This is a genomic window from Pseudomonas sp. PDM26 (assembly GCF_019219185.1).
Lineage (GTDB): Bacteria > Pseudomonadota > Gammaproteobacteria > Pseudomonadales > Pseudomonadaceae > Aquipseudomonas.
Genome location: NZ_JAHUWC010000004.1, coordinates 173,015 through 285,262, shown reverse-complemented (window position 1 = coordinate 285,262; position 112,248 = coordinate 173,015). Strand labels below are relative to the sequence as shown.

The window sequence follows — 112,248 nt, the reverse complement described above, 5'->3', positions numbered from 1 at the left end:
CTTTGAGTCAGTCATCGCGAGCAAGCTCGCTCCCACAGTGATCCTCGTCAGGCACATAGGCAGAGGCAACTCGATATGGACCTCACCCGAACCCTGATCATCGGTAATTCCGGTTCCGGCAAGAGCTGGCTGGCGCAGCGGCTGGCCGAGCAACTGCGTGTGCCCTGGACCGATCTCGACCGGATTCACTGGCTGTCCGACGAACACAGCATCCCCCGTCCCCGCGCCGAAGCATTGGCCATGGCGCGGATTGCGGCGGACCAGGAGCGCTGGGTGATCGAAGGCGTGTATGGCTGGATCGCCCGCGAAATCCTGCCACAGGCGACTGCGCTGATATGGCTGAGCGTCGGGGACGAGGATTGCATGGCCAACATTCGACAACGTGAGGCCGGGCGTGATGAGCAGGACCTGTTGCTGATCGCCTTGCTTGAGTGGGCAGGCAGTTATCGCCAGCGGCAGGGGTCAAGTGGGTTTGCGGCGCATCAACGACTGTTCGAGGAGTTTTGCGGTGCGAAAATCCGTCTGCGGGATCGGAAGGAGATCGCGGCGATGGTTCATCACTCGTAAATATTCGCAGCTGCGGTCGGACAATCCTGATGGATGGCGTGTAGCTCAGAATGGGATTACATCAGTCACGGAAACGTCCTGAGGAACATTCGGCGATACTCGATACAAGCGTGGATGCACTTTCCACGTAACAACCACTCGTAGGTATCGCCTTGCCAACATGTACTCATTTCTGTACGTTCTCTGCATCAAGCGAGGACAATCACATGGAAACCATCAACTACACCAACGCTCGGGCTCACCTGGCGCAAACCATGGACCGGGTGAATGAAGATCGCGCCCCGCTACTGGTAACGCGTCAGAAAGGCGAGCCGGTGGTGATGATGTCATTGGCTGAATACAACGCTCTCGAAGAGACGGCCTACCTGCTCCGCTCCCCCGCCAATGCCGAACGCCTGATCAAGTCCATCGCCAACCTGCGAGCGGGCAAAACCAAAACCAGGCAACTGATTGAAGAATGAATATCGAGTTCACTCCTGAAGCCTGGGACGATTATCTCTGGTTCCAGCAGAACGATAAGGCAGGGCTCAAACGTATCAACCTGTTGATCAAAGCTATCCAGCGTGAGCCTTTCGACGGTCTGGGAAAACCCGAACCGCTCAAGCATAACTTGAGCGGATTCTGGTCACGCCGGATTACGGCCGAACATCGACTGGTCTACGCCGTTGAAGACGGCGAAATACGCGTCGTTATGTGCCGATACCATTACTGAGCAGAGCCTCAGCCCGCTTTCACCACCCGACTCACCCCCCTGACAATCATTTCCACCTCCCGCTCATCAATGGTCAGCGGCGGTAGCAGGCGAATGGTTTTGCCCCGCGTGACGTTGATCAGCAGGCCGTGATCCCGGGCGGCGATCAGGCTCAGGTCGCGGATCGGTTGCTTGAGTTCGATGCCGATCATCAGACCCTGGCCGCGGATTTGCGAGACGTTCGGGTTGCCCGCCAATTCTGTGCGCAATCTTTCGAGCAGGCGTTCCCCCTGAAGCCGGGCGTTTTCCAGCAGGCCTTGTTCCTCAACTATATCCAGCACGGTGCATCCGACCCGGCAGGCCAACGGATTACCACCGAAGGTGCTGCCGTGGCTGCCCGGCGTAAAAAGCTCGGCCGCCTTGCCACGGGCCAGGCAGGCGCCGATGGGCACGCCGTTGCCCAGGCCTTTGGCCAGGGTCATGACGTCCGGGACGATGCCTTCGTGCTGGAACGCGAACCACTGGCCGGTGCGGCCGATGCCGGTCTGGATTTCATCGAGCATCAACAGCCATGAGCGCCGGTTGCACAGTTCGCGCACGGCCTTGAGGTATCCCGGTGGCGCCAGCTGCACGCCGCTTTCGCCCTGGATCGGCTCCATCAGGATTGCCACGATCCGCGAGCCGTGGGCCTGTTGCACCTTGTCCAGCGCATTGAGGTCGCCGAACGGGACTTTGACGAAGTCCCCCGGCAGCTTGTTGAAACCCAGGCGCACCGCCGGGCCATCGCTGGCAGACAAGGTGCCGAGGGTACGGCCATGGAACGCGTTCTCCATGACCACCACCAGCGGCTGCTCGATGCCCTTGTGCCAGCCATGCAGCCGGGCGATTTTCAGTGCGGTTTCGTTGGCTTCGGCCCCGGAGTTGTTGAAAAACGCCCGGTCCATGCCCGCCAGCCGCGTCAGTTTTTGCGCCAGCCGTTGTTGCCAGTCGATGCTGTAGAGGTTCGACGTGTGCAGCAGCAACCCGGCCTGTTCAACGATGGCGGCAACGATTTTCGGGTGGGAGTGGCCAACATTGGTCACCGCCACACCGGCGACCGCATCCAGGTATTCGCGACCGGCCTGATCCCACAGGCGAGTGCCCAGGCCCTTGTTGAAACTCAAGGCCAAGGGTTGGTAAGTGCTCATCAGGCAGGCGGCGGTCATGACATCAAGCTCCAGCAAGGGTCGGTGTTTTTGCAGTATGGTTAGCCACCAGAGCTGGATAAACACCGTAAAACTTCAATCATTTAAAAGCCGAGCTTGATAATGGATCTGTTCCAGGCAATGACCGTCTACGTGAAAGTGGTGGAGACCGGCAGCATGACCGCCGCCGCTTTGCAGTGCGAAATGTCCACGACCATGGTCGGCAACCACCTCAAGGCCCTGGAACAACGGCTGGGTGTGCGCCTGCTCAACCGCACGACGCGGCGCCAGCGGCTGACCGAATTCGGTGCCGCGTATTACCAGCGCTGTCTGGAAGTGTTGGGGTTGGTTGCCGATTCCGAGCGCCTGGCCGAGCAGGCGCTGGACGAACCGAGCGGCATCTTGCGCATCACCGCGCCCTTGACCTTCGGTACCGAACGCCTGGCGCCGGCACTGAGCGAGTTCAGCCGGCTAAACCCACGGGTGAAACTCGACGTGGTACTGACCAACCGACGCCCGGATCTGCTGGAAAACGGCCTCGATGTGGCGTTTCGCCTCGGCGCGCTGGAACCCTCCAGCCTGATCGCCCGCCCGCTGATCGACTACACCCTGACCATGTGCGCGTCACCGGAGTACCTGACCCGTCGGGGTACACCGCAAACGCCTGAAGACCTGCGTCACCATGACTGCCTGTCCTTTGCCTATCCGGCCGGCGATGACTGGCAATCGGTGCAAAAGGAATGGCGTCTGGCCGGTCCCGATGGTGAAGTCAGCGTGGGGGTCAGCGGGCCGATGCTGATCAACAGTTCGGCCGGACTGCATCAGGCAGCGCGAACCGGCATGGGCATCGTGATGATGCCCGATGCCTTGGTCGAACAGGACCTCAAGGACGGAAAGCTGTTGGCCTTGATGCCCGACTACTGCCCGCCCAGTCGGCCGATGCACCTGGTCTATGCCCAGGATCGCCACCGTTTGCCGAAACTGCGGCGTTTCGTCGAATTCGCCGTACAGAGGTGGGGCAAGCACTAGCCGACCGAACGGGCCATGCAGTCGCTGATCGCCATTTACATCCCCGCCTTCACCAGCACCGGTTGTTCCTGATAACGATTCGGGTACAGCTGCTTCAACTGCGCGACCTTCGGCAAATCGTTGATCACGATGTATGGATAGGTCGGATGCTCGGTCAGGAAGTCCTGATGTTCCTCTTCCGCCGGGTAGAACCCGTTGAAGGTTTCGAGTTTGGTCACGATCGGTTTGTCGAAGGCATGGACGGCGTCGAGCTGGGTGATGTAGGCCTGTGCGACCCGTCGCTGCTCAGTGCTTTTGGTAAAGATCGCCGAGCGATACTGGGTGCCGCTGTCCGGCCCCTGGCGGTTGAGTTCGGTCGGGTTATGGGCCACTGAAAAGTAGATCTGCAACAAGGTGCCATAGCTGACCTGAGATGGATCGAAAGTGACTTCGACCGATTCCGCATGGCCGGTATTGCCGCCGCTGACGCGCTCGTATTGCGCGGTATCGGCCGCCCCGCCCGCGTAGCCGGAGACGGCATTCTTCACGCCTTTGACATGCTGGAACACCCCTTGAACGCCCCAGAAGCAGCCACCGGCGAACACGGCAGTTTCGCTGCGGGCCTGGGTGGTTTCGTCGAGGGCCGGCGGTGGAATGACCACCGCCTCTTCAGCGCCACCGAAGGAGAAGGCCGAGCATTGGCTGATGATGCCGGCAGCCGCCAGCCCCAGCAGGGTACGGCGCCAGGTAAAGAGTGTTTTCATGGGGCGAACTCCTGAAGCGTTGGAAAGTAATCAGCCGAAGGTGAAGGCGTAAGCCGACGCACCCGGATCAAGAAACTCGATACTGAAGGTCCGGTCGGTCACGCCGCCGCTCTGGCGCACCAGTTGATACAAGCGCTGGTCGGTCACGGTGCCGCTGCCGTCGGGGGCCACGTCCATGCCATGGGCATCGCCGGGGGCCTTGCCGTCGATCAGCACCTTGAAGCGCACCGGTTTGCCATCGGCGCCAGGGCCGAGCACCAAATGCAAATCACGGGCGTGGAAGCGATAGACGATGCGGCTGGCCGGTGCGCTGGCGGTGGCCCGCTCCGGGCCGACATGCCATTGGCCGCCCAGGCTCCAGTCGTTGAGGGCCAGTTGCGCCGGCGGGTTGTAGGCCGCGACCTTGTCTGGCACCAGTGCGGTTTCCGGCACGAAGTGCTCGGCACGCTGGTAGCCGACGTAGGTTTCCGGCGACTGCACTTCGTTGTCGTCCGGGGCCATTTGCACGCCATCGGCCTTGGCGTTGATCAGCCCGTCCGCGACCTTGGTTGCACCCGCCTCACGCAGCAATTGCTGGATGACTCGCTCCGACTCGGCGTACTTGCCTTCGCCGAAGTGGTGATAACGAATGCGTCCCTGGGCGTCGGCAAAGTAATGCGCCGGCCAGTACTCGTTGTTGAAGGCGCGCCAGATCTTGAATTCGTTATCGATGGCCACCGGGTAGGTGATGCCCAGATCCTTCATGGCTTTGGTCACGTTGTTGACGTCGCGCTCGAAGGCAAACTCCGGCGCATGCACGCCGATCACCACCAGGCCCTGATCGCGATATTTCTCGGCCCAGGCTTTCACATAGGGCAGCGCGCGCAGGCAGTTGATGCAGGAGTAGGTCCAGAAATCCACCAGCACGACCTTGCCTTTCAAGGCCTGGGCGTCGAGGGGTGGCGAGTTGAGCCATTGCACGGCGCCCTCCAGCGACGGCAGGTTGCCTTCGACCGGCAAGCTGCCCGGGGTTTGCTCGGCCACTTGCACCGTGCCCTCGGAGGTCGTGTTCGGCGTAGCGCTGTTACGCGGTAACTTGCCGCTCAGTTTTTCCACCAGCGCTTGCTCGATTGTGCCGGTCGACGCTGTGGAAAACCGCGCCAGAACCCCCGTGTCCAGGCCCAGGGCAATCGCCGCCACACCGGCCAGCATCGCCGCGCCCAGGCCGCGACGCAGCCATTCGCCCGCGCCGATGGAGCGTTTCATCGCGCTGAAGACTTTGCCGCCCAGCAACAAGGCCAGCGCGAGGGAAGTGGCAGCACCCGCGGCGTACGCCAGCAGCAAAAAGGTGGTTTGGATACTTGCCCCTTGCAGTGCCGCACCCGTCAACAACAGGCCCAGAATCGGCCCGGCGCAGGGCGCCCACAGCAGGCCGGTGGCCACGCCGATCAGCAACGAAGCACCGGGACGTGGCCGCGCATCGGCGCCCGCCGCTTCCGACAAACGACTGCCCGCCGCCACCAGCGGCCGGGTCAGGCGTTCGGCCAGTTGCGGCAGCAACAGCGTCAGACCGAACAGCGCGACGAACACCAGCGCCAGCCAGCGCCCGTACTGATTGAGTTGCACCACCCAGCCACCACCCACCGCCGCCAACGTGGCGACCAGTGCGAAGGTCAGCGCCATCCCCACCAGCAGCGGCAATCCGCTTTTGACGAAGGGTTGCCCGGTGCGGGCGAAGACAAACGGCAACACCGGCAGAATGCACGGGCTGACAATCGTCAGCACACCACCGAGATAAGCGAGGACCAGCAGCCACATGGCGATTACCTGCAAAAAGTGAGAGGAAGGGAATCACACCGTCTTCGGCACGAATTTCATCGCCAAGCCGTTCATGCAGTAACGCAGGCCGGTGGGTTTCGGGCCGTCGTCGAAGACATGGCCCAGATGCCCGCCACAGCGCCGGCAGTGAACCTCTTCGCGGACCATGCCGAACGCACGGTCCTGGCGGGTTGCCACGGCCTTGTCCAGGGGTGCCCAGAAACTCGGCCAACCGGTGCGGCTGTCGAACTTGGTGGCCGAGGAAAACAGCGGCAGCTCGCAACCGGCACAGACGAAGGTGCCATCGCGGTGCTCGTTGTTCAGCGGGCTGCTGTAGGCCCGTTCGGTGCCCTCTTCGCGAAGGATGTCGTACTGTTCGTCAGTCAGGATCGCGTGCCATTCGCTGTCGCTGTGGGTCACTTCGAATACCTGCGCTGCGCTGGCCTCGCTGATCAATGCCGCGCCTGTGGAAAACTTCGGCAACAGGCCGATCGCCAGGGCCGTCATCCCCAGCCCGCCGCTCGCTACAAGAAATTGCCGTCGTGAAAACATGCTCGTCTCCCAAAAATCCAAGGGTGTTTCATGGAATACAGCCTAGGCTTTGGGTGATCGCAAAATCCTCACGGGAAGTTAAACAATTCGTGATAACTCGGACCCCGAAAAACCCGCACAATGCCTATGCAAATGTAGGAGCGAGCCTGCTCGCGATGGAGGCCAACGATGACGCGGGATACCTGACGCCCTGCGGCGTCCTCAGGTTTTTCGCGAGCAAGCTCGCTCCTACAGTGGCATTACGCACAATGCGCCCATTGCACCGAAGGATTGACCTGGATGGAACAGACCAAACGCGTCCTGGTGGTCGAGGACGATATGCACATTGCCGACCTGATCTGCCTGCACCTGCGTGACGAGCAGTTCGAGGTGGTGCACAGCGCCGATGGCGATGAAGGCATGCGCCTGCTGCAGCAAGGCAACTGGGACGCACTGGTCCTGGACCTGATGCTGCCCGGTGTCGACGGCCTGGAAATCTGCCGCCGCGCCCGCGCCATGGCGCGCTACACGCCGATCATCATCACCAGTGCGCGCTCCAGCGAAGTGCACCGGATTCTCGGCCTGGAACTAGGGGCCGACGACTACCTGGCCAAGCCCTTTTCCATGCTGGAACTGGTGGCCCGGGTCAAGGCGCTGCTGCGCCGGGTCGATGCCATGGCGCGCAACCTGAAGATGGATGCCGGCAGCCTGCTCACCGACGGTCTGGCCATCGACCCGATCACCCGCGAAGTGTCCCTCGACGGCCGTCGCCTGGACCTCACGCCCCGGGAATTCGACTTGCTGTACTTCTTCGCCCGCCAGCCAGGCAAGGTGTTTTCGCGCATGGACCTGCTCAATGCCGTGTGGGGCTACAGCCACGAAGGCTACGAGCACACGGTCAACACCCACATCAACCGCCTGCGCGCCAAGATCGAGGCTGACCCGGCGCAGCCGGTGCGTATCCTCACGGTCTGGGGCCGCGGCTACAAATTCGCCACTGGTGAGGAGCCGCAGCCATGAGGCTGACCCTGACGCAACGCCTGTCCCTGGTGTTCGCCGTGCTGCTGCTGGTGTGCTGCGGCACCTCGGCGTGGTTGCAGGTGCGCTCCAACCAGATGCATGAGCAGGAAGTGGTACAAGGGCTGTCCCGGGACCTGGCGCAGCACATCGCCAGTGACACGGTGCTGATGGACACCCAGGGCCTGATGCCCAACGCCGTGCGTGACCTGTTCAGCAAACTGATGCAGGTCAACCCGAGCGTCGAGGTGTACCTGCTCGACTCCGCAGGCAAGATTGTCGGCAGCGCCGCGCCCGAAGGCCGGATCCGTCGCGAACGGGTCGACCTGGCGCCAATCCAGCGCCTGCTGCGGGGTGATGCCCTGCCCATCCTCGGCGACGATCCGCGCAGCGTCGATGCGCGCAAGGTGTTCAGCGCTGCACCGCTGAAGGTTGATGGCAAGCCGGCCGGTTATCTCTACGTGGTGCTGCTCGGTGAAGATCACGATCGCCTGGCTGAGCGCGGTGCGACCAGCGCGGCGCTCAACACAGCGCTGTTGTCCATCGGACTGGTGGCGCTGCTGTGCCTGATCGCCGGTCTCACCGCGTTTGCCCTGATCACCCGGCCGTTGCGCCGCCTGACCGAAACCGTCAGCCAGTTCGACATCGATGGCGTACCGGTCACACCGGCCCTGCCCGTCGTGGTGGAAAAAGCCGCCAGCCACGATGAAATCGCCGTGCTCGATGCAGCGTTCCGACAGATGCAGGCACGCCTGGGCGAACAATGGCGTTCGTTGACCCGCCAGGATCAGGAGCGCCGCGAACTGGTGGCGAACATCTCCCACGACTTGCGCACGCCGCTGGCCTCGCTGCACGGCTATCTGGAAACCCTGTCGCTCAAGGACGCCACCCTGTCCCCTGCCGACCGCCGTCGCTATCTGGGCATCGCGCTGGACCAGAGCCGCAAGGTCGGCGGTCTGGCGCAGTCGCTGCTGGAACTGGTGCGCCTGGAACATGGCTTCGTGCAGCCGGTGCTGGAGCGCTTTTCCCTGACTGACCTGGCCCAGGACATCTTCCAGAAATTCGAACTCACCGCCGAAGCGCGCAAAGTCGAACTCAAGGCCACGTTCGCGCCGAATGCCTCGGCGGCCTGTGCCGATCTCGGCTTGATCGAGCGGGTGCTGACCAACCTGTTCGACAATGCCCTGCGCCATACCCCGCCAGGGGGCGAGGTCGAACTGGACCTGCGCCCGCAAGGGTCATTCATCGAAGTCACGGTCAGCGATACCGGCCCCGGCATCGCCCCGCAACTGCGCGAGGGGTTGTTCCTGCGACCGTTCAATATTGGCGGCGCACGGCGTGATGGCGGGCTGGGGCTGCGGATCGTGCATCGCATCCTGCAATTGCACGGGCGCGAGATTCAGTTGATCGATGTGCCTGGGCGCGGGGCGACGTTTCGTTTTTCGTTGCCGATCGATGAGGAGACAGCGACTGCGTTGGCGGCTCGCCCGATGAACCTCAATACACCGCGGCAGGCCTGACAGACCGCGGCGCCTGCATCGCGAGCAGGCTCGCTCCCACAAGGTAAGTGGATGTACGCAATATCTGTGAACAGCCAAAAACACTGTGGGAGCGAGCCTGCTCGCGATGGTCTCAAGCGCACCGCGCTCATCCAGAATGAACGCGTCATCGTTAACGTCCATCGCGAGCAGGCTCGCTCCTACAGTGTTCCGGTTTATCCAGAACGAACGCGTGATCGTTAGCGCCCATCGAGGGAGCAAAAAAATGACCAGCCGCCTGTTGATCCGTGACAACGCCGCCCCGGTCCAATAGATTAGTCGGCCTGAAAAAGCCCCCGGGCTTTCTCGCCCCTATTCAAGTTCAAAGAAGTAGTGAAATTTCAATGTCCGATTCCAACACCGCTGAATCCGTAGTCACCCTGTCGTCCAAAGCGGAATACGAAAACTCCATCAATCTTTCACAGCACGTGCCCCAGGCCAAGACCATCAGCGAGATGGTGCTGGACGCTTTCCAGTCCACCCGCGAAAGCGACCAGATCCGCGAACTGCGCGCTGCGATCCGCCAGGCCCACGACAGCTTCGACGATGACAAAGCCTACGAACTGATGGGTCAGCTCAAGCAGCTCAAGGACGCCGAAGCCGCCGACATTGCTGCCCTCGAAGACCTGAGCAGCAAATTCCCGATCAGCCGCATCCTGTCCAGCTTCAAGGACGACCCGGCGTTCCAGGAAATCGTCTACGGCCTGGCCCTGAAAGTGCTGAACCAGACGCACCAGGCCATCAGCAACCCGAGCGGCGGCAAGAGCAAAGCCGCCAAGGCCAAGAAAGAAGTCGAAGTGTTCACCATCAGCAAGGACGGCATCAGCGTCACCTTGCCGTTGCGCACCCCGCGCTCGCGCCTGAACGTCGACCGCGAAGCCCTGGAGTTCCTCGGTTTCACCTTCGTGGGCGAAGGCGAAGAAGCGGAGCTGGAAAGCGAGACGTTCCTGGACAACAGCGGCGCCGAACAAGCGGTCAACCGCAAGAACATCATCACCGCCCTGCAGCAGCAGACTGCGTTCGATGGGTACAGCATCGCCGCGCAGTAAAAAGTCAAACCCTCATTCATGATGAGGTTTACCTGTGGCGAGGGGGCTTGCCCCCGTTGGGCAGCGAAGCGGCCCCATAACCAGCCATAGGGTCCTATCAGATACATCGCGTTCACCGCTTTTGCGACGGCTTCGCCGCCGAACGGGGGCAAGCCCCCTCGCCACAAGGTCCTCAGCGACTGACTCAAGAGCCCCGCCATCAGTGTGGGGCTTTTTATTGCCCGTGATTCGGGCAAATCCGCGATTACTCTTCCAGTATCGACGCAGTACACCACTTCCCTTTACCCATGAGCACCACGGGTCCGCCTGCGGGGAGCGTCAACTCACTTTCCAGCCCAGACCTCGGTGGTGCAACTGCTGAGGTCATCGTGAACACAACCCCCTTATATCGCCAGTTAGCCAACCATTACCTGGACGCTATCCGCAGCGGCACCTTGAAAACCGGCGAACGCCTGCCCTCGATCCGGTTGATGATGGAAAAACACGCCGTCAGCCTGTCGACCGCCGTGCAGGTGTGCCGGGAACTGGAAGACTACGGAGTGCTGGAAGCCAGGCCGCGCTCCGGCAACTACATTCGTCAGCCCGACACCGTGCCCAGGCCCGCCCCGATTGCCTTGGCGCCAGCGCTGGATACCCGCGCGTTTGTTGGCATTCATGAACAGGTCTGCGCGGTACTCAAGGCCAGTCAGCACGCGACGATCAAGGTCAACTTCGCCAGCGCCTACTGCGCACCCGAGCTGTATCCGCTGAAAACCTTGCAAGACAACATGATCAAGTCGCTGCGCTACAACACCGGCCTGATCGGTACCGCGGGCTCAACCTGCGGCAACAGCGCATTGCGCAACATCCTGGCCCGACGGGCACTTGCCAGCAAGACCCACCTGGCCCCCGAGCGGATCGTGATCACCAACGGCGCCACCGAAGCGATCAATCTGGCCTTGCGCGCGGTCACCCGCCCCGGCGACACCGTGGCCGTGGAGTCGCCGACGTTCTACGGTCTGCTGCAAATTCTCGAAAGCCTGAACCTGCGGGTACTGGAAGTCCCGGCCTCAGCCCACACCGGGCTCAATCTGGCGGCCCTGCAACGGCTGCTGCAAGGCCCCGAGCGGATCAAGGCATTGATCGTCATTCCCAACCTGCAAAACCCGCTGGGCAGCATCATGCCCGACACCAACAAGGCACGTCTGGTGAAACTGTGCGCCGAGCACAATACCGTACTGATCGAAGACGACACCTACGGCGACCTGGTGGACAGCGAGCAGCCGCTGTCCACGCTCAAACATTGGGACCGCACTGACAACGTGATCTATTGCGCCTCGCTGAACAAAACCCTGGCACCGGGCATGCGCCTGGGCTGGATCAGCGCCGGCAAATGGCACGATCGCGTGGAGATGCTCAAGCATGCGCAGTCGCGGGGGTGCGAGGTGTTATCGCAATTGGCGGCCAGCGAGTTCATGCGTACACCGTCCTACGAGCGTTACCTGCGGCGATTGAGGAAAACCCTGACCCAACAACGTCAACAGATGAGCGAGGCGATTACTCGATATTTCCCGCTCGGCACCCGCGTGACCACCCCCCAGGGCGGCACGTTGTTATGGGTGGAACTGCCTCGTCGGCATTCATCCATGGCGTTTTTTCATGAGGCGCTGAAGGTCGGCATCCAGTTTTCACCTGGGGATATCTTTTCCAATACCCGGCACTTTGATCACTTTGTGCGGATGGGTTGTGGGGCGCCGTATTCACCGCGGATTGATGAGGCTTTACAGACCTTGGGGCGCATCCTCAAGAATCAGGGTTAACCACGATCCTGTGGGAGCGAGCCTGCTCGCGATAGCGGTACATCAGACACATCAATGTTAAATGCGCTGCTGTCATCGCGAGCAGGCTCGCTCCTACAAGATTGACGGTGATCTGCAGACCGGGGGTTGGTGCAGGCAAATAATGTGCGGGTCGTCATTCCAGTGCGGGAAACGCTCGGCGATCAACGGGTCGTGGCCGGGGATGACGTGGTCTTCGCTGTCGGCCAGGCGATCGATTTCGGTGAAGGCTTCGAGGGTTTGCGCCAGGTCATCGAGAATCGGAAACGGGCTGCGCTCGCGAATGTTGACCCACAAATGCGCGGCATCCGAGGCCAGCACAATCCAGCCGCGTCCGGTGTTCACCCGCACCACCTGGCTGCCCGGTGTATGTCCGGCTACCGGATGCAAGGTCACACCGGGCACTACCTCGACAACACCGCTGTGCAAACGCATCCGCCCTTCGAACAGCGGTGGCAACGCCGACATCACATCCTCGACCTCGTAGGTTTTGTTCACCGTGCGATGGGCCATTTTCGGCCCGGTGCAGAAACGCAGTTCCGCTTCCTGCAAATGCACGGTCGCCTTCGGGAACAGCCCGAGGTTGCCGGCATGATCCCAATGCAAATGGGTAAGGATCAGGTGCTCGACCCGGGCCGGATCGATGTCCAGTTGCCGCAGGGATTCTTCCGGCAGGCGATACATTTGGCGATTGCGCCGATCCGCCGTGGCCGGTTGGAAACAGGTGTCGACCACGATCACCTGTTGCTCGTTGCGGATGACCCAAAAGTAGTAATCCAGTGGCATCGGCGCATTCGGATCACCGCAGCAGGCGTCATAGAGAAAGTTCTCTTTGGCAGTGCGTTGGGCGTTTGCACCGACACGGATAGCGAACACTTCGTACTCGGGAACTGACATGGACACCTCCGGGCTCAGGCGGCCGCTGTGGTTTTGAGAGTCGGACGAAAATCGAAATCGATCTGGTCACTGATGCCCAGGTCCTGTGCCAGCTTATGCAGGCCACTGTAGTCACGCATGATGGTCGCATTCTTGTTGCTCTCGCGGGTGTCGGCAATGATCAGCGCCGCATCCTCGACCCCAAGCTGCGTCAGAATCGCCTCCCACATGGAGTAGTCCTGGGCGATAAATGCACTCAGCGCCACCGACAGGTTGCGTGCGAAAAACTCCCGCTGGATGGGCTGCATGTTCGCGTACATGACCTTGGCCACTTCAGCCAGCACCTTGCTGTGGGCGTACTCGTCACGGTTGTGCAGCTCGGCCACGCGGCGGTTTTGCGGCTGGATGGTCTGGTCGTCTGCCAGCAAGTCGAGATAGGCATTGACGCTGATCTCAGCCACCACCGCAAAGGTAATCGCCGCCAGATCCCGCTGCCATTGCTCGGGCAGCTCTGCATGCAAGGCCTTCAGGCGCAGGTAAGTGACGGACGGAGGCAGATCAAGCTCCTGATCCAGCGCCCGATCCAGTTTGGTCCGCTCGATGGCGCGCAAGTGCATCAGCGTATGGTAGTGCTCGTCAATCAGGGTCTGTTGCATGGCCTCGCGGAAGTGCCAGTCATCCTTGCCCAGGTACTGATTGGCGATGACGCTCAGCGCCGGGTTGACCACATGCTCCTCGGCGGTGACGGTGCGCAGGTTGTAGCCGATCCAGCCCCAGGTCACCACGCTGCTTTTGAGCTCGTCGCTCAAGGCCTGGAATTTCGGATGATGGAAAAACGGCACCATGCACTCCGGGTAATCCGGGCGCGCCGGGTCGAATGCTTCGTTGACTTGGCCCCTGTCCGGCGAACACACCGTGGCGCGCTTGGTCCAGGCCTGGTTGAGCCGCACGATCAGTTGATGGTCGACCTGGGCGATCTCGATTGCTGTTTGCATGACGCGATACCTGTAAGGCGCGTACCCGCCAAGGGGTACGCCAAAAGAAGGAAGGGCGACGGAAAAATCAGGCCAGCCAATAGCGGGTCAGGTGGCGCGCCGGGTCAGTGTAACGACTGCGCGCGTGGATCATTCGCCAGTTGTCCCAAATCAGCAGGCCTCCGTCGGGAATCAGCACCGGAACGTTGTGCTCGACGAAGTACGCTTCGCCGAGCACGGCAAACCTGGCCAGTGGCGAGGTGCTGTTGGCGACCAGGGATTGCTGCAGGGCTGCCTTGGACGGGTTCACGTCGCCGTAGTGAAACTGGTTGTAGCTGAAGCGGAAAATATCCCCGTCCTCTGTAGGCGTGAGGATGTATTCCTTGACCCGCCGTTGTTCCGGTTCGCCCGGTTTGGCGGTGGCGACAAACTCTACCGGCGTGTCCTTCAGCCACTCACGCAGTTGCGGTTCGCTGTGTTCGAGGGACTTGAGAAATTCGTAGCCGTCCACCAATCCGGTGTGCCCGCCACCGCATGTAGCCTGTTTATGGCAATGCAACGCCAGGTAGCGCGGCGGCGGCCCGTACACCGGCGCTTCAGTGTGCGGGCCGATGCCGTTCATGCTCTGGGAATACGGCAAGTCTTCGTAACCCGGCTTGCGGGTAATGGGAAAGGCCATCTGGCCGTTGAACTGCGGAAGGATCGGACCGAACTCCAGCAAGGTGCCTACGACATCATCGGCAAACTCCTCGGGGGTCAGCACAGTCCAGCCCAACGTCGACAGTTCTTCGTGATGATGGCCGAGTGAAATGCAAGGTTGAGACGCAACAATCCCTTGGTCTGACATGGTGAGATTCCTGGCGGGTTATCCGGCGTTGACGGTTGAGGTGTACGCAGCGATGACGTCGCGGCAGGCATCACCCGGTCGATAGTGCTGCGCGTCGATGCTCTGCACCGGGGTGATTTCGGCAGCAGTGCCGGTGAGAAAACACTCGTCGAAGTCGCCAAGCTCCGTAGGCAAAATCGTGCGTTCGACGACCTGGTAGTCCAGCACTTTGGCCAACTCAATGACGGTCTGCCGGGTAATGCCATTGAGAAAGCAGTCCGGGGTCGGCGTGTGCAAAGTCCGGCCTTTGACGAAAAACACATTGGCGCTGGTGGCTTCGGCAATATGGCCGCGCCAGTCGAGCATCAGCGCATCGTGGTAACCCGTGTTCTCGGCGTCATGCTTGCTCAGCGTGGCGATCTGGTAATGCCCGGAGGCCTTGGCTTCGAACGGGCTGCTGCTCGGTGGCGGGCGACGCCAGGTCGCGGTTTTCAAGCGGATGCCGGCCATGCGCGCCGCCGGGTCGAAATAGCTCGGCCACTGCCAGCACGCGATGGCCACGTGCACACGGTTGAAACGCGCCGAAGTGGAAATCATCTCGCTGCCGCGCCAGGCCACCGGGCGCAGATAGCCGTCGACGACCTGGTTGCGTTGCAGCAGTTCGTGGCTGGCCGCCTCCAGTTCAGCCAGCGCATAGGGGATGGCAAAGTCCATCAGTTGCGCCGAGCGATACAAGCGCTCGCTGTGTTCGCGCAACTTGAAGATCCTGCCGTTGTAGACCCGCTCGCCTTCGTACACGGTGCTCGCGTAATGCAGGCCATGGGTCAGCACATGCAACTGCGCCCGGGACCACTCGACGAACTCGCCGTCGAGCCAGATAACGCCCTCGCGCTGATCAAACGGGATACTGCTCATATCCATATTTCCCCATTATTCATGAAATTTCCTACGCCGTTTCCAGCAACACGGGTATCAATTCCGGCACGGCGGTGAGCTCGGTCTGAAAGAAGAACGCACGCTCGCCGAAGGCCGGTTGCAGGTCGTCGAACCAGGTCACTTGCGGATCGAAGCGCGCGTAGAACGTGCGCAGCGCCCATTGCGGATTGCGTGCCTGGAGGAACTGCAAGACGAAGACTTTTTCCCCGGCGACGGTCTCGATGCCGTTGATCAACACCTTGCCGTAGAAGGTGCTCATGGATGGCCCGCGCACCGTGCGCGCAAGCCCCGACACCGTGCGATACGCCGCCTGGAAGATCTCGAAGGCCCGGGCCAGCGGCATCGCGAAGTAGTGACTGGGGCCGGTGTCACGCTCGACGAACATGTAATAAGGCACCGCCCCGAGCCGCACCCCTTCGGTCCACAGCGCGGCCCAATCGGCGGGGTTTTCGTTGATGTGGCGGATCACTGGCGCCTGCATGCGCACCGTCGCGCCCGTCGAGCGAATGTGCTCGATGGCCTGGCGGGCGATGGTCTGGCGGATCTCCACCGGGTGGTTGTAGTGGCCCATGATCGACAGGCTTTTCCCCGCCGCGACGATGCGTCGGAATAGCTCCAGCAGCTCGGGCGCATCCTTGTCGCTGACAAAACGCTGCGGCCAGTACGCCACGGATTTGGTGCCGATGCGGATGTTCTTCAGGTGTGGCAACTCCAGCAGCGGTTCGATGTAACCGGCCAGCGAGCGGGTGTTCATGATCATCGGGTCGCCGCCGGTAATCAGCACGTCGGTCACTTCGGTGTGCACCTTCAGGTAACTGACCAGCTCCCGGGATTCACGGGCGTTGAACTTGAGTTCTTCTTCGCCAATGAACTGCGCCCAGCGGAAACAGAAGGTGCAGTACGCATGACAAGTCTGCCCGGCACCGGGGAAAAACAGCACGGTCTCGCGGTACTTGTGCTGGATGCCCGGCAGGACTTTGCCATTGAGGGTGACACCGTTGTGGGTCAACTGCCCGGCCGGATGGGGGTTCATGCGCCGCCAGATCACCTCGATCCGACGCTTGATCGCCGCGCTGTCATCCTGCTCGATCAGGTATTTGAGCGAGGCATACTCCTCCACCAGCAACATGTCCTTGTGGGGGAAGGTCATGCGGAAAACCGGATCGTCCGGGATATTGTTCCAGTCGATCAGCGTGCCCAGCACGTATTCGTTGGTGCGAAACGGCATGACCCGGGCTACCACGGTCATGGCTTCCTGCAATGCCGGGGTCAACTTGTCCCACCAGGGCGTGTCGCGAATGGTGCGTGCGTTATAGGGTTTGTATCTTTCCTGCTCCGACATTCCTTGCATGGCAGCGCTCCTGATGGTCGTTTACGCGATGGCCGGCGCTTTGCGCTCTATGTCCATCCACGCCCGGACGCTGTCGCGATCCCACTGGCGACGCACATACGCCGCGAGCCGTGCCGGCACCGGGTCACCGTTGGCAACCAGTCGGTTGAGCATGATTGCAAGGTCGGTGTCGGCAATGCTCCAGTCACCGAACAGATGCTCGGCGCCCTCTTCCAGCAAACGGTCGGCCACATGGAACAGACGGTCGGTAGCAGCCCGGGCTTCGTCGGACAGCGGCGTGTCCTTCTTGCCGAAATACACCAGATCAAACGGACGCTCTTTGCGCACCACCAGCAGATCGCTGCGCAGCCAGGCCTGCAGTTGACGGGCACGGGCACGCTGCTTGATGTCTTGCGGGTAAATTCTTTTTGAAGCAGGAGCGAGTTCTTCCAGATACTCGGCAATGGCTGAAGATTCCGACAGCGCAAAACCTTCGTGAACTAATACAGGAATTTTGCACGTCAGCGAAAGATCGCGGTAACTTTCCAGATAGTTTTCACGCGACTTTAAATCCAGCGTTACCAGATCAAAGGAAAGTTGCTTTTCCTTTAAAGCCACAAAAGCCGACATGGCAAAGGCACTGACATAGTCCGCCCCCAGATACAGCTTTAACTTCGCACTTCCCATAGAACACTCCTTTTGCACTAAACACATTAATCCGTTGCATGTGAAGCGATCGTAGTAAGTTGATTAAGCGCTGAACAGATACAGAAATTATCTATTTCTATCGATACAGAAATCAGAGCGTTAAATCGCCAGAGGGCATTTTTCAGGTGCGCAAAAACCAAAAAAGGGAGTCAGCGTATGCGGACTCCCTGGTGTGCAGCAGAAAGGAATTTACAGCGGGCGGGGGATCAGCCCAACGTTGTCGGCGTGGTTGGATAGCAATGCCATCTGCGGCATGTTGCTGAGGTTGAGCATTGCCAGCGGCTCGGTGGCGCTGGTGTTGACGAAGCCGTGACGGGTCCAGGCCGGTACCAGCAATACATCCCCGGGGCCGACGTTTACCTCGTCTGCATCGCCCAGTGACAAGGCGCCGCTGCCGGACTGGATGACGAACAGATGCCACCAGGCATGGGCATGACCATCGAGTGTTGAACCCGGCACCAGCCATTGCATGGACACCGCCATGCCGGGCGTCAGTTGGCAACCTTCGAGAGTATTATCGTGGGCCAGCGCAATAATATCGACGTCGCTGGCCTCAAGGGTCTGGCGCATATCGCTAAGTTCGGCACCTTTCCACACGCGAGGTTTGATCGGCTGCTGATCCAGACTCTGGCGAAAATCCTTATATGAAAAAAACGCACCCTGAACGTTATTCACTTTCTGCTTCCAACTTATTCTGCCGAATGGAGTTACCCGACCTTAGGCGAACCCTTCAACAGTGTAAAGCCGGACAACTTCATTTATAACACCGACGGTCGCAACGCCACGATCATATCAACTTCAATCGCCGCATTTTTCGGCAACTGATAAACACCGACTGTCGTGCGTGTATGTTTCCCGGCATCGCCCAGTACGTGACTGAAAACATCCGATGCGCCATTGGCGACTTCACTGAGGTCGACAAAGTCTTCCGTGGATCTCACATACACCGTGACCCGAATCAACGACTTGATCTTGTCCAGCGAACCAATGGCATCAACGATCAGCGCCAATCCGCGCATCGCACTGATGCTGGCGGCCGCTTGCGCATCCGCCATGTCGAGGTCCAGTCCTACCCGCCCCGGATAGTGGATTTTGCCGTTCATGCGCGGCACCAGACCGCTGATATACAGTTCATCGTGATGACGAATCAGCGGCGCGTAGTGTCCGCCAGCGGTGTTCTCGCCGTAGATGTCATAGTTGAATTCCCGTGCCAGAGCGATGAAGCGCTCATCACAGGTCATGTGTGCATTCATTTACGTAACCCTCTTGATCAATACTGCAAAAAACATCGATCGCTGCTGCTTGATCCACGACTCAGCCCACAGCCCTCGCCGGCGCTGCCAGGCCGGTGATCCCGACCCTTGATTCAATGGCCTCGGCCAGACGCGTCAGGTCCAGGCTGAGGCGTTCGTACTGCTCGTTGAACAACACGATGTGGCCGATGAACGAGAAGTTGTCTTTCACCAGTGCGCTGACCGAATCACCGATGCGCTTGGTCAGCACCGCTTCCACCAATTCGATGTTCAGCGACCGGGCCAGGGCCTGGATGTCCGGTACGTCCCGCAGGATGCCGCCGGTGTTCGCTCGCAACAGGCGTATGCCGCAGTAACCGCGTGGTACTGGATCATGGTTGGCGATGTTGCCTTCCACGGCCCAGCGGACCCAGCGCTCCCACGGATCGAAGTCGATGAACGCCTTACGGGCCAGGTCCCAGATGTGCATGCCACCGGGGCGCATGTTGGTTTCCACGGCCGAAGTGCGGTGATTGGCCCTGTGGAAAACTTCGTTGTGCCAGGCTCCGTTGTCCTGCGATACCAGCCCCGCCATGTGTCGGCCGGCGGCCATCAGCCGCGCCTGTGCGTCCGCCGCCAAGGGCGCGGGCACCACTTGCTGGATCTCGGCGCGGTAGGCGCCATCGGTGGTGGTTTTTTCGGTGATCCAGGTACTTCCCGCAACATAGTCCCAGCTGTATTCGCGGGCGTTCTGGATCAGTTCTTCAAGCACGATGCCGCCCTCGCGATAGGGTTTGAGGGCCTGCCATGCCTCGTCGCATTCGGACGGGTGCCGAATGACCCGGCAGCCGCGGCTGGCGCCTTCGCAGGCAGGCTTGATGAACGCCTTGCCGCCCAGTTCGATCACGCGCTGACGCAGTTCCGGCAGGCTCTCGATCCGGGTGGAAACGATCGGCCGGTAATCCTCGGGTGCCGCAGTGGCAGTCGCTTCGAGTTGGCGGAAAATCTGTTTGTCCAACCCCGCTCGCGCCTCGGCCGGGGTAATGCCGGGCAGGTCGAAATGGTTGGCCAGCGCCGCACCGAGCAGCACGCCGCGATCCGAAAACGGCAGCACGCCGATCAGTTTCCAGCAATCGGCATTCAAGCAACCGATCACCAGTTCGAGAGAGGCCGGAACGTCTTTCTCGGCCAGCGATGTACTGCAAACGTGATCAGCGACCTGATCGTCCTGGGGCTGAATCTGCTCGACCAGCAGGATCAGCCTGGCGTTGTACAGCGACTTGCACAGATCGCGCAGCTTCTGGACATCGTGAACCCGACTGCCGTTGTACCCAACCACTACTACGCACGAAGTCGTATTCATAAAACCCCCGACTTGCAAAGTGAAAACCGAAACGGCGATGACTCAGTCATGCAGCGACGCGATTGATTTACGGTTGAGCCAGTACCAGACCAGAATCCCGCCAGCGCCAATGGCTGCCAGCACCAGCGCGTTGTAGGGAGGTGGCATGACCCGCATGATCAACACGGTCAATCCGGCGCCGACGCCCAAAGACACTTCCTTGACGAACATGTTGTTCTGCTTGACCGAGAAGTAATCGAGGTGACTGAACGCGCACTCGGCAATGGACAGCAGCGCCACCCAGACCAGTGCGCCGGCCAGGGTTTCGACGTGGAACGCAGCCGGTGAAGACAGCACCGCAAAACCGCCGACGATGATCCCGATGACCGTCAACACCTTGAAGCGCCCGGTGCTCTCGATCAGTTTCATCACCGGCACTTGCGCGAATACCACCACGGCGCTGTTGAGGATCAGCATCAGGCCGTACCAGGCCGGCAGTTCGCCGGTCTGGAGCAGGATCGCTTGCGGCAGGATCGAGAACACCCCAAACAGCTTGATGCCCATGATGACGCCGGCGATCACCCACGGCAGTTTGTTGCGCCAGCCGCTGCCTTCCTGGCTGGCAGGGCGTGCCACCGCGGCTTCGGTGGTGAAGGTCGCCCCCATGGCGATGGGCAGACACAGCAGGACAAAACTGGCGGCGCCGAGAAAGAACATGGTTGGGGTCAATAGCGGCGACAGCAGGATCAGGCCAGCCAACAGGCTGCCCATGTTCATGGCCACGCGGTTATAGGCCGCGCCTTCCTTGGTCTGCGCCGCTTCGCTCTTGATCAGGTAGCCGGCAATCGCAATGCCGTAGGCAAACAGCGCCGCGGCAAACATGACGACGCCCTGGTTGCGGGTGACCGCCAGCAGCACCAAGCCCATGGCGGCACACAGCAGCGTGACACTCAAGGAGCGGCGACCGAGTACCAGCAACGTCAGCGGCAGCAGTAACAACAAGGCCCGATAACCCAAGGCCAGCATGCTGTTGGTGGCGGTATCGAGCCAGACGTTGGCCTTGCCCAACACCGCGAACAGCGCCACAGCCGTGATGATTCGAATGGTGAACAACCGCAGGTTGATCACCGGTTTCGCCACGACGGCGGTTGTTTCTAAACTCATGCAGCACCTCATGAACCTTGGCGACTGAACGACCGGCAAAAGGTCGACAATCCGAAAACACTCCAGAGCGATAGTAGAAAGAGATGTTTGTCTTGGTCAGAGCAAGTTCGTATAGAATCAAACGAACTTTACTGCCGGAGAGACCAGTAAAATGCAGGCTCAGCGAGCAGTGATCGCCGCTATCGAGTTCCAGCCGGGTGTGCCGCTGGTCCAGCAGATCGTCGATCAATTAACGGTGGCGATCAGTCAGGGCGGCCTCCCCCACGGCTCCAGGTTGCCGCCGATTCGCGAACTCTCCGACTTGATGCACGTGGGCAAGTCCACGGTGGTCGACGCCCTCGACCGCTTGCGGGCCAAGGGCCTGGTGGTTTCACGCCAGGGTTCCGGGCACTACGTGCACCGCTCCAGCACCACCCTGCCGGCCAACGCCGGGCCGGACCTGCTCCCGCAAGACACCCTCAGCGTGGTCCGCCGCGCGGTGCTGCTGGACAATGGTGCGCTGCGACCGGGGGCTGGTTTTTTGCCGTCCTCGTGGCTGCCTGCCGAAGAATTGCTCAAAGCCGTGCGCGGCACTCTTCGCGCGACAACCTTACGCATGGGTGAATACGGCAACGCCAGCGGTTACCTGCCATTGCGCCAGGCTTTGCGAGTCAAGATGTCGACCTTGGGCATCGAGGCGCCGGTGGAACAGATCATCACCACCGCCAACACCGTACAGGCCATCGACATGCTGATGCGCCTGCTGGTCAAACCTGGCGACACGGTGCTGCTCGACGATCCGTGTTACTTCACGATGCACACCAACCTGGCCTGGCATGGCGCCAAGGTCATCACCATCCGACGCGACTGCGACGGCATGGACCTGGACGCGTTCGAGCAACTACTCATCGCCCATCGTCCCGTGCTCTACATGACCAACAATGCCCTGCACAACCCGACCGGGCACTCGTTCACCTCGGCGCAGGTTTACCGCTTGGTGGAGCTGAGCCATCGCTACAACTTCCACATTCTCGAAGACGATTTGTACTGCGACATGCAGCAACGCCGAACGCCGCGCCTGGCCGCGAGCGGGCTGGACAATGTCTCTTACGTCTCCGGGTTCTCCAAGACCCTGACCGCCAACAGCCGCGTCAGCTTCGCGGTGCTGTCACCGCTACTGGCGGCGCGGATGGTGACGCTGAAAATGGCCTGCGGCGGCATGACCTCGGAAATGGCTGAGCAGATTATCTGCACCATGCTCAGCGACGGCAGCTACGCCAAACACATGCGCCGCACGGTGGACCGGCTCTACGAGTCGAACAGCCGGGTGGCCACGTGGCTGAGCGAGGCCGGGTGTTCGGTGTCGTCGTTGCCGGGGGAAGGGCTGTACATCTGGACGCGATTGCCGCAGGGGTTCAAAGCCGAGTGCCTGGCCAGAAAGGGTCTGGAAATCGACCTGGTACTGGCACCGGGAACCTTGCTCAGCAAAGCGGCGGATGCCAACCAGTTTCTACGATTCAACGTGGCGCACAGTGATCATGTGCAGGTGCGGGAGCGGTTTTTCCGGTTGCTGGACAAGCCACAAAAATAACTAATCACCGCCAACCCCTGTGGGAGCGAGCTTGCTCGCGATGGGGTCGTCACATCCAGCATCAATGTCGCCTGACACACCGCCATCGCGAGCAGGCTCGCTCCCACAGGGGATTGCGGTGTCCAAACACATCCCGGCCAGCACAAAGCCACGATTGTGCATTCCGATACCCACACGCTAACTTTCGCCCCGTCGCTGCCAATTCAGCGACCGGGCCTGAGAACTCGAACTTGATATAGGCACAATTGGAGTTCTCTTTATGCATGCCCGCAGTCCGTTCAAAATTAATTCTCTTGCACTCAGCACCTCCCGACCAACAGGAGGTAAAGCCCCATGACCAATCCCCAAGACCTCGAAACCATCGGCCTCACCCCTTTCGCCTATCACACCAATCAACCGCTTTTCCGTATCAACCGTGGAGTCCCGATCATTCAGGCCCTCTCCCACGCCTCCGACCTGCTCCACCTCGCCAAACTGCTCGCCTCAGACGCCGCCATGGTCCGCGACTCCGACCGACACGCCTGGGCCTCTCATTTTTTGCAGGACATGAGCAAGGCAATCATCGATGACGTGGTGAAAGTACTCGACGCACCGTGTAACAACCGCGCGTAAATGAAAAAGCCCCACCATTCTCTCGAAGGGAGGGGCTTTACGCTGCAGGCCGTTCCAGCTGTTGGACCAAACGATGCGACCTCTTCGCTGCAACCAGCGTTCAGGAAAACATGGCGCGTTGCTCAGCTTCGTAATGCCGGGTCTGGAAAGGCATGAGGGCTTGGGCTTTCAGGCCGAGGCCCTCACTTAACCCCCAAGAGACAGCGAGTTCATCACGGCGTCGACGCAATGGCGTGACGGCTTGTAGTGTCACGGCTTGCACGCAAGTCGAATGTGCAAAAAGCTCGAGGACATTGAGAGTTTCCGACACCCGGAGATCGGACAAGCAAGTAAATCGAGTGAATCGCTCGAGCAGATAGCCAGCGCGCCGAACCTCCACTTCGTCAGAATGACGATTCAAAAAAACGCTTATCTCGCTTTCAAGATTTGAATCCGAGTACCAGACAGCTTTGGCGGCGCTCACCAAGGCAGCGTCATCCGCTTGATTCAAAGGTCTTTTTACCAGCGTGTCCAAGGCGGATGAGAGGACGTGGCCGCTATGGGGCTTCGTCATCTGTGCTCTCCAGATAATCATGCAAAATATTAGTGAGAACGGAGAATGGTGGCTCCTTGTTGCCAACATATACATCAATCGCCTGCAATGCCAGTCGACGAAACTCGCTAGTCAGGATGAAACCAGCCCTGAGAAGTGCCTTGATATCACCGATGTCCTGATCGGTCGCTCTGCCCAGCTTGGAAATGGCAATGTCGACAGGTGCCGCGATATGGACGTGCAGCGGGGACTCAACCGGAAACTCTGTAAAGGGAAGGCTCCGTTCCCAATAGTCCTCATGAATTGGGCCAAAACTGGTGTTGTATTGCAGGTCGTAGTTCAGCTCCATCAAGCGACCAGATCGCTCATCAACAAACTGTTCGGGTATCTCTGCGAGCATTGTTTGTAAGTGAAGACCTTCGGGAACATTAGCCTCATAAATTTCTGCATCGACGTCGGTGGAAACGCGATGATGGGTATAAAGGTGAACCGCGCAGCCACCGAACAGGATAATTTTGACCGCCCCTGGTCCTGCGTTCTCAAGCTCCAGTTCCGCTTCGACAGATTTGAACATTGAAATCAAAGCCTGCCCCAACGCTGTATTCGTATTAACACGCGGGGTGATTACCTCTGGCAGTTCCATCGTAGATCCTCTGGGATGCTTGTAATAACGGCATCCCGAGGCTAGATAGGCAACCTCCGACCCTCAACCTGAAAAACTCGTGGGAAAGTTCAGGCAAATCCGTAGGCATTTTTGCCGGTCAGGTCGCCCTATCGTAAGCGAGCTTGGTCGCGATGGCGGCAACGGACGAAACACAGGAGATGGAAACCCAACGACAAATCCCCCCAAGACCTCGGAACCATCCGCCTTACCCCATTTATTGGGTCTGACCGCGCATTTTTTCTTAAGTGGGCCAAGAAAATCTTAATAATTTGGGATTTTCTCAATTTTTTCTTAAGCGGACAGATATCGAATTCGCCTGTTAGTCCGCGTCGCGGCCATCGCGAGCAGGCTCACTCCTACAGGGATCGGTGTGCACTCAATCCAATGTAGGAGTGAGCCTGCTCGCGATGGTGGCAACTCGGTCCAGCAGAAAGCACCCAACAAAAAGCCCCGCTCTTCTCTCGAAGGCGGGGCTTTTCTTTACAGCATCCGACGCTTAAGGCGCGTACGTCAGCAACAGCTCGGTCGGCACTTTGAAGTCCAGGGACATCATCACGCTCAACGCGGTAATGGTGAAGATCGAGAACACGAACAGCTTGCGTGCCCAGACCGTGTCATCCACTGCCTTGTAGCCGGTCCAGGCCATGTACAGCCAGTACATGCCCATGGCCGCAGCGACGGCGAGGTAGCTCATGCCGGCGTAACCGCTGAAGGTCAACATCAAGGTCGCCACGAGGAAGGCCAGGATGTAGATCAGGATGTGCTTCTTGGCCACCTGGATGCCGCGCTTCACTGGCAGCACCGGAATCGATGCAGCCAGGTAATCGTTGAAGCGGAAGATCGCGATGGCGTAGGAATGCGGCATCTGCCACAGGCTGAACATCACCAGCAGTGTCAACGCGGCCATGTCGAAGGTGTTGCTGACGGCGACGTAGCCAATCACCGGCGGCATGGCGCCCGACAGACTGCCCACCAGCGTGCCGTGAACCGACTTGCGCTTGAGGTACAGGCTGTAGAAGCCGACGTAGATCACGAAGCCGATGACTGCGAACAGCGCGGCCAACGGGTTGGCCACCTTGTACAACAGGGCAATGCCGGCGACACCCAGGACAGTCGCATAGATCAGGGCCAGTTTCAGGGAGATCAAGCCCTGGACCAGCACCCGGTTCTTGGTGCGTTCCATCTTGATGTCGATGTCGCGGTCGATGCAGTTGTTGAACACGCAACCGGAGGCAACCACCAGGGACGTGCCGATCATGGCGGCCAGGAAAATGGCCAGATCGACATGCCCTTTGGAGGCCAGGAAAAATCCGCCTGCCACAGAAAGCACGTTACCGAAAATGATCCCCGGTTTGGTGATTTGGATAAAGTGCTTGAGGGACATGCGGACTTACCTCACTTCGCCATCATGAACGTGTGGATGCTGAACATGATCCACAGCGACAGGCCAACCAGCAGGACGATCACGATCGCGGCGAAGACAAACGCAATCACGTTGTTACGCTGCGCGGCCGAGCGGTCCAGGTGCAGGAAGTACACCAGGTGCACCAGCACCTGGATGACTGCGAACGCGACGACGATCATCAGGGTGATCGACTTCGGCAGCGTCGGGTACATCACCAGACCGAACGGAATCAGGGTCAGGATCACCGACAGGATGAAACCGATGCCGTAGGACTTGACGCTGCCGTGACCGGCGTCGTGGCTGTCATGGCCATGGCCATTTTGGGAATGAGCTGCGTTAGCCATTTACATAGTCCCCATCAGATAAACAACGGTGAATACGCAGATCCACACGACGTCCAGGAAGTGCCAGAACAGGCTCAGGCAGCTCAGACGGGTCTTGTTGGTCGCCGTCAGGCCGTTTTTCTGCACCTGATACATCATGATCGCCATCCAGATCAGACCGCTGGTCACGTGCAGACCGTGGGTGCCGACCAGGGTGAAGAACCCGGACAGGAAGCCGGAACGGCTAGGGCCGTAGCCTTCGGAGATCAACATGTGGAACTCGTTGATCTCCATGCCGATGAAGCCGGCACCGAACATGAAGGTCAGGGCCAGCCAGCCCAGGACCTGCTTCTTGTTGCCACGGAAGAACGCCAGCATGGCGAAGCCGTAGGTGATCGAACTGAACAGCAGCAGAGCGGTTTCGCCCAGTACGTATGGCAGTTCGAAGATGTCGTGGCCCGACGGGCCACCCGCTACGTTGTTAACCAGTACCGCGTACGCCGCGAAGATCGACGCAAACAGAATGCAGTCGGTCATCAGGTAGAGCCAGAAACCGTATACGGTCATCTCGCCCGAGTCGTGGTGATGGTCATCATGCCCATGTCCGTCGACATGGGTGTGTCCAGCATTGGTCACTAAGTTCGACATGGTTTAAGCCTGTTCCAACGAGGTTTCAACACGGGTGGCGGTGGCCGGGATTTTCCCTGCCGCTACCAGACGCTTGTGCTGCTCGGCTTCGATGCGCTCGATCACGTCGACCGGCACCATATAGCCTTGATCATCACGGGCCGCGTGGATCACGAAGTAGATCACGGTGCCGGCCAGGCCAGCGATCGCCAGCCACCAGATGTGCCAGATCATCGCGAAACCGAACACGGTCAACAGTGCGCCCATGACCACACCGGTGGCGGTGTTGTTTGGCATGTGGATCGGCTCGTACCTGGCCGGGGCCTTGTACGCGGTGCCGTTTTCCTTGGCTTCGGTGAACGGATCAACAACATCGGCTTTCGGCAGCACGGCGAAGTTGTAGAACGGAGGTGGCGACGAGGTCGACCATTCCAGGGTGTGTGCATTCCACGGGTCGCCGTGTTCGCACATGTTTTCTGGCTTGTTGCGGTCACGCACGCTGACGTACAGCTGGATCAGCTGGCAAGCGATACCCACGGCGATCATCACCGCACCGAACATGGCGACGTACAGGTACGGCACCCACTCAGGGTTGGTAGTGGCGTTCAGGCGACGGGTCATGCCCATGAAGCCCAGTACATAGAGCGGCATGAACGCGACGAAGAAGCCGGTGATCCAGAACCAGAACGCGGCCTTGCCCCAACCTTCGTGCAGCTTGAAGCCGAACGCTTTAGGGAAGTAGAAGCCAAAGCCTGCGATGTAGCCGAATACCGCACCGCCGATGATCACGTTATGGAAGTGCGCGATCACGAACAGGCTGTTGTGCAGAACGAAGTCAGCACCCGGGATGGCCAGCAGTACGCCGGTCATGCCGCCGATGGCGAAGGTCACCATGAAGCCCAGGGTCCACATCACCTGACTGGTGAAGCGCAGACGGCCCTGGTAGATGGTGAACAGCCAGTTGAACAGCTTCACACCCGTCGGGACGGAAATCAGCATCGTCGCCAGACCGAAGAAGGCGTTGACGCTGGCACCCGAACCCATGGTGAAGAAGTGGTGCAGCCAAACCATGAAGCCCAGGATCGAGATCGCGCCCGATGCGTAGACCATCGAGTGGTGGCCGAACAGTTTCTTGCCGGTGAAGGTCGAGATGACTTCGGAGAAGATACCGAACGCTGGCAGGATCAGGATGTACACCTCGGGGTGACCCCACGCCCAGAACAGGTTCACGTACATCATCGGATTGCCACCAAGTTCATTGGTGAAAATGTGGAAATCCATGTAACGGTCAAGCGTCAGCAGTGCCAGGGTAGCGGTCAGGATCGGGAACGAAGCCACGATCAGGACGTTGGCCCAGGTGCAGGTCCAGGTGAAGATCGGCATGTCCATCATCTTCATGCCAGGGGTACGCATTTTCAGCACGGTGGCCAGGAAGTTGACCCCCGTCAGCGTTGTCCCAAGACCCGATAGCTGTAGCGCCCAGATGTAGTAATCCATCCCCACGCCAGGACTGTATTGCAGGCCCGACAGCGGCGGATAGGCAACCCAGCCGGTCTTGGCGAATTCGCCGACGCCCAGGGACAGGTTGATCAGCACTACGCCGGAAACCAGCAGCCAGAAGCTCAGGGAGTTCAGGAACGGGTAGGCAACGTCACGCGCGCCGATCTGCAGCGGCACTGCAAGGTTCATCAGGCCGGTGAAGAATGGCATCGCCATGAAGATGATCATGATCACACCGTGAGCGGTGAAGATCTGGTCATAGTGTTCAGGTGGCAGGTAGCCAGGCGAACCCTCGGTGGCCATGGCCAACTGGGTACGCATCATGATGGCGTCGGCAAAGCCGCGCAGCAGCATGACCATGGCGACGACGATGTACATCACGCCGATTTTCTTGTGGTCGACCGACGTCAGCCACTCGGTCCACAGGTAGGTCCACTTCTTGAAGTAGGTGATTGCGGCGAACAACGCCAGACCACCGAGCGCGATCATGGAGATGGTCACCATGACAATCGGCTCGTGGAACGGGATCGCTTCCCAACTTAATTTACCAAACATCGTTTACTCCTCTGCCCCGGCAGCTGAATGCGAACTCATGTCCATCCCTTCCATTTGGGCCACTTCTTTCTCTGCTTTCTCGTGCTTGACCTTAGGACCCGGTTTCATGCCTTCGTACTTGTCGACGATGGCCTGGAACATGCCTGGGGTAACCGAGGAGTAGAGCTCGACTGGGTTGTTCTGGCTTGGCTTGGAAAGGGCTGCGTATTCAGCTTGTTCAAGCTGTTTAGGTGCCTTTTTGACTTCACTTACCCAGGCGTCGAAATCTTCCTGGGAAGTTGCGATCGCTTTGAATTTCATACCGGTGAAACCAGCGCCGCTGTAGTTGGCGGAGATACCGTCCATTTCAGCGTTCTCGTTGGCGATCAGGTGCAGCTTGGTCTGCATGCCCGCCATCGCGTAGATCTGGCCACCCAGAGCAGGGATGAAGAACGAGTTCATCACGGCGTCGGAAGTGATCTTGAAGTTGACCGGGGTGTGCGCCGGGAACACGATCTTGTTGACCGTGGCGATGCCTTGTTCCGGGTAGATGAACAGCCACTTCCAGTCCAGCGCGACCACTTCGATGGTCACAGGCTTCACGTCGGATTCCAGCGGCTTGTACGGGTCAAGGGCGTGGGTCGACTTGTAGGTGACGTAACCCAGGGCAATGATGATCAGCACTGGAACAGCCCACACCGCGATCTCGATCTTGGTGGAGTGGTTCCATTTCGGGGTGTAGGTGGCGTTCGTATTGGACGCGCGGTATTTCCAGGCGAACAGGAAGGTCATGACGATGACCGGCACCACGACCAACAGCATCAGCAGCGTTGCGGTGATGATCAGGTTTCGCTCGTCCAGACCAACCTGGCCCTTGGGATTGAGCAAGGTCATGTTGCAGCCTGACAGCAACAACGTGCCGATCAGCGGCAATAAGCCTAGTAGTCTGGGGTACCTGTTTTTACTCATCTCACGACCTCTAAAGCAGCTTGCGCAATGCAGTTGGGTTTTGATCGCCAACACTTCACCCTGCCAAGGGTTGGCATTTTTCTTGGATTGAATAAGGGCATGCCCGTCATGCGTCAGACGCTTTACGACAAATCCCGGGCCTGCGGTGAGTTCTTATTCGAATTCGTGGTCAAAGGCCTTGTTACAGACCAATTCCATTTGGTGCGGGTAGTTGGAGACTCCGACACCTGGGCATCGCATGAAGCCACCAGACCTCTCGACACCCTGTTTCTGCTCACGTCTGGTTAAGATTTGAGCAGTGCCGGGGATTCAGTGCGGGCGATTGTAGATATGTAACGCCCTATAAACCATGTCTCATCCCGAAATAATTTTTATCCGAACCGGCAACAATCATTAACCGTTTTCGCAAAAGTGGCGCATCTTATCGAAATTGATTCTCAACAAAAACACCACAATAAGTAGGTCTTCCACCCACAGTTCAGACAGTATCGGGCCCCTCTTCACTGCCCTTTACCTTGCCCGAGGCCCGATATGACGGGGGCTCCGGCCGTTCGTCAGACCCTGTTAAAACTGCCTGCTCGCGTTCGGAACGGAAAATACCGGAAGCCTGAAAAACAGCCCAATTTCGTTACGTTTCCATGTACCAATCCGGCTTCCTCGAACACCCTGCGACACCGACTCTGTGACAACATGTCGCACATGTGTCGCACCCTTGATTGCCACCCGTCACAGTCTTTTTGCCCGACCTCTGAAATGTGCTCTGCACGACAAAAAAGCCCCGGTCTTCTCTGTGAGGACCGGGGCTTTTTTTGTCCAACAATACGTGCCGACAGTTGAACTCAGCGCAGCGCTTTGCGGTTACGCGACGTGAGCAAAGGCACCAGCACCACGATCAGCACGAATGCCACCAGCGCCCACTGCGCCAGCGACAGGCCGAGGATCGGCGGGTATGGCGTGGAGCAGAAACCGTCGACCTGGAAGCCCAGCGGGAAGATCTTCGCCAGCGGCAAGTCATCGACAATCGGTTGCAGCACATCGATGCCGCAGCTGACCGCCGGATAGAACTGCGTGAAGACGTGATGCCCGGCGACGCCTGCACCGGCCAGCGCACAGATCACCACCAGGGTTTCGAATACCGTGATGATGCGACGGCTGCGCATGGTCGCGCCGATGAAGGCAAAGATCGCAATCAGCAGCAATGCATAACGTTGCAGGATGCACAGCGGGCAAGGCGCCTCGCCCAGGACAATTTGCATGTACAGCGCGCCGCCGATCAACGCCAGGCAAATGATGCCCAACAACACCAGGTAGCGCCGTTCACGCCCCAACCGCATGGATTCATCGCTCATCGCGTTTCCCTTGAAGATTTCGAGTGCCCGCCAGTCTACACGCTGGCCTGATCTTTGAGAGCTGGCGCGTAGCAAGGGGGATGTCGCAGGGAATAGACGATAGGACGGTTAAGGAGGGATTAACTTTTAACCAGAAAGATCAAAAGATCGCAGCCTCCGGCAGCTCCTACATCGGAATGGATTGCATCCCGTAGGAGCTGGCGAAGGCTGCGATCTTTATTAGGGGTTACTCCAGCGCCGCTGCCGGCCCGAAGAACTCATAGCGGCTTTGCTTTTCCGGTACGCCCAGTGCCTTGAGGTGACGCTTGACAGACGCCATGAAACCCTTCGGTCCCAGGAAGTAAGCATCCAGGTCACGCTGCTCCGGCAGCCATGCATGCAACTGCTGCTGACTCAACAAGCCAACCTTGTGCGCCGCCGGGCTCACACCGTCATCCTCGGCGTAGCAGTAGAAGCGCTTGAGTTGCGGGTGACGCTCAGCCAAACCATCGATCCAGCCGCGGAACGCGTGAACGCTGCCGTTGCGCGCGCAGTGGATGAAATGCACCGGCCGCTGAGTCTCCAGCGCCGCTTCGAGCATCGCCAGGGTCGGGGTGATGCCGACGCCGCCACTGATCAACACCAGCGGCTTGTCGCTGGCGGTCAGGGTGAACTCGCCCGATGGCGGGAACAACTGGATGCTGGCCCCGACATGCATCTGGTCATGCAGGTAATTCGAGGCGCGGCCACCGGCTTCACGCTTGACGCTGATGCGGTATTGGCCTTTGTTCGCCAGCGCCGACAGCGAGTAGTTGCGGCGGATCTCTTCGCCGTCAAGGATCAGTTTCATGCCTATGTACTGGCCGGGTTCCGCCATCAGGATCGGGCCTTTATCCGCCGGTTCGAAGTAGAACGAGGTGATCTCGGCGCTCTCCTCGACCTTGCCCGCCACGATGAATTCCCGCGCCCCGCGCCAGCCGCCGGGGGCCTGCTCCTTCTGGTCGTAGATGCTGGCTTCGGCACCGATCAGGATGTCCGCCAGTTGGCCGTAAGCCGCGCCCCAGGCCGCAATCACTTCCGGAGTGGCGATCTCTTCGCCCAGCACTTCGGCGATGGCCCGCAGCAGGCAGGTACCGACAATCGGATAGTGTTCCGGCAGGATCTGCAGGGCCACATGCTTGTTGATGATCTTGGCCACCAGGTCGCCCAACTGGTCGAGTTGGTCGATATGGCGCGCATACATCAATACGCCGTTGGCCAGGGCACGCGGCTGATCACCGCTGGTCTGGTGGGCCTGGTTGAACAGTGGGCGGACTTCCGGGTATTCGGAGAGCATCATGCGGTAGAAGTGGGTGATCAGCGCTTCACCACCGCTTTCGAGCAGTGGCACGGTGGACTTGACGATGGCACGATCTTGAACGCTCAGCATAAGGTGACTCCTGGTCTTCTTGGATTGCTAACGGATTACCCTATGCCTATCAGCTTCCATGCCAACTATTTAGTCTTTATAAATCAATAAGTTAATAACTTAATAGTCATTTAGACACTGTCTGATTTATAGTCATACCGACTACACGGAGTCACTATGACTGCAAAACCCCTGCTCACCGCCCTGCTGCCTCTGGTCTCCGACCTGTCCCGCGAACTGCCTGAAGGCGAGCGTTATCGCCGCCTGCTGGAAGCCATGCGCGCCCTGCTGCCATGCGACGCCGCCGCTCTGCTGCGTCTTGATGGTGAATGGCTGGTGCCGCTGGCCGTCGACGGCTTGAGTACCGATACCCTCGGTCGGCGCTTCAAGGTCAGCGAGCACCCGCGTTTCCAAGCGCTGCTCAGCGGCCCTGGCCCGACCCGTTTCGCTGCCGACAGCGACTTGCCTGACCCCTATGACGGCCTGGTCGATGGCCTGGATGATCATCTGGAAGTCCACGACTGCATGGGTTGCCCGTTATTCATCGACGAGCGCCCATGGGGTCTGTTGACCCTCGACGCCCTCGATCCGGAGCGCTTCGAGCCCATCGAGCTGGATGCCCTGCAAGCCTTCGCCAGCCTCGCGGCCGCCACGGTCAACGCCGCCGAGCGTATCGAGCGCTTGAACAACCGGGTCGAAGATGAGCATCAGCGCGCCGAGGTCTACCGCCAGGCCAGCGGCCAGCAGACTCGCGAGATGATCGGCCAGAGCAAGGCCCACAAGCGCCTGGTCGAAGAAATCAGTCTGGTGGGCGGCAGCGACCTGACCGTGTTGATCACCGGCGAAACCGGGGTCGGCAAGGAGTTGGTGGCCCAGGCCATCCATGCCGCCTCGCCCCGCGCCGACAAACCGATCATCAGCCTCAACTGCGCCGCGTTGCCCGACACATTGGTGGAAAGCGAGTTGTTCGGCCATGTCCGCGGCGCCTTCACCGGGGCGATGAACGACCGCCGCGGCAAGTTCGAACTGGCCAACGGCGGCACGCTGTTTCTCGATGAAGTCGGTGAGTTGTCGCTGACCGTGCAGGCCAAGTTGCTGCGGGTGTTGCAGAGCGGTCAACTGCAGCGACTGGGTTCGGACAAGGAGCATCAGGTCGACGTGCGCCTGATCGCGGCGACCAACCGCGACCTCGCCGAAGAAGTGCGCAGCGGCCGTTACCGCGCCGACTTCTACCATCGCCTCAGCGTTTATCCGCTGCTGGTACCGGCCCTGCGCGATCGCGGGCGCGATGTGCTGCTGCTCAGCGGTTACTTCCTGGAGCAGAACCGCTCGCGCATGGGCCTCAATAGCCTGCGCCTGAACAGCGACGCCCAGGCCGCGCTATTGGCCTACGACTGGCCCGGCAACGTGCGCGAGCTCGAACACTTGATCGGCCGCAGCGCCTTGAAAGCCCTGGGCAATTGCAAGGAACGGCCAAAAATTCTCAGCCTGAGCGCCGCCGACCTGGACTTGCCCAACGCCAGCGTTGAAGCCGCTGCCGAACAGCCGGCTGCCAGCGTCACGCAACTGGTGGCCGGCGATTTGCGCGAAGCTACCGAGCGTTATCAGCGTCAATTGATCGGTGCCTGCCTGGAGCGGCACAACCACAACTGGGCAAGCGCGGCCCGTGAACTGGGCCTGGATCGGGCGAACCTGGGGCGGATGGCCAAGCGGTTGGGGATGAAATAGCGTCGCTATAGGGTGAGTGGAGTTTTTGTGGCGAGGGGGCTTGCCCCCGTTGGGTCGCGAAGCGGCCCCTGGCTTTCCACGGTCAAACCGAGTCGCTAGATTTACGACCGCTCCGCGGCCGAACGGGGGCAAGCCCCCTCGCCACAATGGTCCTGTGTTTGGTCCGAGATGGGTATTCACCCTAAAGCCTGCCCCCGACAAGTCGATAACCCGGCATCGAAGTTTTTGGCGATCCCGGGATTGCCCGTCACCTTTTTCCAGAGAAGGTTCCTATGTCCTCCACCAAAGCCCGCGCAGACTCACTTTCGCTTCTGCTGTTTACCTTGCGCAGCGGCAAGCTGATGGCGATCAACCTGCTCAAGGTCAGTGAAATCATTCCCTGCCCGCCGCTGACCCGGCTGCCGGAGTCGCACCCCCACGTCAAAGGCATCGCCACCCTGCGCGGTGCCTCACTATCGGTGATCGACCTCAGCCGTGCCATTGGCGAGCGCCCGCTGGAAGACCCGAACGGCGGCTGCCTGATCGTCACCGACGTCAGCCGCTCCAAGCAGGGCCTGCACGTGCAAGCCGTGAGCAAGATCGTCCATTGCCTGACCACCGACATCCGCCCGCCGCCCTTCGGCCCCGGTGGTTTGCGCGCCTACATCACCGGCGTGACGTCGGTCGATGGCACCCTGGTTCAGGTGCTGGACATCGAAAAAGTCATCCACGGCATCGCCCCGGCACAAATCGAAATGGCGCCGACCGAACTGAGCATGGAAGACGCCGAACTGCTCGGCAACGCGCGCATCCTGGTGGTCGATGACAGCCAGGTTGCCTTGCAGCAATCGGTGCACACCCTGCGTAACCTTGGCCTGCAATGCCATACGGCCCGCAGCGCCAAGGAAGCCATCGACTGCCTGCTGGACCTGCAAGGCACCGCGCAGCAGATCAACCTGATCGTCTCGGATATCGAAATGTCAGAGATGGACGGCTACGCCTTCACCCGCACCCTGCGGGAAACTCCGGATTTCGCGCATCTTTATGTACTGCTGCACACCTCGCTGGACAGTGCGATGAACGCAGAGAAAGCTCGACTGGCGGGGGCGAACGCGGTGCTGACCAAATTCTCTTCGCCAGAATTGACCCAGTGCCTGATCACCGCGGCCAAGGCTGTCGCCGAACAGGGTTATTGAGTGTTGACCGAAGATTACTGCTGGCTGATGCGACGCGACCTCTCTGTCGTCGTGCCGCCCCCCGATTGGCCGGTCGGCCTGCAACTGAGCGAATACCGCCCCGAACTGGGCGCCGCCGTGCACCGGCTGATGGAGCTCGGTTATCTCGACGGCGGTGGGCGCGTAGCCACGCTGGACATGTGGCAACGGCAGTTCGAAACCGATCCGGAATATGACCCGGCCCTGTGCTTCATTGCCCAGGATGCCGAAGGTGTGGTGGGTGTGTGTCAGTGCTGGACCAGTGCCTACATCAAGAACCTGGTGGTGCATCCGCGGTTTCAGGGCCGGGGGTTGGGCCGTGCGCTGTTATTGCAGGCGTTCAAGGTATTCCAGCAGCGGCGTGAAGGCTTCGTGGACCTGAAGGTACTGGAAGACAACCTTCGGGCGCGGCGCTTGTATGAAAGCGTCGGGATGCATGCAGTCCGACGGGAGCCGGTTCCGCTCTGACATGCCGCCTTCGCTGGCGAGCCAGCTCCTACAGGAATCGCGCCCTACACATGTTTTGTGATCGGCTCGGTCACTGGACTGACCCCAAAATGTTGGACGGTCTACTGCCACAAAACCCTCTGGCATACTCCAGCCTTGGCCACTCAGCCCAAGGAAGCCTGAACCATGAAAGCTGCGCCCCTGATTCTGCTCTGCCTCACCGCCCTTACCGTCCAGGCCCACGCCTCCAGCCCCGACGCCTGGGCCACCTACGAAAAAGCCGTACTCGCCAGCTGCACCAAAACCAGCGGTCTGAAGGACAGCAAACCAGTCGGCACCGCCGTGCAGTTCGATGACCGGGTCGGCTACACCGCGCTGCTGCTCCAGGGCCAGTACCCGCAAAAACACATGAAAGGCGCGCAAGGCACTGAATTGTGTCTCTACAACAAAAAGAGCAAAACCGCGTACGTCACCGAATGGGACTCCATTCGCCCGGCCGGCGAGGCCAACTGAGTGGCGCATAATTTGCTTCGATAGCGGCTTTTGTGGCGGCATTCTGTCGTCGTTTCATGCTCTGTGATGCGAACGAACGCTCGATGAATACAACGTTTTCCTGCGTAGGCTGCGGCAAATGCTGCAACGACCACCATGTGCCCCTGACCCTGAGCGAAGCCCGGATGTGGGCAGCCGACGGCGGTCAGGTGATCGTGCTGGTGGAAGCGTTTCTGGACAACGGCCTGGGCCTGCCGGTGCAACAACGGGAGCATGCCGAACGCCGTTCGGCGGCGGTGCGCAGCGGCGAATCCGACGCGTACGTGGCGATCACCTTCGCCGCCTACAATGTCGGACCCTGCCGAAATCTTGACGAAGACAACCGCTGCCGCATCTACGAACACCGGCCGCTGGTGTGTCGCATCTATCCGATGGAAATCAATCCGCACATTCTCCTGAACACCACCACCAAGGAGTGCCCGCCAGAGTCCTGGGAAACAGGGCCAGAGCTGATTGTCGGTGGCAAATTGGTCGACCGAGCGTTATCGGAATTGATCCAGCGTTCCCGTCAGGCGGATCGTGATGACATTCTGATGAAGGATGCACTTTGTGCGTTGCTGGGGATTCGCACGACGGCCCTGAAGGGCGACGGGTTTACCGCATATCTGCCGGATATGACGGAGTTTGCTGCGATCGCCGACGACCTGGCTGGGCAAACGTTGCCTCAGTGGGACAGTGAATGGCAGTTTCATGTGTCGGGCGATGATATTGCGGAGCAAGTGTTGGCCGCAGGTGCGCAAGTGGCGGCGGATGCGCCGGCAAATTACTCGTTTATTTCGTTGCGGGCGACTTGATCCGGGATTTGAGGTGTTTGTTCCGACCCCTTCGCGAGCAGGCTCGCTCCTGCAAGGGATCTTCAGTGAACATGAATATTGTGCACGACATAGATCCACTGTAGGAGCGAGCCTGCTCGCGATGAGGCCAGTCAAGCACCGCAGCATGAAGGCCTAGCGCTTACCCATCGATCGACGAGTTCCCGGCGGCGCCATGCCCGGTGTCTTGGTGTGGCCGTTCTTGGCGCCGTTCTTGTACCACGGCTGGTTGGAGCCCTTGGCGGCCGCCAGTTCGCCCGGTTTGAACGGGAACTTGAAGGCCGGGATTTCGGCTTTGGTTTCGCTGTCGGCGCTGGAGTCGACGCTGTCTGGCAGCTCTGCCTGCACGTCGCTCAAGGCGTCGGCGACCGGCGGTTGTTTCGGGGAAGTCATGAAAGCTCCGGGTGGTGCATGAAGTGTCGGGCCCGGTGAGCGAGCCGCATGCCACAGTATAAGAAGTGCCGCAGTATAACTGGATGACGCACCGCAAGCTGCAAGCTTGCATTGACCGCCTGACGACTCGCACAAATCCCGCGAAGAATGTTAGCGTGCTCATCATTCTTCACCGCCCGACGAGCCCACCTCCCATGAAAAAGACTGTCCTGGCCTTCAGCCGCGTCACCCCGGAAATGGTCGAACGCCTGCAACAAGACTTCGATGTCATCGTGCCGAATCCGAAAAACGGCGACATCAATGCCCAATTCAACGAAGCCCTGCCCCACGCCCACGGCCTGATCGGCGTCGGTCGCAAACTCGGCCGCGCCCAGTTGGAAAACGCCGCCAGGCTGGAAGTGGTCTCCAGCGTCTCGGTGGGCTACGACAACTATGACCTGGCCTACTTCAACGAACGCGGGATCATGCTGACCAACACGCCGGATGTGCTCACCGAAAGCACCGCCGACCTGGCGTTTGCACTGTTGATGAGCAGTGCGCGCCGCGTCGCCGAACTGGATGCCTGGACCAAGGCCGGGCAATGGCAAGCCAGCGTCGGTGCGCCGTTGTTCGGTTGTGATGTGCATGGCAAGACATTGGGAATCGTCGGCATGGGCAACATCGGTGCCGCCATCGCCCGGCGTGGCCGCCTGGGGTTCAACATGCCGGTCATCTACAGCGGTAACAGCCGCAAGACCGAACTGGAACAGGAACTCGGCGCACAGTTGCGCAGCCTCGACCAATTGCTGGTCGAAGCTGATTTCGTCTGCCTGGTGGTGCCGCTCAGCGAGAAAACCAAACACTTGATCAGCCATCGTGAACTGGCGTTGATGAAGCCAAGTGCCATTCTGGTGAACATTTCCCGTGGTCCGGTGGTGGATGAACCGGCGCTGATCGAAGCGCTGCAAAACAACCGCATTCGGGGTGCAGGGCTGGACGTGTACGAAAAAGAACCGCTGGCCGAGTCGCCACTGTTCCAGCTGAAAAATGCCGTGACCTTACCGCACATCGGCTCGGCCACCCATGAGACCCGCGATGCCATGGCCAATCGTGCCCTGGCCAACCTGCGCAGTGCCCTGCTGGGCGAGCGGCCGCAGGACCTGGTCAACCCGCAAGTCTGGAAGGGTTAACGCAAAACGGGCAGACGTGACAAGCGCCTGCCCGTTTGAAACAAAAAAGTCACTCTCAACTTATTAAACAACTCTCTGAATACACACCCTGCAATTCAGTCAACAACCAAACAATGATACCAAGCTATAGACTCTCTTACTTACCCAGACACCACGGGGAACAATAAAGAGGATCACTAACTTGAACAGACTCACAACAAATCAAGTCATTCGACTCAGCAAAGCCACACTGATGTTATTTATTAGCCTCTTTGGATTGCTGATGCTACACAACCACTTCACGGATTACTCGACCAACTATGAATACATTGGCCATATCCTGAGCATGGACACCACCAATGATCAACACAAATACAGACACAGGGCTATCACTTCAACCATACTGCACCACCGCATTTACTGGCTGATCATTACACTTGAAGTGGTCTACACCCTATGCTGCCTACTTGGAACCTATTACCTTTACAAAAACATCAACTCCAACCGCGAACAATTTCACGAAGCTAAAAAACCTGCACTTATAGGGTTGCTGATCGCCCTTTTTCTGTATTACGTTGGTTTTCAAGTGATCGGTGCCGAGTGGTTCAACATGGATGAGTCGAAGACCTGGAACTACCAGGACAGGTCTCGATATATCATTGATTTCATTTTTCCGCTCTTGATATACATCGCGATGAAAATCGAGCGCTGAGTCACTCAGCACTCGCCCCCTCAAGCCAGCTTGCCGTTGCCCAGCACTTGCGGCGCCTTGGGCTTGCGAAACACCAGTACGTTCCCCGACATCACCAACACCAGCCCCAACAGCGCCGGCACCGTCCATTGATAGCCCTCGGCGAACGCTGACACGTTGAGCGCCACCACCGGAAATAGCACCGTGCAGTACGCAGCCCGCTCAGGCCCCATGCGGCCGACCAGCGTCAGGTAGGCGGTGAAACCGATCACCGACCCCGGAATCACCAGGTACAACAGTGACCCGATGTAACGCGCGCTCATTTCCATGTCGAAGGGAATGCCCTTGACCAGACACCACACCGAGAGCATCGCCGCCCCGTAAGCCATGCCCCAGGCATTGGTGGTCAGCGGTTTGAGCCCGGCCTTCTGTTGCAGGCTCGAGAGCATATTGCCCGCCGAGAAACACAAGGTGCCGCACAGGGCCAGACCGAGACCGAGCAGGGTTTGCGGGCTGGCGGTATGCCCGGCCAATTCCGGCCAGAACAACAGGCCCAGCCCAAGCAGGCCCAACGCGCCGCCCATCAGCACATTGCGGGCGATTTTCTGACCGAAGAACACCCGCGCGTTGAGGGCATTCCACAGGGTGGCGGTGGAAAACACCACAGCCACCAGGCCGCTGGGGATCCACTGGCTCGCGGTGAGGAAGCACATGAAGTTGACGCAGAACAGGCACAAGCCCTGAGCCAGGCAGATCAGGTGCCCGCGACGGTTCATCACTTGCAAGCGTCGGCTGAGCAGCAGGATCACGAACAGCATCAGCGCAGCGAGACCGAAGCGATAGACGATCGACACGGGAATGGCCACCACGCCGAGTTGCCATTTCAAGGCAATCCAGGTGGTGCCCCATATCAGCACAGTCAGCAAGTACAAAGAAAGGTTCATGACAAAGGCTCCTCGATAGGTGCCCAGTGTCCGGCGTCACGTCCAGGCGCACTTGCATAAACTTGCGCTTTTGTCTGGCGACCGCTGGCAGGCACGCCTCTACGGAGTAGGATGCAAGGCGTTGGATGCAGGTGTTAGAGAGCAACGATCATGGCTGCACTGGATACCCTACAAGTCTTTCAAGCCCTCAACCGCTCGCCGAATGCTCGCCTCGAGCACAGCGCCGAGCTCGGTGACGGCTTGTCTGCAGCCTTGTGGAGCAATCACCACGACGCCCAGGAATACGAAGCGCCCAGCCACCACACGTTGTCCTGTTACATCGCCGGCGGCACCGGCACCTTTCGCCGCGACCAGCCCGGCAACAAGGGGGGGCCGGATAAACTGTGCATCCTGCCGGCCGACCACCAGTCAGGCTGGGTGATCAATGGCAATATTCGCCTGGCGCACCTGTATTTCAGCCCCGAACAATTTGCCCTCGGTTGCATCACCCTGCTGGATCGCGAGCCACGGGAAATGCAACTGCGCGAGCAGACCTTTCTCGATGATCCGCAGCAGGCGCTGCGCTTTCGACAATTGATCACCCTGAACTGGGACGAGCCGGGCGAGCGCGTGCTCACCAGCAGCCTGGCCCACGAACTGCTCAGCCATGCCCTGCTCAGCCAGGTGAATGCCCGGCAAGGCCTGCGCCTTAAAGGTGGGTTGGCCGCGCATCAGCGCCGACATCTGGTGGAGTACATCGACAGCCATCTGGACGAGGCCATCAGTCTCGGTCAGTTAGCGGCGTTGTGCGCGTTGTCCGAATACCATTTCGCACGGATGTTCCGCGAAAGCTTCGGCTTGCCACCCCATCAGTATGTGCTGGCACGACGCCTGAACCGGGCGCAGGAGTTGCTGCTCACGACCTCGCAGCCACTGGGGGAGATTGCGCTGGCTTGTGGTTTTTCCAGTGCCAGCCATTTCACCAACCGGTTTCGCCAGGCCCAGGGCGGAACGCCCGGCGAGTATCGACAGGCGCTTTTGCGCTAGCCCGGCATACTTCAGGTTTTCGTTGCCTGCGATACCGCCTTCGCGGGCAAGCCACGCTCCCACAGGATCGCGGTTGCCCGCGGATTTTGCATCCGCCCACTGACCCTGTGGGAGCGTGGCTTGCCCGCGAAGAACGATGACCCGGTTTACCGTTAAAACTCCAAGGTGCTCGACAACGTCACCTGCCGCGAATCGCCCATCGACACAAAGAACCGACTCGCCGCCGAGGTGTAGTAAGTACGGTCAAACAGGTTCTTCACGTTGAGCTGGAACTTGACCTTCTGCCCTTCGACTTTGGTGTCGTAGGTGGCGAACGCATCGGCCACGGTGTAGCCCGGCAGGTCGAAATCGTTCACCGCGTTGCCCGCGCGCTCTCCCACATAACGCGCCCCGGCGCCGACCCGCAGTTGGTCGCCGCCGACGATGGTGCCGAAGTCATAGACGGCCGACAGCGAGCCGCTGTTCTTTGCCACGTTTTGCAGTTGATTGCCCTTGTAAACAGGGTCTTCGGTGACTTCGGCATCGGTGTAGGCGTAGCTGCCGATCATGCTCCAGCGATCAGTCAGCTGACCGCTCAAGTCCACTTCCAGGCCACGGGAACGCACTTCGCCGGCGGCACTGTAAATCGTCGTCGGGCCTTCGGCGTTGGCCACCAGCACGTTGCGTTTCTTGATGTCGAACAGCGCGATGTTGCCAGTGACGCGGCCCGGCAGATCGAGCTTGGCACCCAGCTCCCAGGACTTGGCTTCTTCCGGCGCGATGCCACCGTCAAGCACGGTGCTGCTGCCGCTCAACGGTGCGATGGTCGAGTTGGGTTTGAACGACTCGGTGTAGCTGCCGTAAAACGACAAGGCATCGGTGTATTTGTACACAAGACCCACGCGCGGCACCCACTTCTGCCCGTTGCTGTCGGTGTTGGCGTGGAACGGCACACCTTTGCCGGCGTACTGGTCGTACGCCTGGAAGCGCGCGCCGGCCACCAGAATCCATTGGTCGTTGAGGTGGATGGAATCTTGCAGGAACACCGAATCGCTACGCAGTTCATCGGTCTGCGCGCTGTCGGCGGCGCTGACAGTGGTGCCCGGAACTTCCTGGCCATAGATCGGGTTCACGTAGCTGAACGTGGTGCGACTTTTCTGGCGGATCAGGTCTTCGCGGAAAATCTTGCGGTACTCGTCATCGACGCCGAACAGCAGGTCATGCTGCATGCCGAACACATCCACGTTGCCTTCGAGGCTGGCGGTGGTGAAGCGGTCGGTGCTGATCGCATTCCGGGTGCCGTCCATGCTGCGGGTCAGGGTGCCCTTATTGGTGTCGATGGCAGTCACACGCACCTGGCTGGCGTCGTAGGTTTCGCGGTTCCAGCTGTAGCCGAAATGGGCCTTCCAGTTGTCGTTGAGCTCGTGATCGGCCTCGAAGTGATAGAGGTCCGAACGCCCTTGCATGTTGTTGAACGGCTCGTCGAGACGCTCGTTGCGCGAGATGTCCAGTGGATGGTTGGTCCGTGGATCGATCAGAGTGCCACGGTCGAACGGCGTGAGGAATTCGCGGTGCTCATAGGCGAACAACAGCTTGGTGCTTTCGCCGTACCAGGCCAGCGACGGTGCGATGAGGCTCTCGCGATGCACACCGAAGTTGCGCCAGTATTCTTCGTCTTCGTAGTCCAGAACCATGCGGTAGGCCAGCCCGGAATCGCCGAGGGCACCGGTGCTGTCGAGTCCGCCACCGCTGCCATTCTTGCCGTCGCCATAGCTGGAACCGCGCGCAGTCAGCGCGTTGTACTGCTCAAGCTCGGGCTTCTTGCTGACCATGTTGACCACGCCGCCCGGATCCTGGATGCCATAGAGCAACGAGGCAGGCCCCTTGAGCACTTCGACCCGGTCGACGCTGGCGTTGAGACCACGACCCTGCACGATCGGCATGCCGTCGCGCATGATCGAGCCGTTACGGTTGTCGCCAAAGCCGCGGACCATCACCGAGTCCTGGGTGCTGCCCAGGGTGTTGGCCTGGGTGATGCCGCTGACATTGGCCAGGGCGTCATCGAGATTGCGCGGAGCCTGGTCGCGAATGACCTGGGCCGGGACGACATTGATGGTCTGCGGGATTTCCTGAATCGGGGCCGAGGAGCGCATCACCGAAGAAGTCGGTGGCGGCTGGTAACTCATGGACTCATCCATCACCGAGGTAATGGTGGTTGCGCCCAGGTTCAACGCACCTTCGGTCGGCCGTGGTTCCAGTGCAATGGTGTGCCCATCGGTGCGGCGGAACGTCAATCCCGAACCGGTGAGCAGACGTTGCAGGGCCTGTTCGGCGCTCATCTGGCCATTGACCGCTGGCGCATTGAGGCCGTACGGCGCTTCATCGGTGTAGACGACGCTGATGCCGGTCACCCGGCTGAAATCACTCAGGGCCTGGGGCAGCGGTTTGGCGGCCAGTGCGAAATTGAATTGCCCACGCGACTGACTGCTGCCCGCCTCTGCGGCCAGCGCCACGCTCAGCGGCAACAACGCCAATGCCGAAAAGCTCAACGCAGACACACCCAACCATTGTTTGACCGACCCCGATTTTGCCCTGGACTTCATGACTCATGACCTGTGTAGAACCGCAACGGATGCGAATGACTCGCAGTTTCAGTCAGTACACGGATGGCAGTCGGGTTTACCTCACAACAATTTGAAAATATTTTTATTCAGGGTGATGGGGTGATTGAACTGGCCTCTTCGCGGGTAAACCCGCTCCCACATTATTTGGAATGCATTCACCTGTGGGAGCGGCGGTGCGACGATTCGACTTGCTCGCGAAGAGGCCGGCCGGATCAACGCAAAATAATCAGATGCCCCAACACCTGATGCTGCTCAAACCCCAACACCCCCTGCAACGAACTCAACACCGCCTGCGGGTTCCTGCTCGGAAAGCTGCCACTGACCCGCCGCGTCGCCAGTTCATCATTGAGCAGCACGATCCGCCCTGGGTAATAGCGCGCCAAATCCAGCACCACATCGGCCAATGTCGCCTTGTAGTAATTGAGCCAGCCCTGGCGCCATGCCAACTGCGCTTCGCTGTCCACGGCGTGGAGTTTTTCCGCCGAGCCTTCGCCGTAGGCGACTTGCTCGCCAGCGGTGAGAATTTGCTGTTCGGCGTTCTGGTCCGCCGTCACGCCAACCCGTCCCGACAGCACCGTGACCTGTGCACCGTGGGGCTGCAAACGGACCTCGAACTGCGTACCCAGGACCCGCGCCTGGCCTCTCTCGGCGTCCACCACAAACGGCTCGCCGGTGTGGGTGACACTGAAAAAACCGGCGCCGCGACGCAGTTGCACATGCCGCTCACCGCGACTGAAATCCACGGCGATGGCGCTATCGGCATCCAGTGTCACCTGCGACTGATCCGCCAGGGTGACGGTGCGGATCTCTCCTGGCGCCGAGACGTAATCCGCTCCCAGGTCATCAATCCAGCGCATCGGCTGCCAGCCTGTGCCGAGACTGATCATCAACAGCAGGCACGCGGCCATCGCCAGCACACCGGACCAGCGCCCGCCCCTGCTGCGTCGTGACTTGTCCATGGCGTTGAGATACCCCTGCAAGGCAAAGGCGTCTTCATCGGCGAGTGCGCGCGCCGGTCCTTCGCTCAACTCCCACATGACCTGCGCCTGGGCATAGGCTTCGGCATGGGCGGGGTCGGCTTGCAACCACTGGCTGAACGTCGCCTGGTCACCACTGCTGGGCTGGTCATGCAACAGGCTCAGCCAGGCCAACGCGGCCTGCTCCTGAGCGGGCGTCGGAATGACGCGTTCGAAGTGGTTCACGGTGCTTTCCCTGGCGTACGCGATTCTGGTTCCCGAAGGCTGGCCTTGCAGGCTTCGAGGGCGCGCATCATATGTTTTTCCACGGCACTTTGGGACAAACCCATGGCCGTGGCGATCTCGGCATACTTGCGGCCGTGAATGCGATTAAGCAAAAAGATCTGCCGCGTGCGCTCCGGTAATGCGCGCAACGCCGCTTCAACGTGGCGCAAATCGTTGCCCGCCTCCAGCGCCGCTTGCGGTCCGCTGCCGTGGCTGTCCGGTGGTTCCACCATCAAGCCTTCGCTGGCCCGGACCCGCGTGCCTTCACTGCGCAAATGGTCGATGGCAATATTGCCGGCGCAGCGCAGCAGATAAGTGCCGAGCTCCTCGACCTGCACCAGCGGCCGCCGCCAGAAACGCAGGAACAAGTCCTGCACCAGGTCAGCCGCCGTCGCCCGGCAACCGACGCGCCGACTCACCAGCGCTTCCATTTGTGAACGCCGGGAGAGAAACACTTGGAGAAAATGCGCACGGTCGCCGCGCTGTTCGTCGCGTTCGATATCGTGGGGGTCGGGGGGCAGAGTGATCATCGTTCATGTTTCGACCTGAAAACCGGGGAGGCCACGACAGTGTCAGGGGGCCGGCAAGGCCGCAATATTAATGATAAATATTCTCATATGCAAAAAGATCGAGTGCAGCCCGCTATTACGCCCGTTGGTTGCACCGCAAACCTGGCTGCCCCCACAGCCAGCCAATGGCCATGGAATCCAAAAGCCACCGAAAACAAAACGGGCCTGCAATGCAGGCCCGTTTTCATGGGAAGGTAATAAAGTGAATCAGGTGTCAGCCGTTAAGCGCTGCCTGTTCGTTCTCAAGAAACTCTTCTTCCAGTAGATGGTCGGCATGGGCGCCACTCTCGATGGGCACCACATTGGCGCGTTTGCCGCGCAATTTGCCGAACATATGCTCCAGCGCATGTTCAAGTTTGACGGCTGCACCGTCGATAGCCTGCTCCATGGTGGAGGCTTTATGGGTGACGGAAACCGGTTGATGGCCTTTCGGCCGCGCCTCCAGTTGGCAGCGCATGTCGTGGGGACCCGGCTTGTCGCCGTTCTCGTCCCGCAGGTGAACCTCGACCCGTGTCAGGTCCTCTTCGTAGCGTTCGAGCGTGCTCTCAATGGTCGTACGTACCCACTCCTCCAGTCGTTTACTGCCTTGAATATGGTTATCGCTATTGACTTGGATTTGCATAGTTCATCCCTTATTTCAGCTAGCTCGCGAGAGGCCGGTCAGCTAAGCCCTTGGGCGTCATCACCGTGACCTCTTGCTTACACAATCGGTCTGTACGCTGAACAATTCAACCCCTGAAAAAAGATAAATATTCATACGCAAAAAAAACCGGACAACGAGCAAAAGCACTGTTACTGTCGGGAGTTGGGTCGCCCTGCTTATCGGTCAAAATTCCTTACATCTGCCGCTCCCCCAACGGGTGCAGGCTGCGAAAAATCCCCGCCTCTTCCACCAGCCAGTCATGTACCGCACGCACGCCGGGATGGCTCAACGCCCCTGGTGCGTAAAGCAGCATGTAGCGCTTGTGATTGGGCACCGCCAGCCCGAACGGCACGATCAACGCCCCACGCTCCAGCTCATCGTTGAGCAGTGTCCGTCGGGCAATCGCCACCCCCATCCCGGCGATGGCCGCTTCGATCGTCAGGTGATTGCGATTGAAGGTATGCCCGCGTCGCACATCCGCCCCCTCGAAGCCGATGGCGTTGAGATAAAACTCCCATTCCGCGTACTCATAGCTGCCGCGCCAGGCGGTGATGTCGTGCAGCAAGGGAAAGTGCATCAGGTCTGCCGGACCGTGCAGCGGCGGACGACCGCGCAACAGGCTCGGCGCGCACACCGGAAAAATCTGCTCATCGAGCAAGGCTGTGGATAACAGACCGGGGTAGCTGCCGTCGTTCAGGTCGATTGCCAGGTCGAAGTCGCCTTCATGCAACGGCACGCTGCTGTCCTCGGCTACCAGGCGCAACTGAATATCCGGAAAACGCTGCTGCAAACGCGGCAGGCGCGGCGTCAGCCATTTGCTCAGGAACGACGGAATCGAACGTACCCGCAGAATCCCGCTGATCATGCCCGCATCCAGACGCCGCAATTCCGCGTCGATGCTGCCAAAGGCCTCGTTGACGGTAACGGCCAGGCGCTGGCCCTCGGCGCTCAGCTCGACTCCGCGGGCACGGCGGTGAAACAGGCGAAAACCCAGGCGTTCTTCCAGCTGACGGATCTGCTGGCTGACCGCCCCCGGTGTGATGTGCAGCTCTTCGGCGCAGCGGGTAAACGACAAGTGCCGCGCGGCACAGGCAAACACGTTCAACCAGACATAGGTCTGGGCGTGCAATTGACGACTCATCGTTTAGTCCTGCTAAAGGATGTCTTAGGAATTTTCGTTGGTCACGTAGGACCTTGAAGGGCAGTATCGCCGACATTGCGCTTGTCCTACAAAAATGGCGGCGACTCCTCTTCCATTTCATGTAAAGGCTTTAGCATGGCTATCAGTGTTTTCGATCTTTTCAAAGTCGGCATCGGCCCGTCCAGCTCCCATACCGTCGGTCCGATGCGCGCCGCCGCAACCTTTGCCCAGGCACTGGTCGATCAGGGTTTTCTGGTTGATGTGCGTCGCGTGGAAATTCGTCTCTACGGCTCTCTTTCAGCGACCGGCGTCGGCCACGCATCGGACCGCGCCTGCGTCATGGGCCTGATGGGCGAATGGCCCGACCGCATCGATCCCACCACCATCGACAGCCGTATTCACACCCTGCGCGAAACCGGCAAACTGTGCCTGGCAGGCGTAACGCAAATTGCCTTCGACTGGCAACGCGATCTCCTGCTGCTAGACGAAAGCCTGCCCTACCACCCCAACGCCATGTCTCTGACAGCCTTCAGTGAAACCGGCGAACTGTTCGAGCAAACCTATTACTCGGTGGGCGGCGGGTTCATCATCGAAGCGGCCGAAGCCGAATCCGGTATCGCACCGGCTGGCGATGTGGTGCTGCCTTACGATTTCTCCAGCGCCGCCGAACTGCTCAAGCTGTGCAACGAGCACGGGCTGCGGGTGAGCGAACTGATGATGGCCAACGAACGGGCATGGCGTGGTGATGCCGAGATCCGCCAGGGCCTGCTGAATATCTGGTCGGTGATGCGTGAATGCGTCGAGCAAGGCTTGCGCCACGAAGGCGTCCTGCCCGGCGGTCTGAATGTTCCACGTCGAGCGGCGAAACTGCATCGCAGCCTGCAGGAAATCGGCAAGCCGAATGTCATTACGTCCACTTTGTCGGCAATGGAATGGGTCAACCTGTATGCCCTTGCCGTGAACGAAGAAAACGCAGCCGGCGGGCGCATGGTCACGGCGCCTACCAATGGCGCGGCAGGGATCATTCCGGCGGTGCTGCACTACTACATGAAATTCAATGCCGATGCGTCTGACGACGACGTAGTTGCGTTCTTCCTGGGTGCAGCGGCCGTCGGCATCCTGTGCAAGAAAAACGCATCGATCTCCGGGGCCGAAGTCGGCTGCCAGGGTGAAGTCGGCTCCGCCTGCGCCATGGCCGCCGCCGGCCTGGCAGAGGTGCTTGGCGCCACCCCGGAGCAGCTGGAAAACGCCGCCGAAATCGGCCTGGAACACAACCTCGGCCTCACCTGCGACCCGGTTGGCGGACTGGTGCAAGTGCCGTGCATCGAGCGCAACGCAATCGCCGCAGTGAAAGCCATCAACGCCACGCAAATGGCCCTGCGTGGCGACGGCCAGCACTTCATTTCCCTGGACCGGGTGATTCGCACCATGCGCGACACCGGCGCCGACATGCACGACAAATACAAAGAGACGTCGCGGGGCGGACTGGCGGTGAACTGGGTGGAATGTTGATCGCTTTGGAGGCACGTCGAGGTTTATTGCCCTGAAACGTGCAGAAAACGCGGCCCCTGTAGGAGCGAGCTTGCTCGCGAAAAAAACCTCAGGCGCCACGAACCATCTTTTTTAACGCGTTATCGTTCACGACCATCGCGAGCAAGCTCGCTCCTACAGAACGGGTTTTTTGTCCGACATTTTTTCCGGCATGAGCCTTGCTACTACCTTGCTGGAACAATGATGGCGAGATGGCCGGTGGTCAGGCATTGCGAACCAACCCGATCACGGCCGGTCAACAACTGCACGTTCAATCAGGCGGTGACGCATCATGGACAACCCTTTCCAGCTCATTACCGATGCTTTTGCAGCGGATTACCAGATCAACCTGAGCATTCAGGGCCTGGACGGCAGCATCATGCTGACCCTGTCCAACAGTGGCCGCGTGGTGGCCAAACGCATGATCAGCGCCGAACAACGCAATGACCCCCAGCGTCTCAGGCGTCTGGTTCAAAGCATTCAATTCGGCATTGCCATCGAACAAGGCGACAGTGCCGTGGCCATCCTCGAATCCATGACCGATGGCGGCACGCGCAACCTGCCGCCACCCTCCACCAAAGGCCGGCCCCGACCCGCCATTGGGCTTTAAAGCTCGCCCTTTTCTACTTCCGGATGCTCACTGGAGCCCGCACCTGTTTTGCGGTGTGGGTTCTCGATCTTCACCGAAGGAAATTGCGACGAAGCATAACGCACCACCAGAATCGCAAACGCCAGCAGCAGAATCCCGCCGCACAGGTAGATGATCCCCAGGTCCGGCGGGTTGTGGTGCGAAACGTTGGAGATCAGCAGCCGCGTCAGCGCGGTGATCGCCACGTAAATCAGGAAGCGCACCGGCATGTGATTGGTCTTGAAGTAAATCCCGACCATCGCTCCCAGTTCCAGATAGATGAACAGCAGCAAGATGTCATCGATCTTGATGTGCCCCTCTTCGATCATCCCGAGGAATTCCATCACCGCCGCCCACGCGGTCACCGCACCAATGGCGAACAGCGCCAGGTAGTGGAAGGTTTCGACGAACAGATTGCCCAGGGACTCGGCCAGTCCATGCACGTTCTGCCGCAGTTTTTCGGCCCAGTTGATTTTCACGATGCTGCTTCCTTAGGTCGGCTCGACCGGATGATGCGGGTTGGACGTGACGGTTTTTCTGCATGCAGAAAAAAGGCCAGAGGCTATCGAGTGAGATGAGGATGGTCTGCTGCTGGACACTTTTGTGGCAATTTCACCGGCCTCTTCGTCGGAACGCCGCCCGGACCAAGCCCGCTCCCACAGGGAACAATGCAAATCCGGATATCCGGTCTACATTAAAAAGCCACTACCCAAAAGACAGGGATTCGCTTATCCTTTTAGCTGTATAAAAATACAGTAGTCGAAATCGACAACCAATGTGAAGGCATGTGAGGTGGTGAATGGCCGTCGAAGTGGTATACCGCAGCAGCCGAGATCTGGAGCGCTTGTTCATGGATAAAGCCGAAGCTGACCGTCATGACAAAATGCTCGAGCTGGCCGAATTGCTGGCTGAAGTATTGCAAAAAGCCGTTCCGTCCCTGACCGAGCAGCAAGTGGAAGAAGCTGGAATCTACATGGCGAAGAATCGCGAAGTGTTCGCCAAGGCGTTCAAGAGCCAGCCGGACGCTCTGTCCGAATTGCTCAGCGCACCGGTTGAAGTCGCAGCGCCTGTCGCAGTGCTCGAGGTCGTTGAAGCCGCTGAGCCGATCGCCCCGGCCAAGCCTGCCAAGGCCCCCAAAGCCGCCAAGTAAGCAACGCGCAAATTGAGCAGGCCCTGAGTCGAATGGCTCAGGGCCTTTTTCATGCCTGTGGAAAACTCATGCCTGATTCACCGGTACAACACTTTCTCCGCCAGTTCGTCCGCCACCCGGGCCGGTGAGCGTTTTTCCGCTTGGGCGTGGGCGAAGACTTCGGTGAGTCGCGAACTGATTTTCGACAGGTGCGCGGTGATGGTTCCCAGTTCTTCGCCCCGATGTTTGAGCGAAACATAGATCAAACCGCCGGCATTGATCACGTAGTCCGGCGCATACAGGATGCCCCGCCGTTCCAACTGATCGGCGACGTCCAGATGGGTCAGTTGATTGTTCGCCGAACCGGCCACTGCCGAGCAGCGCAGTTGCGTCACGCTGTGGCTGTTCAGCACTCCGCCCAAACCGCAGGGCGCAAGGATATCGCAAGGTGTGCTGAGCAGCGCTTCGTTGGCGATCGGGTGCGCACCGAGTTGCTCCATGGCCAATTGCACCTTGCCGTGATCGATATCGCTGACCAGCAGTTCGGCACCGGCGGCGTGCAACTGCTCCGCCAGGGCATAGCCGACATTGCCCAAGCCTTGAATCGCTACGCGCAAACCTTCGAGATTATCGCTACCCAACCGCGCCATGGCAGTGGCGCGAATGCCGGCGAATACGCCCATCGCCGCATGGGGCGCCGGGTCTCCCGCCGACGTGGTGCTGGTGACGTGCTGGGTATGTTGGGCGATGCAATCCATGTCCGCTACCGAAGTGCCGCTGTCGATGGCGGTGATGTAGCGACCATCAAGCTGATTGATGCAGCGCCCGAAGGCTTCGAACAGCGCGCTGCGGTTTGCAACATGGGCCGGGCGGACAATGACCGCCACACCTCCCCCCTGCGCCAGCCCGGCCAGTGCAGCCTTGTAGCTCATGCCCTGGGCCAGGCGCACAGCATCCTCGATCGCGGATTCGTCGCTGGGGTAGGCAAGGTAACGACAACCACCCAGGGCAGGCCCCAGCCGGCTGTTATGAATGGCAATGACCGCCTTCAACCCGGTGACCGAGTCGACGCTCAGATGCAGCGATTCAAGGCGGGTGCTTTGCATGAGAGCGAACATCGTAAGGCTCCCGAATCACTTCTTGTAGACGCCAGTATAGGCTTGCGCCCAAAAATTGCAGAAGCGCACCGGAATAAGCACGGCCACGATCCAAGCTTTAGGAAATAACCTGCATCCGACCTTGTACGGCACTGGACGAACGCCAGAGAGGGGGCTAAAACGAGGCATTGCCCGGAGATTTTGATGACCCCGCGCCAATCGTTTTTCGCCTGCCTGCAACGTTCACCGCCCGCGCTGTTCGAGGCGGCACTGTGGATTGCGGTCGAGCACGACAGCGAGGTGGAGCCGCAAGCACTGCTGGCCGATTTCCAGGCGTTGCAGCAACGGGTCAGTGGCGGCTTGCCGATGCTGCCGGTCAGTGAACTGGCCCAGCCGCTGCTGCGGCGCATGAACGACCTTGGCTTTGCCCAGGACGATTTCACGCCGTTGCGCCCGCAAGTGGCCCTGTTGGACAAGGTACTGGAACGCCGAAGAGGGCAACCCTTGACGTTGGGGCTGATTGCGCTGGAGTTGGCCAGGGGCCTGGAAATTCCCCTGGTCGGGGTCAACTTCCCCGGGCATTTCCTGCTGCGGGTGCCGGGCGCCGATCATTTGCTCGATCCCTGCGGCGGTCGTCGTCTTTATCCGAACGATTGTCGGGAGTTGTTACAGCGCCAGTACGGCCCGAACATGAAGCTCAGCGCCGAGCACCTGGTAACCGCCGAGCCGGTGCAGATGCTGCAACGGCTGTCGCGCAACCTGCGCCAGTTGTACCTGTCCCACGACGATTTCATCAATGCCTTGATCGACGCCGATCGCGTCCTGGAACTGGGCGACGCCAGTGCCTCCGACTATCTGGCCCGGGCCAGCCTGTACCAGCGGCTGGATTGCCCGAACGCCGAGCGTTTTGACCTGGAGCATGCACTGCTGCTCAGCGACGATCCGATCCAGCGGATTCGCCTGACGGAACGGTTGGGGCATTTGCCGCCGAACGCCATCGTCCATTAAAAGCAAAAGATCGCAGCCTGCGGCAGCTCCTACGAGGCTGCGATCTTTTGATCCTGCTTCTGACTCAAGGCGTGTCTGGCTGGTTCGCCGGATGCGCCTTGATGAACGCCGGGTGCGTCGCCGCCAATGCCGCCACTCGCCGGATTCGCGGATAAGCTTCAAGAGAAACATTGAAACGCTCGGCCGCGTACAGCTGCGGGATCAAGTAGACGTCCGCCAACCCAGGCTCGGGGCCGAAGCAGTAACCGTCATCACCGATCAACTGCTCTACCGTGGCCAACCCTTGGCCGATCCAGTGGCCGATCCACTCCACCACCTGCGGTTCGTCGTAGCCCGACTGGCGCAGCCGATTGAGCACGCTGACGTTGTGCAGCGGGTGCACATCGCAGCCGATCACTGCCGCCACGCCGCGTTCGTGAGCACGGGCAGTCAGGTCCCTGGACAGCAGTGGCACTTGTGGATAACGCTCCTCCAGGTATTCGATGATCGCGGGAGACTGAATCAGCAATTCGCCTTCATCCGTGCGCAAGGCCGGCACGCGGCCCTGCGGGTTGATACCCAGATAAGGTGGCTGCCGATGCTCCCCCCCCTGTGGTGCGATCAGGTTGACTGGCAAGGATTGATAATCCAGGCCCTTGAGCGCCAACGCAATACGCACCCGGTACGAAGACGTCGAACGGTAGTAGGTATAGAGTTCCATGCACCGCTCCTCTCAGCGTGCCGGCAGCACTTTGCCGCGGCATTCGCCAAAGCCGATGGACGCAAAACCGTCACGGCGGCAACGTCCGCGCAGGATGATTTCGTCGCCGTCCTCGAGGAATTTACGCACCTCGCCCGACGCCAGCTCGATCGGTTTTTTACCACCCTCGGTAATTTCCAACAGACTGCCGAACTGGCCGTTCTCAGGACCCGACAACGTGCCCGAACCGAACAGATCACCGGCCTGCAGTTGGCAACCGTTGACGCTGTGGTGCGCGACCATTTGCGCCACGGTCCAGTACATGTATTGGGTGTTGCTCAGGGTCAGGCGATGGGCCGGCAGGTTCTGATCACGCATGGCCTCGGTGAGCAGCAGCACTTCCAGTTCGATGTCGAACGCGCCAGCGGCCTGATCGCGCTTGTCGAGCAGGTACGGCAGCGGCTGCGGATCGCCTTGCGGACGCGCAGGCTGGGCACGACGGAATGGTTCCAGCGCTTCAGCGGTGACGACCCACGGCGAGATACTGGTGATGAAACTCTTCGACAGGAACGGCCCCAGCGGCTGGTATTCCCAGGCCTGGATGTCCCGTGCCGACCAGTCGTTGAGCAGGCAGAAACCGGCGATGTGATCGGCGGCGTCGCCGATGGCAATGGAGTCGCCCATGTCGTTGCCTTGGCCGATCCAGATGCCCAGTTCCAGTTCGTAGTCAAGGCGCGCGCAAGGGCCAAAGGTCGGCTCGGTTTGACCGGCCGGCAATGTCTGGCCTTTCGGGCGGCGGACGTCAGTACCGGATGGGCGAATGGTCGACGCGCGACCGTGGTAGCCGATTGGCACGTACTTGTAGTTCGGCAGCAGCGGGTTGTCGGGACGGAACAGTTTGCCGACGTTCTGCGCGTGCTCGATGCCGACGTAGAAATCGGTGTAATCGTTGATTTTCGCCGGCAGGTGCATCTCGCAATCCACCGCCAGCGGCAGCAGTTTTGCGCCCTGGGCTTCGATCTTGCCGTGCAGGGTGCTGCCTTCGGCGAACAGTTCCAGCAAGCGTTCACGCAGGGCCACACGGGCCTCGCGGCCCAGTTCGAAGAACGCATTCAACTGGCCGCCACAAGTAGCCTCTACCGCAGCCTTCGCGGCGCCATCGAACAACCCGACTTCAAGGGCTGCTTGCAGATCAAAGATATGCTCGCCGATGGCCACGCCACTGCGCGGTGCCGAACCATTGAGGCTGAACACGCCCAGCGGCAGGTTTTGCAGCGGAAAATCAGCATGGCCGTTGGCGGATGCAACCCAGCTGCGAGTGATGGAAGTCTGCGTCATGGGTTATCTCCGGGTCGGGTCGAAAGTGGCGGGCAGCGCAGCCCAGCAGGCATCGTAAGTGTTTTGCAGTTGTGGGCAATCGAGGGCGAAACGGCTTGGGCGCAACACCTGGCTGGTCTCGAACATGAACGCCATGGTGTTGTCGATTTTCGCCGGTTTGAGGTCAGCGTTGATCGCTTTGGTGCAAGTCTCACCATCGGGACCGTGGGCGCTCATGCAGCTGTGCAACGAAGCACCGCCGGGCACAAAACCTTCAGCCTTGGCATCGTATTCGCCCTGGATCAACCCCATGTATTCGTTCATCAGGTTGCGATGGAACCACGGCGGACGGAAGGTTTTCTCGGCCACCATCCAGCGCGGCGGGAAGATCACGAAGTCGAGGTTGGCCAGGCCGTGGACGCTGGTTGGCGAGGTCAATACCGTGAAGATCGACGGATCAGGGTGATCGAAACTGACGGTGCCGATGGTGTTGAAACGGCGCAGGTCATATTTGTACGGCACGTTATTACCGTGCCAGGCGACCACGTTGAGCGGCGAATGATTAAGCTCGCACGCCCACAACTGGCCGAGGAATTTCTGCACCAGCGTGGTGGGTTGTTGCAGGTTTTCGTAGGCCGCCACCGGGGTCAGGAAGTCCCGCGGATTGGCCAGGCCATTGCTGCCAATCGGCCCCAGGTCCGGCAGACGCAGCGGCGCACCATGGTTTTCGGCGACATAACCGCGGGCTTGCGGGTCGAGCAGTTCGATGCGGAATTTAAGACCGCGTGGCAGGACGGCAATTTCCAGCGGTTCCAGTTCAAGCACGCCGAGTTCGGTGGCAATGCGCAGGCGCCCCCGTTCAGGCACCAGCAACATCTCGCCGTCGGCGTTGAAGAACACGCGCTCCATGGAACGGTTGGCGCAGTAGTTGTAGATGCTGATCCCGGCCGGTTTTTCCGCGCCCGAGTTGGCCGCCATGCTCACCAGACCGTCGATGAAATCGGTCGGCTCGGCAGGAATCTCCAACGGGTTCCAACGCAGGCGATTGGGGGTCACGTCACCCAGCGGGCCGCCGGCCAGTTGCCGGTCCAGTTTGACGAATGCCGGGTGATTGGCCGACGGCTGAATGCGGTACATCCAGGTGCGCCGCGCCTCGCTGCGCGGCATGGTGAACGCCGTGCCGGAGAACAGTTCGGTGTAGAGGCCGTACGGGGCTTTTTGCGGGGAGTTCTGGCCGACGGGCAGTGCGCCGGGCAACGCTTCGCTGCTGAATTCGTTGCCGAAGCCTGACAGGTAGGCCAGCGCTGGCGTCGTTGAATCGGAGTTCATGGAGCCTCCTGAACAGGGAGTCGGCAATGCCGGTCACCTTTTGAAGAGTGACTGGCCTGCCTCGGTTATTTTTATCGTAATTCGATTACGCATAACGTAATTTGATTGATGTTGACCGTCAAGCTATAAAGACGCCCATTCGTTACAGGATCAAACCGCCACCATGGAAAAACCTACCAGCGACAGCAACGGCAAACAGAAAGTCCGCTCGGCCGAGGTTGGCACCGACATCCTCAAGGCTCTGGCCGAGTTGTCGCCCTCGACTTCGCTGTCGCGCCTGGCAGAACACGTGCAGATGCCGGCGAGCAAGGTTCATCGCTATTTGCAGGCCCTGATCGCCAGCGGTTTTGCCGAACAGAACGCCGCCACCAACCATTACGGTCTGGGCCGCGAAGCCTTGCGCGTAGGGTTGGCGGCACTCAACAGTATGGACGTGCTGAAAGTTGCCGCCCTGCCCTTGGCCGAGTTGCGTGACGACTTGAACGAAACCTGTTTTCTGGCGGTATGGGGTAACCAGGGCGCGACCGTGGTGCATATCGAACCGGCGGTGCGTGCGGTGACGGTGGTGACACAACTGGGCTCGGTGTTGCCATTGCTCAGTTCTTCGACAGGACTGGTATTTGGCGCCTACCTGCCCAGGCGTGAAACCGTGGACCTGCGCGACCAGGAGTTGCAAGGCAGCGCCACCCACAGTTTGGCGGACGATCAGGCGTACACGACGACGTGCGAACAGATCCGCCAACGGGGCCTGCATCATGTGCATGGATTGTTGATGCCCGGTGTAGATGCCTTGTCGGCACCGGTATTCAACGCCATGGGCAAGATTGCGGCAGTACTGACCGTGGTCGGGCCGACCTCGCTGTTCCATGCCGATGAAAACGGTCCCGCGGCGCAGCGTTTGCTGTCTGCCACACGAGCAGTGAGTTGGCGCATGGGCTATCAGCCGGACGCATTGACAACCTGAATGCAACGGCGCTGATCACACGGGCAGGATCAGCCCCAGCTTCTTGCCCATCGCCACGGCTTGCGTCCGACGCTCAACCCCCAATTTGCTGTGGATTCTCCGTGCGTGGGTTTTCACCGTATGCAAGGAGATGAACAGTCGCTCGGCAATTTGCTGATTGGAACTGCCTTGGGCAATGAGACCCAGCACCTCAATCTCCCGGGTACTCAGCGGGCTGACATCGGCGAGCATGGCCGTCACCGACTCTTCCCCACGCAAACGGCTGAGCAAGTTCGGCTGGCGCAGCCCCAGTTCACGCAACGCCTGTTGCCCATTACAACGCTCCACCAGCGCCAGGCCCGCCTCCAAAGCCGCCTTGGCCAGCCTGGGCTCAGCGGCCAGGTCCGCCACTTCGCTGATCACCAAATGCAATTCCGTTTCCAGCGCCAGCATGGCATGCCGTTGCGCGTGATCGAGCAACGCCTGCAGCCGATCCAGCGGCTTTTGCGTCTGTTGCAAATGCATCTGCGCCAACACCAATTGGTACTCGATACGGGCAATCAGCTGAAGCGTGGCCGGTGGCGCCTGACGTGCGCGAGGCCCGCGATAGTGACGCAAGACACGGGTCAGCGCTTCACAGGCCAACTCCGGTCGCCCTTGCTGCAACCAGAAATGGCTGCTGACTTGCAGCAGCACCCCTCGATACACCGTATCGGGAATCTGCCGCTGCTGCATCACGCGTTCGGCTTCGCGCAAACGATCAAACGCAAGGGCGTAATCGCGCTGATTGGCGGCCATCTGCGCTTGCCCGAGAAAGCCATACAGCGCGTGTTTGTCCTGGCTTTTCAGGCAGTCCTCCAGGCCGGACTGGAAGAAACCGGCGGCCAACTCATCTTGTCCCTGACAGAGGGCCAACCGCCCTCGTCGCAGGGCAATTCGCCCCAATAGCGGCGTCGGTCGATCAGCCTGTCGGGACAACAGGGCAAAAACTTCAGCCAACAAGCTCTCGGCGCGTCGGGGCGCTCCGCGCATCTCCAGCAACTGCGCGTGATCGAGTTCAAGCAGCCCTTCGAACAATAGCGAGCCTTGGGCGCGCGCCAGACACAGCGCCTCACGATTGAACGTCTGCGCCGCATCGAGTTCGGCGTTGAGCAAGGCCTGCTGGGTCAAACCCGACAGGCACAACAATCGCACCGGCCAGGCATCGACGCTCAACTCGGCCAGCGCGTCGAGAAAGTGCGCGCGGGCCGCCTCCATGCGACCTTGCAAATGCAGCAACCAGCCCTGTTGTGCCTGCCAGCGTGCCAGCAGTTGCCGTTGCAGCGCCTGCGTAGGCTGTGGGGCAAATCGTGCCAATTGTTCGATGCACGCGGCGGCATGATCGAAGCGCCCGGCAAACAACAATGCCGCGCTAACCAGTCCCACCAGTTGCGGTGTAACGAGGGTCAGCTCGGCCTGTTGACGCTCGTGCAGACTCAACAACAGACAGGCATTTTCGCGCCGGAACAAATGTTCGAGGCTGAAGTGCTGCAGCAGGCTGACCGCAACTTCGAACTCCTGCGCCAACAGAGCCTGCTCGAACGCACCTTGCCAGTCTTCTTCGGTGCTGAACCATTGGCACGCGCGGCGATGCCAGGATCGCCCGGCCGGGGTCGGCTCTTCACACATCGCCCGGGCCAATGGCTCGAAGATCCGCAACCACTCGACAGAGTCTTCCCAGGGTTCAATGAAGCAACCCATTTCCTGCAACGCGTGCAACCACCGCGCGCCCTCACCGGTACCGAAAAGATGCTCGCACAGGCTGGCGTTGAAGCGTGGCAGATGAACCAACACCTGCCAGACCTCAACCAACTCCGACGGCAAGGTGTTGAACAACTCGTGTTGCAGATAATCGAGCAATGTCGCCGAGCGCCCCTGCTCACCCGACCACGGACAACCATTGAGTAACGCGATCCGCACGCCAGCGCACCAGCCACCGCTGCGCTCAACTACCCTTTTGGCGGTTTGTGCCGCGAGGGTCGGCTCGACATGACCGAGCAACTGCCCGACTTCGGCCTCGGTAAATGCCAGCGTCCGGCCTTCGCACTCGTACAACTCATCATCCAGCAGCAGCCGCGGCCAGTTGCAGGGTGGTCGTCGACGGGAGCTCAACCACCAGGTCAGCGCCGGGCTGGCGACGGCCAGCAGGCGATCGAGCATCCGGTCGAGCTCCGGGTTGGGTGCGCGGCAGAAATCGTCGAGAAACAGCCAGGTGGGCGTCTGCAATCGCGCCAGATGCGCCAGCAGCCCTGGCTCATCCGCCGAGGGCAACCCCAACGCTTGCGTCAGGCGCAACAGAAAATCGGCCGCGCTCAACGAAGCCCCTGCCAACGGCAGCCAACAGACCCGATAGTGCTCCGGTGCACGCAGCAGGCATTCGCTGAGCAACGCGCTCTTGCCACTACCGGCCGGTGCGCAAAGCAACTTCACCCGCGCAGTCGAGACCAGCATTGGCTCGATCAACCGCTCGCGGGACAGATGATGGGACGACAGTCGGGGCAGGAAACCGGGGCGGTCCAGACAGTGCGTCATTGCAGTCATAGTGATGCGCCTTTTTTTATAATTCTGGCGCCACCCTAGCCCCCTCCCGAGCGCTTATTGAAGAAGTATTCAACACACTGATCCCCCCCTATAAAAAGGTGACCATGAAGTCACCTTTTTGTGCAGAAGCCTGTAGGAAACTTACCGGACCCCTGTACTACGCAAGGCCGCTGGCGTGTAGTCCCCCGCTTTTGCATCGATGTTGAATTCGAAGCTGCGCTTCTCTTCGTTCTTCATTCCCAGGGCGATATAGCGACCGGCGATCAGGTCATACAGCGCTTCGACGGTGTAGGCCGGCACCTGGTGATCGTAATAGAACTGGGCATGCCCTTCGGCGACGCGCCAGAGCTGGCCACGCCCATCGTAGTGGTCGGCCAGCGCTACTTGCCAGCTGTCTTCGTCGATGTACATGTGGCGCTTGGCGTACACATGCCGCTCGTTCGGCTTGACCGTGGCGACGACTTCCCAGACCCGGTGCAGCTCATAGCGGGTCAGGTCCTGATTGATGTGCCCGGCCTTGATCACATCGGTGTACTTGAGATCTGGCGAGTCGAGCTTGTAGCTGTTGTAGGGGATGTACATCTCCTTCTTGCCGACCAGTTTCCAGTCGTAGCGATCCGGTGCGCCGGAAAACATGTCGAAATTGTCGGTGGTGCGCAGGCCATCGGACGAGGTGCCGACGCCGTCATAGGCCACCTGCGGCGCACGCCGTACCCGCCGCTGGCCAGCATTGTAGATCCAGGCCTTGCGCGGTTCCCGGACCTGGTCGAGGGTCTCGTGAACCAGCAACACGTTACCCGCCAGCCGGGCCGGGGCGGTCACTTCCTGCTTGAAGTAGTTGAGGACGTTTTCATCGGCGCCCGGTTTCAGATCGCCGAGCAACGAAGGCACGGCGACCTCGTCCTTGAAGCGGATCACGGTGAAATCGCCATTGGACTGCGGTGTCGCCTGGGTGACGGTGCGCCGCAGATTGCCGCCGTGGTAACGAGTGACGTGGTTCCAGATCACCTCCACACCATTCTTCGGAATCGGGAACGCGTAGTAGCGATTGCCGGTGAAATTTGCCAGACCGTTACCGTCGTTGATCGGTGTTACGTTCAGAGCGCTGCGTTTGGCCGACTCATAGATTTCAGCCGGTAATGCCACGGTACGGTGGCTGGGATAGACCGGAATTTTATAGGTGTCGGGATAGCGCTTGAACATTGCGATCTGGCCGTCGGAGAGCTTGTCCTTGTACTTGTCGACGGTCGCCGCGGTGATCACGAACAACGGCTTTTCGTTGGCGAACGGGTCAGCCAGGAAACCTTTGCTGTCCACCGCGCCAGCGTTTTTCGGGATGCCGCCGGTCCAGGCCGGAATCGAGCCATCGGCATTACCGGCCTTCTCGGCACCGAGCGGTGTAAGGCTGGTGCCGAGTTTGCCGGCTTCTTGCGGCGACACCGCAGCCATCACGTTGGCAGCCAGCAGACTCAGGGTCAGAACGGCGCCCAATTGCAGAATCATCTTGCGCATTGAATTCATCCTTTTCAGCCAGATCAGAAGTTCACACCAAAGCTCAACGCCACGAAGTCACGGTCAGTGAGGACGTTGTAGTCCCCGCCGAAAAAGTCGGTGTAACTCAGGCTCGCGGTGTAGGTGTTGCGATAGTCCGCGTCAACACCGAGGCTGATGGCCTTGGCGCCTTCGTTGAACAGACCGTTGGGGCCAAAGCCGGAGACGTCGTGGGACCACGAGAGGTTGGGTCTGAAATTGATCCCGGCGATGAGGTTGTTGTAGTCGAGGATGGCCCGGGCGCGATAACCCCACGACGTCGAGGTCACGAAGCCATTGGTATCACCGCCGAAACCATACTGACCGAACACCGAGTCGCGGCCGTAGCGCAGTTTGGTGCGAGGCTCCAGCCCACCGACCCGAACCACCGCCGCCTCGCCCACCAGGGTCAGGCGATCCGCACCTGCGACCTGATCGATGAAATGCGTCAGGGTGCTCTGGATTTGCGTCACCTCCTTGCGACGGTAGCCTTTGTTGTCGGCCCCCGGTGAAGTGGCGATGGGCGATGCCGCACCACCTGCAATCGGATTGAGCATGGCCAGGGTCAGGTCATTGGTGTTGACCTGCACCGGGAGGTTGGGGCGGTAGCTGATTTCCCCGCTCCACGCGGTGCCGGTGGATAACGTGGTAGCGAAGCTCGCACCGTAGAGGCGGATGTCCTCCGGATATTCGAGGTAATACTGGCCGCGGCCGAGCATCACACTTTGGGCCAGGCCCGAACCACTGCCGGGGGCGATGCGATTGGCGGCGGCAATGATCCCCGGAAGGCTTGCCAGCGTACCGGGCCCGGCGGTGGTAGTCCCGACGTTCGGGCTGCGGCTGTGGTAGTTCATGAAATACAGGCCGTATTCGGTGTCGTCCCCCAGCCAGCGCAATGCCGTCCCCCACTGCCCTGAGTCCCGGGCATCGCGGTCGCCACCACGGGGAACGATCACCCCCTCCTTGCTGACTTCGAAGCCCTGGCCAAAGGCAGCGGCAATCGGCTGCAGCGGTGCAATGGCCGGGCTGGCGACGGTGTAGCCCTTGTTGCAGCCGTCCGCCACTACATCGACGCCAAAGAAAGTGCCGCAGTTATCGACAACCGTCTGGTCCCACTCCAGTTGATAGAAGCCTTCGACCGTCAATTTGTCCGTCAGCCCCTGGGAGGCAAACAGCATGTTGACCGGAATCAGGCCTTCCTTGATCTCGGCCCCCGGTCGACGGAACGCGGACACGTCGACCGGGTTGATGCTGTTGATCGAGTTGCCGATGAAAGTACTTTCGCCCCAACTGACCACCTGCTTGCCGGCGCGCACAGTGCCCGGCAAATCGGCGAGGGAGTAGTTGTGATAGACGAAAGCGTCGAGGATTTGTCCGCCTGAAGACTTGGCGCCCTCTTTGCGATTGTGATCGCTGATGTCCTTGAACGGCCGGCTTTCATCCTTCAGTTCAAAGTCGTACCAGTACTTGCCACGCACAAACGCACCGGTGTCGCCGTACTTCAGCTCGAGGTCGTGAATGCCCTTGAAGATCTTCGAGAAGGTTTCGCCCTTCTTGAAATTCAATCGCCCGTCGTCACCGGTCGAAGCCTGGCCGGAACCGCCGTTGACAATGCCCACCAGGGCGTTATCCGCATCACGCACGCCCCAACTCGCGCCGACCGACAGCGAGGAATCGAACGTCCCCTCGATTTCCCCAATGTTGAACGAAATGGCCTGTGCCTGGGCACAGCAACCCAATGCAACCGCAGCCGCCAGCGCCTGTGGTGTGAAGATGGCGCGCATTGTTGTTTTTGTCATGCGTCTTCCCCGGTGAGTGACAGAAGGCCTCACCCTACTGCCGGGCACCGGGGTCGATAAGCGCACCAAGGAGGTATTCGTGGTGTACCTCTAAAGGATGACTGGCACAGGGTCACCACCCAGAGGACGAGCAGCGCAATACTGACTGTTGCCGTAGTTGCAACAGTGCATGTCCGTAATTGGTATTTTTCCTACGGCACCAAGGGCTTATTCTTACCTGGCTGTCACGGTAAACCACTGCAGGCCCCATGTACCCACCTGCGCCGTGATGAAAGATTTCAGATGAATTGAGGATTCGGTTCATCACCTCGTGTTCACTGACGTTGATTTGTAGCTCCTGATCCAACGTCTTACCTTGGCCGCTGCGTTTGCAGCGGCCTTTTTTATGGTTCTTCACGCAATCCCGGGAAACTGTAGGAGCCAGCTTGCTGGCGAGGGACTCAAGTACGCCGCGTTTATCCGGTTCACACGCGTTATCGTTATCGACCATCGCTGCGCCGCAGCTCCTACAAGAGAGCGTGCCCACGCTTTTTTATGGGCGATGGTTTTTTGATGAGTAACAGCCGCCAGTCGGTAACCCCTGACCATCCAGGCAAGACTTCGAATACCTACATTTCTTTCAGAAAGTGCCTACAAGCATAGGTAAACACCAAAAGCGTTCGAGCCATTAAGTTGAACAGCAAGTCGGCGCACGACTTTTATCCTCGTCCGGCTTCAAACTTACTTAATGCGAGTGCAATTATGAAACCCATCAACTACAACCAGTATCGTTCAATCAGAAGTTTCAACAGTCGAATTCGTTTTCTGGTTCTTCACTACACGGCCGCAAACTTTTCAAGTTCTGTCAGTGCCCTGACCGGCCCGTATGTCAGCGCGCACTATCTGATTCCAGATATCACTGACCCCAGTTACCTGAAAGCCGGCCATACCGTGCAGGAAGTTTTCAGCCTGGTGGATGAAACCTGTCGCGCCTGGCACGCAGGTGTCAGTCAGTGGGGTAACCGTAGCAATCTGAATGACACGTCCATCGGCATTGAAGTCGTCAACCTGGCGACGGACAACAAAGGCGAATTCACCTTCCCGCCGTATCACCCCGAGCAGATTGCTGCGATTGAACAATTGGCGCTGAACATCCTCAAGCGCTACCCGGATATCACACCGACGCAGGTTTTGGGCCACTCCGATGTTTCGATCGGCCGCAAGAGTGACCCGGGGCCGATGTTTCCCTGGCAGGCGCTGTACTTGAAAGGCGTCGGCGCCTGGTTCGATGAAAGCACTCGGGGCGAGTATCTGCGCCAATACAAAAAATGCGGCGTTCCAGTGCGAAGCGAATTGCTTGGGCTGTTTAAAACCTATGGATACGATGTTTCAGGCGCGTCAACGGAAGGCGGTTTTCAACAGTTGGTGCGAGCATTCCAGATGCATTTTCGCCCGGACAATTACGATGGGCTGATAGACGCGCAGACAGCCGCAAACCTGGCCGCGCTGGTACACAAGTACTTCCCTCAACCACCTGCGAAAACCGGACTGTGATCCGACATTGAAAAACCGGCAAGGTCACTGAGCGTGACCTTGCCGACACTGGAGAAGCGAATAGCTCTACCCATTTCACCATTTTAATTGGGCTTCTTACAGAATTTGGCAAACCGCTCGTACAAAACGCCTCCTGTAACCACGTAAGAAATTTCCATTTTTTAAAGAGAAATAATTCTTACCCTCGGAACTTTCCTCAATTCTTTACGTAATTACTCACAATATTCTCAGGCCATTTAACCGCAAGTCTGCTGTAAATTAAAACGCATCAAGAATTCGCGGGTGACACGGGCATAACTACCCGCCGCTCTCGCGCATTTAATGCTCAGCGATTCATCAAGCACATTCAAAAAGGACATGAATATGCAGAAGCCTCCACCATTGGTATTAACTGAAGCTATCCATACCACAGCAATAGCGCCTCCCAACAGACCCATAATTCACAGAACATCCACAACCCTCCCTCACAGTGGAATGTTTGGCATTCCCCATAACGTAGTAGCTAACTCACTGGAATATAAATCTCACAGCATGACAACTGATCGGGAGTTTCAAACGCGCACAGAACAAATAGCTCAATCCATAGAGCACGACCTGGCCGCAACGCGGTTAGAAGGCCCCACTCACCCCCTTCCTCCTGCGCAGGCAATAATTCGAGAATTAGGAATACGCAACACACTAATTGCCAGGAAAACCGCTGAAGCTCATCAAAAAACGCTACTTTCCCACCAGTTCTTTGGAGATACCCCACTCAATAAAGACTTTCATGATTACTACCGAAAAGCACAGAGCATCGATAGTAAGGTTAGCCCGAAAGGAATTGCGATGCAGGCTTGGGCCGCGTCGTACAGAGCTGCCCACGAAGCGAATTTGCTAACGCTATCAATCCAGATGCTCAACCAGCAACAAGTTGAAGTATATAAGTGGTTGACCACCGTACAGGCCAATGATCATGAGCAAGCAGCCGCAGCGGCAGAAGCCCAACGAATCGCTGCTGAACAGGCACGAATCAGGGCGGAATCTGAAGCACTCGCCCTTGCGCAAGAGCAGGCCCGGTTAGCCGCATTGGCAGAAGCCGAACGAGTAGCCGCCGAGCAAGCCCGGATTGCCGCTGAGGCCGCCGCACGGTACATCGCGGCGGAACAGGCTCGTCGGGAAGCAGAGGCCGAAGTACAGCGTCAAGTCGAGGAGCTGCGCCTGGAAAATCAACGGCTAGCCGAGGAAGAAGCCCGCCGCAATGCAATAGAGTCGCTGAACACCGCACAAGGCATTCGCCCGTTTCCCGTATCGGGCGCGGCGGCGGCAAGCGGTCCGGTGTTCACTGCAGCAGCGGGAACGTTAGCGGTCGATGCGGCAACCACCCTCGCGATCAGGACTGCTGTGCGTTCGGCCGCCGCCGCTGCAATCACGGCTTTGGCAGCGGTCGTCGGAACAGCTTCAGGCGTTGTGATAGTTGTTGGCGTTGCAGCACTGGTTTACTACGCGCTACGGGATAACAAAGAACCGTACGCCTTGAGCGTGCCGCTCTCGGATCTCACAACGTACGACGCCGAGCAACTACGTGACATCGCCCAGGCCAACAGGGAAATCGAACTGCCGGTCGCGATCGGCTCCCGAACTGTGGATAACACCACAGAGTTTTTCGTCGCTGCCACAAACGGCACCACCGTGCCTCGCAAAGTACCGGTGCGTCTCGCCATCTACGATCCAGTTCTAAACCTTTACAGGAGCGAGAGCCCGGACGCCCAGTCCCCCGGCATGATATGGACGCCAATTATCAGCCCGGGCAATGCGTCAACGGCTCTTCCTGTGACACAACCGGTCGCTGCCCCCTACACCGGCGCAACCGCCACCGCCCTCGAAGGAAGGATAGATACAAACCCGGAGCTGGATCTATACAGTTTTGGCGGATCTATTTACATATTTCCGACTGAGTCGGGTATTCCGCCACAATTTGTGATGTTCAGGGATCGGCGGAGCGAACCCGGTTTATCTAGTGGTGCTGGAAAGTTAGTATCTGAAAATTGGATGGGGACTGCCTCAATGCCCGAAGGTGCACCGATTCCCGCGCAGATTGCGGATAAGCTCCGAGGACGGAGGTTTTCGACATTTAAAAATTTCCGCAGTGAATTTTGGAAGGCTGTGAGTAACGATGAACTACTGAACGGCCAGTTTACAAAACTAAGGCAAATGGACATGAAGCAGGGCCTCGCTCCAACTACCTTCCCTCAAGATCAAGTGGGTAGGAGAGTCAAGTATGAAATACACCATATCATCCCAATCGGGGAAGGTGGCGAAATCTACGACATGGACAATCTTCAAATCATGACGCCTAAATCGCACATCCAAACTCACGCAAAGACAAAAGGAGTAAAAAATGATTCTTAAAAGCAAATTAGAGGAATACACAGAAGCCGAATACATGGCTTTAATCGAGCGCTTGTTCGAGGGCAACTACGCTTCTGAAGAAGAACACGATGCAATTGTTGAAAACATTGTTGCCACTTCAGAGCACCCCGATGGCACAGGAATCTTGTATGACCCTAGAGAGGGTATTGAGGACAGCCCGGCAGGTGTGATAAATGCAATAAAACAGTGGCGCTCAGATAACGGAAAAGCTGGCTTTAAAGCCTAAAACAGGCAAATAAAAGAGGAGCAAGCACCTAAGCTTTCTCCTCTTTTAAACTTTCTTTACAAAGAATACTTCTTCAAATTCCCCATCATTTCCTTCAACGCCTCGATGTTGTCCTTCGGATGCGCCGCGCCTTCGAAGTCGCAAATCTGCTGCCAGTGCGCCGCCACGTCTTCCGGGGAGAAACCCGTCCGTGGATCGAACCCGGCACCGAGGCTGCGCTCCCAGCGGACCTTGCCCATCCAGCCGCCGCCAACTTCGAACAGACCGGAGGTTTCCTGGCAGTTCTCGCTGGCCAGGTACACCACCAGCGGGCTGACCAGTTCCGGCTTGAGCTGTTCGAAGACTTGCGGCGGGATCAGGCCTTCGGTCATGCGTGTGCCGCCGGTGGGGGCGATGGCGTTGACCAGGATGTTGTTCTTGCGGCCTTCGATGGCCAGGGTGCGGGTCAGGCCATAGAGACCAAGCTTGGCCATGCCGTAGTTGGACTGGCCGAAGTTGCCATAGATGCCTGAGGTCGACGCGGTGAAAATCACCCGGCCGTAGTTTTGCTCGCGCATGTGCGGCCAGGCGGCGCGGGTGACTTTGTAGGCACCTTCGACGTGGACGCGGTAAACCAGGTCCCAGTCGGCGTCATCCATTTTGTGGAAGGTCTTGTCACGCAGGATCCCGGCGTTGTTGACCACTACGTCGACTCGACCGAAGACGTCCAGGGCGTGCTGGACCAGTTTGTCACCGTCAGTGACCGAGTCGTGGTTGGCCTGGGCGATGCCACCCGCCTCGCGAATGTCCGCCACCACGCGGTCGGCGGCCGAGGCGTTGGCGCCCTCACCCTGGGCCGAGCCGCCAAGATCGTTGACCAGCACCCTGGCGCCCTGTTTGGCGAACAGCAGTGCATGCGCCCGTCCCAGGCCGCCACCGGATCCGGTGATGATCACGACTTTATCTTCGAAGCGCACAGACTCATTCATGGGGAACTCCAGCAGGCCAAGGGACAATGCGTCCGAGTTTCAGGCACGGCGCGGGAGGTCACAATGAACACGGGGGAGGCTGAATAGTGCGCGATAAGGCTGGGGGATGATGATCGCGTCGGACAGGATGACGCGATCCTTGTGGCGAGGGAGCTTGCTCCCGTTGGGCCGCGAAGCGGGCCTTCTTTTTCCCTACAGAGCACGGGACTGCTACGCAGTCCAACGGGAGCAAGCTCCCTCGCCACAGAAGCAGAACAGGTTCAACGCTGCGAATCAGGAACACGCCACCTTGCGCGGCGCCAAGAGCAGTTGATCGCGAAACACCAGGTAGTGCTTGAGCACCTCGCAGGGCGCCTCGATCTGTGGGTAGTGGCCAATGTCGGGCAACACCACCGTGTCCGCCTCCGGGATCAGCTCCCGGTAACGCTCGACCATGTGCGCGCCGGAAACCGGATCGACCCCGCCATCGATCACCCGCAGCGGCACTTCACCGCGTTGCATCGCGCTCACCCAGCGGTTGCGCCAGACGCGTCGCTCCGGGATGTAGGCGATCAATTTATGCATGATCCGTGGTCCGCGATGGCTTTCGACCAGGCTCCAGAAGTCATCCATCTGGCTTTCACTGGGGCGGGTTTGCGGACCGAAAATCTGCCGGAAGCTTCTCACCAGACCATCACGGCTGAAGGCGCGGCCAATCATCCAGCCCAAAGGGCTGAGCAAGAGTTTTTGCATCAATACCGGGCGATGGGTTTCCGCAAACAAACCGCCATTGAGAAACACGCAACTGGCCAGCTCCACCCGCGACTCGTAATGCCGGGCCAGCAGTTCCTGGGCCACGCTGTCGCCGTAATCGTGGGCAAACAGGTGCACCGGCTGTTCGACATTCAGGTGTTCAAGCAGTGCCTGTTGCAGATCCGCTTGCTCCAGCAGGCTGTATTCGTGATTCGCAGGTTTGGCTGAATCGCCGAAGCCCAGCATGTCGCAAGCGATCACGCGAAACCGCTGACTCAAAGGCTGCCACAAGTAATGCCAGTCCCAACTGGCGGACGGGAAGCCGTGAATGAGCAACAGCGGCTCACCCTGCCCTGCTGTCCAGTAACGGATGCTCTGGCCATGGAATACGAACGTCTGGCTGCGTTTGCGCCAGACACACAGAGGGATCTCGGCGAGTTCCATCAGAGTTTATAACCCGGGTCCAGTTTATCGAGTTTGCGCAGCAGCGCCGGCCAGGCCAGCGCTCCGCCCATGCCTTGAGCACTTCGGGTGACACCCGCGAGCATGGCTTTGGCGCCGGCCAGAATCTGCGGTTCGATGGCGATCAGCTCAGCGGCACCGTTCTGCGCCATGACCTGAATGTCGCAGGCACGCTGGAAGGTAAACATCATCAGGAACGTATCGGCGATGGTGCTGCCGCAGGTCAGCAGACCGTGGTTATGCAGCATCAGGAAATTGTTTTCACCGAGGTCGGCCTGCAGCCGCACTTTCTCATCATGGTTAAGCGCCACGCCTTCGTAGGCGTGGTAGGCCAGGCTGGAAAGCACGAACAACGACTGTTGGCTGATCGGCAAAACGCCCTGCTTCTGTGCCGACACCGCCACCCCTGAAGCCGTGTGGGTGTGGAGCACGCAGACGACATCGTGACGAACTTCATGCACGGCGCTGTGGATGGTGTAACCCGCCGGATTGATCTCGTAAGGACTGTCCATCAGCTTGTTGCCGGCCTGATCCACCTTGACCAGGTTCGACGCGGTCATTTCATGAAACATCAACCCGAACGGATTGATCAGGAAGTCTTCGGTGCCGGGCACCTTGGCGGAGATATGGGTGAAGATCAGGTCATCCCAGCCGTGTTGAGCGACCAGGCGATAACAAGCCGCCAGGTCGACGCGGGTCTGCCACTCGGCAGCACTGACCTGGTGTTTGACACTGTGAGGCGATTGGACAGGATCGACAGTCACGGCAAGGAACCTCGGTTTTTTTATGATGGAGTGTTTCCTATGTTTACCGAGTCTAGTCACCCCTTGAGGTTCGTGTACTTGCATTCGCAGCCAGCTTGGTGACCCTGCGAGTCAGTCCCCCGGCCACCCTGGATCCATGTCAAACGACCGGCGCCAGCGATGGTCTGACAGGCGGTTTTTTACCGTACTGTCAGAACCCTGACTGGCATGGGTGCCGGGGCAACGATCAGGTGCGCAGTGCGTTGATCAGGTCCGACAGCCAAGGCTCGGCGTCTGTTTCGGGGGTCACACTTTCGCTGGCATCCAGGCGTAGCATCGGCAGTACTTCGCGAATGCCCAGTTCACCGAACAATTCGCGCATCTGCTCGCCGCCGCCACAAAAGGTATCGCCATAACTCGCATCACCCAATCCGATCACCGCGCCTGGCAAACCGCGCCAGGCCGCTGGCAATTGGTCGCGAATGGTCGAATACAGCGGTTGCAGGTTGTCCGGCAGCTCGCCCATGCCGGTGGTCGACGTCACCACCAGAAAGGCTTCGGGGCCATACGCCTGGATTTCGGCGAGGGTCGCACGCGGGTTGTGAAAGGTTTCGAAACCGGCGGCTTTCAACAGGCTGGCGGCGTGGCGGGCAACTTCTTCGGCCGTGCCGTACACCGAGCCGGAAATGATGGCGACTTTCATCAATCTGATCCTGAATCCGAGTCAAAGACCCGGATATTAACAGCACGGTCGTGATTGTTCTTTTAGAATGCAATCGACAATCAATCAGGAAAGGATACTCCGATGATTAATGCACAACTGCTGCAAATGGCGATCAACACTTCCAACGACGAGCGGTGAAAAATCCAGCGGACAGGCAAACCTACTTTGTCGGCGTGCAGAAAGATGTCACCGCGCAGGTCAAGACACTACAGCGCGTGACACAGCTTGAAGCGCAGTTGGCTGAACTCCAGGCCGAACTGACGGCGCTCAAGGCGACGAACGGCAAAAACCAAATCCAGAATTAATGGTCAGTAACTAGAATCACCGCTGGCTTTGTAATTATATCTTTCGGGCTGACCATGCAACGCGACGCACTCCTGACCCAGGATGAGCTGGATTTCATCCAGAGCATGCAACACAACCCGCAACTCAATGTGCGGGACGCGACGTCGAGCCTGCTCGTCAACGGGGGATCGCAAATTCGTGACCTGCTCACCCGCCTGGCGGCCCATGAGCAGGTCACCATTCAAGCCTGCTTCGAAAACCAGCAAATGACCTTCCCCCTGCACCTGGTGGAAGACGAGTTCCATGCGCTGCACCTGCGCCTCGGCGTGCCGAGCATCTATGAAGACGGACCGATGGTCCGGCCTTGGCGCCTGGTACTGGACGAACCGGTAGCACTGGAAAACGCCAAGGGTCAAACCGGCACCCTGTGGGTGCACGAAGTATCGTGCAAAGGGGTTTTGCTGGAGGTTCGCAACAAGACCAAGCCGCCGAAGCATTTCGCCTTGTGGTTCAGCCCGTCAGGTTATGAGCGGATTGCCTTGCGTGGCACTTTCGAGAAAGAAAACGAACAGGGCTTCTATGCCTATCAACTGAGCCAGAGCGATACGGACGAAACCGAGCGCCTGCGCCAGTTCATCCTGCAACAGCATCGGTTGACTCATCCCGCGCTGCATCTCTGAACCTCAAGTATCCAGGCTACCCGCCAGGAACTGCTTCAGACGCTGGCTCATGACCTCCCCCTCATTGCCCAGGCATCCGATCGATGACCCGGCCAGGCTCTCCTGTACCAGATCGCAAGCATCACCGGCCAACAACAATCGGCACTCCAGACTCATGGCCAGGCGATTCAAGCGCCGCGGCAACTCGGGAGCCGGCACATGATTGGAAAACAGCACCAGCGCCAAGGGCTTGAGCCTTTCACACGTCAGCGCCAGCTCATCGAACGGCTGACCAATGTTCAGCACACGAACGGCCACTGGCCCGGCACTCAGGAACAGGGCGGCGACCAACAGTTCCAGCTCGCGACAATGGCCAACCAAGGCACAGATGACCACCCGACGTGGCTGTTTGTCTCGCAGCAACAATAGACGCTGCACCACCCGGGAACGCAAAAAACCATCCAGGAATAGCCACTCGCTGGTACCGCCGAACTGGTCCTGTCGTTGCAACAATTGCTTCCAGACAGGGATCAGAATGTCCTGAAACACCACCGGCAGGACGTAACTGGAAAAGATTTGCCCGTAGACCTGCTCCAGCCGAATGTCGTCAAACCCGTTGACCGCAGCAAGAACCTGCTGCTGCCACTGTGCATAATCGGCTTCCACGAGGTTGTTGGGGATAATGTGCGACAACGCCTGGAGCGGCTGGGTTTTGGCGAGGATCCTGCCGATCTTGCTGACGACTACACCGCGCTCGACCCAGCCGAGGACATTGCGGACCCGCTCGATATCGGTCAGCGAATACAGGCGATGCCCACTTTCGGCGCGCATTGGAACAATCAGGCCATAACGTCGCTCCCAGGCTCGAAGCGTGACCGGATTGACGCCTGTCAGGCGCGCCACCTCGCGAATCGGATAGAGCTGTTCCTGCTCAAGGGAGACAGCCCGCGGTACACCTGAAACTACGTCAGTAAGGACAGGCATCTAGGATTGTATGTCCATGTGCAGATGGGATCCCATTTTTACTCCGCTACCCCACAACGATTCAAGTTCACAATCGAAAAAAACCGATCAAAGGTGAAACCGGCAGAATGAGGAATAATCCTTGCTTGTTTCAAGCTGCAGCCCACTACCCCGGCGCTGCGCCTGGCGAAGTTCCTATCCGGAGCGACGCAAATGTCTTACGGAGATGCACAATGTCTACCCCTCCCGTCACGCTGATGGTTGCGCGCCGCGTTGCCAATGGACGTTATCAAGACCTGATCGCCTGGCTGCGCGAAGGCGAACAACTGGCCACCGACTTTCCTGGCTACCTTGGCTCCGGCGTACTCGCACCGCCGCCCGGTGATGACGAATTCCAGATTATCTTCCGCTTCGCCGACGAGCAGACCCTGCATGCCTGGGAGCATTGTGCTTCGCGCAGCGCCTGGCTCGGACGCGGCAGCGAGTTGTTCGCCCACCCGACGGAACATCGGGTCAGCGGCATCGAGGGCTGGTTCGGTGCCGTCGGTCAACGCCCGCCGCGCTGGAAACAGGCCGTGGCAATCTGGTTGGCGTTCTTTCCGGTTTCCCTGCTGTTCAACTTTGCGCTGGGGTCGCTGCTGAGTGAGATGGCGCTGCTGCCCCGCGTGCTCGTCAGCACCCTGTGCCTGACGCCGCTGATGGTTTACCTGTTCATTCCGTTGTCGACGCGTTTGCTGGCAGGCTGGCTCAACAGCGCGCCGGCACGTCCATTGCCCACGACCTCAGTACCGCAAAACCGCTAAAAGATCGCGGGCTTCGCCAGCGCCTGCAAATCGGTAACAGATGGCGGCCCGTAGGAGCTGGCGAAGGCTGCGATCTTTTCCGAGACATCTCGCGACTCCTCGCTGGTATAGTTTTGTTCTCACCGCGACGCGAGCCGTTCATGACTTCTTCCGCAGCTCCCATCCTCATTACCGGCGCCGGCCAGCGTGTCGGCCTGCATTGCGCCCGGCGACTGCTGGAAGATGGCCAGCGCGTGATTTTCAGCTACCGTAGCGAGCGTCCCGGCGTACAAGCCCTGCGCGACCTGGGGGCCACCGCGGTGTTCGCAGACTTCGCCAGCGAGGCCGGGATCCTCGCCTTCATCAGTGAACTGAAAACCCACACCGACTGTTTGCGGGCGATTGTCCACAACGCCTCCGAATGGCTGGCCGAAACGCCGAACACCGACGCCGCGGCATTCACCCGCATGTTCAGTGTGCACATGCTGGCGCCTTACCTGATCAACCTGCATTGCGCCGACCTGCTGCAACGCTCAAGCCCCGCCGACATCGTGCACATCAGCGATGACGTGACCCGCAAGGGCAGCAGCAAGCACATCGGCTATTGCGCCAGCAAAGCCGGGCTCGACAGCCTGACCCTGTCCTTCGCCGCCAGGTACGCGCCGGCCATCAAGGTCAACGGAATCGCCCCGGCCCTGCTACTGTTCAACCCTGAAGACGACGCGGCCTACCGCACCAAGGTGCTGGCCAAGTCCGCGCTGGGCATCGAACCCGGCTGCGAAGTGATCTACCAGAGCCTGCGCTATCTGCTCGACAACCCTTATGTCACCGGCACCACCCTGACCGTCAACGGCGGACGGCACATCAAATAAGTGTCCCGCGAGGATTTTCCATGACGTTATCCCTGCCCCAGAATTATCGAGAGATCCTCATCGGTCTCGGTGAAAACCCCGACCGCGAAGGCTTGCTCGATACGCCGATGCGCGCGGCCAAAGCCATGCAGTACCTCTGCCATGGTTACGAGCAAAGTGTCGAAGAGATCGTCAACGGCGCGCTGTTCGCCTCCGACAACGATGAAATGGTCATCGTCGACAACATCGAGCTGTACTCGCTTTGCGAACACCACATGCTGCCCTTCATCGGCAAGGCGCATGTGGCTTATATTCCGACCGGCAAGGTGTTGGGCCTGTCGAAGATTGCGCGACTGGTGGACATGTTCGCCCGGCGCCTGCAGATCCAGGAAAACCTCACCCGGCAAATCGCCGACGCGGTGCAACAGGTGACCGGCGCGGCCGGTGTCGCAGTGGTCATCGAAGCGCAGCACATGTGCATGATGATGCGCGGCGTCGAGAAACAGAATTCGACCATGAACACCTCGGTGATGCTCGGCGCCTTCCGCGAGTCGAGCAACACCCGCCAGGAGTTCCTGCAATTGATTGGACGGAGCAAGTAGCAATGCCACAACTTCAGCCAGGCATGGCACGCATCCGGGTCAAAGACCTGTGCCTGCGTACCTACATCGGCATCAACGAGGATGAAATCCTCAACAAGCAGGATGTGCTGATCAACCTCACCATTCTGTACGCAGCCCAGGAAGCGGTACGGGACAACGACATCGATCACGCGTTGAACTACCGCACGATCACCAAGGCGATCATCGCCCATGTGGAAGGCAACCGCTTTGCGCTGCTCGAACGCCTGACCCAGGAAATTCTCGACCTGGTGATGGCCAACGCATCGGTGCTCTACGCCGAGGTCGAGGTCGACAAGCCCCACGCGCTGCGATTCGCCGAGTCGGTGTCGATTACGCTGGCAGCGAGCCGCTAGCTTCAAGCTACAAGCGCCAAGCTGTAAACTTGCAGCCACCGCCATCCAACTTGCAGCTTCAATCGTGCCGTTTGAAGCTGTCTCGCAGAGACCGCCATGACCGATCAACAACGCCTGGAACTCGAAGCCGCCGCCTTTCGCCGGCTGGTGGCCCATCTGGACAGCCGCAAGGATGTGCAGAACATCGACCTGATGAACCTCTCGGGCTTCTGCCGCAACTGCCTGTCCAAGTGGTACAAGGCTGCGGCTGACGAACGCCAGATCGAAGTCAGCCTCGACGAAGCCCGCGAAGTGGTTTACGGCATGCCGTACGCCGAGTGGAAAGCCCAATTTCAGCAAGAAGCCAACGCCGAACAACAGGCGGCGTTCGCCAAAGGAAAACCCAATGAGTGATTTGAACACCCTGCGCGCCAGCCTCAACAGCGGCGAACACGCCTTCGCCGAGACTCTTGCGTTCATTGCTGCCGGTTACGACTACCAGCCTCAGGCTTTCAACAATGGTGGCGTGGAAAACGCGGCCGGGCAGAACGAAGGCTCGTGCAAGACCCTGGGTCTGGCGCTGCTCGAAGGCTTGAGTGATGCAGAAGCCCTGCTGGCGTTCGGTGAGCATTACCGCTCGGTGCTGGCGACGCCGGAAGGCAGCGACCATGGCAATATCCGCGCGTTGATTGCTCACGGCCTGGCGGGTGTGAAGTTCGCTCAGCAGCCGTTGACTCGCCGCTGATACCAAAAAGATCGCAGCCTTCGGCAGCTCCTACAGGGCATCACACCTCAATGTAGGAGCTGCCGAAGGTTCGGGCCGCGTTCAGACGATCTTTTGATCTTTGCTGTTTCGCCCTGCACATTCCGACTTTTAAGATTGACCCGGCAACTTTATTTCGTTTGCCCCGTACCACCGCTCACGGCTTAGATAAAAAGAAGTCCTCCTTCTTCCGAGCCGGTCATCCATGCGCAGCGAATCCATCAGCCAGTCGATCAACATCGTTCATCCTGTCACGCTCAGCCACGGCAAAAACGCCGAGGTCTGGGACACCGATGGCAAACGCTACATCGACTTTGTCGGCGGCATCGGCGTGTTGAACCTCGGCCATTGCCATCCGCGTATCGTCCAAGCCATCCGCGAACAAGCCACCCGACTGACCCATTACGCGTTCAACGCTGCGCCCCATGTGCCTTACCTCGAACTGATGGATCGCCTCAGCGCGTTCATGCCGGTGAGTTACCCGGTCAGCGGCATGCTCACCAACAGCGGCGCGGAAGCAGCGGAAAACGCCCTGAAGATCGTCCGTGGCGCCACCGGCCGCAGCGCGGTCATTGCCTTCGACGGCGCTTTCCACGGCCGCACACTGGCCACCCTGAACCTCAACGGCAAAGTCGCGCCCTACAAACAGAAAGTCGGCGTGCTGCCGGGGCCGGTATTTCACCTGCCCTTCCCCAGCCAGGACAACGACGTCACCTGTGCCGAGGCCCTCAAAGCCATGGAGCGCCTGTTCAGTGTAGAAATCGATGTCGAAGACGTCGCCTGCTTTATCGTTGAACCGGTGCAGGGCGAAGCGGGTTTCCTGGCCATGGAGGCCGAGTTCGCCCAGGCGCTGCGCAAGTTCTGCGACGACAAGGGCATTGTGCTGATCGCCGATGAAATCCAGTCCGGTTTCGGCCGAACCGGCCAGCGCTTCGCGTTCTCGCGACTGGGCATCGAGCCAGACCTGATCCTGCTCGGCAAAAGCATCGCTGGCGGCGTGCCGCTGGGTGCGGTGGTCGGGCGCAAGTCGCTGCTCGACAACTTGCCCAAGGGCGGACTCGGTGGCACTTACTCCGGCAACCCCATCGCCTGCGCTGCGGCACTGGCAACCCTCGACGAAATGACCGATGCCAACCTGCACGCCTGGGGCACGCAACAGGAAGAAGCGATTGTCGGCCGCCATGCAACCTGGCGCGCGAACAAGCTGACGCCGTACCTGGGACGCCTGACTGGCGTCGGCGCCATGCGTGGCATCGAGCTGATCAACGCCGATGGCTCTCCCGCACCGGCACAATTGACCCAATTGCTGGCACTGGCGCGGGACGCGGGCCTGCTGCTGATGCCCAGTGGCAAATCACGGCACATCATTCGCTTGCTGGCGCCGTTGACCATCGAGGCTGCGGTGCTGGAGGAAGGGTTCGATATCCTTGAAGCCTGCCTTGCAAAACTGACTCAAGCATAACGCCCCCCTGTAGGAGCAGCCTTCGGCAGCTCCTACAGGGTTGAACGCATTGTTCGTGGACACAAAAAAACCGGCCGAAGCCGGTTTTCTTATTTCGACGAAAGCAGAATCAAGCGTTCTGCAGGTCGTCGAGGTAACGCTCCGCGTCCAGTGCGGCCATGCAGCCAGCGCCAGCCGAGGTGATGGCCTGACGGTACACGTGGTCAGCCACGTCACCAGCGGCGAAGATACCTTCCAGGTTGGTGGCAGTGGCGTTGCCGTCACGGCCGCCCTGCACAACCAGGTAGCCGTCTTTGAGGGTCAACTGGCCTTCGAACAACGAGGTGTTCGGGGTGTGGCCGATGGCGATGAACACGCCGTCGACTTTCACTTCGTCGAAGCTGCCGTCGTTGTTCTTCAGGCGCGCACCGGTCACACCCATGTTGTCGCCCAGCACTTCGTCCAGGGTCGCGTTCAGCTTCAGCTCGATCTTGCCTTCGGCAACGCGCGCGTTCAGCTTGTCGATCAGGATCTTCTCGGCGCGGAAGGTTTCGCGACGGTGGATCAGCGTGACTTTGCTGGCGATGTTGGCCAGGTACAGGGCCTCTTCGACAGCGGTGTTGCCGCCGCCGACCACGGCAACCGGCTTGTTGCGGTAGAAGAAACCGTCGCAGGTCGCGCAGGCCGAAACGCCTTTGCCCATGAAGGTTTCTTCGGACGGCAGGCCCAGGTAACGAGCGCTGGCGCCGGTGGCGATGATCAGGGCGTCGCAGGTGTAAGTCGCGCTGTCGCCGGTCAAGGTGTACGGCTTGGCAGCGAAGTCCACGGCATTGATGTGATCGAACACGATCTCGGTTTCGAAACGCTCGGCGTGCTCGCGCATCCGCTCCATCAGCGCCGGGCCGGTCAGGCCGTGGACGTCGCCCGGCCAGTTGTCGACTTCGGTGGTGGTGGTCAGTTGACCGCCGGCCTGCATGCCGGTGATCAGCAGTGGCTTGAGGTTGGCACGGGCGGCATAGACCGCGGCGCTGTAACCGGCAGGGCCGGAACCGAGAATAATCACTCGCGAATGACGGACTTCAGACATGACCTGCTCCTGTTGACCGGCCCGGAACACCTGGCGCGGAACGCCGGATTGCCGGCTGGAATAAAAAAGAACGGTTGAAAGCACTTGGGGAAGGCTTGAACCCGACCGTCCTGTAAAAAGATTGGGTGCAGCGTATCGAGGGGGCGAAGATTAAGGAAATACGGATTAACAATCCAGCTCATAGGTGGTCTCTATGCCATCTGACCGACGATATCGACGTCTTTGTTACAGTGAATGTCGATACCACTGCCGCGCTTTCGCACGTGAAGCAAAGCCGGTAAGGTCGGCGCGATTCCCCTCTGCCCGGAGCCTCTTATGCCCGCCCCCGTTCTGTCCGGCCCGCAATACCTGCGCGAAGGCCTCAAGCTGGTGCTGAGCCCCAGCCTGCGTTTGTTCGTGTTGTTGCCGCTGGCGATCAACCTGGTGCTGTTCGTCGGATTGATCTACCTGGCCGGCCATCAATTCAGCCTGTGGGTCGACACGCTGATGCCGTCCCTGCCCGACTGGCTGAGTTTTCTCAGCTACATCCTCTGGCCGCTGTTCGTGGTGCTCGTCGTGCTGATGGTGTTCTTCACCTTCACCATGCTCGCCAACGTCATTGCCGCGCCATTCAACGGCTTCCTCGCGGAAAAAGTCGAGGTGGTGGTGCGCGGCACCGACGACTTCCCGACCTTCAGCTGGGGCGAACTGATTGCGATGATTCCGCGCACCCTGGCCCGGGAAATGCGCAAGCTCGGCTACTTTCTGCCCCGGGCAATCGGGCTGTTCATCCTCTCGTTCATCCCGGTGGTGAACATCATCGCCGCACCGCTGTGGCTATTGTTCGGGGTGTGGATGATGGCGATCCAGTACATCGACTATCCGGCGGACAACCACAAGCTGGGCTGGAACGAAATGCTCGCCTGGCTGCGACAGAAGCGCTGGCAGAGCATGAGCTTCGGCGGCAGCGTGTACCTGGTGCTGCTGATCCCGGTGGTCAACATCCTGATGATGCCGGCCGCCGTGGCCGGGGCAACGCTGTTCTGGGTGCGTGAACGCGGCGCGGAAAACCTGGTGGCGCAGCGCTGAGCCATCAGCGCCGATACCGCAGTCACAAATCCATCATCCCGACGTCACACTGACGACATGGCCCCGGCCGACACTGGGGTCATGACGACAGCTCTGCATATCACTCTGATCACCGAAACCTTCCCTCCGGAAATCAACGGCGTGGCCAATACCCTGGGTCGCTTGTGCGACGGTTTGCGCGCACGCGGGCATCAGGTGGAACTGGTGCGACCACGTCAGGGCTGCGACCAGCAGTTGGGCAGCGACGATGAACTTCTGCTGTGTCGCGGCTGGCCGCTACCGGGCTATCCCGGCCTGCAATGGGGTCAGTCGTCGATGCACAAACTGCTACGGCGCTGGACGCGTCATCGCCCAGATGTGCTCTACATCGCCACCGAAGGGCCGCTGGGTCTGTCGGCCTTGCGTGCGGCACGGCGACTGGGAATTTCCGTGGTCAGCGGTTTCCACACCAATTTCCAGCAATACTCCAACCAGTACGGGTTTGGTTTGCTCACGCGCCTGCTGACTCACTACCTGCGCTGGTTCCACAACCGCTCGACCATGACCCTGGTGCCCAGCGTCAGTCAGCGCATGGAACTGGAGCGACGTCATTTCGAACGACTGGCGTTGCTGTCCCGAGGCGTCGACAGCGAACTGTTTCACCCGGCCAAACGCTTGAATGCCCTGCGCGAGCAATGGGGACTGGCCGAGGCAGACATCGCCGTCATTCATGTCGGCCGCCTGGCCCCGGAAAAAAACCTCGGCCTGCTCAAGCGTACCTTCAATACCCTCAAGGCGAGTTATCCCAAGCGCATCCTGAAACTGATCGTGGTCGGCGATGGCCCACAGCGCCAGGAACTGGAAAACGAAATCCCCGAGGCGATTTTCTGTGGCACCCAACGGGGTGAAGCCCTGGCGTGTCACTACGCGTCGGGCGATGTGTTTCTGTTTCCGAGCCTGACCGAAACCTTTGGCAATGTAGTGCTTGAAGCACTTGCCTCGGGGCTCGGCGTGGTGGCTTACGACCAGGCGGCAGCCGCCCAGCATATTCGTCATGGCTACAGCGGCGTGCTGGCGATGCCGGGAGATGAAGAAGCGTTCTGCGATGCAGCGGCATGGCTGCTGGAGGACAGGGAAGCCTTGCGCAATGTGCGGCTCAATGCGCGCCAGCATGCCAGTCGCCAGGGCTGGGCGTCGATCATCGAGCAGTTCGAAGGGCAGTTGCGCGGGGCTTGTGCCGGGGAGATGGTGGTGCCGAATGCACCGACTGTTCCCTGATTTTGTAGTGCTCTTTAGTCAGTCTTCGCGAGCAAGCCCGCTCCCACAGGTAACCGAGTTATCTCAGAGAGATGAGGTCACCTGTGGGAGCGGGCTTGCTCGCGAAAGCGTAAGTCCAATCGCGGCTTAAACCAGCGTCATCAACGCCTCACGGCTGAACGGCAGAATGTCCTCTTCATGACCGTCGCGCACTTTCTGCGCCCAGTCCGGGTCCACCAGCAACGCACGACCGACCGCCACCAGGTCGAATTCGTCGTTGTTCAGGCGCTCCAGCAGTTTTTCCAGGCTGGCCGGTTGTGCGACCTTGTCGGTGTTGACCATGAACTGCAGGAACTCGCCATCCAGGCCGACGCTGCCCACGGTGATGGTCGGCTTGCCGGTGAGTTGACGGGTCCATCCGGCCAGGTTCAACTCGGAACCGTCGAACTCAGGCTCCCAGAAACGGCGGGTCGAGCAGTGGAAAATATCCACGCCCGCATCCGCCAGCGGCTTGAGGAACTCGCCCAAGGCTTCCGGTGTTTGCACCAGACGCGCGGTGTAGTCCTGCTGCTTCCACTGGGAGAAACGGAAGATGATCGGGAAACCTTCACCGACCGCGGCACGCACGGCCTGAATCAATTCAATGGCCAAGCGCGAACGGTTGGCCAGGCTGCCGCCGTATTCGTCGGTACGCCGGTTGCTGCCTTCCCAGAAGAACTGGTCGATCAGGTAACCGTGGGCACCGTGGATTTCCACGCCGTCCATGCCGATGCTCTGGGCATCCTTGGCGGCCTGGGCAAACGCGGCGATCACGTCCTGGATGTCCTGTTTGGTCATGCCGTGCACCACGACCTGACCTTCCTTCACTTTTTCCGAGGGGCCATAACCCGGCACGCTGGCGTCCGGCTCGGTGCCGATACGACGTACGCTGCCCACATGCCACAGCTGCGGAACGATCTTGCCGCCTGCGGCGTGAACGGCATCGACGACTTTCTTCCAGCCGGCCAGTGCCGCTTCACCGTAGAAATGCGGAACGTTCGGGTAGCCGTTGGACGCCTTGTGACCGACGGTGGTGCCTTCGGTGACGATCAGGCCGACGCCCGCAGCGGCGCGGCGACGGTAGTATTCGATCACTTTGGAGTTGGGCACGCCGCCCGGTGAAAAGGAGCGGGTCATCGGCGCCATGACGACGCGGGTCGGCAGTTCAAGGGTGCCGAGGCGGAACGGTTTGAACAGGGCTTTGACGGGCATGGGACGCTCCACGGAACATAGACTTTATGACGGCGATAATATGGAGAGCACCAAGCATTGAACAGCACTATTGATTTCAGTGATTAAGGATTAGAAACGAAAAGATCGCAGCCTGCGGCAGCTCCTACATGGGAATGTGAACACCTGTAGGAGCTGCCGCAGGCTGCGATCTTTTGATCTTTCTTTTTAGCTCAGCGCTTTTTCGATCGCATGAACGATGGTCGGATCATCCGGCGCCGTTCGCGGCGAGAACCGCGCCAGCACGCGGCCGTCCTTGCCCAGCAGGAATTTCTCGAAGTTCCAGGTAATGTCACCGGGAAATTCAGCGCCCTCGCCCGCCAGCAAGCGGTACAACTGATGACGATCATGCCCGTTGACTTCCAGCTTGCTGGACAACGGAAAGGTCACGCCATAGTTGAGGCTGCAGAAATCCTTGATCTGCTGCTCGGTCCCCGGTTCCTGCCCGGCAAACTGGTTGCACGGCAAGCCCAACACGCTGAAGCCTTTGGCCTTGTATTGCTGGTAGAGGTTTTCCAGCGCCGCGTACTGCGGAGTCAAGCCGCATTTGGAGGCGACGTTGACCACCAGCACGACTTGGCCTTTGAAAGGCGCCAGAGGTAGCTCCTGTCCATCCAGGGCTGTCAATTTAAGGTCATGAAAAGCACTCATGGCGTACTCCAGATTCCCGTGTTCTTCTCGAAACAGCCACTTGGCGGTGTCGTCAGGGACAGCCGCAGACTAAAAAGGCGCCCTCGGGGCGCCTCTCCAGTTATGAGCTTAGCGCAGAAATCAGTGGTGATGGCCACCTTCGCCATGGACGTGACCATGAGCGATTTCTTCCTGGCTGGCGTCACGGATGTCGATGATCTTGACCTGGAAATTCAGGCGCTGACCGGCCAACGGGTGGTTGCCGTCGACGGTCACGTCGTCGCCGTCCAGATCACGGATGGTCACGATCTGCATCTGGCCGTCCGGAGCGGAAGCGTGGAACTGCATGCCCACTTCCAGTTCATCGACGCCTTCGAACATGCTGCGGCTCAGGGTGCTGACCAGTTCGGCAGCGTATTCGCCGTAAGCGTCTTCCGGTTCAACGGCTACGGTCAGCTCGTCGCCGACAGTCTTGCCTTCCAGGGCCTTTTCCAGGCCCGGGATGATGTTGCCTGCGCCTTGCAGGTAGACCAGCGGCGCGCCGCCGGCGGAGCTGTCGATGACCTCACCAGCGTCGTTGGTCAGGGTATAGTCGATGGAGACAGCCTTATTGGCGGCGATCAGCATGGGGCGAGACCTTTTGCATAAGAAGATTGAAAGGCCAAGTTTAGCGAAGCAATCGTCCGAAAGCGAACACAACCCGGACAGACGGAATTCGACGGTCACAGGCTTCCGTCAGGACGAGGACGGACACTGGGTGGTCGAGCTTTCCTGCGGCCACACCCAACACCTGCGGCACCAGCCACCCTGGCAATCGCGCGCCTGGGTCATGGACCCTGCGCAGCGCCAGGAAAAAATAGGCCAGCCCTTTGATTGTGGTTGGTGCGCACAAGGCTCGGTTAGCGATAACCTTGGCGACTGAATTTCGGTAGACGACCAGCTATAGGTCATCACCTGGCGGCCCGTACGGCTTTTGCGTCAGATCAAATTCGGATGCCTGAAATCCATAGCCAAGGCGCCGCGACGAGTCATAGCGCGCTATGGGGAGGAGCGGCAACGCAGGATATGGATTTCAGACGCCGAATTTGACTGACAGCAAAGACCGCACGGGCTGCCCACATGCACCTTTAGAGAATCCGCATGCAAACTTTTTTTATCGCACCCACCGATTTTGGTGTGGGTCTGACCTCCATCAGCCTCGGGCTGGTGCGTACCCTTGAGCGCGCGGGCCTCAAGGTCGGTTTTTTCAAGCCGATTGCCCAGCCGCATCCGGGTGACACGGGCCCGGAACGTTCCACCGAACTGGTGGCGCGTACCCACGGCTTGAAACCGCCCCAGCCCCTGGGCCTGGCCCATGTCGAGCGCATGCTCGGCGACGGTCAGCTCGATGAACTGCTCGAAGAAATCATCGCCCTTTATCAGCAGGCTGCCATCGGCAAGGACGTGCTGATCGTCGAAGGCATGGTCCCGACCCGCAGCGCCAGTTACGCCGCGCGAGTCAACCTGCACCTGGCCAAGAGCCTCGACGCCGAGGTGATCCTGGTCTCGGCACCGGAAAACGAAGTGCTGACCGAGCTCTCCGGTCGCGTCGAGTTGCAGGCGCAATTGTTCGGCGGCCCGAAAGACCCGAAAGTCCTCGGCGTGATCCTCAACAAGGTCAAGACCGAAGAAAGCATGGAGGCCTTCGCCACGCGCCTGAAGGAGCATTCGCCGTTGCTGCGCAGTGGTGATTTTCGCTTGCTCGGCTGCATTCCGTTCCAGCCGGAACTGAACGCCCCGCGCACCCGCGACGTCGCCGACCTGATGGGTGCGCAAGTGCTCAACGCCGGTGATTATGAAACCCGGCGCATGACCAAAATCATCATTTGCGCCCGCACCATGCGCAACACCGTGGAGCTGCTCAAGCCCGGCGTGCTGGTGGTGACCCCCGGCGACCGCGATGACATCATACTCGCCGTCAGCCTCGCGGCCTTGAACGGCGTGCCGCTGGCCGGCCTGTTGCTGACCAGCGACACCCTGCCCGACCCGCGCATCATGGACCTGTGCCGCGGCGCCCTGCAGGCCGGATTGCCGGTGCTGTCGGTGAGTACCGGCTCCTATGACACCGCCAACCTGCTCAATGGCCTGAACAAGGAAATCCCCATCGATGACCGCGAGCGCGCCGAAATCATCACCGATTTCATCGCCGGTCATCTCGACGCCAACTGGCTGCACCAGCGCTGCGGAACACCCCGGGAAATGCGCCTGTCGCCAGCCGTTTTCCGCTATCAATTGATCCAGCGCGCCCAGGCGGCCAACAAGCGCATCGTGTTGCCCGAAGGCAGCGAGCCGCTGACGGTGCAAGCCGCTGCAATCTGCCAGGCCCGCGGCATTGCCCGTTGCGTATTGCTGGCGAAACCGGCGGATGTCGAAGCCGTCGCCCGCGCCCAGGGTATCGAGTTGCCGCCAGGGCTGGAAATCCTCGATCCAGACCTGATCCGCGAGCGTTACGTCGAGCCGATGGTCGCCCTGCGTAAAAGCAAAAGCCTCAACGCACCCATGGCCGAGCAACAACTGGAAGACACCGTGGTGATCGGCACCGTGATGCTGGCGCTGGATGAAGTCGACGGGCTGGTGTCCGGAGTCATTCACTCCACCGCCAACACCATCCGCCCGGCCCTGCAACTGATCAAGACCGCGCCGGGCTGCACGCTGGTGTCTTCGGTGTTCTTCATGCTGTTTCCGGAAGAGGTGCTGGTCTACGGCGACTGCGTGATGAACCCGCATCCGAGCGCCAGCGAACTGGCCGAGATTGCGTTGCAAAGCGCCGACTCGGCGGCGGCATTCGGCATCACTCCACGAGTGGCGATGATCAGTTACTCCAGCGGTGAGTCGGCCAGCGGTGAAGAAGTCGAGAAGGTGCGCGAAGCGACGTTGCTCGCCCACGAACAACAGAACTCATTATTGATCGACGGCCCATTGCAGTACGACGCCGCTGCCAACGAAACCGTGGCCAGGCAACTGGCGCCGAACAGTCAGGTGGCCGGTCGTGCCACGGTGTTCGTGTTCCCCGACCTGAACACCGGCAACACCACCCACAAGGCCGTGCAGCGCAGCGCCGACTGCGTTAGCCTCGGGCCGATGCTGCAAGGCCTGCGCAAACCGGTGAACGATTTGCCGCGCGGCGCGCAGGTCGATGACATCGTCTACACCATCGCGTTGACCGCGATCCAGGCTGCCAACCGACCTATGGATGTATAAATGCTGGATTTTCTACCTGCTGCGCTGCGAGGCGTGATCGCCTCGCTGCTGTTGGCACTGAACACGATTTTGCTCTGTTCGTTCCTGTTCTGCGTGGCACTCGTCAAGGCACTCCCGTTCGCCCTCACCCAGCGCCTCGCGCACTGGCTGATGAGTCATACCCATGAAGCCTGGATCAGTATCAACAAAGGCTGGATGAACCTCGTCCGCCGCACCCGCTGGCACATCAGCGGCCTGCAAGGCCTCGACTATCGGCACTCGTACCTGATCACCAGCAACCACCAGAGCTGGGTTGACATCCTGGTGCTGCAATACGTGCTCAACCGGCGCATCCAACCGCTGAAGTTCTTTCTCAAGCAGGTGCTGATCTGGGTTCCGGTGATCGGCCTGGCCTGGTGGGCACTGGGCTTCCCGTTCATGAAGCGCTACTCCAAGGCTTATCTGGAGAAGCATCCGGAAAAGAAAGGCAAGGACCTGGAAACCACGCGCAAGACCTGCGCGAAATTCCGCGACAACCCGGTGGGCATTTTCAATTTCGTCGAGGGCACGCGCTTCACCAAGGGTAAGCATGCCCAGCAGCAGTCACCCTTCAAGTACCTGCTCAAGCCCAAGGCCGGAGGCATTGCCTTTGTGCTGGATGCGATGGGCGAACAGCTTGAATCCCTGGTCAACGTGACCATCCACTACCCCGCCGGGCGCCCGGGTTTCTGGGACTTGCTGTGTGGGGAGGTGGCGGATGTGGTGGTGCACTTCGAAGAACTGAATATCCCGCCGCAATTCATCGGCAAGAATTACGACCAGGACGGTGAATACCGCCTGCAGTTTCAGGGCTGGATCAATCAGTTGTGGCAGGACAAGGATGCGTTGCTGGAGCAACTGCATCGGGAATATCCAAAGAAGTAAGATCAAAAGATCGCAGCCTTCGGCAGCTCCTACATTGGTTCGGCGTACATCCCGTAGGAGCTGCCGAAGGCTGCGATCTTTTGACGATCTGAAAGACACAAAAAACCCGTCGATGATCACTCATCGGCGGGTTTTTCATTGGCGGCCAAGGCTTAGATCGCACCACGCTCACGCAGCAGCCCCAGCACTTGCTTGACGCCGTCTTCCAGCGAAACGGAACTCGGTTCCAAGCGATGCAGCTGACGATTACCCACACACCAGCGCACTCTTAAGTTCAGCTTGACTAGGGCTTGGCGCTTAAGACTGTCGAATATCCAGTTGGTTTTTACTGAAAATCTGAAGACAAAAATGAGGAACAGATAGCTTATATATGGGTTTCGCTACACATAACCATCACTTCCCCCAGTACAGCATCCATACTCATCACCGCTATCATCTGCGCCAGCATTTTTATTGCCAAACTCAAGGGGACCGATGGTGACTGTTGGAACTATCTCAGGAGGATGAGTCGGAAGCACCGGATTTGTGGGCGGGATAAAGCCTCCACCCCCACTATTTTCACTGACTGTAGAAAATGCCGAAGGCACCAACTCCCCGGTCTCAGGCGACCAATTAAATGAAAGCATATAATTGTTATATGACGCCCCCAGGATGTCTCTATGCACAAGTTTCATATCGGGCGTCCAGACATAGTCAACGTAGCTATCTGCAGGGTTATTCCTAAAGAAGTCCGCAGCACTCTTCGCTAGATTTTCAACCATTTTTGATACACCAATAGAATACAGGCCAACTGCTATTGATACAACACTTGCAGTACCAACGACTACGAACGGTGCGGCGGCTAAAACAGCCATGGTGGCGATCGCGCCTGCTACATTACCCACAAGACTAATAACATCACCTTCTTTAAATCCTGCACCATCCCGGATATCCACACCTATTTTTAGAAAGGTAATGGTACCTGCAACTACATTGGCTGGCATACTCACAATCGGCACATATGGACCTGCCAGCTTTGTGACTGACGTCACGCTGGCTATTACGGCCCCCGTTTGCGCAGCTTGGTTCAACAACACCATCCCATTACCGTTAACCAAGAACTGGTCTGATATCGCAGTTGCACCCGAACCTACAGTCACTCCATCGTTTACGACACCTACAAATATCTCGGCTTTCCCAGCCATATACTACTCCTTAATCACAGTTTTAAACGCAAGTGTCATTCTTACCTGATCACACTTCACGGAAGGTGATCGTGCAGCATGTGGAATTCGTCCATCGAAAATCACTATGCGACGAGACTTTGGTAGCACAGCCTTAATGATATTTTCTTTCGTATCATCATAGAAAACGAGTTCCCCTCCCCAAGACGTCGGCCAGTGCTCGTTACAGAAAACGATCACGGTCAATCCTGGGTGCGTCTTGTTATCACGGTGTATAATGGTGTCCTGCCCGAACGTCTGCCCGTTTGCATAAACACCTAACAATGTCATGTTAAAATTATGTAAGGCTGAAAATCGCTCCCAAAAACCGATCAGAAAACGCCATGATTCATTGCTGTTCAATTCTTCTAAACAGGACTGCCGCTCAGGACGACCTTTACCCGCAATAAACACGTGCCAACAGGGCCTAACGAAGGGGAGTTCTTCATAATTCGGCCAGTTGTATCTCCAGACAGCCCCCTTAAGCTGAAGATTTATACCAACCTCTTCGCTTTCCGTGAGGAAATCGTCAACTACATATATCTCATTATCAATCCGCTCGACTTTCATGCGCTTTCCTTTTCGCTACAACTCTATTCCAAACTCCGTTCCGAACAATTATCAGAAACAAATACAAGGACGAAACAGCTCCCAAAATCGCCACAAAATAGTTCCTACTATTGTAGCGCCTTATCCAATCCAATATCTCTTTACGACTGATAATCAATTTGTTATCAAAATCATAAACCCACCAAACAAACCGCTTACTCCGATCCGAGTCTACAGCGACCCACAGCTTTCGTGACTTCCTCAAATCCAAATGCCGAAGATCACTACTACGAGCCACAATAGTGTAGTTATACGCATCATCATCCAGCCCGACCTTCAGAGACAAATATGACTCACTCTTTGACTGCGAAACGTCTCTGTATATGTAAGCGCTCTCCATAACCAGGCTTTCTGGCAAGGGAGGAATCTCCTTTACGTCACCGAGCATATAAGTCGATGCAAAAACCAGAAAAGAAAACACAATTACACAAAAAACAACTTCACCAGCACCTGCAACATACCCAGGAGGGATATATAAATCTTTTACACGCATACAACCTCCCGTGAACGTTGATCAACAACATTACACACCTAAGGCTTGAGTGTTTTCTGAACCGATCAACATTCAACCCTTACACACTCTGTAGCGCGACTTTGTTAAAACGCAACGCCCAGAATAATTAACGCGCATACCAAGGGTACTTCTCTACCTTGGATATCTGCCTATGTGCAATCGACCTAACATAAACCTGAATATGCTTCTACCCTGCATCTGCCAAGGACAATATCCCCCTATGCAAACAAATATAACTTACCCATTTCCGATATCTCTGTAGTCCATTTCCCAAGTGCTAATGGTGCTGGAAATTCACGCGTAATTGCCGACCGCTTACACGGCGCGCATTGGGAATACCCAGCCAGCAAGCGAGCGAGCTGGCTGCAAGGGCCTCTTCGCGGGCAAGTCGGAACAACCACAAAAAGCCCGCAGACACAAAAAGCCCGCAGACAATCACTTGTCTGCGGGCTTTTTCTTACAGCTTGAAGCTAGAAGCTTGCCGTTGCTCCGGCCTTAGATCGCACCACGCTCGCGCAGCAGACCCAGCACTTGCTTGACGCCTTCTTCCAGTGAAACGGACTGGGTGTCGATCACCAGGTCGGCATCCAGCGGCACGTCGTACGGGAAGGATTCGCCCGGGATGTTATCCCCGGCCGCTGCGTACAAACCTTGCGGATCACGCTCGGCGCAGACTGTCGGCGAAGCCTGGACGTAGACCGTCAGCAGACGCTCCTTGCCGATCAGTTCCCGGGCCTGTTCACGACCTTCGGCACTCGGCGCAACGAACGCTGCCAGGGTCAGCAGACCGGCTTCGTTGAACTGACGCGCAACGTGTGCGGCACGACGCCAGTTCTCGGTACGCCCGGCGCGATCCTGTGGCAGACCTTTGTTCAGGTCGTGACGCAGGTTCTGGCCATCGAGCACAAACACTGCACGGCCCATGTCGAACAGCTTGCGTTCAACCGCGTAGGCCAGCGTGCTTTTGCCCGCGCCGGACAAGCCGCTGAACAACACGGTGGCCGGTTGCTGGCCGAAGCGCTGGGCGCGTTCTTCGGTGGCGACGTGCGCGAGTTTGCCGTGATGCGTGCTACTGCCGTGCGCCACTGGTTGAGCGATGATCATGCCGGCGGCGACGGTGCCATTGGTCAAACGATCGATGACGATGAACGAACCGGTGGTGCGGTTGCTCGCGTAACCGTCCAGCGCGATGGCTGCATCGAGGCTGATCTTGACCCGACCGATCTCGTTCAGCTGCAAGGCACTGGCAGGGCCTTCTTCCAGGGTGTTCACGTCAACGCGGTTGACAATGCTGGTGATCGAACCCGGCACGTACGTCGTAGCGCGCTTGATGTCGTATTTCTTGCCCGGCAGCATCGGCTCTTCGGCCATCCACACCAGCATGGCGTCGAAGCCGTCAGCCACTTGCGGCAGGTTGTCGGCATGCACCAGCAAGTCGCCGCGGGAGATATCGATCTCGTCTTCCATGGTCAGCGTCACCGCTTGACCAGGACCTGCATGCTCCAGCTCACCTTCGAAGGTGACGATGGATTTCACGCGACTGCTCTTGCCCGACGGCAGCACCACGACTTCGTCGCCCTTGTGCACGACGCCACTGGCCAGGGTGCCGGCGAAACCACGGAAGTTCAGGTTCGGACGGTTGACGTACTGCACCGGGAAACGCAGGTCGCTGTAGTTGCGGTCGCTGGCGATCTCGACGGTTTCCAGAATTTCCATCAACGACTGGCCGGTGTACCACGGCGAACGTTCGGACTTGTTCACCACGTTGTCGCCCTTGAGCGCCGACATCGGCACGAAGGCCATGGTGGTCGGCTTGAAGGCGATGCCTTCGGCGAACTTCAGGTAATCGGCCTTGATCGACTCGAAGACTTTCTCGTCGAAACCGTTGAGGTCCATCTTGTTGATGGCGACCACGATGTGCTTGATGCCCAGCAACGAAGCAATAAAGCTGTGGCGACGGGTCTGGGTCTGCACGCCATAACGGGCGTCGACCAGAATGATCGCCAGGTCACAGGTGGACGCACCGGTGGCCATGTTGCGGGTGTACTGCTCATGGCCGGGGGTGTCGGCGATGATGAATTTGCGCTTGGCGGTGGAGAAGTAGCGGTAAGCGACATCGATGGTGATGCCCTGTTCCCGCTCGGCCTGCAGGCCGTCGACCAGCAACGCCAGGTCGATATCATCACCGGTGGTGCCGACTTTTTTCGAGTCGCGGGTAATGGCTTCCAGGTGATCTTCGTAGATCATTTTGGAGTCGTGCAGCAGACGCCCGATCAGGGTGCTCTTGCCGTCATCGACGTTGCCACAGGTAAGAAAGCGCAGCATTTCCTTGCGTTCGTGCTGGCCCAGATAGGCGAGGATGTCCTCGCTGATCAAATCAGATGCGTGCGACATGACAACCCCTTAGAAATAACCCTGACGTTTCTTTTCTTCCATCGAGCCTGCGCCATCGTGATCGATGACCCGGCCCTGGCGTTCGGAAGTTCGCGTCAGGAGCATTTCCTGAATGATGTCGGTCAGGCTGGTAGCCTCGGACTCGACCGCACCGGTCAAGGGGTAGTCGCCGAGTGTGCGGAAACGGACCTTCTTCTTGACGATGCGTGCCTTGTCTTCATCGCTCAGGTGATTGAGCAGGCGTTCATCGTCGATCATGATCCAAGTACCATTCATCTCGATAACGTCGCGCTCGGCGGCGAAATACAGCGGCACGATCGGGATCCCTTCCAGGTAGATGTACTGCCAGATGTCCAGTTCGGTCCAGTTCGACAACGGGAAAACGCGGATCGATTCGCCCTTGTTGACCTTGCCGTTGTAGACGTTCCACAGCTCGGGACGCTGGTTTTTCGGGTCCCAGCGGTGCTTGGTATCGCGGAAGGAATACACGCGCTCTTTGGCACGGGACTTCTCTTCGTCACGACGGGCACCACCGAAAGCAGCATCGAAACCGTACTTGTCGAGGGCCTGCTTGAGGCCTTCGGTTTTCATGATATCGGTGTGCTTGGCACTGCCGTGGGTGAGCGGGTTGATGCCTTGCGCGACGCCATCGGGGTTGACGTGCACCAGCAGGTCAAGGCCGAGTTCTTCGACCATACGGTCGCGGAACGCGTACATTTCCTTGAACTTCCACTGGGTGTCGACGTGCATCACCGGGAACGGCAGTTTGCCCGGGAAGAATGCCTTGCGCGCAAGGTGCAGCATCACGGCGGAATCTTTACCGACGGAGTACAGCATCACCGGGTTATCGAACTCGGCGGCCACCTCGCGGATGATGTGGATGCTTTCCGCCTCCAGCTGTTTCAGATGCGTCAGTTTATCGACCATGGCTACTCACGAAAGCTTTCTTATGAACGGCCAGCGGGCCGTGTTCGAGCGAGGATCCTAGCACAGCGACCTCTTCTAATCAGGACGCCAACTAGATCGAAAGAGCATATGAATATGCCTGCCCGTTTGGGCAATCGACCCCTGTAGGAGCTGGCTTGCCAGCGAAGAGGCCCTCAAGACTTGCGCTGCTGATGAGGACGCCTTCGCCGGCAAGCCGGCTCCTACAAGGTAGCGACGCGCCTGCGATAACGGTCAGATCGGATTCGGGCAATCGATGAAGATGTGTTCCAGCGCAAAGCGCCGCGCCAGGTAATCCCCCAGCGCCTGGACGCCGTAGCGCTCGGTGGCATGGTGACCGGCGGCGATGAAGCTGATGTCGTTTTCCCGGGCGCTGTGGAAGGTTTGCTCGGAAGCCTCGCCGCTGAGGTACAGATCGACGCCTGCCAGAATGGCCTGGTCGATGTAACCCTGGCCACCACCGGTGCACCAGCCGACACGGCGGATCATCGCGCTGCCTTCGATCAACAGCGGCTCACGGCCCATGACTTCCTGGACGCGGCGGGCGAAATCCCGGGGCGTCATCGGCTCATTCAGCGAGCCGACCAGGCCGACAATCTTCAGGTTGTCCGGGTCCAGCGGGCCTTCGACGGTGATGTCGAGCTGCCGTGCGAGCTGCACGTTATTGCCAACGTCCGGGTGCAGATCCAGCGGCAGGTGATAGGACAACAGGCTGATATCGTGCTTGAGCAGAGTCTTCAAGCGGCGCTGTTTCATGCCGGTGATGCACGGGTTCTCGCCCTTCCAGAAGTAGCCATGGTGCACCAGCACCAGGTCGGCATTGGCCTCCACTGCAGCATCGAGCAAGGCCTGGCTGGCAGTGACGCCACTGACAATGCGCATCACTTGCGGACGGCCTTCGACCTGCAGGCCATTGGGGCAGTAATCGGCGATTTTGGCGCTGTTGAGGTAACGGTCGGCTTCTTCGACCAGGGTGCTCAGGGCGACGGCCATGAAAGACTCCTAAATATCCCGTTCAGAGGCGCGTGCGGCCTCGTATAATGCGCGTCATTATGAGCGGTCTCATACCGCCTGCAACTCTCTCAGGAAGTGCTTAATGCTCAAGGCGCTGCGTTTTTCCGGCTGGCCGCTGTTGGCCGGCGTGCTTGTCGCTCTTTTGATAATCCAGCGTTACCCGCAGTGGGTCGGGCTTCCGAGCCTCGACGTCAATCTGCAACAAGCGCCGCAAACCACCAGTATGCAGCAGGGCCCGGTGTCTTATGCCGAAGCGGTATCCACCGCGGCGCCGTCGGTGGTGAACCTGTACACCACCAAAGTCATCAACAAACCCAATCATCCGTTGTTCGAAGATCCGCAGTTCCGTCGTTTCTTCGGTGATAACTCGCCCAAGCAGAAACGCATGGAATCGAGCCTCGGCTCCGGTGTGATCATGAGCCCGGAAGGCTACATTCTGACCAACAACCACGTGACCAGCGGCGCCGACCAGATCGTGGTGGCGCTCAAGGACGGCCGGGAAACCCTGGCGCGGGTGATCGGCAGCGACCCGGAGACTGACCTCGCGGTGCTGAAAATCGACCTGAAAAACCTGCCGTCGATCACCGTGGGGCGTTCTGACAACATCCGCATCGGCGACGTCGCGCTGGCCATCGGCAACCCGTTCGGCGTCGGCCAGACCGTGACCATGGGCATCATCAGCGCCACCGGTCGCAACCAACTGGGCCTGAACAACTACGAAGACTTCATCCAGACCGATGCGGCGATCAACCCCGGCAACTCCGGCGGTGCGCTGGTGGATGCCGTCGGTAACCTGACCGGTATCAACACGGCGATCTTCTCCAAGTCCGGCGGCTCCCAGGGCATTGGTTTCGCGATCCCGGTGAAGCTGGCGATGGAAGTGATGAAGTCGATTATCGAGCACGGCCAGGTGATTCGTGGCTGGCTGGGTATCGAAGTGCAGCCGCTGACCCAGGAACTGGCCGAATCGTTCGGCTTGTCCGGGCGTCCGGGCATTGTCGTGGCGGGAATTTTCCGCGACGGTCCGGCACAGAAGGCCGGCCTGCAACTGGGTGATGTGATTCTTGCCATCGATGGCGAACCGGCCGGTGATGGCCGTCGCTCGATGAATCAGGTGGCGCGGATCAAGCCGACCGACAAGGTCGCGATCGAGGTGATGCGCAACGGCAAGGAACTCAAGCTGATGGCGGAAGTCGGCCTGCGGCCGCCGCCGGCTCCGGTCAAGGATAAAGAAGAAGAGTAAGCAGCTGAGACAAGCCCCTGTAGGAGCGAGCTTGCTCCTACAGGGGGTCAGTGGTGGTTTAGAGGTCGCCTAGTCCATCGATCAACGCCTGATTCTGCTCTGGCGTGCCGATGGAGATCCGCAGGAACTGGGCAATCCGCTCCTGCTTGAAGTGCCGGACGATCACGCCCTGCTCACGCAACTTCGCCGCAAGCCCCGCCGCATCGTGTCGGGGGTGACGGGCGAAAATGAAGTTCGCCGCCGATGGCAGCACTTCAAAACCCTTCTCCTCCAGCTGCGCAACGACCTTCTCGCGATTCTCGATCACCAACCGGCAGGTCTTGTCGAAATACTCGCGATCCTCGAACGCCGCGGCAGCGCCGACATTTGCCATGCGGTCCAGCGGATAGGAGTTGAAGCTGTTCTTGATCCGCTCCAGCGCCTCGATCAGGTCCGGATGACCGACCGCCAGACCCACCCGCAGGCCGGCCAGGGAACGGGACTTGGACAGGGTCTGGGTCACCAGCAGGTTCGGATAACGGTCCACCAGGGTGATTGCCGTCTCGCCGCCGAAATCGATGTAAGCCTCGTCCACCACGACCACCGAATCCGGGCTGGCCTTGAGAATCTGCTCCACCGCCTCCAGCGCCAACAGGCAGCCGGTCGGCGCGTTCGGGTTGGGGAAGATAATCCCGCCGTTCGGCCTGGCGTAGTCCGCCGGGTTGATCCGGAACTGCTCGTCCAGCGGCACCGCGTCAAACGTGATGCCGTACAACCCGCAGTAGACCGGGTAGAAGCTGTAGCTGATGTCAGGGAACAGCAGCGGCTGATCGTGCTGCAGCAAACCGTGGAAGATGTGCGCCAGCACTTCATCGGAACCGTTGCCGAGGAACACCTGATTGCCTTGCACGCCGTAGTACCTGGCGACGGCCTGCTTGAGCAGATCGCTGTTCGGATCCGGGTACAGACGCAGGTTGTCATTGAGTTCGGTTTGCATCGCCGCAAGGGCTTTTGGCGATGGGCCGTACGGGTTTTCGTTGGTGTTGAGCTTCACCAGTTTTGCCAGCTTCGGCTGCTCACCCGGGACGTAAGGCACCAGATTCTTGACGAATGGGCTCCAGAATTTACTCATGTTCAGTTCCCCTGCTTGTCGTCAACGATGCGATATTCGGCACTGCGAGCGTGGGCAGTCAGCGACTCGCCACGGGCCAGCACGGAAGCGGTTTTGCCCAACTCGGACGCACCCTGCTCGGAGCAGAAGATGATCGATGAACGTTTCTGGAAGTCGTACACACCCAGCGGCGAGGAGAAACGCGCGGTGCCGGAGGTCGGCAACACGTGGTTCGGGCCTGCGCAGTAATCACCCAGGGCCTCGCAGGTGTGACGGCCCATGAAGATTGCACCGGCGTGGCGGATTTGCGGCAGCCAGGCTTGTGGATCGGCAACGGATAATTCGAGGTGCTCCGGCGCGATGCGGTTGGCCACTTCGATGGCCTGTTCCATGTCGCGCACCTTGATCAGTGCTCCACGGCCATTGATCGAGGTTTCAATGATCGCGGCACGCTCCATGGTCGGCATCAGCCTGGCGATGCTGGCGGCGACCTTGTCGAGGAACTCGGCGTCGGGGCTGACCAGAATGGCCTGGGCGTCTTCGTCGTGCTCGGCCTGGGAGAAAAGATCCATGGCGATCCAGTCCGGATCGGTCTGGCCGTCGCACACCACAAGGATTTCCGAAGGGCCGGCGATCATGTCGATTCCGACCTGGCCAAACACGTGGCGCTTGGCGGTGGCGACATAGATGTTGCCCGGACCGACCACCTTGTCGACCTTCGGCACGCTTTCGGTGCCGTAAGCCAATGCGGCAACGGCCTGAGCGCCACCAATGGTGAACACACGGTCGACACCGGCGATGCAGGCGGCGGCCAGTACCAGTTCGTTGATTTCACCGCGCGGGGTCGGCACGACCATGACCACTTCGGTGACGCCAGCGACCTTGGCTGGAATCGCGTTCATCAGCACCGACGACGGGTACGACGCCTTACCGCCCGGCACGTACAGACCGGCGCGGTCCAGCGGCGTGACTTTCTGGCCCAGCACGGTACCGTCGGCCTCGGTGTAGCTCCAAGAGTCCTGCTTTTGTTTTTCGTGGTAACTGCGCACACGAGCTGCGGCGACTTCCAGGGCTTCGCGCTGGGCCACGGAGATGCGGGTGAGCGCCAGTTCCAGACGCTCACGCGGCAGGATCAGGTCGGCCATGGACTTCACGTCCAGGCCGTCGAACTGCCGGGTAAAGTCCACCAGTGCCGCATCGCCACGCTCACGCACGGCCTTGATGATGTCCAGCACCCGCTGATTGACCGAGTCGTCAGACACACTTTCCCAGCTCAGCAGATGATCCAGATGATGCGCAAAATCCGGGTCAGCAGCGTTGAGTCGGCGAATTGCAGTCGGTGCGGTCATAGCGAGAGCCTCATAGGAATGGCAAAAACTCAGGCGCCCTAACTTAGCAGTCGTTTCCGCTTGGGCACCTGAGAATTCTGGCTATGAGGCGGATAGACGGGCGCGACTTAACGTCGCGCAGGTGAATCAGCCGCGGTGTCGAGACTCCACTGCCTTGCGCAGGGTGTCGATCAACGCCTGGATACGGGCGTGCTGCATCTTCATCGAAGCTTTGTTGACGATCAGCCGGGAGCTGATGGCAGCAATGAAATCCTGTGGCTCCAGGCCGTTGGCCCGCAGCGTGTTACCGGTGTCGACCACGTCGATGATCTTGTCCGCCAGACCGATCAGCGGCGCCAGCTCCATCGAACCATAGAGCTTGATGATGTCGACCTGACGGCCCTGTTCGGCGTAGTAGCGCTTGGCAACGTTGACGAACTTGGTGGCGATGCGCAGGCGGCCCTTGGGCTCGACCGCGCCGACCTTGCCGGCAGTCATCAGCTTGCACTGGGCAATTTGCAGGTCCAGCGGCTCGTACAGGCCCTGGCCGCCGTATTCCATCAGCACATCTTTGCCGGCGACGCCGAGGTCAGCAGCACCATGTTCGACATAGGTCGGCACATCGGTGGCACGCACGATCAGCAGGCGTACATCTGCCTGGGTCGTGGGAATGATCAGCTTGCGGCTCTTGTCCGGATTCTCGGTCGGCACAATGCCCGCTTCAGCCAGAAGCGGCAAGGTGTCGTCAAGGATGCGGCCCTTGGACAGTGCGATGGTCAACATGGGAAACGTCAGTCCTTATCAAGGTACTCATGCCCGGTCGCAAATGGCGCCGGACACACATCGAGCCGGAAACCGACTCGACTTCAACAATTCAACGGGCATGTCCTTATGCCCATGCAGCAGGTACTAGCCCGGAACGCGACGGATCTTCGCACCCAGCATCTGCAGTTTTTCTTCGATGCACTCGTAGCCACGGTCTATGTGGTAGATGCGGTCGATGAGGGTGTCGCCTTCGGCGATCAGTGCCGAAATGACCAGGCTGGCCGAAGCACGCAGGTCGGTCGCCATCACTGGCGCACCCTTGAGTTTTTCGGTGCCGGTGACGATGGCCGTGTTGCCCTCGACCTGGATCTTGGCGCCCATGCGGTGCAGCTCATAGACGTGCATGAAGCGGTTTTCGAAGATCGTCTCGATCACGGCGCCCGTGCCTTCGGCAATGGCGTTAAGGGAGATGAACTGCGCCTGCATGTCGGTCGGGAACGCCGGGTACGGAGCGGTCCGCACGTTGACGGCTTTCGGCCGCTTGCCATGCATGTTCAGCTCGATCCAGTCTTCGCCGGTGTTGATTTCGGCACCGGACTCCCGGAGTTTTTCCAGAACGGCTTCGAGGATGGTCGGATCGGTGTCCTTGACCTTCACACGGCCGCCGGTCACCGCCGCCGCCACCAGATAGGTGCCGGTTTCGATACGGTCGGGCATCACTTTATAAGTGGTGGTGTGCAGACGCTCGACGCCATCGATGGTGATGGTGTCGGTACCGGCGCCGGAAACCTTGGCGCCCATGGCGTTCAGGAAGTTCGCCAGGTCGACCACTTCAGGCTCGCGAGCGGCGTTAGCCAGGACGCTGCGGCCTTTGGCCAGCGCTGCGGCCATCATGATGTTTTCGGTACCGGTCACACTGACGGTATCGAAGAAGAAGTGTGCACCGCGCAGGCCGCCTTCAGGTGCCTTGGCCTTGATGTAGCCGCCTTCGACGTCGATGACTGCGCCCATGGCTTCCAGGCCACGGATGTGCAGGTCAACCGGACGCGAACCGATGGCGCAACCGCCAGGCAAGGCAACTTCGGCTTCACCGAAACGGGCAACCATCGGGCCCAGCACCAGGATCGACGCACGCATGGTTTTAACCAGTTCGTACGGTGCGACCAGGGTCTTGATGGTGCGCGGGTCGATTTCGACGGAGAGTTTTTCGTCGATCACAGGCTCGATGCCCATGCGGCCGAACAGCTCGATCATGGTGGTGATGTCGTGCAGGTGCGGCAGGTTGGCCACGGTCACCGGGCCATCGCACAGCAAGGTGGCCGCCAGGATCGGCAGGGCAGAGTTCTTTGCCCCGGAGATGCGGATTTCGCCATCAAGACGAACGCCACCGGTAATAATCAATTTATCCATAAGAATCTCGACGCCCTTGGGCTCAGGTGCGCTCGGCCCAGGCCGTGCTGCTGAAAAATTTCATAGTGACCGCATGGATGCTGCCATCGACGATCCACGGGTTCAAATGGGCATAGACCTGCTGCTGACGCTTGACCGGGCTCAATGCCGCCAGTTCATCGCTAATCACGTTCAGCTGGAAATTGCAGCCTTCGCCCTCGACTTCTACTTTCGTTCCGGGCAGCTTTCCTTCAAGAAAGCTCTTAACTTCGGTGGCCTGCATGCTCAACCTCATTCGGCGCCCTGTGCGCGCGGGTCGGACATCATACAAAAAAGCCCCGCGCCTGCGAACCCCGCCAAGCAGGACTCGGACGGGGGGCTTCTTTATAGATGCGTGTCAGGGGTGCGCCAACAGCTCGGTCATCTCGCTGACCTGAGCGATTTCACGCATGTCTTCCGGCATCCCACGGATGCTCAGGGCCTTGCCGGCCACCTGCGCATCGCGGATGAAGCACAGCAGCAACGACAAACCGACACTGCTGGACTTGGTCACCGCCGAGCAATCGACCACCAGCGCCCCGGCCGTGCTGGCCTTGATCAGCGCCTTGCCCCGCTCACGCAGGCCAGGACCGGTGCGGTAATCCAGCACGCCACTGAGTCGCAGCTCGCCCGCTTCGTCCATCTGGACTGCCGACTCACTCATTGGGTTGACTGCCCTGGTTTCTTGTCGGTGGCTTCCTTGGCCTTGGCGACTTCCCCGGCCCAACCATTGATGGTCTTGTCCAGGTCATTGCCATTGCGCTGCATCGCATCGGCGAACTGATCGCGGAACAGCTTGCCGATGTTGATGCCGTTGATGATGACATTACGCAGCTTCCACTCGCCGTTGATCTTCTCCAGCGTGTAGGACACCGGATAGATCGCGCCGCTGCTGCCCTTGACGGTCATGCCAACGCTGGTACGGTCGCCCGACTCGTCCTTGGCCGGATCAACGGTGATGCCCTGGTTGTTGTACTCCAGCAAGGCATTGCCATAGAACTGGAACAGACCCTTCTTGAAGTTTTCTTCGAAGGTCTTCATCTGCGCCGGGGATGCTTTCTTCGAGTATTTGACCGTCATGATGCTCTTGGAAATACCCTCGGCATCCACGACCGGCCCGACGATGGTATTCAGCGCCGCATAAAAGTCTTGCGGATCCTGCTTGTACTTTTCTTTGTTGGCCGCCAGATCGGCCAGCATCCGATTAGTGGTGTCCTGTACCAGATCGTGCGCGGAAGGCGCCGCCACGGCGTGGGACACCAACGGAAACACCGCGAGTATTACCAACAGGCCACGTCGCAAGGTAGAGATCATTTAACAGTTCCTCATTTAGCTTCTTTGCTAACGGTATTGAGCAGGAATTTACCGATCAGGTCTTCGAGCACCAGCGATGACTGCGTGTCATGGATGGTTCCACCATCCTTGAGCAGGGTGTCTTCCCCGCCCACGCTGATACCGATGTACTTTTCGCCCAACAGGCCAGCGGTCAGGATAGATGCAGTAGAGTCCGCCGGAAGATTATCGATGCGTTTTTCCAGCTGCATGGTCACCCGACCGGTAAAGCTGTCGCGATCCAGATCGATGGCCGTGACCTTACCGATAGTCACACCGGCCATGGTCACTTTAGCTCTGACCGTCAAACCGGCGATATTGTCGAAGTAGGCGTAAAGTTTATACGTATCGGTGCTCGGGCTCGGGGACAGGCCACTGACCCGCAACGCCAACAAGAGCAAAGCCAGGATGCCGGCCAGCAAGAAAAGGCCGACACCGATTTCCAGGGTGCGGTTTTGCATCAGAAATCTCCAAACATCAAGGCGGTCAGAATAAAGTCCAGGCCGAGTACTGCCAACGAGGCATATACAACGGTCTTGGTAGTGGCACGACTGATCCCCTCGGAAGTGGGCTCACAGTCATAGCCTTGGAATACGGCGATCCAGGTCACGACAAAGGCAAAGACGATACTTTTGATGACCCCGTTGAGCACATCCTCGGTGAACGTCACGCTGTTCTGCATGTTCGACCAGTAGGAACCTTCATAGACTCCCAGCCAGTCGACAGCTACCCACGAGCCGCCCCAGATACCCACCACGCTGAAAATCATCGCCAGCACCGGCAAGGAAATGAAACCGGCCCACAAGCGTGGCGCGATGATGTACTTGAGCGGGTCAACCCCGATCATTTCCAGGCTGGACAACTGCTCGGTGGACTTCATGTTGCCGATTTCGGCGGTCAACGCGGAACCTGCGCGCCCGGCGAACAGCAGGGCAGTTACCACCGGCCCCAGTTCACGCAGCAGCGTCAGCGCCACCATCTGCCCGACTGCCTGCTCCGAACCATAGCTGGAAAGTATGTTGAAGCCCTGCAGCGCCAGCACCATGCCGATGAACACCCCGGAGACCACGATGATCACCAGGGACATCACGCCCACCGAATGCAGCTGCTTGACCAGCAGCCCAAAGGCACCACCGATACCGCCCCGGCCGAGCAAGGCATGGAACAGGAACAGGCTCGAACGCCCGAACACCGCCAGCGCATCGATGCCGGCCTGGCCGAAGCGGCGAACGCGTTCTATCAATGAAATTCTGCGCATCAGCGCTTCCCCAGAAGATCTGCGCGGTAATCCGTCGCTGGAAAGTGGTACGGGACCGGGCCGTCGGGTTCGCCGGTCATGAACTGACGAATGCGCGGTTCATCCGAGTTCATCAACTCGTCCGGCGTCCCCTGCCCCAACACCTGGCCATCGCCCACCACATAAATGTAATCGGCAATGCTCGCGGTCTCGGCCAGGTCATGGGACACCACGATACTGGTGATGCCCAGCGCATCGTTGAGCAAACGAATCAGGCGCACCAGAACGCCCATTGCGATGGGGTCCTGGCCGACAAAGGGCTCGTCGTACATGAGGATCTGCGGGTCGAGCGCAATCGCCCGGGCCAGCGCAACACGGCGTTTCATGCCGCCGGAAAGCTCGTCGGGCATCAGGTCGATGGCACCGCGCAAGCCCACAGCCTGCAGCTTGAGCAGGACGATGTCGCGGATCATTTCATCCGGCAGTTGCGTATGGACCCGCAACGGAAAGGCGACGTTCTCGAAGACATCGAGGTCAGTGAACAGTGCGCCGCTCTGAAACAGTACGCCCATATGCTTGCGCGCATCGAACAGGTCGCTGCGCGACAGTTTTGGCAGATTCTGACCGTTGACCCAGACTTCGCCCCTGGTAGGCCGCAACTGGGCGCCCATCAGACGCAAAAGCGTGGTCTTGCCACACCCGGAAGGCCCCATGATGCCGGTGACCTTGCCGCGCGGGATACGGATATCGACATTATTGAAAATGCTGCGCGCACCGCGCTTGAAGGACAGTCCCTTCAGCTCGACCGCGTAGGCGTTATCGGCACTCATCTAAACTCCTTGCGATGCAGCCTCTCTCTCGGACGCCTGGCTTCCTGACGAAAGCACAAACCTCCCGGGCAGGCCGAACTGGCGGCGAACTATATCACTGCAAAGGCTGCGCGCCCAAGGCCAAAGCCGGGGCTTGTTCAACTGTATGACCGGTTGAAAGCCCCCTTTTAGAAGGTTTCCCGTAACAGGTAATGACAATGCGCAACGAACTTGCGTGAGGGATTCGATCATTACCGTTATAATCGCCGACTTTTCATCAGGCTATACGATTTCTGACATGAGCCAATCCAGCGACCTGATTCGATCAGCACAACGCACCATCCGCCTCGAGATAGAAGCCGTGCAAGGCCTGCTGCCCCATATCGATGCTGATTTCGTACGCGCTTGCGAGATGATTCTGGCCAGCAAAGGCCGCGTGGTCGTAGTCGGCATGGGCAAGTCGGGGCACATCGGCAACAAGATTGCCGCGACCCTGGCCAGCACCGGCACCACGGCATTTTTTGTGCATCCGGCTGAAGCCAGCCACGGCGACATGGGCATGATTACCCGCGACGACATCATTCTGGCGCTCTCGAACTCCGGCTCCACCAATGAAATCGTGACCCTGCTGCCGCTGATCAAGCGCCTGGGCATTCAATTGATCAGCGTGACCGGCAATCCTGATTCCGCGCTGGCCAAGGCCGCCGAGGTCAACCTGAATGTTCACGTCGAGCACGAAGCCTGCCCGCTGAACCTGGCACCGACCTCGTCGACCACCGCCGCCCTGGTCATGGGCGACGCCCTGGCAGTCGCGTTGCTGGAAGCCCGTGGCTTTACCGCCGAGGACTTCGCCTTTTCCCATCCAGGCGGCGCCCTCGGCCGACGCCTGCTGCTGAAAGTGGAAAATGTCATGCACGCAGGCCAGGAACTGCCGCAGGTCCAGCGCGGCACCCTGCTCAAGGATGCCCTGATGGAAATGACCCGCAAGGGCCTGGGCATGACCGTCATTCTGGAAGCCGACGGCAAACTGGCCGGAGTCTTCACCGACGGCGATTTGCGCCGCACGCTGGACCACAGTGTCGACATCCACAACGCCATCATCGACCAGGTCATGACGGCCCATGGCAAGACCGCGCGCGCCGAGATGCTCGCCGCCGAAGCGCTGAAAATCATGGAAGACCATAAAATCAACGCATTGGTCGTGGTCGACAGCGAAGACCGCCCGGTCGGCGCCCTGAACATGCACGACTTGCTGCGTGCAGGAGTAATGTAATGAGTGCGGACCTGTTGCAACGCGGCAAACAGATCAAACTGGCGGTGTTCGATGTCGATGGCGTGTTGACCGATGGCCGCCTGTACTTCCTCGAAGACGGCAGCGAATTCAAGACGTTCAACACACTCGACGGTCAGGGCATCAAGATGTTGATGGCCGCCGGCGTGCAGACCGCCATCATCAGCGGCCGCAAGACCCCGGTGGTGGAACGGCGAGCCAGGAACCTCGGCATCCCGCATCTGTATCAGGGGCGCGAGGACAAACTGGTGGTACTCGACGAACTGCTGGCCCAACTCAACCTGAGCTATGAACAGGTGGCTTACCTCGGCGACGACCTGCCGGACCTGCCGGTGATTCGCCGCGTCGGCCTGGGTATGGCGGTGGCCAATGCCGCCAGTTTCGTGCGTGAACACGCTCACGGCATCACCCTCGCCCGTGGTGGTGAAGGCGCCGCTCGCGAGTTCTGCGAACTGATCCTGCGTGCCCAGGGCCGCCTCGATGCGGCCAATGCTGCGTACCTGTGAGCCCATTATGCTGAGCAAAAAGTTTCGCAATACCCTGATGTTCAGTTGCATCGCAGCGATATTCGCCGCGGTAGGCTACTGGAACATCAGCCCGGAACGCTTCCTCGACAAGCCGGTAACGCCGATCGATGAAAGCGCGATCGACTATTACGCCATCAACGCCCACAGCGTGCAGTACCTGCCGGACGGCAAGCTGCAATATGATCTGGTGTCGGACAAGGTCGAGCACCTGAAAGCCACCGAGGTGACATTGCTGACCAACCCCGACCTGAATGTGTTCCGCGGCACTGAATTCCCGTGGCACGTCCAGAGCTTGCACGGCGAGGTCAACCCTGATGGCACACAGGTCGAACTGATCGATGACGTGCGCATCACGCGCTTCGACGAGAAAAACCGCAAGACCCTGATCACCAGCACCCGCATGACCGTGTTCCCGCAGCAGCAATATGCGCAGACCGAGCAAGACGTTAGAATCGACGGCGCTGGCGGTGTATCGACTGGCAAGGGAATGAAAGCGTATTTGAAAGAAAGCAGGATACACCTGCTATCGAACGTAAGAGGACAGTATGAGGCTCGTTAAAACCCTCCCGATTTTGCTCAGTCTGGGCGCAGCACTGGGAAGCGTGAGCGCCTGGGCTCTGCCGGAAGATCAACAGCAGCCTATCCGCATTCAGGCCGACGATGCCCAACTGGACGACAAGCAAGGTATAGCCACCTATAAGGGTGACGTGATCATCACCCAGGGCTCGATGAAGGTGACCGGCAACACCGTGACCATCACCCGCACCCCGACTGGCGACATCGACGTAGTGACCTCGGTGGGCAACCTGGCGTACTTCGAGCAATTGCAAACGGCTGGCGATACCAAGCCTGTTCAGGGCTGGGGCGTGACGATCCAGTATCACGCCGCGCAAAACCGGGTCGTACTGATCGACAAGGCCAAAGTTGTCGATAAGGACAACAACGTCACCCAGGGCGAAAAAATCGTCTACGACACGGTCAAGAAGCTCGCCAGCGCCGGTCGCGCCACGGGCAGCAAGGTCACCGAGGCACGTCCGCGCATCGACATGGTGATCCAGCCGAAGAAGAAAACCGACGAGAATAAGGCCCGGTAATGGCAACTCTGAAAGCTCAGCATCTGGCCAAGAGCTACAAGAGCCGCCAGGTCGTGCGCGACGTCAGCCTGTCCATCGACAGCGGTCAGATCGTCGGCCTGCTTGGCCCGAACGGCGCCGGCAAGACCACCTGCTTCTACATGATCGTCGGCCTGGTGCAAGCCGATCAGGGCCGCGTCCTGATCGATGACCTGGACGTCAGCCACCAGCCGATGCACGGTCGCGCAAAAGCCGGTATCGGCTACCTGCCGCAAGAAGCATCGATCTTCCGCAAACTGTCGGTGGCCGACAACATCATGGCCATCCTCGAGACCCGCAAGGAACTCGACAAGGCCGGTCGTCGCAAGGAACTGGAAAGCCTGCTGCAGGAATTCCACATCAGCCACATCCGCGACAACCTCGGCATGAGCCTGTCTGGCGGTGAGCGCCGTCGCGTGGAAATCGCCCGAGCCCTGGCCACCAACCCGAAATTCATCCTCCTCGACGAACCCTTCGCCGGCGTGGACCCGATTTCGGTCGGGGACATCAAGCAGATCATTCACCACCTCAAGGCCAAGGGCATTGGCGTGCTGATCACCGACCACAACGTTCGTGAAACCCTGGATATCTGCGAAACCGCCTACATCGTCAATGACGGCCAACTGATCGCCGAAGGTGACGCTGAAACCATCCTGGCCAATGACCTTGTGAAGGAAGTATATCTGGGCCACGAATTCCGCCTGTAAGGCACCGAGGAACCAGAGCAGTCGACGGGCGCTTGTCTCGATAGAAAATCAACTCTTTTTTATTGTTACAGCGCTCTAGGCAAACACTTCAGTTTCAGGCATATAATTTGCTTAAGTTTGGCGCCCCGGCGCTCTGTAGTGGATGGCGCGTGTGCGCCGGCGAATAAGGTGTTAAGCCCCTGCCATGAAACCATCGCTAGTCTTGAGAATGGGCCAGCAGCTGACGATGACACCGCAGCTGCAACAGGCTATCCGCCTGCTCCAATTGTCGACCCTGGACCTGCAACAGGAAATCCAGGAGGCCCTGGAGTCCAATCCGATGCTCGAACGCCAGGAAGAAGGCGACGACTTCGATAACACCGACCCCTTGGCCGACAACGCCGAACAGAAGCCCAACACCGACATCCAGGAACCTTCCTACCAGGAAAGCGCCCCGACGGTCGATAACCTCGATGAGGGTGACTGGAACGAGCGCATCCCCAACGAACTCCCCGTCGACACCGCGTGGGAAGACGTTTACCAGACCAGCGCCAGCAGCCTGCCCAGCAATGACGACGACGAATGGGACTTCACCACCCGCACCTCGGCCGGCGAAAGCCTGCAAAGCCACTTGCTGTGGCAACTGAACCTGGCCCCGATGTCCGACACCGATCGCCTGATCGCCGTGACCCTGATCGACTGCATCAACAACCAGGGCTACCTGGACGAAACCCTCGAGGAAATCCTCGACGCCTTCGATCCGGAACTGGACATCGAACTGGACGAAATCGAAGCGGTCCTGCACCGCATCCAGCAATTCGAGCCCGCCGGCATCGGCGCCCGCAACCTGGGCGAATGCCTGCTGCTGCAATTGCGCCAGCTACCCGCCAAGACCCCTTGGCTGGCTGAGGCCAAGCGCCTGGTGACCGATTACATCGACTTGCTTGGTAGCCGCGACTATAGCCAGCTGATGCGCCGCATGAAGCTCAAGGAAGATGAACTCCGCCAGGTCATCGAGCTGGTCCAGAGCCTCAACCCGCGCCCGGGTTCGCAGATCGAGTCCGCCGAAGCCGAGTATGTCGTTCCAGACGTTATCGTGCGCAAGGACAACGAGCGCTGGCTGGTGGAGCTCAATCAGGAGTCGGTGCCACGGCTGCGGGTCAACGCCCAGTACGCCGGTTTCGTGCGCCGCGCCGACACCAGCGCCGACAACACGTTCATGCGCAATCAGTTGCAGGAGGCCCGCTGGTTCATCAAGAGCCTGCAGAGCCGCAATGAAACCCTTATGAAGGTTGCCACCCAGATCGTCGAGCATCAGCGTGGTTTCCTCGAATATGGCGACGAAGCCATGAAGCCGCTGGTCCTGCATGACATCGCCGAAGCGGTCGGCATGCATGAGTCGACGATTTCACGGGTGACCACCCAGAAGTTCATGCACACCCCCCGGGGCATTTATGAACTGAAGTACTTTTTCTCCAGTCATGTCAGCACCTCCGAAGGCGGAGAATGCTCGTCCACGGCGATCCGCGCGATCATCAAAAAACTGGTTGCCGCGGAAAATCAGAAAAAGCCATTGAGTGACAGCAAGATCGCTGGTTTACTGGAGGCACAAGGCATTCAGGTGGCTCGCCGCACGGTCGCCAAGTACCGCGAATCCCTCGGGATCGCGCCTTCGAGCGAACGCAAGCGGTTGATGTAGGGCCACGCCACAGCGTTCCAGTGGCAGATCATCTGATCTGCCGCTTTATGCACTGGCAACGAAGGAGAAGCTGTATGCAAGTCAACATCAGTGGACACCAACTGGAAGTGACCGAACCTCTTCGCACCTACATCGGCGAAAAACTCGAACGATTGGAGCGACATTTCGACAGGATCACTAATGTGCAGGTCACGATGACCGTCGAAAAACTGAAGCAGAAAATCGAAGCCACGCTGCATATTCCCGGGAATGAAGTGGTCGCCAACGCGGAACATACCGATATGTACGCCGCGATCGACGCACTCACCGACAAGCTGGATAAACAACTCAAAAAGCATAAGGAAAAGACCCAGAGCCTCCTCCAGGGCGCAACCGGTCGTTAACACTCCCAACCCATGATCCGACTTGAAAGTATCCTGACCCCCGGCCGTTCCCTGGTGAACGTGCCGGGCGGCAGTAAAAAGAAAGCCCTCGAACAAATTGCCAATCTGATCGCCCGCGAAGTGCCGGCTCTGGAGATGCAAGATGTCTTCGAGGCGCTGATTGCCCGTGAAAAACTCGGCTCCACCGGTTTTGGCAACGGCATCGCTATTCCACACTGCCGACTCAAGGGTTGTGTTTCACCCATCAGTGCATTGATGCATCTGGACGCCCCTATCGACTTCGACGCCATCGACGGCGCGCCGGTTGACCTGCTGTTCGTATTGCTGGTCCCGGAAGCCGCCACCGATGCGCACCTTGAGCTGCTGCGACAGATCGCCAGCATGCTCGACCGCAAGGAAATTCGCGAAAAACTGCGTAGTGCTGCAAGCAACGCAGCCCTGTATCAGGTTGTCCTGGACGAGCAAAACGGTCAGTAATCATGCGCTTGATCATCGTCAGTGGCCGTTCCGGCTCAGGTAAAAGTACCGCCCTCGACGTTCTTGAGGACAACGGCTACTACTGCATCGACAACCTGCCTGCCGGTCTGCTGCCGGAACTGGCCGAACGAGCCTTGATTCATACCGAGCTGCTACAGCCGCTGGTCGCCGTTTCCATTGACGCGCGCAACCTGCCCAGCCACCTGTCACGCTTCCCCGAGCTGCTCGAAGAAGTCCGCAACCGCCACATCCAGTGCGATGTGCTGTACCTGGATGCCGACGAAGAAACCTTGCTCAAGCGCTTCTCGGAAACCCGCCGACGTCACCCCCTGACCAACGCCAACCGCTCGCTGGCCGAAGCCATCAGCGTCGAGAGCGACTTGCTCGGGCCGATTGCCGACCTCGCCGATCTCAAGATCAACACCACCAGCCTGAACCTGTACCAGCTGCGCGACGCCATCAAACTGCGTCTGTTGAATCAGCCCGAGCCGGGCACTGCGTTCCTGGTTGAATCCTTCGGGTTCAAGCGGGGCATGCCGGTGGACGCCGACCTGGTATTCGATGTGCGTTGCCTGCCCAACCCTTACTGGAAACCGGAATTGCGCGAGCAGTCCGGGCTCGATCAACCGGTTGCCGATTACCTGGCGGCACAGCCGGATGTCGAAGAGATGTTCCAGGACATTTCCACATACCTGCTAAAGTGGCTGCCTCGTTTTGCCGCCAGCAACCGCGCCTACGTCACCATTGCCATTGGCTGCACTGGCGGACATCACCGCTCCGTCTACCTGACCGAGCGTCTGGGGCAGGCGCTGCAAAAATCCCTGAAGAATGTCCAGGTTCGCCACCGCGACCTCAGCTAAAGGATTCACATCGCGATGCCTGCTCGGGAAATCGAAATCATCAACAAGCTGGGCCTGCATGCCCGTGCTTCTGCAAAATTCGTCGGGGTCGCCGGCCAGTTCAAGGACTGCACGATCAGGGTAGGACGCACACCTGAATCCACAGTAGATGGCAAAAGCATCATGGCCATGATGATGCTCGCTGCCGGTAAGGGCACCAAAATCCATCTGAGCACGGAAGGCGAGCAGGAACAGGAAGCGATGGACGCGCTGGTAGACCTGATCAATCGCTACTTCGACGAAGGCGAATAAACATCAAAAGATCGCAGCCTTCGGCAGCTCCTACACGAGCCCAATGTAGGAGCTGCTGAAGGCTGCGATCTTTTGATCCACAAAAAAAGGCGCGCCACCCATTGGGTGGCGCGCCTTTTTTGTGTAACGGCGAAGCTTAGCTACCCGCCACCGTCATCCGCTCGATCAGCACGGAACCCGTGCGAATGTTGCTGCGCAGTTCCAGATCGTTACCCACAGCAACGATCTGCTTGAACATATCGCGCATGTTGCCGGCGATGGTCACTTCCTGGACCGCGAACTGGATTTCCCCGTTCTCGACCCAGTAACCCGCCGCGCCCCGGGAATAATCGCCGGTGACCATGTTCAGCCCCTGGCCCATCAACTCGGTAACCAACAGTCCGCGTCCCATGCGCCGCAGCAAGGCCGCCTGGTCTTCATCACCATGGGTGACGAACAGGTTGTGCACGCCGCCGGCGTTGGCCGTACTTGGCATGCCGAGCTTGCGGCCGGAGTAGGTGCCGAGGATGTACGACACCAACTCGCCTTTTTCGACGAACGGTTTGGCGTAGGTTGCCAGGCCATCGCCATCGAACGCCGCGCTGCCCAAGGCCCGCATCAGGTGCGGACGCTCGTCGATGGTCAGCCATTCCGGAAACAGCTTCTGGCCCAGTGTGCCTTCAAGGAACGACGACTTGCGATACAGGCTGCCGCCGGAAATCGCAGACAGGAAACTGCCGAACAGCCCCCCGGCCAACTCGGCGGAAAACAGCACCGGCACCTCGCAAGTCGGCACCGGCCGCGCGCCCAGACGGCTCGCCGCCCGTTGCGCGGCACGCTGGCCGATGCTGACCGGGTCGGCCAGCAGATTGCCCTGGCGGTTCACGTCGTACCAGTAATCGCGCTGCATCTGGCCGTCCGCTTCGGCGATCATCACGCAGCTCAAGCTGTGACGAGTCGATGCGTAACCGCCGATAAACCCGTGGCTATTGCCATAAACGCGGCAACCCTGATGGGTACTGAGGGTGGTGCCGTCAGCGTTCTTGATCCGGCTGTCGGCGGCAAACGCCGCGGCCTCACAGGCCAGGGCCTGTTCGATGGCCTGCTCCGGCGTGATGTCCCATTGGTGGAACAGGTCGAAATCGGGAATATCCCGGGCCATCAGTGCGGCATCTGCCAGGCCCGAGGCTTCGTCTTCCGAAGTGTGCTTGGCGATGGCCAGTGCAGCGGCGACGGTTTCGCGAATCGCTTCCAGACCACTGGCCGACGTGCTGGCCGAGCCTTTGCGCTGACCGACGTACAAGGTGATGCCAAAACCCTGATCGCGGTTGAATTCTACCGTTTCGACTTCACGCTGACGCACCGTGGTCGACAAGCCCTGCTCCAGTGACACCGCCACTTCACAGGCGCTGGCCCCTTGGCGCCTGGCTTCAGCGATGATCTGCTCGACTTGCTCCTGCAGTGCCGGCAACGCTTGTGGGCCGACGCTTTCAACTGCACTCATGCTGTTCTCCACTCAAATTCTGCTTTCGGTAACGGTCATCGAGCGACCGGGCCGGACAAGCGGCCCCCGACTGGTTA

General features: G+C 59.4%; 114 protein-coding genes and 2 pseudogenes. 52 read left to right on the top strand and 64 right to left on the bottom strand.

Annotated features, from left to right (window positions below; translation table 11 throughout):
• Positions 1 to 75: 75 nt before the first annotated feature.
• The 3 genes from KW849_RS10795 (at position 76) to KW849_RS10785 (ending at position 1,279) form a co-directional block, all read left to right on the top strand.
• Positions 76 to 567 carry an adenylate kinase gene (locus tag KW849_RS10795; protein ID WP_218429408.1) on the top strand — a complete coding sequence of 164 codons (492 nt, stop codon included), beginning with the start codon at positions 76 to 78 and terminating at the stop codon, positions 565 to 567.
• Between the two features lie 206 nt (positions 568 to 773).
• Positions 774 to 1,028 (top strand): type II toxin-antitoxin system prevent-host-death family antitoxin, encoded by a 255-nt coding sequence (locus KW849_RS10790; RefSeq protein ID WP_218429407.1) that lies wholly within the window; start codon positions 774 to 776, stop codon positions 1,026 to 1,028.
• Positions 1,025 to 1,279 carry a Txe/YoeB family addiction module toxin gene (locus tag KW849_RS10785; RefSeq protein ID WP_015093589.1) on the top strand — a complete coding sequence of 85 codons (255 nt, stop codon included), beginning with the start codon at positions 1,025 to 1,027 and terminating at the stop codon, positions 1,277 to 1,279. Before KW849_RS10790 ends, KW849_RS10785 begins: the two co-directional genes overlap by 4 nt.
• 8 nt (positions 1,280 to 1,287) lie before the next feature.
• Here the strand turns inward: KW849_RS10785 and KW849_RS10780 are convergent, their stop codons facing one another.
• Positions 1,288 to 2,463, bottom strand: a complete 1,176-nt coding sequence (locus KW849_RS10780) for an aspartate aminotransferase family protein (protein ID WP_218429406.1) — start codon at positions 2,461 to 2,463, stop codon at positions 1,288 to 1,290.
• A 102-nt stretch (positions 2,464 to 2,565) separates the two neighbouring features.
• Between KW849_RS10780 and KW849_RS10775 the strand changes: the two genes are divergently transcribed.
• A complete protein-coding gene (locus KW849_RS10775) occupies positions 2,566 to 3,471 on the top strand; it encodes a LysR family transcriptional regulator (RefSeq protein ID WP_218429405.1) in 906 nt (301 codons plus the stop codon).
• A 35-nt stretch (positions 3,472 to 3,506) separates the two neighbouring features.
• Here KW849_RS10775 and msrA read toward each other — a convergent pair whose 3' ends face one another.
• From msrA to msrB, 3 genes are read right to left on the bottom strand one after another with little or no spacing between them, the layout of a single operon-like run.
• Positions 3,507 to 4,214: a peptide-methionine (S)-S-oxide reductase MsrA gene (gene msrA / locus KW849_RS10770; RefSeq protein WP_218429404.1), complete on the bottom strand. Its 708-nt coding sequence runs from the start codon at positions 4,212 to 4,214 to the stop codon at positions 3,507 to 3,509.
• A 30-nt stretch (positions 4,215 to 4,244) separates the two neighbouring features.
• On the bottom strand, positions 4,245 to 6,011 hold the full coding sequence (locus KW849_RS10765; RefSeq protein ID WP_218429403.1) for a cytochrome c biogenesis protein DipZ: 1,767 nt from the start codon (positions 6,009 to 6,011) through the stop codon (positions 4,245 to 4,247).
• A 33-nt stretch (positions 6,012 to 6,044) separates the two neighbouring features.
• A complete protein-coding gene (gene msrB / locus KW849_RS10760) occupies positions 6,045 to 6,563 on the bottom strand; it encodes a peptide-methionine (R)-S-oxide reductase MsrB (RefSeq protein ID WP_108218294.1) in 519 nt (172 codons plus the stop codon).
• Between the two features lie 279 nt (positions 6,564 to 6,842).
• Here msrB and KW849_RS10755 point away from each other — a divergent pair, with 279 nt between their 5' ends.
• The 4 genes from KW849_RS10755 (at position 6,843) to KW849_RS10740 (ending at position 11,945) form a co-directional block, all read left to right on the top strand.
• The gene (locus KW849_RS10755; protein WP_008000098.1) at positions 6,843 to 7,562 is read left to right on the top strand and encodes a response regulator transcription factor; all 720 of its coding nucleotides are present in this window, start codon (positions 6,843 to 6,845) and stop codon (positions 7,560 to 7,562) included.
• Positions 7,559 to 9,079, top strand: a complete 1,521-nt coding sequence (locus KW849_RS10750; RefSeq protein WP_218429402.1) for a HAMP domain-containing sensor histidine kinase — start codon at positions 7,559 to 7,561, stop codon at positions 9,077 to 9,079. Before KW849_RS10755 ends, KW849_RS10750 begins: the two co-directional genes overlap by 4 nt.
• A gap of 362 nt (positions 9,080 to 9,441) precedes the next feature.
• The gene (locus KW849_RS10745; RefSeq protein WP_008018881.1) at positions 9,442 to 10,146 is read left to right on the top strand and encodes a hypothetical protein; all 705 of its coding nucleotides are present in this window, start codon (positions 9,442 to 9,444) and stop codon (positions 10,144 to 10,146) included.
• Positions 10,147 to 10,514: 368 nt separating this feature from the next.
• Positions 10,515 to 11,945 (top strand): PLP-dependent aminotransferase family protein, encoded by a 1,431-nt coding sequence (locus KW849_RS10740; RefSeq protein ID WP_218429401.1) that lies wholly within the window; start codon positions 10,515 to 10,517, stop codon positions 11,943 to 11,945.
• Between the two features lie 93 nt (positions 11,946 to 12,038).
• Here the strand turns inward: KW849_RS10740 and KW849_RS10735 are convergent, their stop codons facing one another.
• From KW849_RS10735 to KW849_RS10690, 10 genes are all read right to left on the bottom strand, one after another.
• Positions 12,039 to 12,860, bottom strand: coding sequence for an N-acyl homoserine lactonase family protein (locus tag KW849_RS10735; protein ID WP_218429400.1), 822 nt, complete (start codon positions 12,858 to 12,860; stop codon positions 12,039 to 12,041).
• A gap of 14 nt (positions 12,861 to 12,874) precedes the next feature.
• Entirely contained in the window at positions 12,875 to 13,834 is a 960-nt protein-coding gene (locus KW849_RS10730; protein ID WP_218429399.1) for a diiron oxygenase, read from the bottom strand.
• 67 nt (positions 13,835 to 13,901) lie between these two features.
• On the bottom strand, positions 13,902 to 14,660 hold the full coding sequence (locus tag KW849_RS10725) for a TauD/TfdA family dioxygenase (RefSeq protein ID WP_218429398.1): 759 nt from the start codon (positions 14,658 to 14,660) through the stop codon (positions 13,902 to 13,904).
• 18 nt (positions 14,661 to 14,678) lie between these two features.
• Positions 14,679 to 15,554 (bottom strand): branched-chain amino acid aminotransferase, encoded by an 876-nt coding sequence (locus tag KW849_RS10720; protein ID WP_218429397.1) that lies wholly within the window; start codon positions 15,552 to 15,554, stop codon positions 14,679 to 14,681.
• A 31-nt stretch (positions 15,555 to 15,585) separates the two neighbouring features.
• On the bottom strand, positions 15,586 to 16,926 hold the full coding sequence (locus KW849_RS10715; RefSeq protein WP_218429396.1) for a KamA family radical SAM protein: 1,341 nt from the start codon (positions 16,924 to 16,926) through the stop codon (positions 15,586 to 15,588).
• A gap of 21 nt (positions 16,927 to 16,947) precedes the next feature.
• The gene (yfcF, locus tag KW849_RS10710; protein WP_218429395.1) at positions 16,948 to 17,592 is read right to left on the bottom strand and encodes a glutathione transferase; all 645 of its coding nucleotides are present in this window, start codon (positions 17,590 to 17,592) and stop codon (positions 16,948 to 16,950) included.
• 210 nt (positions 17,593 to 17,802) lie between these two features.
• Complete coding sequence (locus KW849_RS10705) at positions 17,803 to 18,288, bottom strand: cupin domain-containing protein (protein ID WP_218429394.1); 486 nt, start codon at positions 18,286 to 18,288, stop codon at positions 17,803 to 17,805.
• An 83-nt stretch (positions 18,289 to 18,371) separates the two neighbouring features.
• The gene (locus KW849_RS10700) at positions 18,372 to 18,866 is read right to left on the bottom strand and encodes a RidA family protein (protein ID WP_218429393.1); all 495 of its coding nucleotides are present in this window, start codon (positions 18,864 to 18,866) and stop codon (positions 18,372 to 18,374) included.
• A gap of 61 nt (positions 18,867 to 18,927) precedes the next feature.
• Positions 18,928 to 20,208 carry an acetyl-CoA carboxylase biotin carboxylase subunit family protein gene (locus KW849_RS10695; protein WP_218429392.1) on the bottom strand — a complete coding sequence of 427 codons (1,281 nt, stop codon included), beginning with the start codon at positions 20,206 to 20,208 and terminating at the stop codon, positions 18,928 to 18,930.
• A gap of 42 nt (positions 20,209 to 20,250) precedes the next feature.
• A complete protein-coding gene (locus KW849_RS10690) occupies positions 20,251 to 21,351 on the bottom strand; it encodes a hypothetical protein (RefSeq protein ID WP_218429391.1) in 1,101 nt (366 codons plus the stop codon).
• A gap of 151 nt (positions 21,352 to 21,502) precedes the next feature.
• On the opposite strand from KW849_RS10690, the gene KW849_RS10685 reads away from it, so the two are divergent.
• Together KW849_RS10685 and KW849_RS10680 are read left to right on the top strand one after the other, a co-directional pair.
• Positions 21,503 to 22,921: a PLP-dependent aminotransferase family protein gene (locus tag KW849_RS10685; RefSeq protein ID WP_218429390.1), complete on the top strand. Its 1,419-nt coding sequence runs from the start codon at positions 21,503 to 21,505 to the stop codon at positions 22,919 to 22,921.
• 333 nt (positions 22,922 to 23,254) lie between these two features.
• Positions 23,255 to 23,533, top strand: a complete 279-nt coding sequence (locus KW849_RS10680; protein WP_218429389.1) for a DUF3077 domain-containing protein — start codon at positions 23,255 to 23,257, stop codon at positions 23,531 to 23,533.
• 100 nt (positions 23,534 to 23,633) lie between these two features.
• Here the strand turns inward: KW849_RS10680 and KW849_RS10675 are convergent, their stop codons facing one another.
• The 7 genes from KW849_RS10675 to cyoA all read right to left on the bottom strand — a co-directional run bounded on the left by KW849_RS10675 (position 23,634) and on the right by cyoA (position 30,087).
• Complete coding sequence (locus tag KW849_RS10675; protein ID WP_218429388.1) at positions 23,634 to 24,086, bottom strand: hypothetical protein; 453 nt, start codon at positions 24,084 to 24,086, stop codon at positions 23,634 to 23,636.
• Entirely contained in the window at positions 24,070 to 24,708 is a 639-nt protein-coding gene (locus tag KW849_RS10670; protein WP_218429387.1) for a DUF6036 family nucleotidyltransferase, read from the bottom strand. Before KW849_RS10670 ends, KW849_RS10675 begins: the two co-directional genes overlap by 17 nt.
• Positions 24,709 to 25,225: 517 nt before the next feature.
• Positions 25,226 to 26,113: a heme o synthase gene (gene cyoE, locus KW849_RS10665; RefSeq protein WP_115948063.1), complete on the bottom strand. Its 888-nt coding sequence runs from the start codon at positions 26,111 to 26,113 to the stop codon at positions 25,226 to 25,228.
• Positions 26,114 to 26,124: 11 nt separating this feature from the next.
• The gene (gene cyoD, locus KW849_RS10660) at positions 26,125 to 26,478 is read right to left on the bottom strand and encodes a cytochrome o ubiquinol oxidase subunit IV (RefSeq protein ID WP_108218275.1); all 354 of its coding nucleotides are present in this window, start codon (positions 26,476 to 26,478) and stop codon (positions 26,125 to 26,127) included.
• On the bottom strand, positions 26,479 to 27,105 hold the full coding sequence (locus KW849_RS10655) for a cytochrome o ubiquinol oxidase subunit III (protein WP_108218274.1): 627 nt from the start codon (positions 27,103 to 27,105) through the stop codon (positions 26,479 to 26,481).
• A gap of 3 nt (positions 27,106 to 27,108) precedes the next feature.
• On the bottom strand, positions 27,109 to 29,139 hold the full coding sequence (gene cyoB, locus KW849_RS10650) for a cytochrome o ubiquinol oxidase subunit I (protein WP_218429386.1): 2,031 nt from the start codon (positions 29,137 to 29,139) through the stop codon (positions 27,109 to 27,111).
• A 3-nt stretch (positions 29,140 to 29,142) separates the two neighbouring features.
• Complete coding sequence (gene cyoA, locus KW849_RS10645; protein WP_115948065.1) at positions 29,143 to 30,087, bottom strand: ubiquinol oxidase subunit II; 945 nt, start codon at positions 30,085 to 30,087, stop codon at positions 29,143 to 29,145.
• A gap of 27 nt (positions 30,088 to 30,114) precedes the next feature.
• Between cyoA and KW849_RS10640 the strand changes: the two genes are divergently transcribed.
• Positions 30,115 to 30,375 carry a hypothetical protein gene (locus tag KW849_RS10640; protein ID WP_218429385.1) on the top strand — a complete coding sequence of 87 codons (261 nt, stop codon included), beginning with the start codon at positions 30,115 to 30,117 and terminating at the stop codon, positions 30,373 to 30,375.
• Positions 30,376 to 30,926: 551 nt separating this feature from the next.
• Here the strand turns inward: KW849_RS10640 and KW849_RS10635 are convergent.
• Entirely contained in the window at positions 30,927 to 31,436 is a 510-nt protein-coding gene (locus tag KW849_RS10635) for a disulfide bond formation protein B (RefSeq protein WP_218429384.1), read from the bottom strand.
• A 226-nt stretch (positions 31,437 to 31,662) separates the two neighbouring features.
• Positions 31,663 to 32,844, bottom strand: coding sequence for an NO-inducible flavohemoprotein (gene hmpA / locus KW849_RS10630; RefSeq protein ID WP_218429383.1), 1,182 nt, complete (start codon positions 32,842 to 32,844; stop codon positions 31,663 to 31,665).
• A 156-nt stretch (positions 32,845 to 33,000) separates the two neighbouring features.
• On the opposite strand from hmpA, the gene norR reads away from it, so the two are divergent.
• The 5 genes from norR (at position 33,001) to KW849_RS10605 (ending at position 37,537) form a co-directional block, all read left to right on the top strand.
• Positions 33,001 to 34,551 (top strand): nitric oxide reductase transcriptional regulator NorR, encoded by a 1,551-nt coding sequence (norR, locus tag KW849_RS10625; protein ID WP_218429382.1) that lies wholly within the window; start codon positions 33,001 to 33,003, stop codon positions 34,549 to 34,551.
• Between the two features lie 272 nt (positions 34,552 to 34,823).
• On the top strand, positions 34,824 to 35,726 hold the full coding sequence (locus tag KW849_RS10620) for a chemotaxis protein CheV (protein WP_218429381.1): 903 nt from the start codon (positions 34,824 to 34,826) through the stop codon (positions 35,724 to 35,726).
• Between the two features lie 27 nt (positions 35,727 to 35,753).
• Entirely contained in the window at positions 35,754 to 36,212 is a 459-nt protein-coding gene (locus KW849_RS10615) for an N-acetyltransferase (RefSeq protein ID WP_218429508.1), read from the top strand.
• A 165-nt stretch (positions 36,213 to 36,377) separates the two neighbouring features.
• A complete protein-coding gene (locus KW849_RS10610; RefSeq protein WP_218429380.1) occupies positions 36,378 to 36,704 on the top strand; it encodes a hypothetical protein in 327 nt (108 codons plus the stop codon).
• A gap of 83 nt (positions 36,705 to 36,787) precedes the next feature.
• Positions 36,788 to 37,537, top strand: a complete 750-nt coding sequence (locus KW849_RS10605) for a YkgJ family cysteine cluster protein (protein ID WP_218429378.1) — start codon at positions 36,788 to 36,790, stop codon at positions 37,535 to 37,537.
• A 153-nt stretch (positions 37,538 to 37,690) separates the two neighbouring features.
• Here KW849_RS10605 and KW849_RS10600 read toward each other — a convergent pair whose 3' ends face one another.
• On the bottom strand, positions 37,691 to 37,948 hold the full coding sequence (locus KW849_RS10600) for a hypothetical protein (RefSeq protein WP_103394221.1): 258 nt from the start codon (positions 37,946 to 37,948) through the stop codon (positions 37,691 to 37,693).
• A 194-nt stretch (positions 37,949 to 38,142) separates the two neighbouring features.
• Between KW849_RS10600 and KW849_RS10595 the strand changes: the two genes are divergently transcribed.
• Both KW849_RS10595 and KW849_RS10590 read left to right on the top strand, forming a co-directional pair.
• On the top strand, positions 38,143 to 39,117 hold the full coding sequence (locus KW849_RS10595) for a D-glycerate dehydrogenase (protein ID WP_218429377.1): 975 nt from the start codon (positions 38,143 to 38,145) through the stop codon (positions 39,115 to 39,117).
• Between the two features lie 181 nt (positions 39,118 to 39,298).
• Complete coding sequence (locus KW849_RS10590) at positions 39,299 to 39,808, top strand: DUF2165 family protein (RefSeq protein ID WP_218429375.1); 510 nt, start codon at positions 39,299 to 39,301, stop codon at positions 39,806 to 39,808.
• Positions 39,809 to 39,828: 20 nt separating this feature from the next.
• Here the strand turns inward: KW849_RS10590 and KW849_RS10585 are convergent, their stop codons facing one another.
• Complete coding sequence (locus tag KW849_RS10585; protein ID WP_218429373.1) at positions 39,829 to 40,731, bottom strand: DMT family transporter; 903 nt, start codon at positions 40,729 to 40,731, stop codon at positions 39,829 to 39,831.
• A 150-nt stretch (positions 40,732 to 40,881) separates the two neighbouring features.
• Between KW849_RS10585 and KW849_RS10580 the strand changes: the two genes are divergently transcribed.
• Positions 40,882 to 41,757 carry a helix-turn-helix domain-containing protein gene (locus KW849_RS10580; RefSeq protein ID WP_218429371.1) on the top strand — a complete coding sequence of 292 codons (876 nt, stop codon included), beginning with the start codon at positions 40,882 to 40,884 and terminating at the stop codon, positions 41,755 to 41,757.
• A gap of 152 nt (positions 41,758 to 41,909) precedes the next feature.
• Here the strand turns inward: KW849_RS10580 and KW849_RS10575 are convergent, their stop codons facing one another.
• The 5 genes from KW849_RS10575 to KW849_RS10555 form a co-directional block, all read right to left on the bottom strand.
• On the bottom strand, positions 41,910 to 44,339 hold the full coding sequence (locus KW849_RS10575; RefSeq protein ID WP_218429370.1) for a TonB-dependent receptor: 2,430 nt from the start codon (positions 44,337 to 44,339) through the stop codon (positions 41,910 to 41,912).
• A gap of 233 nt (positions 44,340 to 44,572) precedes the next feature.
• Positions 44,573 to 45,562: a FecR family protein gene (locus KW849_RS10570; protein ID WP_218429368.1), complete on the bottom strand. Its 990-nt coding sequence runs from the start codon at positions 45,560 to 45,562 to the stop codon at positions 44,573 to 44,575.
• Complete coding sequence (locus KW849_RS10565; protein WP_218429366.1) at positions 45,559 to 46,131, bottom strand: RNA polymerase sigma factor; 573 nt, start codon at positions 46,129 to 46,131, stop codon at positions 45,559 to 45,561. The genes KW849_RS10570 and KW849_RS10565 overlap by 4 nt, the downstream gene beginning before the upstream one ends.
• Before the next feature lie 253 nt (positions 46,132 to 46,384).
• Complete coding sequence (locus KW849_RS10560) at positions 46,385 to 46,792, bottom strand: HPF/RaiA family ribosome-associated protein (RefSeq protein ID WP_108218257.1); 408 nt, start codon at positions 46,790 to 46,792, stop codon at positions 46,385 to 46,387.
• Positions 46,793 to 47,006: 214 nt separating this feature from the next.
• Positions 47,007 to 47,954: a LysR substrate-binding domain-containing protein gene (locus tag KW849_RS10555; protein ID WP_108218256.1), complete on the bottom strand. Its 948-nt coding sequence runs from the start codon at positions 47,952 to 47,954 to the stop codon at positions 47,007 to 47,009.
• A gap of 135 nt (positions 47,955 to 48,089) precedes the next feature.
• On the opposite strand from KW849_RS10555, the gene KW849_RS10550 reads away from it, so the two are divergent.
• Both KW849_RS10550 and KW849_RS10545 read left to right on the top strand, forming a co-directional pair.
• Entirely contained in the window at positions 48,090 to 49,466 is a 1,377-nt protein-coding gene (locus KW849_RS10550; protein ID WP_218429365.1) for an L-serine ammonia-lyase, read from the top strand.
• Between the two features lie 310 nt (positions 49,467 to 49,776).
• Entirely contained in the window at positions 49,777 to 50,094 is a 318-nt protein-coding gene (locus tag KW849_RS10545) for a DUF3509 domain-containing protein (RefSeq protein WP_218429363.1), read from the top strand.
• Here KW849_RS10545 and KW849_RS10540 read toward each other — a convergent pair.
• Positions 50,091 to 50,591: a phosphate-starvation-inducible protein PsiE gene (locus KW849_RS10540; RefSeq protein ID WP_108218253.1), complete on the bottom strand. Its 501-nt coding sequence runs from the start codon at positions 50,589 to 50,591 to the stop codon at positions 50,091 to 50,093. The two genes, KW849_RS10545 and KW849_RS10540, sit on opposite strands and share 4 nt — an antisense overlap.
• 320 nt (positions 50,592 to 50,911) lie before the next feature.
• Between KW849_RS10540 and KW849_RS10535 the strand changes: the two are divergent.
• Positions 50,912 to 51,151 (top strand): annotated as a pseudogene (locus KW849_RS10535) (YebG family protein); the annotation flags it as partial.
• 188 nt (positions 51,152 to 51,339) lie between these two features.
• Here KW849_RS10535 and KW849_RS10530 read toward each other — a convergent pair.
• Positions 51,340 to 52,359: a Glu/Leu/Phe/Val dehydrogenase dimerization domain-containing protein gene (locus tag KW849_RS10530; protein ID WP_218429360.1), complete on the bottom strand. Its 1,020-nt coding sequence runs from the start codon at positions 52,357 to 52,359 to the stop codon at positions 51,340 to 51,342.
• A gap of 183 nt (positions 52,360 to 52,542) precedes the next feature.
• On the opposite strand from KW849_RS10530, the gene KW849_RS10525 reads away from it, so the two are divergent.
• On the top strand, positions 52,543 to 53,346 hold the full coding sequence (locus KW849_RS10525; RefSeq protein WP_218429358.1) for a SirB1 family protein: 804 nt from the start codon (positions 52,543 to 52,545) through the stop codon (positions 53,344 to 53,346).
• A 64-nt stretch (positions 53,347 to 53,410) separates the two neighbouring features.
• On the opposite strand, the gene maiA is transcribed toward KW849_RS10525, so the two are convergent.
• Genes maiA through hmgA form a run of 3 tightly spaced genes read right to left on the bottom strand, consistent with a single transcriptional unit; the run spans position 53,411 to position 56,671 of the window.
• Complete coding sequence (gene maiA, locus KW849_RS10520) at positions 53,411 to 54,046, bottom strand: maleylacetoacetate isomerase (RefSeq protein ID WP_218429356.1); 636 nt, start codon at positions 54,044 to 54,046, stop codon at positions 53,411 to 53,413.
• Positions 54,047 to 54,058: 12 nt separating this feature from the next.
• Complete coding sequence (gene fahA / locus KW849_RS10515) at positions 54,059 to 55,363, bottom strand: fumarylacetoacetase (RefSeq protein ID WP_218429355.1); 1,305 nt, start codon at positions 55,361 to 55,363, stop codon at positions 54,059 to 54,061.
• Between the two features lie 3 nt (positions 55,364 to 55,366).
• Entirely contained in the window at positions 55,367 to 56,671 is a 1,305-nt protein-coding gene (gene hmgA / locus KW849_RS10510; protein WP_218429354.1) for a homogentisate 1,2-dioxygenase, read from the bottom strand.
• Between the two features lie 163 nt (positions 56,672 to 56,834).
• On the opposite strand from hmgA, the gene KW849_RS10505 reads away from it, so the two are divergent.
• On the top strand, positions 56,835 to 57,635 hold the full coding sequence (locus tag KW849_RS10505; protein ID WP_115948080.1) for an IclR family transcriptional regulator: 801 nt from the start codon (positions 56,835 to 56,837) through the stop codon (positions 57,633 to 57,635).
• Positions 57,636 to 57,650: 15 nt separating this feature from the next.
• Here KW849_RS10505 and KW849_RS10500 read toward each other — a convergent pair whose 3' ends face one another.
• From KW849_RS10500 to KW849_RS10490, 3 genes are all read right to left on the bottom strand, one after another.
• Positions 57,651 to 60,194 (bottom strand): LuxR C-terminal-related transcriptional regulator, encoded by a 2,544-nt coding sequence (locus KW849_RS10500; RefSeq protein WP_218429352.1) that lies wholly within the window; start codon positions 60,192 to 60,194, stop codon positions 57,651 to 57,653.
• A 141-nt stretch (positions 60,195 to 60,335) separates the two neighbouring features.
• Positions 60,336 to 61,706, bottom strand: coding sequence for a DUF1329 domain-containing protein (locus KW849_RS10495; protein WP_218429351.1), 1,371 nt, complete (start codon positions 61,704 to 61,706; stop codon positions 60,336 to 60,338).
• Between the two features lie 23 nt (positions 61,707 to 61,729).
• A complete protein-coding gene (locus tag KW849_RS10490) occupies positions 61,730 to 63,523 on the bottom strand; it encodes a DUF1302 domain-containing protein (protein ID WP_218429349.1) in 1,794 nt (597 codons plus the stop codon).
• A 741-nt stretch (positions 63,524 to 64,264) separates the two neighbouring features.
• Between KW849_RS10490 and KW849_RS10485 the strand changes: the two genes are divergently transcribed.
• From KW849_RS10485 to KW849_RS10475, 3 genes are all read left to right on the top strand, one after another.
• A complete protein-coding gene (locus KW849_RS10485; protein WP_218429348.1) occupies positions 64,265 to 65,056 on the top strand; it encodes an N-acetylmuramoyl-L-alanine amidase in 792 nt (263 codons plus the stop codon).
• Positions 65,057 to 65,377: 321 nt separating this feature from the next.
• Positions 65,378 to 67,444 (top strand): S-type pyocin domain-containing protein, encoded by a 2,067-nt coding sequence (locus KW849_RS10480; protein ID WP_256357166.1) that lies wholly within the window; start codon positions 65,378 to 65,380, stop codon positions 67,442 to 67,444.
• The gene (locus KW849_RS10475) at positions 67,434 to 67,691 is read left to right on the top strand and encodes a bacteriocin immunity protein (protein ID WP_218429346.1); all 258 of its coding nucleotides are present in this window, start codon (positions 67,434 to 67,436) and stop codon (positions 67,689 to 67,691) included. The genes KW849_RS10480 and KW849_RS10475 overlap by 11 nt, the downstream gene beginning before the upstream one ends.
• Before the next feature lie 56 nt (positions 67,692 to 67,747).
• On the opposite strand, the gene KW849_RS10470 is transcribed toward KW849_RS10475, so the two are convergent.
• The 4 genes from KW849_RS10470 to KW849_RS10455 form a co-directional block, all read right to left on the bottom strand.
• The gene (locus KW849_RS10470) at positions 67,748 to 68,659 is read right to left on the bottom strand and encodes an SDR family oxidoreductase (RefSeq protein ID WP_218429344.1); all 912 of its coding nucleotides are present in this window, start codon (positions 68,657 to 68,659) and stop codon (positions 67,748 to 67,750) included.
• Between the two features lie 273 nt (positions 68,660 to 68,932).
• Positions 68,933 to 69,835 carry an alpha/beta fold hydrolase gene (locus tag KW849_RS10465; RefSeq protein ID WP_218429342.1) on the bottom strand — a complete coding sequence of 301 codons (903 nt, stop codon included), beginning with the start codon at positions 69,833 to 69,835 and terminating at the stop codon, positions 68,933 to 68,935.
• Positions 69,835 to 70,617 (bottom strand): class II aldolase/adducin family protein, encoded by a 783-nt coding sequence (locus tag KW849_RS10460; RefSeq protein ID WP_218429340.1) that lies wholly within the window; start codon positions 70,615 to 70,617, stop codon positions 69,835 to 69,837. Before KW849_RS10460 ends, KW849_RS10465 begins: the two co-directional genes overlap by 1 nt.
• 226 nt (positions 70,618 to 70,843) lie before the next feature.
• Positions 70,844 to 71,299 (bottom strand): flavodoxin, encoded by a 456-nt coding sequence (locus tag KW849_RS10455; protein WP_115948088.1) that lies wholly within the window; start codon positions 71,297 to 71,299, stop codon positions 70,844 to 70,846.
• A 155-nt stretch (positions 71,300 to 71,454) separates the two neighbouring features.
• Here KW849_RS10455 and KW849_RS10450 point away from each other — a divergent pair.
• A pseudogene (locus KW849_RS10450) lies at positions 71,455 to 71,625 on the top strand (hypothetical protein); the annotation flags it as partial.
• 54 nt (positions 71,626 to 71,679) lie between these two features.
• Positions 71,680 to 72,285: a hypothetical protein gene (locus KW849_RS10445; protein WP_218429338.1), complete on the top strand. Its 606-nt coding sequence runs from the start codon at positions 71,680 to 71,682 to the stop codon at positions 72,283 to 72,285.
• Between the two features lie 3 nt (positions 72,286 to 72,288).
• Here KW849_RS10445 and KW849_RS10440 read toward each other — a convergent pair whose 3' ends face one another.
• Positions 72,289 to 73,248 carry a MerR family transcriptional regulator gene (locus tag KW849_RS10440; protein WP_218429336.1) on the bottom strand — a complete coding sequence of 320 codons (960 nt, stop codon included), beginning with the start codon at positions 73,246 to 73,248 and terminating at the stop codon, positions 72,289 to 72,291.
• 212 nt (positions 73,249 to 73,460) lie between these two features.
• Here KW849_RS10440 and KW849_RS10435 point away from each other — a divergent pair, with 212 nt between their 5' ends.
• From KW849_RS10435 to KW849_RS10405, 7 genes are all read left to right on the top strand, one after another.
• Entirely contained in the window at positions 73,461 to 74,030 is a 570-nt protein-coding gene (locus tag KW849_RS10435) for an antibiotic biosynthesis monooxygenase (RefSeq protein ID WP_218429334.1), read from the top strand.
• Between the two features lie 140 nt (positions 74,031 to 74,170).
• Positions 74,171 to 74,881, top strand: coding sequence for a dihydromonapterin reductase (folM, locus tag KW849_RS10430; RefSeq protein ID WP_218429332.1), 711 nt, complete (start codon positions 74,171 to 74,173; stop codon positions 74,879 to 74,881).
• Between the two features lie 20 nt (positions 74,882 to 74,901).
• Complete coding sequence (gene folE, locus KW849_RS10425) at positions 74,902 to 75,462, top strand: GTP cyclohydrolase I FolE (protein ID WP_085714576.1); 561 nt, start codon at positions 74,902 to 74,904, stop codon at positions 75,460 to 75,462.
• A gap of 2 nt (positions 75,463 to 75,464) precedes the next feature.
• Entirely contained in the window at positions 75,465 to 75,836 is a 372-nt protein-coding gene (gene folX, locus KW849_RS10420; RefSeq protein WP_108218231.1) for a dihydroneopterin triphosphate 2'-epimerase, read from the top strand.
• Positions 75,837 to 75,932: 96 nt separating this feature from the next.
• Entirely contained in the window at positions 75,933 to 76,229 is a 297-nt protein-coding gene (locus KW849_RS10415) for a DUF1244 domain-containing protein (protein ID WP_218429330.1), read from the top strand.
• Positions 76,222 to 76,560: a HopJ type III effector protein gene (locus KW849_RS10410; RefSeq protein WP_218429328.1), complete on the top strand. Its 339-nt coding sequence runs from the start codon at positions 76,222 to 76,224 to the stop codon at positions 76,558 to 76,560. The genes KW849_RS10415 and KW849_RS10410 overlap by 8 nt, the downstream gene beginning before the upstream one ends.
• Before the next feature lie 223 nt (positions 76,561 to 76,783).
• A complete protein-coding gene (locus KW849_RS10405) occupies positions 76,784 to 78,040 on the top strand; it encodes an aspartate aminotransferase family protein (protein WP_218429326.1) in 1,257 nt (418 codons plus the stop codon).
• A 109-nt stretch (positions 78,041 to 78,149) separates the two neighbouring features.
• Here the strand turns inward: KW849_RS10405 and trxB are convergent, their stop codons facing one another.
• Positions 78,150 to 79,106, bottom strand: a complete 957-nt coding sequence (gene trxB / locus KW849_RS10400; protein WP_218429324.1) for a thioredoxin-disulfide reductase — start codon at positions 79,104 to 79,106, stop codon at positions 78,150 to 78,152.
• A gap of 315 nt (positions 79,107 to 79,421) precedes the next feature.
• Between trxB and cysZ the strand changes: the two genes are divergently transcribed.
• Positions 79,422 to 80,174 carry a sulfate transporter CysZ gene (cysZ, locus tag KW849_RS10395; RefSeq protein ID WP_218429322.1) on the top strand — a complete coding sequence of 251 codons (753 nt, stop codon included), beginning with the start codon at positions 79,422 to 79,424 and terminating at the stop codon, positions 80,172 to 80,174.
• A gap of 57 nt (positions 80,175 to 80,231) precedes the next feature.
• Positions 80,232 to 81,431, top strand: a complete 1,200-nt coding sequence (locus tag KW849_RS10390; RefSeq protein WP_218429321.1) for a glycosyltransferase family 1 protein — start codon at positions 80,232 to 80,234, stop codon at positions 81,429 to 81,431.
• A gap of 126 nt (positions 81,432 to 81,557) precedes the next feature.
• Here KW849_RS10390 and KW849_RS10385 read toward each other — a convergent pair whose 3' ends face one another.
• From KW849_RS10385 to KW849_RS10375, 3 genes are all read right to left on the bottom strand, one after another.
• Positions 81,558 to 82,661 carry an NADH:flavin oxidoreductase gene (locus KW849_RS10385; RefSeq protein WP_218429319.1) on the bottom strand — a complete coding sequence of 368 codons (1,104 nt, stop codon included), beginning with the start codon at positions 82,659 to 82,661 and terminating at the stop codon, positions 81,558 to 81,560.
• Between the two features lie 186 nt (positions 82,662 to 82,847).
• On the bottom strand, positions 82,848 to 83,330 hold the full coding sequence (locus tag KW849_RS10380; RefSeq protein WP_108218223.1) for a glutathione peroxidase: 483 nt from the start codon (positions 83,328 to 83,330) through the stop codon (positions 82,848 to 82,850).
• A gap of 120 nt (positions 83,331 to 83,450) precedes the next feature.
• The gene (locus KW849_RS10375; RefSeq protein WP_008150718.1) at positions 83,451 to 83,936 is read right to left on the bottom strand and encodes a peptidylprolyl isomerase; all 486 of its coding nucleotides are present in this window, start codon (positions 83,934 to 83,936) and stop codon (positions 83,451 to 83,453) included.
• Here KW849_RS10375 and KW849_RS10370 point away from each other — a divergent pair.
• From KW849_RS10370 to KW849_RS10360, 3 genes are all read left to right on the top strand, one after another.
• Complete coding sequence (locus tag KW849_RS10370; RefSeq protein WP_218429318.1) at positions 83,905 to 84,231, top strand: DUF3565 domain-containing protein; 327 nt, start codon at positions 83,905 to 83,907, stop codon at positions 84,229 to 84,231. The genes KW849_RS10375 and KW849_RS10370 overlap by 32 nt on opposite strands.
• A 218-nt stretch (positions 84,232 to 84,449) precedes the next feature.
• Positions 84,450 to 86,549 (top strand): phosphate acetyltransferase, encoded by a 2,100-nt coding sequence (pta, locus tag KW849_RS10365; RefSeq protein WP_218429316.1) that lies wholly within the window; start codon positions 84,450 to 84,452, stop codon positions 86,547 to 86,549.
• Positions 86,550 to 87,452, top strand: coding sequence for an acyltransferase (locus KW849_RS10360; RefSeq protein WP_218429314.1), 903 nt, complete (start codon positions 86,550 to 86,552; stop codon positions 87,450 to 87,452).
• A 380-nt stretch (positions 87,453 to 87,832) separates the two neighbouring features.
• Here KW849_RS10360 and KW849_RS10355 read toward each other — a convergent pair whose 3' ends face one another.
• The 6 genes from KW849_RS10355 to KW849_RS10330 all read right to left on the bottom strand — a co-directional run bounded on the left by KW849_RS10355 (position 87,833) and on the right by KW849_RS10330 (position 94,109).
• Complete coding sequence (locus tag KW849_RS10355) at positions 87,833 to 88,636, bottom strand: hypothetical protein (RefSeq protein ID WP_218429313.1); 804 nt, start codon at positions 88,634 to 88,636, stop codon at positions 87,833 to 87,835.
• A gap of 3 nt (positions 88,637 to 88,639) precedes the next feature.
• Entirely contained in the window at positions 88,640 to 89,224 is a 585-nt protein-coding gene (locus KW849_RS10350) for a 2OG-Fe(II) oxygenase (protein ID WP_218429311.1), read from the bottom strand.
• Positions 89,205 to 89,756: a hypothetical protein gene (locus tag KW849_RS10345; RefSeq protein WP_218429310.1), complete on the bottom strand. Its 552-nt coding sequence runs from the start codon at positions 89,754 to 89,756 to the stop codon at positions 89,205 to 89,207. The genes KW849_RS10350 and KW849_RS10345 overlap by 20 nt, the downstream gene beginning before the upstream one ends.
• 516 nt (positions 89,757 to 90,272) lie before the next feature.
• Complete coding sequence (gene cysN, locus KW849_RS10340; RefSeq protein WP_218429308.1) at positions 90,273 to 92,171, bottom strand: sulfate adenylyltransferase subunit CysN; 1,899 nt, start codon at positions 92,169 to 92,171, stop codon at positions 90,273 to 90,275.
• Between the two features lie 9 nt (positions 92,172 to 92,180).
• Entirely contained in the window at positions 92,181 to 93,098 is a 918-nt protein-coding gene (cysD, locus tag KW849_RS10335; RefSeq protein WP_108218218.1) for a sulfate adenylyltransferase subunit CysD, read from the bottom strand.
• 252 nt (positions 93,099 to 93,350) lie between these two features.
• A complete protein-coding gene (locus KW849_RS10330; RefSeq protein ID WP_218429307.1) occupies positions 93,351 to 94,109 on the bottom strand; it encodes a Nif3-like dinuclear metal center hexameric protein in 759 nt (252 codons plus the stop codon).
• Positions 94,110 to 94,212: 103 nt separating this feature from the next.
• Between KW849_RS10330 and algW the strand changes: the two genes are divergently transcribed.
• Entirely contained in the window at positions 94,213 to 95,373 is a 1,161-nt protein-coding gene (gene algW / locus KW849_RS10325; RefSeq protein WP_218429305.1) for a Do family serine endopeptidase AlgW, read from the top strand.
• Between the two features lie 58 nt (positions 95,374 to 95,431).
• On the opposite strand, the gene hisC is transcribed toward algW, so the two are convergent.
• The 10 genes from hisC to KW849_RS10275 all read right to left on the bottom strand — a co-directional run bounded on the left by hisC (position 95,432) and on the right by KW849_RS10275 (position 103,383).
• On the bottom strand, positions 95,432 to 96,484 hold the full coding sequence (hisC, locus tag KW849_RS10320; RefSeq protein ID WP_218429304.1) for a histidinol-phosphate transaminase: 1,053 nt from the start codon (positions 96,482 to 96,484) through the stop codon (positions 95,432 to 95,434).
• A 2-nt stretch (positions 96,485 to 96,486) separates the two neighbouring features.
• Positions 96,487 to 97,812 carry a histidinol dehydrogenase gene (gene hisD, locus KW849_RS10315; RefSeq protein ID WP_218429302.1) on the bottom strand — a complete coding sequence of 442 codons (1,326 nt, stop codon included), beginning with the start codon at positions 97,810 to 97,812 and terminating at the stop codon, positions 96,487 to 96,489.
• A 126-nt stretch (positions 97,813 to 97,938) separates the two neighbouring features.
• Complete coding sequence (gene hisG / locus KW849_RS10310; RefSeq protein ID WP_007941260.1) at positions 97,939 to 98,574, bottom strand: ATP phosphoribosyltransferase; 636 nt, start codon at positions 98,572 to 98,574, stop codon at positions 97,939 to 97,941.
• A 126-nt stretch (positions 98,575 to 98,700) separates the two neighbouring features.
• Positions 98,701 to 99,966: a UDP-N-acetylglucosamine 1-carboxyvinyltransferase gene (gene murA, locus KW849_RS10305; protein ID WP_218429300.1), complete on the bottom strand. Its 1,266-nt coding sequence runs from the start codon at positions 99,964 to 99,966 to the stop codon at positions 98,701 to 98,703.
• Between the two features lie 22 nt (positions 99,967 to 99,988).
• On the bottom strand, positions 99,989 to 100,228 hold the full coding sequence (locus tag KW849_RS10300) for a BolA family protein (protein WP_218429298.1): 240 nt from the start codon (positions 100,226 to 100,228) through the stop codon (positions 99,989 to 99,991).
• Positions 100,229 to 100,342: 114 nt separating this feature from the next.
• Entirely contained in the window at positions 100,343 to 100,648 is a 306-nt protein-coding gene (locus tag KW849_RS10295; protein WP_218429295.1) for a lipid asymmetry maintenance protein MlaB, read from the bottom strand.
• A complete protein-coding gene (locus KW849_RS10290; protein ID WP_218429293.1) occupies positions 100,645 to 101,298 on the bottom strand; it encodes a phospholipid-binding protein MlaC in 654 nt (217 codons plus the stop codon). Before KW849_RS10290 ends, KW849_RS10295 begins: the two co-directional genes overlap by 4 nt.
• Positions 101,299 to 101,309: 11 nt before the next feature.
• Positions 101,310 to 101,777, bottom strand: coding sequence for an outer membrane lipid asymmetry maintenance protein MlaD (mlaD, locus tag KW849_RS10285; protein WP_056728368.1), 468 nt, complete (start codon positions 101,775 to 101,777; stop codon positions 101,310 to 101,312).
• Entirely contained in the window at positions 101,777 to 102,574 is a 798-nt protein-coding gene (gene mlaE, locus KW849_RS10280; RefSeq protein WP_108218208.1) for a lipid asymmetry maintenance ABC transporter permease subunit MlaE, read from the bottom strand. The genes mlaD and mlaE overlap by 1 nt, the downstream gene beginning before the upstream one ends.
• Positions 102,574 to 103,383, bottom strand: coding sequence for an ATP-binding cassette domain-containing protein (locus KW849_RS10275; RefSeq protein ID WP_108218207.1), 810 nt, complete (start codon positions 103,381 to 103,383; stop codon positions 102,574 to 102,576). Before KW849_RS10275 ends, mlaE begins: the two co-directional genes overlap by 1 nt.
• 277 nt (positions 103,384 to 103,660) lie before the next feature.
• Between KW849_RS10275 and KW849_RS10270 the strand changes: the two genes are divergently transcribed.
• From KW849_RS10270 to KW849_RS10225, 10 genes are all read left to right on the top strand, one after another.
• Complete coding sequence (locus KW849_RS10270) at positions 103,661 to 104,635, top strand: KpsF/GutQ family sugar-phosphate isomerase (RefSeq protein WP_218429291.1); 975 nt, start codon at positions 103,661 to 103,663, stop codon at positions 104,633 to 104,635.
• Entirely contained in the window at positions 104,635 to 105,159 is a 525-nt protein-coding gene (locus KW849_RS10265; RefSeq protein WP_108218205.1) for an HAD family hydrolase, read from the top strand. The genes KW849_RS10270 and KW849_RS10265 overlap by 1 nt, the downstream gene beginning before the upstream one ends.
• A 7-nt stretch (positions 105,160 to 105,166) precedes the next feature.
• Entirely contained in the window at positions 105,167 to 105,739 is a 573-nt protein-coding gene (lptC, locus tag KW849_RS10260; RefSeq protein ID WP_218429290.1) for an LPS export ABC transporter periplasmic protein LptC, read from the top strand.
• On the top strand, positions 105,726 to 106,274 hold the full coding sequence (lptA, locus tag KW849_RS10255; RefSeq protein WP_108218203.1) for a lipopolysaccharide transport periplasmic protein LptA: 549 nt from the start codon (positions 105,726 to 105,728) through the stop codon (positions 106,272 to 106,274). The genes lptC and lptA overlap by 14 nt, the downstream gene beginning before the upstream one ends.
• A complete protein-coding gene (gene lptB / locus KW849_RS10250) occupies positions 106,274 to 106,999 on the top strand; it encodes an LPS export ABC transporter ATP-binding protein (RefSeq protein WP_008054366.1) in 726 nt (241 codons plus the stop codon). The genes lptA and lptB overlap by 1 nt, the downstream gene beginning before the upstream one ends.
• A 184-nt stretch (positions 107,000 to 107,183) precedes the next feature.
• Positions 107,184 to 108,677 (top strand): RNA polymerase factor sigma-54, encoded by a 1,494-nt coding sequence (locus KW849_RS10245; protein ID WP_108218202.1) that lies wholly within the window; start codon positions 107,184 to 107,186, stop codon positions 108,675 to 108,677.
• Positions 108,678 to 108,751: 74 nt separating this feature from the next.
• Complete coding sequence (hpf, locus tag KW849_RS10240; protein ID WP_108218201.1) at positions 108,752 to 109,060, top strand: ribosome hibernation-promoting factor, HPF/YfiA family; 309 nt, start codon at positions 108,752 to 108,754, stop codon at positions 109,058 to 109,060.
• A 12-nt stretch (positions 109,061 to 109,072) separates the two neighbouring features.
• A complete protein-coding gene (gene ptsN / locus KW849_RS10235; protein WP_218429289.1) occupies positions 109,073 to 109,537 on the top strand; it encodes a PTS IIA-like nitrogen regulatory protein PtsN in 465 nt (154 codons plus the stop codon).
• Between the two features lie 2 nt (positions 109,538 to 109,539).
• A complete protein-coding gene (gene rapZ / locus KW849_RS10230; protein ID WP_108218199.1) occupies positions 109,540 to 110,397 on the top strand; it encodes an RNase adapter RapZ in 858 nt (285 codons plus the stop codon).
• 15 nt (positions 110,398 to 110,412) lie between these two features.
• Entirely contained in the window at positions 110,413 to 110,688 is a 276-nt protein-coding gene (locus KW849_RS10225; protein ID WP_108218198.1) for an HPr family phosphocarrier protein, read from the top strand.
• Between the two features lie 136 nt (positions 110,689 to 110,824).
• Here KW849_RS10225 and pmbA read toward each other — a convergent pair whose 3' ends face one another.
• Complete coding sequence (pmbA, locus tag KW849_RS10220) at positions 110,825 to 112,171, bottom strand: metalloprotease PmbA (protein WP_218429287.1); 1,347 nt, start codon at positions 112,169 to 112,171, stop codon at positions 110,825 to 110,827.
• Between the last annotated feature and the right edge of the window lie 77 nt (positions 112,172 to 112,248).

Coding starts and splice junctions, on each gene's coding strand:
- KW849_RS10795 (WP_218429408.1), top strand. CDS start 76: ATGGACCTCACCCGAACCCTGATCATCGGTAATTCCGGTTCCGGCAAG.
- KW849_RS10790 (WP_218429407.1), top strand. CDS start 774: ATGGAAACCATCAACTACACCAACGCTCGGGCTCACCTGGCGCAAACC.
- KW849_RS10785 (WP_015093589.1), top strand. CDS start 1,025: ATGAATATCGAGTTCACTCCTGAAGCCTGGGACGATTATCTCTGGTTC.
- KW849_RS10780 (WP_218429406.1), bottom strand. CDS start 2,463: ATGACCGCCGCCTGCCTGATGAGCACTTACCAACCCTTGGCCTTGAGT.
- KW849_RS10775 (WP_218429405.1), top strand. CDS start 2,566: ATGGATCTGTTCCAGGCAATGACCGTCTACGTGAAAGTGGTGGAGACC.
- msrA (WP_218429404.1), bottom strand. CDS start 4,214: ATGAAAACACTCTTTACCTGGCGCCGTACCCTGCTGGGGCTGGCGGCT.
- KW849_RS10765 (WP_218429403.1), bottom strand. CDS start 6,011: ATGTGGCTGCTGGTCCTCGCTTATCTCGGTGGTGTGCTGACGATTGTC.
- msrB (WP_108218294.1), bottom strand. CDS start 6,563: ATGTTTTCACGACGGCAATTTCTTGTAGCGAGCGGCGGGCTGGGGATG.
- KW849_RS10755 (WP_008000098.1), top strand. CDS start 6,843: ATGGAACAGACCAAACGCGTCCTGGTGGTCGAGGACGATATGCACATT.
- KW849_RS10750 (WP_218429402.1), top strand. CDS start 7,559: ATGAGGCTGACCCTGACGCAACGCCTGTCCCTGGTGTTCGCCGTGCTG.
- KW849_RS10745 (WP_008018881.1), top strand. CDS start 9,442: ATGTCCGATTCCAACACCGCTGAATCCGTAGTCACCCTGTCGTCCAAA.
- KW849_RS10735 (WP_218429400.1), bottom strand. CDS start 12,860: ATGTCAGTTCCCGAGTACGAAGTGTTCGCTATCCGTGTCGGTGCAAAC.
- KW849_RS10730 (WP_218429399.1), bottom strand. CDS start 13,834: ATGCAAACAGCAATCGAGATCGCCCAGGTCGACCATCAACTGATCGTG.
- KW849_RS10725 (WP_218429398.1), bottom strand. CDS start 14,660: ATGTCAGACCAAGGGATTGTTGCGTCTCAACCTTGCATTTCACTCGGC.
- KW849_RS10720 (WP_218429397.1), bottom strand. CDS start 15,554: ATGAGCAGTATCCCGTTTGATCAGCGCGAGGGCGTTATCTGGCTCGAC.
- KW849_RS10715 (WP_218429396.1), bottom strand. CDS start 16,926: ATGCAAGGAATGTCGGAGCAGGAAAGATACAAACCCTATAACGCACGC.
- yfcF (WP_218429395.1), bottom strand. CDS start 17,592: ATGGGAAGTGCGAAGTTAAAGCTGTATCTGGGGGCGGACTATGTCAGT.
- KW849_RS10700 (WP_218429393.1), bottom strand. CDS start 18,866: ATGAATGCACACATGACCTGTGATGAGCGCTTCATCGCTCTGGCACGG.
- KW849_RS10695 (WP_218429392.1), bottom strand. CDS start 20,208: ATGAATACGACTTCGTGCGTAGTAGTGGTTGGGTACAACGGCAGTCGG.
- KW849_RS10690 (WP_218429391.1), bottom strand. CDS start 21,351: ATGAGTTTAGAAACAACCGCCGTCGTGGCGAAACCGGTGATCAACCTG.
- KW849_RS10685 (WP_218429390.1), top strand. CDS start 21,503: ATGCAGGCTCAGCGAGCAGTGATCGCCGCTATCGAGTTCCAGCCGGGT.
- KW849_RS10680 (WP_218429389.1), top strand. CDS start 23,255: ATGACCAATCCCCAAGACCTCGAAACCATCGGCCTCACCCCTTTCGCC.
- KW849_RS10675 (WP_218429388.1), bottom strand. CDS start 24,086: ATGACGAAGCCCCATAGCGGCCACGTCCTCTCATCCGCCTTGGACACG.
- KW849_RS10670 (WP_218429387.1), bottom strand. CDS start 24,708: ATGGAACTGCCAGAGGTAATCACCCCGCGTGTTAATACGAATACAGCG.
- cyoE (WP_115948063.1), bottom strand. CDS start 26,113: ATGTCCCTCAAGCACTTTATCCAAATCACCAAACCGGGGATCATTTTC.
- cyoD (WP_108218275.1), bottom strand. CDS start 26,478: ATGGCTAACGCAGCTCATTCCCAAAATGGCCATGGCCATGACAGCCAC.
- KW849_RS10655 (WP_108218274.1), bottom strand. CDS start 27,105: ATGTCGAACTTAGTGACCAATGCTGGACACACCCATGTCGACGGACAT.
- cyoB (WP_218429386.1), bottom strand. CDS start 29,139: ATGTTTGGTAAATTAAGTTGGGAAGCGATCCCGTTCCACGAGCCGATT.
- cyoA (WP_115948065.1), bottom strand. CDS start 30,087: ATGAGTAAAAACAGGTACCCCAGACTACTAGGCTTATTGCCGCTGATC.
- KW849_RS10640 (WP_218429385.1), top strand. CDS start 30,115: ATGCAGTTGGGTTTTGATCGCCAACACTTCACCCTGCCAAGGGTTGGC.
- KW849_RS10635 (WP_218429384.1), bottom strand. CDS start 31,436: ATGAGCGATGAATCCATGCGGTTGGGGCGTGAACGGCGCTACCTGGTG.
- hmpA (WP_218429383.1), bottom strand. CDS start 32,844: ATGCTGAGCGTTCAAGATCGTGCCATCGTCAAGTCCACCGTGCCACTG.
- norR (WP_218429382.1), top strand. CDS start 33,001: ATGACTGCAAAACCCCTGCTCACCGCCCTGCTGCCTCTGGTCTCCGAC.
- KW849_RS10620 (WP_218429381.1), top strand. CDS start 34,824: ATGTCCTCCACCAAAGCCCGCGCAGACTCACTTTCGCTTCTGCTGTTT.
- KW849_RS10615 (WP_218429508.1), top strand. CDS start 35,754: ATGCGACGCGACCTCTCTGTCGTCGTGCCGCCCCCCGATTGGCCGGTC.
- KW849_RS10610 (WP_218429380.1), top strand. CDS start 36,378: ATGAAAGCTGCGCCCCTGATTCTGCTCTGCCTCACCGCCCTTACCGTC.
- KW849_RS10605 (WP_218429378.1), top strand. CDS start 36,788: ATGAATACAACGTTTTCCTGCGTAGGCTGCGGCAAATGCTGCAACGAC.
- KW849_RS10600 (WP_103394221.1), bottom strand. CDS start 37,948: ATGACTTCCCCGAAACAACCGCCGGTCGCCGACGCCTTGAGCGACGTG.
- KW849_RS10595 (WP_218429377.1), top strand. CDS start 38,143: ATGAAAAAGACTGTCCTGGCCTTCAGCCGCGTCACCCCGGAAATGGTC.
- KW849_RS10585 (WP_218429373.1), bottom strand. CDS start 40,731: ATGAACCTTTCTTTGTACTTGCTGACTGTGCTGATATGGGGCACCACC.
- KW849_RS10580 (WP_218429371.1), top strand. CDS start 40,882: ATGGCTGCACTGGATACCCTACAAGTCTTTCAAGCCCTCAACCGCTCG.
- KW849_RS10575 (WP_218429370.1), bottom strand. CDS start 44,339: ATGAAGTCCAGGGCAAAATCGGGGTCGGTCAAACAATGGTTGGGTGTG.
- KW849_RS10565 (WP_218429366.1), bottom strand. CDS start 46,131: ATGATCACTCTGCCCCCCGACCCCCACGATATCGAACGCGACGAACAG.
- KW849_RS10560 (WP_108218257.1), bottom strand. CDS start 46,792: ATGCAAATCCAAGTCAATAGCGATAACCATATTCAAGGCAGTAAACGA.
- KW849_RS10555 (WP_108218256.1), bottom strand. CDS start 47,954: ATGAGTCGTCAATTGCACGCCCAGACCTATGTCTGGTTGAACGTGTTT.
- KW849_RS10550 (WP_218429365.1), top strand. CDS start 48,090: ATGGCTATCAGTGTTTTCGATCTTTTCAAAGTCGGCATCGGCCCGTCC.
- KW849_RS10545 (WP_218429363.1), top strand. CDS start 49,777: ATGGACAACCCTTTCCAGCTCATTACCGATGCTTTTGCAGCGGATTAC.
- KW849_RS10530 (WP_218429360.1), bottom strand. CDS start 52,359: ATGTTCGCTCTCATGCAAAGCACCCGCCTTGAATCGCTGCATCTGAGC.
- KW849_RS10525 (WP_218429358.1), top strand. CDS start 52,543: ATGACCCCGCGCCAATCGTTTTTCGCCTGCCTGCAACGTTCACCGCCC.
- maiA (WP_218429356.1), bottom strand. CDS start 54,046: ATGGAACTCTATACCTACTACCGTTCGACGTCTTCGTACCGGGTGCGT.
- fahA (WP_218429355.1), bottom strand. CDS start 55,363: ATGACGCAGACTTCCATCACTCGCAGCTGGGTTGCATCCGCCAACGGC.
- hmgA (WP_218429354.1), bottom strand. CDS start 56,671: ATGAACTCCGATTCAACGACGCCAGCGCTGGCCTACCTGTCAGGCTTC.
- KW849_RS10505 (WP_115948080.1), top strand. CDS start 56,835: ATGGAAAAACCTACCAGCGACAGCAACGGCAAACAGAAAGTCCGCTCG.
- KW849_RS10500 (WP_218429352.1), bottom strand. CDS start 60,194: ATGACTGCAATGACGCACTGTCTGGACCGCCCCGGTTTCCTGCCCCGA.
- KW849_RS10495 (WP_218429351.1), bottom strand. CDS start 61,706: ATGCGCAAGATGATTCTGCAATTGGGCGCCGTTCTGACCCTGAGTCTG.
- KW849_RS10490 (WP_218429349.1), bottom strand. CDS start 63,523: ATGACAAAAACAACAATGCGCGCCATCTTCACACCACAGGCGCTGGCG.
- KW849_RS10485 (WP_218429348.1), top strand. CDS start 64,265: ATGAAACCCATCAACTACAACCAGTATCGTTCAATCAGAAGTTTCAAC.
- KW849_RS10480 (WP_256357166.1), top strand. CDS start 65,378: ATGCTCAGCGATTCATCAAGCACATTCAAAAAGGACATGAATATGCAG.
- KW849_RS10475 (WP_218429346.1), top strand. CDS start 67,434: ATGATTCTTAAAAGCAAATTAGAGGAATACACAGAAGCCGAATACATG.
- KW849_RS10470 (WP_218429344.1), bottom strand. CDS start 68,659: ATGAATGAGTCTGTGCGCTTCGAAGATAAAGTCGTGATCATCACCGGA.
- KW849_RS10465 (WP_218429342.1), bottom strand. CDS start 69,835: ATGGAACTCGCCGAGATCCCTCTGTGTGTCTGGCGCAAACGCAGCCAG.
- KW849_RS10455 (WP_115948088.1), bottom strand. CDS start 71,299: ATGAAAGTCGCCATCATTTCCGGCTCGGTGTACGGCACGGCCGAAGAA.
- KW849_RS10445 (WP_218429338.1), top strand. CDS start 71,680: ATGCAACGCGACGCACTCCTGACCCAGGATGAGCTGGATTTCATCCAG.
- KW849_RS10440 (WP_218429336.1), bottom strand. CDS start 73,248: ATGCCTGTCCTTACTGACGTAGTTTCAGGTGTACCGCGGGCTGTCTCC.
- KW849_RS10435 (WP_218429334.1), top strand. CDS start 73,461: ATGTCTACCCCTCCCGTCACGCTGATGGTTGCGCGCCGCGTTGCCAAT.
- folM (WP_218429332.1), top strand. CDS start 74,171: ATGACTTCTTCCGCAGCTCCCATCCTCATTACCGGCGCCGGCCAGCGT.
- folE (WP_085714576.1), top strand. CDS start 74,902: ATGACGTTATCCCTGCCCCAGAATTATCGAGAGATCCTCATCGGTCTC.
- folX (WP_108218231.1), top strand. CDS start 75,465: ATGCCACAACTTCAGCCAGGCATGGCACGCATCCGGGTCAAAGACCTG.
- KW849_RS10415 (WP_218429330.1), top strand. CDS start 75,933: ATGACCGATCAACAACGCCTGGAACTCGAAGCCGCCGCCTTTCGCCGG.
- KW849_RS10410 (WP_218429328.1), top strand. CDS start 76,222: ATGAGTGATTTGAACACCCTGCGCGCCAGCCTCAACAGCGGCGAACAC.
- KW849_RS10405 (WP_218429326.1), top strand. CDS start 76,784: ATGCGCAGCGAATCCATCAGCCAGTCGATCAACATCGTTCATCCTGTC.
- trxB (WP_218429324.1), bottom strand. CDS start 79,106: ATGTCTGAAGTCCGTCATTCGCGAGTGATTATTCTCGGTTCCGGCCCT.
- cysZ (WP_218429322.1), top strand. CDS start 79,422: ATGCCCGCCCCCGTTCTGTCCGGCCCGCAATACCTGCGCGAAGGCCTC.
- KW849_RS10390 (WP_218429321.1), top strand. CDS start 80,232: ATGGCCCCGGCCGACACTGGGGTCATGACGACAGCTCTGCATATCACT.
- KW849_RS10385 (WP_218429319.1), bottom strand. CDS start 82,661: ATGCCCGTCAAAGCCCTGTTCAAACCGTTCCGCCTCGGCACCCTTGAA.
- KW849_RS10380 (WP_108218223.1), bottom strand. CDS start 83,330: ATGAGTGCTTTTCATGACCTTAAATTGACAGCCCTGGATGGACAGGAG.
- KW849_RS10370 (WP_218429318.1), top strand. CDS start 83,905: ATGGAGACAGCCTTATTGGCGGCGATCAGCATGGGGCGAGACCTTTTG.
- KW849_RS10375 (WP_008150718.1), bottom strand. CDS start 83,936: ATGCTGATCGCCGCCAATAAGGCTGTCTCCATCGACTATACCCTGACC.
- pta (WP_218429316.1), top strand. CDS start 84,450: ATGCAAACTTTTTTTATCGCACCCACCGATTTTGGTGTGGGTCTGACC.
- KW849_RS10360 (WP_218429314.1), top strand. CDS start 86,550: ATGCTGGATTTTCTACCTGCTGCGCTGCGAGGCGTGATCGCCTCGCTG.
- KW849_RS10355 (WP_218429313.1), bottom strand. CDS start 88,636: ATGGCTGGGAAAGCCGAGATATTTGTAGGTGTCGTAAACGATGGAGTG.
- KW849_RS10350 (WP_218429311.1), bottom strand. CDS start 89,224: ATGAAAGTCGAGCGGATTGATAATGAGATATATGTAGTTGACGATTTC.
- KW849_RS10345 (WP_218429310.1), bottom strand. CDS start 89,756: ATGCGTGTAAAAGATTTATATATCCCTCCTGGGTATGTTGCAGGTGCT.
- cysN (WP_218429308.1), bottom strand. CDS start 92,171: ATGTCGCACGCATCTGATTTGATCAGCGAGGACATCCTCGCCTATCTG.
- cysD (WP_108218218.1), bottom strand. CDS start 93,098: ATGGTCGATAAACTGACGCATCTGAAACAGCTGGAGGCGGAAAGCATC.
- KW849_RS10330 (WP_218429307.1), bottom strand. CDS start 94,109: ATGGCCGTCGCCCTGAGCACCCTGGTCGAAGAAGCCGACCGTTACCTC.
- algW (WP_218429305.1), top strand. CDS start 94,213: ATGCTCAAGGCGCTGCGTTTTTCCGGCTGGCCGCTGTTGGCCGGCGTG.
- hisC (WP_218429304.1), bottom strand. CDS start 96,484: ATGAGTAAATTCTGGAGCCCATTCGTCAAGAATCTGGTGCCTTACGTC.
- hisD (WP_218429302.1), bottom strand. CDS start 97,812: ATGACCGCACCGACTGCAATTCGCCGACTCAACGCTGCTGACCCGGAT.
- hisG (WP_007941260.1), bottom strand. CDS start 98,574: ATGTTGACCATCGCACTGTCCAAGGGCCGCATCCTTGACGACACCTTG.
- murA (WP_218429300.1), bottom strand. CDS start 99,966: ATGGATAAATTGATTATTACCGGTGGCGTTCGTCTTGATGGCGAAATC.
- KW849_RS10300 (WP_218429298.1), bottom strand. CDS start 100,228: ATGCAGGCCACCGAAGTTAAGAGCTTTCTTGAAGGAAAGCTGCCCGGA.
- KW849_RS10295 (WP_218429295.1), bottom strand. CDS start 100,648: ATGAGTGAGTCGGCAGTCCAGATGGACGAAGCGGGCGAGCTGCGACTC.
- KW849_RS10290 (WP_218429293.1), bottom strand. CDS start 101,298: ATGATCTCTACCTTGCGACGTGGCCTGTTGGTAATACTCGCGGTGTTT.
- mlaD (WP_056728368.1), bottom strand. CDS start 101,777: ATGCAAAACCGCACCCTGGAAATCGGTGTCGGCCTTTTCTTGCTGGCC.
- mlaE (WP_108218208.1), bottom strand. CDS start 102,574: ATGCGCAGAATTTCATTGATAGAACGCGTTCGCCGCTTCGGCCAGGCC.
- KW849_RS10275 (WP_108218207.1), bottom strand. CDS start 103,383: ATGAGTGCCGATAACGCCTACGCGGTCGAGCTGAAGGGACTGTCCTTC.
- KW849_RS10270 (WP_218429291.1), top strand. CDS start 103,661: ATGAGCCAATCCAGCGACCTGATTCGATCAGCACAACGCACCATCCGC.
- KW849_RS10265 (WP_108218205.1), top strand. CDS start 104,635: ATGAGTGCGGACCTGTTGCAACGCGGCAAACAGATCAAACTGGCGGTG.
- lptC (WP_218429290.1), top strand. CDS start 105,167: ATGCTGAGCAAAAAGTTTCGCAATACCCTGATGTTCAGTTGCATCGCA.
- lptA (WP_108218203.1), top strand. CDS start 105,726: ATGAGGCTCGTTAAAACCCTCCCGATTTTGCTCAGTCTGGGCGCAGCA.
- lptB (WP_008054366.1), top strand. CDS start 106,274: ATGGCAACTCTGAAAGCTCAGCATCTGGCCAAGAGCTACAAGAGCCGC.
- KW849_RS10245 (WP_108218202.1), top strand. CDS start 107,184: ATGAAACCATCGCTAGTCTTGAGAATGGGCCAGCAGCTGACGATGACA.
- hpf (WP_108218201.1), top strand. CDS start 108,752: ATGCAAGTCAACATCAGTGGACACCAACTGGAAGTGACCGAACCTCTT.
- ptsN (WP_218429289.1), top strand. CDS start 109,073: ATGATCCGACTTGAAAGTATCCTGACCCCCGGCCGTTCCCTGGTGAAC.
- rapZ (WP_108218199.1), top strand. CDS start 109,540: ATGCGCTTGATCATCGTCAGTGGCCGTTCCGGCTCAGGTAAAAGTACC.
- KW849_RS10225 (WP_108218198.1), top strand. CDS start 110,413: ATGCCTGCTCGGGAAATCGAAATCATCAACAAGCTGGGCCTGCATGCC.
- pmbA (WP_218429287.1), bottom strand. CDS start 112,171: ATGAGTGCAGTTGAAAGCGTCGGCCCACAAGCGTTGCCGGCACTGCAG.